At 32.9% G+C, this 115,343-nt stretch carries 112 protein-coding genes, 2 tRNA genes, 1 pseudogene and 1 riboswitch (2 of these 116 cut by a window edge); of the genes and pseudogenes, 65 read left to right on the forward strand and 50 right to left on the reverse strand.

Features of this window, described 5'->3' with window-relative positions:
* Together ACFSX9_RS08865 and ACFSX9_RS08870 are read left to right on the forward strand one after the other, a co-directional pair.
* A protein-coding gene (locus ACFSX9_RS08865) for a dihydroorotase (protein WP_379806754.1) crosses the window boundary here: on the forward strand, nucleotides 1–679 show its 3' portion. It extends 668 nt beyond the left edge of the window; the window shows 679 of its 1,347 coding nt (coding positions 669–1,347); its start codon lies off the left edge, out of view; the stop codon is at nucleotides 677–679.
* Nucleotides 680–1,069, forward strand: a complete 390-nt coding sequence (locus tag ACFSX9_RS08870; protein WP_379806756.1) for a DUF4296 domain-containing protein — start codon at nucleotides 680–682, stop codon at nucleotides 1,067–1,069.
* Here ACFSX9_RS08870 and ACFSX9_RS08875 read toward each other — a convergent pair.
* The gene (locus ACFSX9_RS08875) at nucleotides 1,049–2,035 is read right to left on the reverse strand and encodes an NAD-dependent epimerase/dehydratase family protein (protein ID WP_379806758.1); all 987 of its coding nucleotides are present in this window, start codon (nucleotides 2,033–2,035) and stop codon (nucleotides 1,049–1,051) included. The two genes, ACFSX9_RS08870 and ACFSX9_RS08875, sit on opposite strands and share 21 nt — an antisense overlap.
* A 103-nt stretch (nucleotides 2,036–2,138) precedes the next feature.
* Here ACFSX9_RS08875 and tyrS point away from each other — a divergent pair, with 103 nt between their 5' ends.
* Complete coding sequence (tyrS, locus tag ACFSX9_RS08880) at nucleotides 2,139–3,428, forward strand: tyrosine--tRNA ligase (protein ID WP_379806760.1); 1,290 nt, start codon at nucleotides 2,139–2,141, stop codon at nucleotides 3,426–3,428.
* A 3-nt stretch (nucleotides 3,429–3,431) separates the two neighbouring features.
* On the opposite strand, the gene ACFSX9_RS08885 is transcribed toward tyrS, so the two are convergent.
* From ACFSX9_RS08885 to ACFSX9_RS08905, 5 genes are all read right to left on the reverse strand, one after another.
* Nucleotides 3,432–4,412: a LuxE/PaaK family acyltransferase gene (locus ACFSX9_RS08885; protein WP_379806762.1), complete on the reverse strand. Its 981-nt coding sequence runs from the start codon at nucleotides 4,410–4,412 to the stop codon at nucleotides 3,432–3,434.
* A gap of 97 nt (nucleotides 4,413–4,509) precedes the next feature.
* Nucleotides 4,510–5,286, reverse strand: coding sequence for a T9SS type A sorting domain-containing protein (locus ACFSX9_RS08890; RefSeq protein ID WP_379806763.1), 777 nt, complete (start codon nucleotides 5,284–5,286; stop codon nucleotides 4,510–4,512).
* 102 nt (nucleotides 5,287–5,388) lie between these two features.
* Complete coding sequence (locus tag ACFSX9_RS08895) at nucleotides 5,389–5,730, reverse strand: T9SS type A sorting domain-containing protein (protein ID WP_379806765.1); 342 nt, start codon at nucleotides 5,728–5,730, stop codon at nucleotides 5,389–5,391.
* Nucleotides 5,731–5,837: 107 nt separating this feature from the next.
* Nucleotides 5,838–6,998, reverse strand: coding sequence for a hypothetical protein (locus ACFSX9_RS08900; RefSeq protein WP_379806767.1), 1,161 nt, complete (start codon nucleotides 6,996–6,998; stop codon nucleotides 5,838–5,840).
* Nucleotides 6,999–7,161: 163 nt separating this feature from the next.
* Nucleotides 7,162–9,933, reverse strand: coding sequence for a TonB-dependent receptor (locus tag ACFSX9_RS08905; protein ID WP_379806769.1), 2,772 nt, complete (start codon nucleotides 9,931–9,933; stop codon nucleotides 7,162–7,164).
* A 180-nt stretch (nucleotides 9,934–10,113) separates the two neighbouring features.
* On the opposite strand from ACFSX9_RS08905, the gene ACFSX9_RS08910 reads away from it, so the two are divergent.
* Nucleotides 10,114–10,800, forward strand: a complete 687-nt coding sequence (locus ACFSX9_RS08910; protein WP_379807075.1) for a response regulator transcription factor — start codon at nucleotides 10,114–10,116, stop codon at nucleotides 10,798–10,800.
* Nucleotides 10,800–11,843, forward strand: a complete 1,044-nt coding sequence (locus ACFSX9_RS08915) for a sensor histidine kinase (protein ID WP_379806771.1) — start codon at nucleotides 10,800–10,802, stop codon at nucleotides 11,841–11,843. The genes ACFSX9_RS08910 and ACFSX9_RS08915 overlap by 1 nt, the downstream gene beginning before the upstream one ends.
* Here ACFSX9_RS08915 and ACFSX9_RS08920 read toward each other — a convergent pair.
* The gene (locus ACFSX9_RS08920; protein ID WP_379806773.1) at nucleotides 11,817–12,878 is read right to left on the reverse strand and encodes a glycosyltransferase family protein; all 1,062 of its coding nucleotides are present in this window, start codon (nucleotides 12,876–12,878) and stop codon (nucleotides 11,817–11,819) included. The genes ACFSX9_RS08915 and ACFSX9_RS08920 overlap by 27 nt on opposite strands.
* A gap of 201 nt (nucleotides 12,879–13,079) precedes the next feature.
* Between ACFSX9_RS08920 and trmB the strand changes: the two genes are divergently transcribed.
* From trmB to ACFSX9_RS08965, 9 genes are all read left to right on the forward strand, one after another.
* Nucleotides 13,080–13,754 carry a tRNA (guanosine(46)-N7)-methyltransferase TrmB gene (gene trmB / locus ACFSX9_RS08925; protein ID WP_379806775.1) on the forward strand — a complete coding sequence of 225 codons (675 nt, stop codon included), beginning with the start codon at nucleotides 13,080–13,082 and terminating at the stop codon, nucleotides 13,752–13,754.
* Nucleotides 13,755–13,807: 53 nt separating this feature from the next.
* Nucleotides 13,808–14,440: a LysE family transporter gene (locus ACFSX9_RS08930; RefSeq protein ID WP_379806777.1), complete on the forward strand. Its 633-nt coding sequence runs from the start codon at nucleotides 13,808–13,810 to the stop codon at nucleotides 14,438–14,440.
* Nucleotides 14,437–14,772 carry an MGMT family protein gene (locus ACFSX9_RS08935; protein WP_379806779.1) on the forward strand — a complete coding sequence of 112 codons (336 nt, stop codon included), beginning with the start codon at nucleotides 14,437–14,439 and terminating at the stop codon, nucleotides 14,770–14,772. The genes ACFSX9_RS08930 and ACFSX9_RS08935 overlap by 4 nt, the downstream gene beginning before the upstream one ends.
* A 230-nt stretch (nucleotides 14,773–15,002) precedes the next feature.
* A complete protein-coding gene (locus tag ACFSX9_RS08940) occupies nucleotides 15,003–16,142 on the forward strand; it encodes an Mrp/NBP35 family ATP-binding protein (protein WP_379806781.1) in 1,140 nt (379 codons plus the stop codon).
* Between the two features lie 80 nt (nucleotides 16,143–16,222).
* On the forward strand, nucleotides 16,223–16,462 hold the full coding sequence (locus tag ACFSX9_RS08945) for a NifU family protein (protein WP_379806783.1): 240 nt from the start codon (nucleotides 16,223–16,225) through the stop codon (nucleotides 16,460–16,462).
* A 117-nt stretch (nucleotides 16,463–16,579) separates the two neighbouring features.
* On the forward strand, nucleotides 16,580–17,638 hold the full coding sequence (locus ACFSX9_RS08950) for an NAD(P)/FAD-dependent oxidoreductase (protein WP_379806785.1): 1,059 nt from the start codon (nucleotides 16,580–16,582) through the stop codon (nucleotides 17,636–17,638).
* Nucleotides 17,639–17,664: 26 nt separating this feature from the next.
* Nucleotides 17,665–17,871 carry a hypothetical protein gene (locus ACFSX9_RS08955; RefSeq protein WP_379806787.1) on the forward strand — a complete coding sequence of 69 codons (207 nt, stop codon included), beginning with the start codon at nucleotides 17,665–17,667 and terminating at the stop codon, nucleotides 17,869–17,871.
* Nucleotides 17,855–18,319: a hypothetical protein gene (locus tag ACFSX9_RS08960; RefSeq protein WP_379806789.1), complete on the forward strand. Its 465-nt coding sequence runs from the start codon at nucleotides 17,855–17,857 to the stop codon at nucleotides 18,317–18,319. The genes ACFSX9_RS08955 and ACFSX9_RS08960 overlap by 17 nt, the downstream gene beginning before the upstream one ends.
* On the forward strand, nucleotides 18,319–18,651 hold the full coding sequence (locus ACFSX9_RS08965; protein WP_379806791.1) for a 2Fe-2S iron-sulfur cluster-binding family protein: 333 nt from the start codon (nucleotides 18,319–18,321) through the stop codon (nucleotides 18,649–18,651). Before ACFSX9_RS08960 ends, ACFSX9_RS08965 begins: the two co-directional genes overlap by 1 nt.
* A 39-nt stretch (nucleotides 18,652–18,690) precedes the next feature.
* On the opposite strand, the gene ACFSX9_RS08970 is transcribed toward ACFSX9_RS08965, so the two are convergent.
* Nucleotides 18,691–19,590 carry a metallophosphoesterase gene (locus ACFSX9_RS08970; protein ID WP_379806793.1) on the reverse strand — a complete coding sequence of 300 codons (900 nt, stop codon included), beginning with the start codon at nucleotides 19,588–19,590 and terminating at the stop codon, nucleotides 18,691–18,693.
* A 180-nt stretch (nucleotides 19,591–19,770) separates the two neighbouring features.
* Nucleotides 19,771–20,949, reverse strand: coding sequence for an acyl-CoA dehydrogenase family protein (locus tag ACFSX9_RS08975; RefSeq protein ID WP_379806795.1), 1,179 nt, complete (start codon nucleotides 20,947–20,949; stop codon nucleotides 19,771–19,773).
* Between the two features lie 177 nt (nucleotides 20,950–21,126).
* Here ACFSX9_RS08975 and ACFSX9_RS08980 point away from each other — a divergent pair, with 177 nt between their 5' ends.
* Entirely contained in the window at nucleotides 21,127–22,836 is a 1,710-nt protein-coding gene (locus ACFSX9_RS08980) for a helix-turn-helix domain-containing protein (protein WP_379806797.1), read from the forward strand.
* Nucleotides 22,837–22,849: 13 nt separating this feature from the next.
* Here the strand turns inward: ACFSX9_RS08980 and ACFSX9_RS08985 are convergent, their stop codons facing one another.
* Nucleotides 22,850–23,065, reverse strand: a complete 216-nt coding sequence (locus ACFSX9_RS08985; protein ID WP_379806799.1) for a hypothetical protein — start codon at nucleotides 23,063–23,065, stop codon at nucleotides 22,850–22,852.
* Between the two features lie 256 nt (nucleotides 23,066–23,321).
* Between ACFSX9_RS08985 and ACFSX9_RS08990 the strand changes: the two genes are divergently transcribed.
* The 5 genes from ACFSX9_RS08990 (at nucleotide 23,322) to ACFSX9_RS09010 (ending at nucleotide 29,189) form a co-directional block, all read left to right on the forward strand.
* Nucleotides 23,322–24,875 (forward strand): vitamin K epoxide reductase family protein, encoded by a 1,554-nt coding sequence (locus ACFSX9_RS08990; RefSeq protein ID WP_379806801.1) that lies wholly within the window; start codon nucleotides 23,322–23,324, stop codon nucleotides 24,873–24,875.
* A 78-nt stretch (nucleotides 24,876–24,953) separates the two neighbouring features.
* Entirely contained in the window at nucleotides 24,954–25,133 is a 180-nt protein-coding gene (locus ACFSX9_RS08995) for a hypothetical protein (protein ID WP_379806803.1), read from the forward strand.
* 98 nt (nucleotides 25,134–25,231) lie between these two features.
* The gene (locus tag ACFSX9_RS09000; protein WP_379806805.1) at nucleotides 25,232–25,432 is read left to right on the forward strand and encodes a hypothetical protein; all 201 of its coding nucleotides are present in this window, start codon (nucleotides 25,232–25,234) and stop codon (nucleotides 25,430–25,432) included.
* 144 nt (nucleotides 25,433–25,576) lie between these two features.
* Nucleotides 25,577–27,778, forward strand: a complete 2,202-nt coding sequence (locus ACFSX9_RS09005) for a peptidase domain-containing ABC transporter (protein WP_379807077.1) — start codon at nucleotides 25,577–25,579, stop codon at nucleotides 27,776–27,778.
* Nucleotides 27,779–27,899: 121 nt separating this feature from the next.
* Entirely contained in the window at nucleotides 27,900–29,189 is a 1,290-nt protein-coding gene (locus tag ACFSX9_RS09010) for an HlyD family secretion protein (protein ID WP_379806807.1), read from the forward strand.
* 189 nt (nucleotides 29,190–29,378) lie between these two features.
* Here ACFSX9_RS09010 and ACFSX9_RS09015 read toward each other — a convergent pair whose 3' ends face one another.
* From ACFSX9_RS09015 to ACFSX9_RS09025, 3 genes are all read right to left on the reverse strand, one after another.
* A complete protein-coding gene (locus tag ACFSX9_RS09015) occupies nucleotides 29,379–30,086 on the reverse strand; it encodes a tRNA1(Val) (adenine(37)-N6)-methyltransferase (RefSeq protein ID WP_379806809.1) in 708 nt (235 codons plus the stop codon).
* Nucleotides 30,087–30,150: 64 nt separating this feature from the next.
* Nucleotides 30,151–30,678 (reverse strand): ribosome maturation factor RimM, encoded by a 528-nt coding sequence (rimM, locus tag ACFSX9_RS09020; protein WP_379806811.1) that lies wholly within the window; start codon nucleotides 30,676–30,678, stop codon nucleotides 30,151–30,153.
* 16 nt (nucleotides 30,679–30,694) lie between these two features.
* Nucleotides 30,695–31,249, reverse strand: a complete 555-nt coding sequence (locus tag ACFSX9_RS09025; protein ID WP_379806813.1) for a 30S ribosomal protein S16 — start codon at nucleotides 31,247–31,249, stop codon at nucleotides 30,695–30,697.
* Between the two features lie 171 nt (nucleotides 31,250–31,420).
* On the opposite strand from ACFSX9_RS09025, the gene ACFSX9_RS09030 reads away from it, so the two are divergent.
* From ACFSX9_RS09030 to ACFSX9_RS09055, 6 genes are all read left to right on the forward strand, one after another.
* Entirely contained in the window at nucleotides 31,421–32,116 is a 696-nt protein-coding gene (locus ACFSX9_RS09030; protein ID WP_379806815.1) for a DUF6252 family protein, read from the forward strand.
* Between the two features lie 155 nt (nucleotides 32,117–32,271).
* Nucleotides 32,272–36,822: a DNA polymerase III subunit alpha gene (gene dnaE / locus ACFSX9_RS09035; protein WP_379806817.1), complete on the forward strand. Its 4,551-nt coding sequence runs from the start codon at nucleotides 32,272–32,274 to the stop codon at nucleotides 36,820–36,822.
* A 132-nt stretch (nucleotides 36,823–36,954) separates the two neighbouring features.
* Nucleotides 36,955–37,272, forward strand: coding sequence for a thioredoxin (gene trxA / locus ACFSX9_RS09040; protein WP_322551443.1), 318 nt, complete (start codon nucleotides 36,955–36,957; stop codon nucleotides 37,270–37,272).
* Between the two features lie 804 nt (nucleotides 37,273–38,076).
* Complete coding sequence (locus ACFSX9_RS09045) at nucleotides 38,077–39,003, forward strand: DUF58 domain-containing protein (RefSeq protein WP_379807079.1); 927 nt, start codon at nucleotides 38,077–38,079, stop codon at nucleotides 39,001–39,003.
* Nucleotides 39,004–39,089: 86 nt separating this feature from the next.
* A tRNA-Asp gene (locus ACFSX9_RS09050) sits at nucleotides 39,090–39,166 on the forward strand.
* A 620-nt stretch (nucleotides 39,167–39,786) separates the two neighbouring features.
* Nucleotides 39,787–40,185: a hypothetical protein gene (locus ACFSX9_RS09055; protein WP_379806819.1), complete on the forward strand. Its 399-nt coding sequence runs from the start codon at nucleotides 39,787–39,789 to the stop codon at nucleotides 40,183–40,185.
* An 824-nt stretch (nucleotides 40,186–41,009) separates the two neighbouring features.
* On the opposite strand, the gene ACFSX9_RS09060 is transcribed toward ACFSX9_RS09055, so the two are convergent.
* Complete coding sequence (locus ACFSX9_RS09060) at nucleotides 41,010–41,318, reverse strand: hypothetical protein (RefSeq protein WP_379806821.1); 309 nt, start codon at nucleotides 41,316–41,318, stop codon at nucleotides 41,010–41,012.
* 241 nt (nucleotides 41,319–41,559) lie between these two features.
* On the opposite strand from ACFSX9_RS09060, the gene ACFSX9_RS09065 reads away from it, so the two are divergent.
* The 5 genes from ACFSX9_RS09065 to ACFSX9_RS09085 all read left to right on the forward strand — a co-directional run bounded on the left by ACFSX9_RS09065 (nucleotide 41,560) and on the right by ACFSX9_RS09085 (nucleotide 45,504).
* The gene (locus ACFSX9_RS09065; protein ID WP_379806823.1) at nucleotides 41,560–41,913 is read left to right on the forward strand and encodes a BlaI/MecI/CopY family transcriptional regulator; all 354 of its coding nucleotides are present in this window, start codon (nucleotides 41,560–41,562) and stop codon (nucleotides 41,911–41,913) included.
* A gap of 5 nt (nucleotides 41,914–41,918) precedes the next feature.
* Nucleotides 41,919–43,301, forward strand: a complete 1,383-nt coding sequence (locus ACFSX9_RS09070; protein WP_379806825.1) for a TonB family protein — start codon at nucleotides 41,919–41,921, stop codon at nucleotides 43,299–43,301.
* 208 nt (nucleotides 43,302–43,509) lie between these two features.
* Nucleotides 43,510–44,070, forward strand: a complete 561-nt coding sequence (locus tag ACFSX9_RS09075; protein WP_379806827.1) for a DUF4494 domain-containing protein — start codon at nucleotides 43,510–43,512, stop codon at nucleotides 44,068–44,070.
* A gap of 293 nt (nucleotides 44,071–44,363) precedes the next feature.
* Nucleotides 44,364–44,927 carry an energy transducer TonB gene (locus ACFSX9_RS09080; RefSeq protein ID WP_379806829.1) on the forward strand — a complete coding sequence of 188 codons (564 nt, stop codon included), beginning with the start codon at nucleotides 44,364–44,366 and terminating at the stop codon, nucleotides 44,925–44,927.
* 187 nt (nucleotides 44,928–45,114) lie between these two features.
* Nucleotides 45,115–45,504: a hypothetical protein gene (locus ACFSX9_RS09085; protein WP_379806831.1), complete on the forward strand. Its 390-nt coding sequence runs from the start codon at nucleotides 45,115–45,117 to the stop codon at nucleotides 45,502–45,504.
* A 46-nt stretch (nucleotides 45,505–45,550) separates the two neighbouring features.
* Here ACFSX9_RS09085 and ACFSX9_RS09090 read toward each other — a convergent pair whose 3' ends face one another.
* Entirely contained in the window at nucleotides 45,551–46,051 is a 501-nt protein-coding gene (locus tag ACFSX9_RS09090; protein WP_379806833.1) for a DUF456 domain-containing protein, read from the reverse strand.
* Between the two features lie 58 nt (nucleotides 46,052–46,109).
* On the opposite strand from ACFSX9_RS09090, the gene ACFSX9_RS09095 reads away from it, so the two are divergent.
* The gene (locus ACFSX9_RS09095; RefSeq protein WP_379806835.1) at nucleotides 46,110–46,589 is read left to right on the forward strand and encodes a hypothetical protein; all 480 of its coding nucleotides are present in this window, start codon (nucleotides 46,110–46,112) and stop codon (nucleotides 46,587–46,589) included.
* Nucleotides 46,590–46,761: 172 nt separating this feature from the next.
* On the opposite strand, the gene ACFSX9_RS09100 is transcribed toward ACFSX9_RS09095, so the two are convergent.
* Together ACFSX9_RS09100 and ACFSX9_RS09105 are read right to left on the reverse strand one after the other, a co-directional pair.
* A complete protein-coding gene (locus tag ACFSX9_RS09100; protein ID WP_379806837.1) occupies nucleotides 46,762–47,787 on the reverse strand; it encodes a glycosyltransferase family 2 protein in 1,026 nt (341 codons plus the stop codon).
* Nucleotides 47,788–47,950: 163 nt separating this feature from the next.
* Entirely contained in the window at nucleotides 47,951–48,883 is a 933-nt protein-coding gene (locus ACFSX9_RS09105; protein WP_379806839.1) for a hypothetical protein, read from the reverse strand.
* A 54-nt stretch (nucleotides 48,884–48,937) separates the two neighbouring features.
* Between ACFSX9_RS09105 and ruvC the strand changes: the two genes are divergently transcribed.
* From ruvC to ACFSX9_RS09140, 7 genes are all read left to right on the forward strand, one after another.
* Nucleotides 48,938–49,492: a crossover junction endodeoxyribonuclease RuvC gene (ruvC, locus tag ACFSX9_RS09110; protein WP_379806841.1), complete on the forward strand. Its 555-nt coding sequence runs from the start codon at nucleotides 48,938–48,940 to the stop codon at nucleotides 49,490–49,492.
* Between the two features lie 41 nt (nucleotides 49,493–49,533).
* Nucleotides 49,534–50,667 (forward strand): radical SAM family heme chaperone HemW, encoded by a 1,134-nt coding sequence (hemW, locus tag ACFSX9_RS09115; RefSeq protein ID WP_379806843.1) that lies wholly within the window; start codon nucleotides 49,534–49,536, stop codon nucleotides 50,665–50,667.
* A gap of 92 nt (nucleotides 50,668–50,759) precedes the next feature.
* Nucleotides 50,760–51,518, forward strand: coding sequence for a cyclase family protein (locus tag ACFSX9_RS09120; protein ID WP_379806845.1), 759 nt, complete (start codon nucleotides 50,760–50,762; stop codon nucleotides 51,516–51,518).
* The gene (locus tag ACFSX9_RS09125) at nucleotides 51,518–52,024 is read left to right on the forward strand and encodes a GNAT family N-acetyltransferase (RefSeq protein WP_379806847.1); all 507 of its coding nucleotides are present in this window, start codon (nucleotides 51,518–51,520) and stop codon (nucleotides 52,022–52,024) included. Before ACFSX9_RS09120 ends, ACFSX9_RS09125 begins: the two co-directional genes overlap by 1 nt.
* A gap of 3 nt (nucleotides 52,025–52,027) precedes the next feature.
* Nucleotides 52,028–52,390: an MmcQ/YjbR family DNA-binding protein gene (locus ACFSX9_RS09130; protein ID WP_379806849.1), complete on the forward strand. Its 363-nt coding sequence runs from the start codon at nucleotides 52,028–52,030 to the stop codon at nucleotides 52,388–52,390.
* Nucleotides 52,391–52,511: 121 nt separating this feature from the next.
* Complete coding sequence (locus tag ACFSX9_RS09135) at nucleotides 52,512–53,456, forward strand: zinc metalloprotease (protein ID WP_379806851.1); 945 nt, start codon at nucleotides 52,512–52,514, stop codon at nucleotides 53,454–53,456.
* A gap of 184 nt (nucleotides 53,457–53,640) precedes the next feature.
* A complete protein-coding gene (locus ACFSX9_RS09140) occupies nucleotides 53,641–54,393 on the forward strand; it encodes a PH domain-containing protein (RefSeq protein ID WP_379806853.1) in 753 nt (250 codons plus the stop codon).
* Nucleotides 54,394–54,470: 77 nt separating this feature from the next.
* Here the strand turns inward: ACFSX9_RS09140 and ACFSX9_RS09145 are convergent, their stop codons facing one another.
* The 3 genes from ACFSX9_RS09145 to ACFSX9_RS09155 all read right to left on the reverse strand — a co-directional run bounded on the left by ACFSX9_RS09145 (nucleotide 54,471) and on the right by ACFSX9_RS09155 (nucleotide 57,585).
* Entirely contained in the window at nucleotides 54,471–55,571 is a 1,101-nt protein-coding gene (locus tag ACFSX9_RS09145; RefSeq protein WP_379806855.1) for a DUF4407 domain-containing protein, read from the reverse strand.
* A gap of 197 nt (nucleotides 55,572–55,768) precedes the next feature.
* On the reverse strand, nucleotides 55,769–57,217 hold the full coding sequence (locus ACFSX9_RS09150; protein WP_379806857.1) for a M56 family metallopeptidase: 1,449 nt from the start codon (nucleotides 57,215–57,217) through the stop codon (nucleotides 55,769–55,771).
* Complete coding sequence (locus tag ACFSX9_RS09155) at nucleotides 57,214–57,585, reverse strand: BlaI/MecI/CopY family transcriptional regulator (RefSeq protein ID WP_379806859.1); 372 nt, start codon at nucleotides 57,583–57,585, stop codon at nucleotides 57,214–57,216. Before ACFSX9_RS09155 ends, ACFSX9_RS09150 begins: the two co-directional genes overlap by 4 nt.
* A gap of 294 nt (nucleotides 57,586–57,879) precedes the next feature.
* On the opposite strand from ACFSX9_RS09155, the gene ACFSX9_RS09160 reads away from it, so the two are divergent.
* Both ACFSX9_RS09160 and ACFSX9_RS09165 read left to right on the forward strand, forming a co-directional pair.
* Complete coding sequence (locus tag ACFSX9_RS09160; protein ID WP_379806861.1) at nucleotides 57,880–58,953, forward strand: AOC03_06830 family ribosome hibernation factor; 1,074 nt, start codon at nucleotides 57,880–57,882, stop codon at nucleotides 58,951–58,953.
* 24 nt (nucleotides 58,954–58,977) lie between these two features.
* Nucleotides 58,978–59,793 carry an SDR family oxidoreductase gene (locus ACFSX9_RS09165; RefSeq protein ID WP_379806863.1) on the forward strand — a complete coding sequence of 272 codons (816 nt, stop codon included), beginning with the start codon at nucleotides 58,978–58,980 and terminating at the stop codon, nucleotides 59,791–59,793.
* 254 nt (nucleotides 59,794–60,047) lie between these two features.
* Here the strand turns inward: ACFSX9_RS09165 and ACFSX9_RS09170 are convergent.
* The 3 genes and pseudogenes from ACFSX9_RS09170 to ahcY all read right to left on the reverse strand — a co-directional run.
* Nucleotides 60,048–60,293, reverse strand: a pseudogene (locus ACFSX9_RS09170) (adenosylhomocysteinase); the annotation flags it as partial.
* Nucleotides 60,294–60,578: 285 nt separating this feature from the next.
* A complete protein-coding gene (locus tag ACFSX9_RS09175) occupies nucleotides 60,579–60,956 on the reverse strand; it encodes a hypothetical protein (protein WP_379806865.1) in 378 nt (125 codons plus the stop codon).
* A 216-nt stretch (nucleotides 60,957–61,172) separates the two neighbouring features.
* The gene (gene ahcY / locus ACFSX9_RS09180) at nucleotides 61,173–62,489 is read right to left on the reverse strand and encodes an adenosylhomocysteinase (RefSeq protein WP_379806867.1); all 1,317 of its coding nucleotides are present in this window, start codon (nucleotides 62,487–62,489) and stop codon (nucleotides 61,173–61,175) included.
* Between the two features lie 129 nt (nucleotides 62,490–62,618).
* On the opposite strand from ahcY, the gene ACFSX9_RS09185 reads away from it, so the two are divergent.
* From ACFSX9_RS09185 to ACFSX9_RS09210, 6 genes are all read left to right on the forward strand, one after another.
* Nucleotides 62,619–63,245 (forward strand): 4'-phosphopantetheinyl transferase family protein, encoded by a 627-nt coding sequence (locus tag ACFSX9_RS09185; RefSeq protein WP_379806869.1) that lies wholly within the window; start codon nucleotides 62,619–62,621, stop codon nucleotides 63,243–63,245.
* Nucleotides 63,245–63,958, forward strand: a complete 714-nt coding sequence (locus tag ACFSX9_RS09190; RefSeq protein WP_379806871.1) for a geranylgeranylglyceryl/heptaprenylglyceryl phosphate synthase — start codon at nucleotides 63,245–63,247, stop codon at nucleotides 63,956–63,958. The genes ACFSX9_RS09185 and ACFSX9_RS09190 overlap by 1 nt, the downstream gene beginning before the upstream one ends.
* Nucleotides 63,959–63,965: 7 nt before the next feature.
* Complete coding sequence (gene pnuC, locus ACFSX9_RS09195) at nucleotides 63,966–64,574, forward strand: nicotinamide riboside transporter PnuC (RefSeq protein WP_379806873.1); 609 nt, start codon at nucleotides 63,966–63,968, stop codon at nucleotides 64,572–64,574.
* Nucleotides 64,550–66,646: a DUF4301 family protein gene (locus tag ACFSX9_RS09200; RefSeq protein ID WP_379806875.1), complete on the forward strand. Its 2,097-nt coding sequence runs from the start codon at nucleotides 64,550–64,552 to the stop codon at nucleotides 66,644–66,646. Before pnuC ends, ACFSX9_RS09200 begins: the two co-directional genes overlap by 25 nt.
* On the forward strand, nucleotides 66,639–67,040 hold the full coding sequence (gene arfB / locus ACFSX9_RS09205) for an alternative ribosome rescue aminoacyl-tRNA hydrolase ArfB (protein WP_379806877.1): 402 nt from the start codon (nucleotides 66,639–66,641) through the stop codon (nucleotides 67,038–67,040). The genes ACFSX9_RS09200 and arfB overlap by 8 nt, the downstream gene beginning before the upstream one ends.
* A 261-nt stretch (nucleotides 67,041–67,301) precedes the next feature.
* Nucleotides 67,302–69,482 (forward strand): TonB-dependent receptor, encoded by a 2,181-nt coding sequence (locus tag ACFSX9_RS09210; protein ID WP_379806879.1) that lies wholly within the window; start codon nucleotides 67,302–67,304, stop codon nucleotides 69,480–69,482.
* Nucleotides 69,483–69,524: 42 nt separating this feature from the next.
* Here ACFSX9_RS09210 and ACFSX9_RS09215 read toward each other — a convergent pair whose 3' ends face one another.
* On the reverse strand, nucleotides 69,525–69,947 hold the full coding sequence (locus tag ACFSX9_RS09215; RefSeq protein WP_379806881.1) for a Rieske (2Fe-2S) protein: 423 nt from the start codon (nucleotides 69,945–69,947) through the stop codon (nucleotides 69,525–69,527).
* A 156-nt stretch (nucleotides 69,948–70,103) separates the two neighbouring features.
* Between ACFSX9_RS09215 and greA the strand changes: the two genes are divergently transcribed.
* Genes greA through ACFSX9_RS09230 form a run of 3 tightly spaced genes read left to right on the forward strand, consistent with a single transcriptional unit; the run spans nucleotide 70,104 to nucleotide 72,181 of the window.
* On the forward strand, nucleotides 70,104–70,580 hold the full coding sequence (greA, locus tag ACFSX9_RS09220; RefSeq protein ID WP_379806883.1) for a transcription elongation factor GreA: 477 nt from the start codon (nucleotides 70,104–70,106) through the stop codon (nucleotides 70,578–70,580).
* A gap of 2 nt (nucleotides 70,581–70,582) precedes the next feature.
* On the forward strand, nucleotides 70,583–70,972 hold the full coding sequence (locus ACFSX9_RS09225; protein ID WP_379806885.1) for an HIT family protein: 390 nt from the start codon (nucleotides 70,583–70,585) through the stop codon (nucleotides 70,970–70,972).
* 39 nt (nucleotides 70,973–71,011) lie between these two features.
* A complete protein-coding gene (locus tag ACFSX9_RS09230; protein WP_379806887.1) occupies nucleotides 71,012–72,181 on the forward strand; it encodes a transglutaminase domain-containing protein in 1,170 nt (389 codons plus the stop codon).
* Here the strand turns inward: ACFSX9_RS09230 and ACFSX9_RS09235 are convergent, their stop codons facing one another.
* The gene (locus ACFSX9_RS09235; RefSeq protein WP_379806889.1) at nucleotides 72,182–73,201 is read right to left on the reverse strand and encodes a sensor histidine kinase; all 1,020 of its coding nucleotides are present in this window, start codon (nucleotides 73,199–73,201) and stop codon (nucleotides 72,182–72,184) included. It abuts the gene before it with no gap.
* A 27-nt stretch (nucleotides 73,202–73,228) separates the two neighbouring features.
* Here ACFSX9_RS09235 and ACFSX9_RS09240 point away from each other — a divergent pair, with 27 nt between their 5' ends.
* The 5 genes from ACFSX9_RS09240 (at nucleotide 73,229) to ACFSX9_RS09260 (ending at nucleotide 76,165) form a co-directional block, all read left to right on the forward strand.
* The gene (locus tag ACFSX9_RS09240; protein ID WP_379806891.1) at nucleotides 73,229–73,417 is read left to right on the forward strand and encodes a hypothetical protein; all 189 of its coding nucleotides are present in this window, start codon (nucleotides 73,229–73,231) and stop codon (nucleotides 73,415–73,417) included.
* A 126-nt stretch (nucleotides 73,418–73,543) separates the two neighbouring features.
* Nucleotides 73,544–74,425, forward strand: coding sequence for a flavin reductase family protein (locus tag ACFSX9_RS09245; protein WP_379806893.1), 882 nt, complete (start codon nucleotides 73,544–73,546; stop codon nucleotides 74,423–74,425).
* Nucleotides 74,426–74,432: 7 nt separating this feature from the next.
* A complete protein-coding gene (locus ACFSX9_RS09250; RefSeq protein WP_379806895.1) occupies nucleotides 74,433–74,810 on the forward strand; it encodes a DUF3127 domain-containing protein in 378 nt (125 codons plus the stop codon).
* A 146-nt stretch (nucleotides 74,811–74,956) separates the two neighbouring features.
* Nucleotides 74,957–75,592 (forward strand): leucyl/phenylalanyl-tRNA--protein transferase, encoded by a 636-nt coding sequence (aat, locus tag ACFSX9_RS09255; RefSeq protein WP_379807081.1) that lies wholly within the window; start codon nucleotides 74,957–74,959, stop codon nucleotides 75,590–75,592.
* Between the two features lie 93 nt (nucleotides 75,593–75,685).
* Nucleotides 75,686–76,165 carry a hypothetical protein gene (locus ACFSX9_RS09260; protein WP_379806897.1) on the forward strand — a complete coding sequence of 160 codons (480 nt, stop codon included), beginning with the start codon at nucleotides 75,686–75,688 and terminating at the stop codon, nucleotides 76,163–76,165.
* Between the two features lie 60 nt (nucleotides 76,166–76,225).
* Here the strand turns inward: ACFSX9_RS09260 and ACFSX9_RS09265 are convergent, their stop codons facing one another.
* The 21 genes from ACFSX9_RS09265 to polA all read right to left on the reverse strand — a co-directional run bounded on the left by ACFSX9_RS09265 (nucleotide 76,226) and on the right by polA (nucleotide 97,900).
* Complete coding sequence (locus tag ACFSX9_RS09265) at nucleotides 76,226–76,936, reverse strand: HesA/MoeB/ThiF family protein (RefSeq protein ID WP_379806899.1); 711 nt, start codon at nucleotides 76,934–76,936, stop codon at nucleotides 76,226–76,228.
* A 9-nt stretch (nucleotides 76,937–76,945) separates the two neighbouring features.
* Nucleotides 76,946–78,067 (reverse strand): 2-iminoacetate synthase ThiH, encoded by a 1,122-nt coding sequence (thiH, locus tag ACFSX9_RS09270; RefSeq protein WP_379806901.1) that lies wholly within the window; start codon nucleotides 78,065–78,067, stop codon nucleotides 76,946–76,948.
* A gap of 19 nt (nucleotides 78,068–78,086) precedes the next feature.
* On the reverse strand, nucleotides 78,087–78,857 hold the full coding sequence (locus ACFSX9_RS09275) for a thiazole synthase (protein ID WP_379806903.1): 771 nt from the start codon (nucleotides 78,855–78,857) through the stop codon (nucleotides 78,087–78,089).
* Nucleotides 78,844–79,467 carry a thiamine phosphate synthase gene (locus ACFSX9_RS09280; protein ID WP_379806905.1) on the reverse strand — a complete coding sequence of 208 codons (624 nt, stop codon included), beginning with the start codon at nucleotides 79,465–79,467 and terminating at the stop codon, nucleotides 78,844–78,846. Before ACFSX9_RS09280 ends, ACFSX9_RS09275 begins: the two co-directional genes overlap by 14 nt.
* Nucleotides 79,460–80,215 carry a hydroxymethylpyrimidine/phosphomethylpyrimidine kinase gene (locus ACFSX9_RS09285; RefSeq protein ID WP_379806907.1) on the reverse strand — a complete coding sequence of 252 codons (756 nt, stop codon included), beginning with the start codon at nucleotides 80,213–80,215 and terminating at the stop codon, nucleotides 79,460–79,462. Before ACFSX9_RS09285 ends, ACFSX9_RS09280 begins: the two co-directional genes overlap by 8 nt.
* Nucleotides 80,188–80,772 carry a thiamine phosphate synthase gene (locus ACFSX9_RS09290; RefSeq protein ID WP_379806909.1) on the reverse strand — a complete coding sequence of 195 codons (585 nt, stop codon included), beginning with the start codon at nucleotides 80,770–80,772 and terminating at the stop codon, nucleotides 80,188–80,190. Before ACFSX9_RS09290 ends, ACFSX9_RS09285 begins: the two co-directional genes overlap by 28 nt.
* Entirely contained in the window at nucleotides 80,772–82,595 is a 1,824-nt protein-coding gene (gene thiC / locus ACFSX9_RS09295) for a phosphomethylpyrimidine synthase ThiC (RefSeq protein WP_379806911.1), read from the reverse strand. Before thiC ends, ACFSX9_RS09290 begins: the two co-directional genes overlap by 1 nt.
* A 70-nt stretch (nucleotides 82,596–82,665) precedes the next feature.
* Nucleotides 82,666–82,872, reverse strand: coding sequence for a sulfur carrier protein ThiS (gene thiS, locus ACFSX9_RS09300; RefSeq protein WP_379806913.1), 207 nt, complete (start codon nucleotides 82,870–82,872; stop codon nucleotides 82,666–82,668).
* Nucleotides 82,873–82,938: 66 nt separating this feature from the next.
* Nucleotides 82,939–83,036: riboswitch (TPP riboswitch) on the reverse strand.
* Nucleotides 83,037–83,087: 51 nt separating this feature from the next.
* Complete coding sequence (locus ACFSX9_RS09305) at nucleotides 83,088–83,309, reverse strand: VF530 family protein (RefSeq protein WP_379806915.1); 222 nt, start codon at nucleotides 83,307–83,309, stop codon at nucleotides 83,088–83,090.
* A gap of 4 nt (nucleotides 83,310–83,313) precedes the next feature.
* Entirely contained in the window at nucleotides 83,314–83,874 is a 561-nt protein-coding gene (locus tag ACFSX9_RS09310; RefSeq protein ID WP_379806917.1) for a DNA-3-methyladenine glycosylase I, read from the reverse strand.
* A gap of 2 nt (nucleotides 83,875–83,876) precedes the next feature.
* The gene (locus tag ACFSX9_RS09315) at nucleotides 83,877–85,364 is read right to left on the reverse strand and encodes a S41 family peptidase (RefSeq protein ID WP_379806919.1); all 1,488 of its coding nucleotides are present in this window, start codon (nucleotides 85,362–85,364) and stop codon (nucleotides 83,877–83,879) included.
* A 43-nt stretch (nucleotides 85,365–85,407) separates the two neighbouring features.
* Nucleotides 85,408–89,148: a TraB/GumN family protein gene (locus ACFSX9_RS09320; protein ID WP_379806921.1), complete on the reverse strand. Its 3,741-nt coding sequence runs from the start codon at nucleotides 89,146–89,148 to the stop codon at nucleotides 85,408–85,410.
* A 78-nt stretch (nucleotides 89,149–89,226) separates the two neighbouring features.
* Nucleotides 89,227–90,048, reverse strand: coding sequence for a translation elongation factor Ts (gene tsf, locus ACFSX9_RS09325; RefSeq protein WP_379806923.1), 822 nt, complete (start codon nucleotides 90,046–90,048; stop codon nucleotides 89,227–89,229).
* Nucleotides 90,049–90,186: 138 nt separating this feature from the next.
* Entirely contained in the window at nucleotides 90,187–90,948 is a 762-nt protein-coding gene (gene rpsB, locus ACFSX9_RS09330) for a 30S ribosomal protein S2 (protein ID WP_379806925.1), read from the reverse strand.
* Between the two features lie 176 nt (nucleotides 90,949–91,124).
* The gene (rpsI, locus tag ACFSX9_RS09335; protein ID WP_379806927.1) at nucleotides 91,125–91,511 is read right to left on the reverse strand and encodes a 30S ribosomal protein S9; all 387 of its coding nucleotides are present in this window, start codon (nucleotides 91,509–91,511) and stop codon (nucleotides 91,125–91,127) included.
* Nucleotides 91,511–91,966, reverse strand: coding sequence for a 50S ribosomal protein L13 (rplM, locus tag ACFSX9_RS09340; RefSeq protein WP_379806929.1), 456 nt, complete (start codon nucleotides 91,964–91,966; stop codon nucleotides 91,511–91,513). The genes rpsI and rplM overlap by 1 nt, the downstream gene beginning before the upstream one ends.
* A 222-nt stretch (nucleotides 91,967–92,188) precedes the next feature.
* Complete coding sequence (locus ACFSX9_RS09345; RefSeq protein WP_379806931.1) at nucleotides 92,189–92,605, reverse strand: PH domain-containing protein; 417 nt, start codon at nucleotides 92,603–92,605, stop codon at nucleotides 92,189–92,191.
* A 13-nt stretch (nucleotides 92,606–92,618) separates the two neighbouring features.
* Nucleotides 92,619–93,926 (reverse strand): serine hydrolase domain-containing protein, encoded by a 1,308-nt coding sequence (locus ACFSX9_RS09350; RefSeq protein WP_379806933.1) that lies wholly within the window; start codon nucleotides 93,924–93,926, stop codon nucleotides 92,619–92,621.
* 35 nt (nucleotides 93,927–93,961) lie between these two features.
* Complete coding sequence (locus ACFSX9_RS09355; RefSeq protein ID WP_379806935.1) at nucleotides 93,962–94,609, reverse strand: SdpI family protein; 648 nt, start codon at nucleotides 94,607–94,609, stop codon at nucleotides 93,962–93,964.
* A gap of 2 nt (nucleotides 94,610–94,611) precedes the next feature.
* Nucleotides 94,612–94,866 (reverse strand): autorepressor SdpR family transcription factor, encoded by a 255-nt coding sequence (locus ACFSX9_RS09360; RefSeq protein ID WP_379806937.1) that lies wholly within the window; start codon nucleotides 94,864–94,866, stop codon nucleotides 94,612–94,614.
* Nucleotides 94,867–95,050: 184 nt separating this feature from the next.
* The gene (gene polA, locus ACFSX9_RS09365) at nucleotides 95,051–97,900 is read right to left on the reverse strand and encodes a DNA polymerase I (protein WP_379806939.1); all 2,850 of its coding nucleotides are present in this window, start codon (nucleotides 97,898–97,900) and stop codon (nucleotides 95,051–95,053) included.
* A 191-nt stretch (nucleotides 97,901–98,091) separates the two neighbouring features.
* On the opposite strand from polA, the gene ACFSX9_RS09370 reads away from it, so the two are divergent.
* The 4 genes from ACFSX9_RS09370 (at nucleotide 98,092) to ACFSX9_RS09385 (ending at nucleotide 103,202) form a co-directional block, all read left to right on the forward strand.
* Nucleotides 98,092–99,585 carry a hypothetical protein gene (locus ACFSX9_RS09370; RefSeq protein WP_379806941.1) on the forward strand — a complete coding sequence of 498 codons (1,494 nt, stop codon included), beginning with the start codon at nucleotides 98,092–98,094 and terminating at the stop codon, nucleotides 99,583–99,585.
* Between the two features lie 293 nt (nucleotides 99,586–99,878).
* On the forward strand, nucleotides 99,879–101,366 hold the full coding sequence (locus tag ACFSX9_RS09375) for a hypothetical protein (RefSeq protein ID WP_379806943.1): 1,488 nt from the start codon (nucleotides 99,879–99,881) through the stop codon (nucleotides 101,364–101,366).
* Between the two features lie 235 nt (nucleotides 101,367–101,601).
* Complete coding sequence (locus tag ACFSX9_RS09380) at nucleotides 101,602–102,831, forward strand: metallophosphoesterase (protein ID WP_379806945.1); 1,230 nt, start codon at nucleotides 101,602–101,604, stop codon at nucleotides 102,829–102,831.
* Between the two features lie 74 nt (nucleotides 102,832–102,905).
* Entirely contained in the window at nucleotides 102,906–103,202 is a 297-nt protein-coding gene (locus tag ACFSX9_RS09385; protein WP_379806947.1) for a thioredoxin family protein, read from the forward strand.
* Here the strand turns inward: ACFSX9_RS09385 and ACFSX9_RS09390 are convergent.
* The gene (locus ACFSX9_RS09390; protein WP_379806949.1) at nucleotides 103,199–103,837 is read right to left on the reverse strand and encodes a polysaccharide deacetylase family protein; all 639 of its coding nucleotides are present in this window, start codon (nucleotides 103,835–103,837) and stop codon (nucleotides 103,199–103,201) included. The two genes, ACFSX9_RS09385 and ACFSX9_RS09390, sit on opposite strands and share 4 nt — an antisense overlap.
* A gap of 83 nt (nucleotides 103,838–103,920) precedes the next feature.
* Nucleotides 103,921–107,121, reverse strand: coding sequence for a protein O-mannosyl-transferase family (locus ACFSX9_RS09395; protein WP_379806951.1), 3,201 nt, complete (start codon nucleotides 107,119–107,121; stop codon nucleotides 103,921–103,923).
* 153 nt (nucleotides 107,122–107,274) lie between these two features.
* Here ACFSX9_RS09395 and ACFSX9_RS09400 point away from each other — a divergent pair.
* A tRNA-Gln gene (locus tag ACFSX9_RS09400) sits at nucleotides 107,275–107,345 on the forward strand.
* Nucleotides 107,346–107,465: 120 nt separating this feature from the next.
* Here ACFSX9_RS09400 and ACFSX9_RS09405 read toward each other — a convergent pair.
* The gene (locus ACFSX9_RS09405) at nucleotides 107,466–108,290 is read right to left on the reverse strand and encodes a universal stress protein (protein WP_379806953.1); all 825 of its coding nucleotides are present in this window, start codon (nucleotides 108,288–108,290) and stop codon (nucleotides 107,466–107,468) included.
* 171 nt (nucleotides 108,291–108,461) lie between these two features.
* Here ACFSX9_RS09405 and rimP point away from each other — a divergent pair, with 171 nt between their 5' ends.
* Genes rimP through infB form a run of 3 tightly spaced genes read left to right on the forward strand, consistent with a single transcriptional unit; the run spans nucleotide 108,462 to nucleotide 113,153 of the window.
* A complete protein-coding gene (gene rimP, locus ACFSX9_RS09410) occupies nucleotides 108,462–108,929 on the forward strand; it encodes a ribosome assembly cofactor RimP (RefSeq protein ID WP_379806955.1) in 468 nt (155 codons plus the stop codon).
* A gap of 15 nt (nucleotides 108,930–108,944) precedes the next feature.
* Nucleotides 108,945–110,186, forward strand: coding sequence for a transcription termination factor NusA (gene nusA / locus ACFSX9_RS09415; RefSeq protein WP_379806957.1), 1,242 nt, complete (start codon nucleotides 108,945–108,947; stop codon nucleotides 110,184–110,186).
* Nucleotides 110,187–110,237: 51 nt separating this feature from the next.
* Nucleotides 110,238–113,153: a translation initiation factor IF-2 gene (gene infB / locus ACFSX9_RS09420; protein WP_379806959.1), complete on the forward strand. Its 2,916-nt coding sequence runs from the start codon at nucleotides 110,238–110,240 to the stop codon at nucleotides 113,151–113,153.
* Nucleotides 113,154–113,204: 51 nt separating this feature from the next.
* Here the strand turns inward: infB and ACFSX9_RS09425 are convergent, their stop codons facing one another.
* Nucleotides 113,205–113,594 (reverse strand): SPOR domain-containing protein, encoded by a 390-nt coding sequence (locus tag ACFSX9_RS09425; protein WP_379806961.1) that lies wholly within the window; start codon nucleotides 113,592–113,594, stop codon nucleotides 113,205–113,207.
* Between the two features lie 216 nt (nucleotides 113,595–113,810).
* Between ACFSX9_RS09425 and ACFSX9_RS09430 the strand changes: the two genes are divergently transcribed.
* Nucleotides 113,811–115,079: a c-type cytochrome gene (locus ACFSX9_RS09430; RefSeq protein ID WP_379806963.1), complete on the forward strand. Its 1,269-nt coding sequence runs from the start codon at nucleotides 113,811–113,813 to the stop codon at nucleotides 115,077–115,079.
* Between the two features lie 31 nt (nucleotides 115,080–115,110).
* A protein-coding gene (locus ACFSX9_RS09435) for a TAT-variant-translocated molybdopterin oxidoreductase (RefSeq protein ID WP_379806965.1) crosses the window boundary here: on the forward strand, nucleotides 115,111–115,343 show its beginning. Its footprint extends 2,821 nt past the window's final position; the window shows 233 of its 3,054 coding nt (coding positions 1–233); its start codon is at nucleotides 115,111–115,113; its stop codon lies off the right edge, out of view.

Genomic DNA, 115,343 nt, shown 5'->3' on the forward strand with positions numbered 1-115,343 from the left:
TGAATTAGCTAAGAAAACGGGAGCGAGATTACATGTTTTTCATTTATCTACGGCTAAAGAAATGGATTTGTTTACTAATAAAATTCCTTTAGAAGAAAAACAAATAACAGCTGAGGTTTGTGTACATCATTTATGGTTTACAGATGCAGATTATGAAAAAAGAGGCGCGTTAATTAAGTGGAACCCTGCGGTTAAAACGCAAGAAGATAAAGACGCACTGTGGAAAGCTTTGTTAGATGACAGAATTGATGTTATTGCAACGGATCACGCACCACATACTTTGGAAGAAAAATCAAAACCATACACTTCTTCTCCTGCAGGTGGGCCAATGGTTCAACATGCCGTTGTGGCGATGTTTGAAGCACATCATCAAGGTAAGATTTCGGTAGAGAAAATTGTTGAGAAGATGTGTCATAATCCTGCAAAAATTTTCAAAATAGAAAAACGTGGGTTTATTCGTGAAGGCTATTATGCGGATATTGCTATCGTAAACGCTTATTTACCTTGGAATGTAAAAAAGGAAAATATTTTAGCAAAATGTGGTTGGTCTCCGTTCGAAGGCTATAACTTTAAATCGAGAATTACACATACTTTTGTGAATGGAAAGTTAGTGTTTATCAACGGAAAAGTGAAAGACAAAAAAGTAGGACAACGCTTATTATTTGAAAGAACGATATAAATGAAAAAACTATTAATCGTGTTTCTTGGAATTATTATTACTTCCTGCTCTAATAATCCGGTGCCTAAACCGGATAAAATGTTAAGTGAGGAAGTAATGGAGGATATAATGTTTGATGCTTCAATTTTGCAAGTAGCCGGACTTTCTATGGCGCAAACGTTAGCTAAAAATGGTGTGGATCCCAATACCTATATTTATGAGAAATATGAGATTGATAGTTTAACCTATCATCAAAATCAAAAGTATTATGCAGCGGATGTAAAAAAATACAAAAAGATGCATAAGAATGTATTAAAACGTATAGAGGCAATAGAATTAGTTCCAGAAGCTAAAGAAAAGGATTCGCTAAAAAAGGGAAAAACTAAGTCTTTAGCAGATGATCTTAGATAAATAAGATTCTTTTTTCTGGAAATTAAAACCGAGCGTATTTGTTAGTTTTTGTGCTTCGTATAATTCTTTTGAATGTGATGCTTTTGCAGTAGCTCTTGTTAATTTTCTTTTTCTGAAAGCAATTTTTGAAATTAGCCAATCTAATCGCCAACCTAAACTTGTAATTGCTTTTGTGGCATAAATTTTAGGTGGATTTACCTTTAAGATTTCGGCCAGGTAATATAATAAGTCTTTGATGTTTACATTTTCGCCCACAAGTGTAAATCGTTCGCCCGAAATTTCACTGCGCATTAATTGAATCATGCAAAAAGTTACATCTTCAACAGATACAATTCCTATGTTTCCTTTCGTGTAAAACGAACTTTCTTTTTTTACTACTTTAATTAGTAAACCGCTTCCTTTATCAGGGAATCCGTAGCCAAAAATAACGCCTGGATTTACAATTACCACTTCTAATCCTTCCTGAAAACCACGCCAAACTTCCATTTCGGCACCATATTTTGTAATAGCATAATCGCCATGTAATTTTTCAGGATTCCATTCCGTTTCTTCTGTAACTATAGTTTCATTTTCTTTTGTGTCACCAAGAGCCGCTATAGAACTTACGTAGCATAATTTCTTCACTTTAAAATCAATACAACAATTCACGATATTTGCCGTACCTTCAATATTCACTTTTCGCAATTCATCTTCATCATTGGGGTCAAATGAAATTAAAGCTGCGCAATGATAAACTTTAGTTATATTTTCAAATGCAGGTTCTAAAGATGGAATATCTGTAATATCTGCTTTTACCCAGTTGATTTTTTCAAAAAGCGCTTCATGATTTTTAAATATAAAAACCTTTCTTACTTTCTCAATTTGTTTTTCTGTACGATACAATGCTTTGACCTCTTCATTATCTTGAAGAAGTTGTACTAATAAATGAGATCCTACCAAACCTGTTCCACCTGTAACTAAAATCATACTGTAAAAATAGTAAATCTTTTAAACACCGGCTCACTTTTAAAGCTTCAAACTTTTAAACTTTTAAAGTAAAAACTATCTTTGTGCAAATTAAACGAACAAAATGAAAAATTTTATTGAAGAAGTGACTTGGAGAGGAATGCTTCACGACGTAATGCCAGGCACAGAAGAACATTTGAAAGAACAAATGCGTGTGGCATATGTGGGTATTGATCCAACAGCTGATTCATTGCATATTGGTCACTTAGTGGGTGTGATGTTATTGAGACATTTCCAATTAAGCGGTCATAAACCGTTGGCTTTAATTGGTGGTGCAACCGGAATGATCGGCGATCCATCAGGAAAATCTAACGAAAGAAATTTGTTGGATGAGCCTACTTTGCGTCATAATCAAGATGCTATTAAAGGACAATTGTCTCGATTTTTAGATTTTACTTCGGCGGAAGCAAATGCTGCTGAACTAGTAAATAACTATGATTGGATGAAGGATTTTTCTTTTTTAGAATTTATTCGTGATGTAGGAAAACATATTACAGTAAATTATATGATGTCTAAAGATTCCGTTAAAAAGCGTTTGACTGGTGAATCTGCAGAAGGAATGTCATTTACAGAATTCACTTACCAATTGGTACAAGGATTTGACTTTCTACATTTGTACAGAGCAAAAAAATGTACGCTTCAAATGGGAGGAAGTGATCAGTGGGGAAATATAACAACAGGAACAGAATTAGTTCGAAGAATCGAAGCCGGTAAAGCGTATGCCTTAACTTGTCCATTAATTACAAAAGCTGATGGAACGAAATTCGGAAAATCTGAAGGCGGAAATATTTGGCTAGATGCCGAAAGAACATCGCCTTATAAATTTTATCAATACTGGTTGAATACTTCGGATTTAGATGCTGAAAAATATATCAAGATCTTTACATTTTTAGATAAAGAAACAATTGAAAATTTAATCGCAGTACATAACGAAGCACCGCATTTGAGAGTATTGCAAAAGCGTTTAGCGGAAGAAATTACTACAATGGTACATTCTGAAGCTGATTTGGAAAATGCCATCGCTGCATCGAATGCTTTCTTTAGTCCGTCAATGGAGGATTTGAAAAAATTAGATGAAAAAACATTTTTAGAAGTGTTTGACGGAGTACCACAAGCTGCACTTTCAATGAGTGATTTAGAAGAAGGATTAGATATGATTGCTGCGTTAGCTGCGAAAACTAATTTCTTGGCTTCAAACAGCGATGCGAGAAGAGAATTAAAACAAAATGCAATTTCTTTAAACAAGGAAAAGGTAGCAGAAGATAGAATAATTACGAAAGAAGATTTGATTAATAACCAATTCTTGTTGCTTCAAAAAGGGAAGAAAAATTATTATGTAATTAAGGTTAAATAGGTTTTAAATAACCATCAAATTACAACCTCGAATATCAGAATTATCAAAACGGCCCAACACTTCAAACGAATGGTTGGGTTGTTTTTTGCCTAAATCTTGAGTAGCAATAAATGAACACGAATTGATATTCGCCAAGTCAATTACATTAATTCCACCGGTTTTTCCTTCGGCAACATAAGTTAAAGCGTCTTCAGCATCGCGAATTAAGATTTGCATCCAAGGCGGACATTCGAAAACGCCATCTCCTAAAGAATAAGCTTGCGAAAGTAACTCAGTCATTCCGTATTCTGAATGGATTTTAGAAACGCCAAAACCATCGCATAAAAGCGAATGTAATTCTTCACGAATCAGCTCTTTTCGTTTGCCTTTCATGCCGCCAGTTTCCATAATTATAGTATTTTTCAGCTGGAAGTTTTGCATTTCAATCAGATCTAACAAAGCGAAAGTAACTCCAATTAGTAACACATTCTGACCTGAATTATCTAATTCAATTAACTTCGAAATTAATTCGTCATAATTGTTGAGGTAAAATCCTGACTCTTGGTGTTTGCTTAATGTAATCAAATCTTCAACCATGTGAATTAACGAAGAGCCTTTGCGTTCTAAATAGGAGGGAAGTAATGCTAAAACACAATAATCTTCAATATTTCCGTAGAATTCTGAAAAGGCCAAACGGTAGCTTTCTTCGTACCAACTCACATCGGTTACTAAATGTTTACTCGTTTGCATTCCGGTTGTACCACTACTCGTAAAAGTAGTCTGAATCGTATCTTTCGAACTTAACACCTTGTGACTCTTAAAAAATTGAATGGGTAAGAATGGAATGTCTACAACAGTTTTCACATTATTTTTGTCTTTCTTCAAGAAGTTACAAAATTGCTGATACACCAAATTGTTTTCGTACTGGTGCCGAAAAACTTTTAAAGTAATTTTTTCAAACTCTTTTTTAGAATTGATTTGGAAAATAGCCTCTTGTGAAATCATGTTGCAAAAATAAGAAAGAATTCGTGCTTTCTAAGAAATTATAGTAACAAAAAAGCACCAACTTGAGTTGATGCTTTTTTTATAACTTTGAGTATGCTTATTTTTTTATAACTTTTCTACTAGTTTTAGCATAATCGTTTTGAATAGTGACAATATAAACACCAGCTCCTAAAGATTGAGTATTTATTGCTTCATTACTATCTACTCTATTTGAGCTGTATAATTTACCATCAACTGAATAAATGTTTACAGTAGCTCTTGTAGGCATTTCAATAGTTAAGAAATCTGAAATAAGTGTTGCCATTTTTACTTGATTGTCAAAACCTTCTACATCAATCATTGATAAAGTAGCTTTATCATAAAACATAACATCGTCAAAATAGATTACACCAGCACCAGCAGTTCCTGGATAAACTCTTAAGCCGGCTCTTGAAACAGTTGCTAAAGCATTAGGGGTTGCTTCTGCAGTGAAAAATTGCCAAGTAGGAGAGTCTGAAGAATAGTCAGCAGCTTGTAATGCATTTGTACCTGTGTCTCCAGAAGCTGATCTAAATTGATTCCAAAATTTAAATCTTGCATTAGCGTCATTGTCTAAATACCAACCAGAGAAAACATATACAGCACCTTGTGTTACTGGTATGTCATTTGTTGGAGAAATTGTTTTGTTACCACTTGCAGGTGATGTCAACCCTAAAGAACTTGTTCCACCGTGAACAATAGTAGTGTTTTCTGCTACTGTTGATCCCGTTACGAACCAACCTTCTGGTGCACCTGCAGTCCAAACTTCAAAACCACCATTAGGTATTAGATTTGTTTGAGCATTAAGAGAAAGTGAAATAGTGCATAATGCTAGTAAAGTGTAAAGTTTTTTCATTTTTTATTGATTTTTTAATTTACACAAATATAAATACTTTTTAAGTTTTAAACTAAAAAATAGATATTAAGTTAAGATTAAGGTTAAAAAAGAAAGATTTAACTAATTGATAATTAGCTTTCTTGTAGCAGACGCATCGCCTTCTTTGATTTTTATGATGTAAACTCCTGCTTCTAAATTAGAAACGTTTATCTCTTTTGAAGTGATAACTATTTCTAAAACTTTCTTTCCAATAACATTATAAATCTCTACTTTTTTATCCAATGAAGATTTAGTAGTAATGTATATTTTTCCACTATTTACCGGGTTTGGATAAATAGAAAGTCCTTCAATTGTGGGTTCTTGATTTTTAGACGCACCAGATGGTTTACTTTCCTGAGCATAAGCGCTAAAAGAAAATAAAACAAAGAATAAGACTATAAGTTTCGAGTATTTTTTCACCATTGACATCAATTATAAAGTGTAAAGATAGTATAAATTTAAAAGCAAATACGATGCCAAACAAAAAATCCCTCAGTATTGAGGGATTAGTAGTTATTTGTAGTTTTTTACTATTGAATTAGTGAAACTCCACCAACTGTGGACCAAGCGCCATTTGTTAAGTTAGCACCATTTGAAGTTGTACTTGTTGTAAATTGTCCAGTTGGGAAAGTTACATTCACAGCACCTACTCCCGCATATTCTGAAGTGCCATCCAAAATTTTCACAGCTGTTAATTTAATTTTATTTCCATTAACTTGATCTGTATTTGTGCCAGCATCTTGAATTCTCACAGCAGTCGCACCAGTCGTGGTATAACCCGAAATTACAATATTTGAAAAATGACCATTTCCTTGTTTCTTAAATTGAATGGCATCAAATTCTGTAGCTGACGAACCTCCTTCAGTATTTGTTCCAGGAGCTCTTTTTAAAGTAATATTTGAAATTACTGGATAATAATCATTATTGTTATTTGACGCTTCAATTTCCATCCCAAAGTTTCCTGTTCCTACTTGATACGCATACCAGTTTGAATTATTTTGGCCTTTCCAACCATCTTGCCAATCGAAAGAATCATCATAATTACCATAAGAAATTAAATTTGAAGCACTAACAGTTCCTCCGTAAAATTCAAAACCATCATCAGCACCTTTATAAGCTACTAAGTTTTCTAAAATTGTTCCAGAACCTACTGAATAAAACGAAAATGCATTCATTTCGCTAGTTCCATCCGTGATTTTTTTACCGGCATATTCAACTCTTACATAGCGTAAAGTTCCTCCGTTGTGTGCTGGATTTGTTCCTCCATAAGTAAGATTTAATCCGTCTTCAGATGTTTTTGTTGCTGTTGCTCCAGCACCATTGATAGGAGCGTCGCCATACATTATAATTCCACCCCAAGAACCTGGCGTTTGAGAACTTTCCGTTAAAATGATTGGTTGAGAAGCCGTTCCATTCATAATTAATTTACCACCATTTTTAACTAAAATCGCGTCAACTCCATTTGCAGTGTTGGCTGTAACTGTTGAACCGGCATCAAATGTTACGGTTACTCCGCTTTCAATAGTGTAAATTCCATTTAAAGTGTAATTGCCTAAAGCAAAAGTTTTGTTTGTAGTTGCCGAACCTGTTATTTCGCCCGCAACGATTTGAGTATTTCCTTCATCGTCACTTGTAGAACAGCTAATTAATGTAGTCGCTAAAATGGACAAACTCAATAAAATCTTTTTCATAATTTAAATAGTTTTTGTTTTGATTATTTGATACAAACTTAGAATTTGAATGTTGTGTGTGCGTTTTGAGTATGTTATATTATGCTTACGAAAAGGTCATAATAACGTAAGTAAAAGGTTTAGTTAGTGTAAACAAAAAGAGCGACTTGATGTCGCTCTTTTCTTAAAATTTATAGGAAGCTCCTAAGGAGAATCCAGTGCCTCGTGTGTAACTTTGAACAGTCAAGTCATTTTCTTGAATTGGAAGAATACTTTCCTTTCCAATAGCTCTTTCATAATACGGATTTAAAATATTATCCACTGAAAGTTTCACATCCCACGCTTTATCAATATTTTGTGTCCAAATGAAATCTAACTTGTGAAATGGTTTTTCATAAATGTGATCTAATCCTGCAATTCCTACAGCATAAATTCTTTCGCCATAAACGCCATAAACTAAAGTAGCAGTGTTAGTCCACTTTTCACTGAATTTGAAGTCGTATTTTAAATCGGCATTAACCAACCAATTCGATGCACCTTGCAATTGACGTTTTTCAAAAGTATCAAAATAAGCACCACCAATTCTATTCTTTTCGGCAGTAGCTTCGGTATGCATAATAGAAGTGTTGAAACCAAAAGAAACTCCTTTTAAATCATTATGTAAGCGACTCAATTGAATAATTGTTTCAAATTCAACGCCTAAAAGTGTAGCTGATTTGTTGTTGTAATAAGATATTTGTTGACCACTTCCTCCTCCAAAGTTATCAAACGAACGCTCAATTGGATTTTCAATGTATTTTCCAAAAGCAGTAACCGCAAATAATTCATCTTTTGTAGGGAAAACTTCGAATTTTATATCCAAATTATTATTAGTGCTATTTGATAGCAACGCATTTCCTTTTTCCGAAGTTCCATCGGCATTGATATAAGTAATTGGTAAAGATTCAAACAAAACCGGACGCGTTATCGTTCTACTTGTAGCAAATCGGATGTTTTTAGTATCACTTACTGCATATTTGAAATTTAAAGAAGGTAAAATGTCCAATTCATTCGTTTCAACTTTTTTGTACGATGAACCAATTGGATCACTAATCGTTCGGTATTTTAAATCTCTTAATGTATTTTCGGCTCTTACACCTGCATTTAATTCTAATTTTGGCGTAATGTTGTATGTAATATTTCCATAAAAACCATCGACACGATTAAAGATTTTGGTTTTGTATTCTCCACCAGTTTCTTCTCTAAATGAAATCTCGTTATTAGCAATTGCCGATTGAATAAATCCATCAATAGCATTCAAATTTACAATGCTTGAAGGTAAATTACTCGAATTGGGTAAACCCGAAATAAAGCGATAATTCGTCTTCATATATTCGGAATAACCATTGTAGCCAAGCGATAGTTTGTTTTGTTTTTCTTCTTCTTTACCAAATTTATAATTGTATTCTAGTAAACCCGAAACGTGGAAGTTATTTTCAACATCTAAAAATTGACGGATAAAATTATTACTTCCAAAACGCACTTCAATTTCATCTTCATTTACTTTTGTTCCGTTGATGAATTTTCTATCCGGCTGATTGAAGTTTGTTCTTGTGTATGATATTCCGCCTTTCAACAAATGATTTCCAGCTTTAGTAAGTTTATATTCCGATTGAATTTGATTGGCAAAATAGTTCGATTCATCGTATTGATTCAACCGAATTAGCTCATTTGGATTTTGAACTTGGCTTCTTGTATAACCAACTTGATCTTGAATTTGATTTTCCGTAGCTTTAATAAATAACGAATTTGTAGTTATTTTTAAACGATCAGATTTAAAATGCAAAGCGAATAATCCCGAAGCTTGTGTGCCAAATTTATATTGTGATTTCTTGAAATTATTGTCGTAAATTCCTTGACCAGTTTGAAAAGTGCGTTCTATTCCTTCTCTAAATTGATATTTGTTGTCAAAATTAGCTGAGATGAAATAATACATTTTATACGATTTCTTTCCAACATCAAATTTATTGGCGTGTGTGACTCCAAAACTTGTATTTAAAGGTGCTTTTGTTTTGGTTACATTCCAAGAAGATTCGAAATCGTTGTTGATTTGACCATTTGGAGTTTTGCCAAATCCAGAAGGAAGTTGTCTTTCTTGTCCGCCAAATCCGAAGAAGCTTTTAGTATTATCAGCATCAGCCGAAATTAGGAGATCGTGCATATTATTGTTGGAAACATAACCAACACCGTAACTGATTTTAGTAAAACTTTCGGTTGGTTGTGTAGTGTTAATGTCAATTGTAGCTCCAGCAAAATCGCCATATAAATTTGGATTAAATGTTTTAAAAACATCCATAAAACCTACAATATCTGTTGGGAATAATTCCAAAGAAATAATTTTTTTAAACGGACTATTAGAAGGAACGGCTAAATTATTAATCAATAAATTGTTGTAGCGATCTTCTAAACCTCTAATGAAAAGACCTCTTGATTCTACTTTGGTAATTCCACTTACTTTGGTTAACCCCGATTCTACGTTGCTAATTCCTTTTCGAGATAATTCTTGTGCACCGATACTTTGTTTGATTTCAACAGCTTTTAGTTGTTCTTGCAGTAAAGCACTTTCTTTTTCTTTCGATACAATATGAGTTATCACAACATCATCCAACTGAATTCCATTAGATTCTAAAGTATGGTTGATGACTTTCTTTTCGTTAGCTTTCAGCGTGAAGGGAATTTCTTTGGTATCATATCCTAAATAGCCAACCAATAAAGTATAATTTCCAGGTTTTAGGGTTAAAACATATTTACCATTTTCATTAGTAGTTGTTCCTGTTTTAGTTCCTTTAATCATTACGTTAGCAAAAGGCAATGGATCGTTAAACATTTCTTTGTCTAAGATGACGCCAGTAAGCGTTGCAGTTTGAGCAAATGCAAATGTGCTAAATAAGAGAGCGAATAATAACCGTAGTTTCATTTTTGTGTTGTTAATTTTTATGCAAAGTAACCTATGTTGTATTACACGAAAGTTATTAACCGATTATGGATTGGTTGGCATTACGTTAGGTTAATGTTAAGAGATTAAATAATTGTAAACTCCTATAATGAGCACATTTTATCTCTACCTTTACATTCTGAAACACAACATAATTGTATGATGAAGAAAAAAGACATTAAGATCTTATTGGTTGATGATGAGCAAGATATCTTAGAAATTGTAGGCTATAATTTAACACAAGAAGGATATCAGGTAATTACCGCTTCAAATGGTAAAGAAGCAATTTTCAAAGCTAAAAAAGAGCTTCCACAATTAATTATTATGGATGTAATGATGCCGGAAATGGACGGAATTGAAGCTTGTGAAACCATCAGAAGAATGCCGGAATTACAAGATACAATTATCACATTTTTAACCGCTCGTTCTGAAGATTATTCGCAAGTTGCTGGTTTTGATGCTGGAGCCGATGATTATATTGCAAAACCCATCAAGCCTAAAGTATTAGTTAGCAAAGTAAAATCTTTATTAAGAAGATTAAAATCGGATGATGCGGTTTCTTCTAGCACTTTAATTGTCGGGAATATTGAAATCAACCGAGAAGAATACAAAATCAATAAAGGCGGCGAAATAATGGTTTTGCCTAAAAAAGAATTTGAATTGTTCTATTTGTTAGCAACAAAACCAGGAAAAGTTTTCACTCGTGAAGAAATTTTAGACCGCGTTTGGGGAAATGAAGTTGTAGTTGGCGGACGAACAATCGACGTTCACATCAGAAAATTAAGAGAAAAAATTGGCGATGATTTTTTTAAAACTATAAAAGGAGTAGGATATAAAATTGAGTTTTAATGGAATTAAATTTCAAAAAGTCATATAAGTTTGCTTTTAAATCTTCAGCATACATTACACTCTTTTTTTTAGGCGTGTTTTTGTTGTATCATTTTTTTATAGCACCACTTCATTTGATTTTTGTTTTTGGATTTGCATTTTGTTTGGCACTTTTTTCGTTTTTTTTAATCCAATATCGCGTCGAAACCTTCATTTATAAAAGGGTAAAGAAAATATACGATGATGTTTCTTTATTAGAAAACACTTCTTTTAGAAATCAGCCGATTACTACGGATATGGAAACGCTTACTAAAGAAGTTCAGAAGTTTGCCCGCGATAAAAAACTTGAAATTGAAACTTTAAAGATTCGAGAAGAATACCGTAGAGAATTTCTTGGGAACATTTCACACGAATTAAAAACACCGTTATTTACCGTTCAAGGCTATTTGTTAACCTTACTTGATGGTGCAATGGAAGATAAAACCATTCGAAAAAAATACTTGCAACGTGCTGATAAAGGTGTCGAACGCTTAATCTACATTGTAAAAGATTTAGATATGATTACCAAATTAGAAACGGGTGATATTCATCTTGAAGTTTCTAGATTTGACATTGTTGAGGTAGTTCAAAATGTATTCGATTTACTCGAAATGAAAGCTTCTAAAAAGAAAATTACACTTAGTTTCGATGCAAAATATGCGAAGCCAATTTGGGTTTTAGCCGATCAAGAAAAAATTCAACAAGTGGTTACAAATTTGGTTGTAAATTCGATAAAATACGGAAACGAAGGCGGAACAACCGAAGTAGGAATCGAAGATTTAGTAAACGACCGTCTAATTGTTCGAGTAACTGATAATGGCGAAGGAATCAAAAAACAATACATCGGAAGGCTTTTTGAGCGATTTTACAGAGTCGATAAAAGTGGTGCTAGAAGCGAAGGCGGTTCTGGATTAGGCTTAGCAATCGTGAAACATATCATTGAAGGACACAACGAAAAAATATATGTAGAAAGTCAATTTGGAGTCGGTTCCGAATTTTCATTTACTTTGGAAAAGACTGAATAATTGTTCCCAATTTTGATCAACAGCAGGGATATCAAATCCTCTATAAAGTTGAATTTTATTTAAATCCGTATATTTAAAATTTTCTTGTTTGCATCTTGGCGCAACACCTTCCATTTTATATTTTTTAGCTAAGTACTCCTGTTCGTATTGCCCTGGCGTAGGAATAAAAAACGCTTTTTTATTTAATTTCGCCAAGTCCATAATTGTGGTATATCCAGAGCGACATAAAACGGCGTTACTCTCATTAAAAGCAATTTCTAGTGCTTCCGAATTCATAAAGTTGTAGAATGTGATGTTGTCCTCTTTTTTGGTTTTTTGTGAAACTTCTACTATTCCTTTGATAAATATAATTTGCCCTTTATATTTTTTTAATTCTACACTTAATTTTTCTTCTAATAAAGTGCGCTGTGGTTCCGGTCCTGACAAAATCACCATCAAGTCATATCGAATTGGTAGTGATTTTTTCTCAAATCTACTTAAAGGTCCAATATAAAGACAGTTTTTTAATGGTTTTTTCAAATGGCCTAAAATGCCCGAAAGCGTTTGGAAGTTTTCAAAATCAGGAATCCAACATTGATTGAATTTTGCGATATATCTAGAATGTACTTTAGTTGTTATCCAAGAGGTAGTCCCAGAAAGCACATTTAATTGATGCGTTATAAATACCGAAGGAATATTTTTAGAGTAAATGCCTAATCGATTGTCAGAAATTATTCCATCAATTTGATAATCTTCGATAATTTTTTGAATTGCTATTTTTTCTTTTTGTATGGCTTTTATGATTTTCGGAATTTGAGCAGCCATTTTCCATTTGAAAGTTCTTCTGCTTTCAGAATAAACTACATTATAGGATGGTAAATCTAGAGCAGTCAAATGTGGAAATTCTTTTTGAAGAAAAGACAAGGAATCGCCATCCGAAGCAATTATTGGGGTATAATTATGTTGCTCCAAAGCTTTAATAATAGGAATACAACGCGTTGCATGACCCAATCCCCAATTTAAAGGAGCAATTAATATCTTTTTTTTGGTATTCAAAATTTTGTTTTTATATCGAAATCAATAACCCGATGTGAAATAAAATACTGTTACCAAAGATATAAAAATTATACTTCCACCTCCACTTCGTGCTAAACATTTGGAATTTATTTAAAAACAAAAGCGAATTTTTTACGATGTTTTGCAAAAATAATTTGAGTTCCTTTATAATTCCTTAATTTTGCCAAAAATAATTCAAAAGTGGGAAGTAAAAATAAATTAAAGAGATTCGAGGAAAACGAAACATTTGTAAACGTTTTTCAACCAACAAGAGAGGAAGTAGTTGCAGATAGTTTTCCATTAAAAGGAAAATGGAATAGTGATTTCTTTAAAAATGACAACCCAATCGTTTTAGAATTAGGTTGTGGAAAAGGTGAATATTCTGTTGGGTTGGCTCAATTAAACCCAGATAAAAACTTTATAGGTATTGATGTAAAAGGAGCAAGATTTTGGCGTGGTGCTAAAACGGCTGTGGATACGGGTATGAATAACGTGGCATTTATTAGAACGCAAATTGAATTAATCAACCATATTTTTGCAGAAAATGAAGTGTCAGAAATTTGGATTACTTTCCCTGATCCTCAAATTAAATATAAACGTACAAAACACAGAATGACGAATTCTGAGTTCTTACAAAACTATAAAAAAGTATTAAAACAAGATGGTTTGATGCATTTGAAAACGGATTCTGAATTTATGCACGGTTACACTTTAGGCTTGCTGCACGGCGAAGGACACGAAGTTATTTATGCAAACCACAACATTTATAAAAACGAAGGGTCTCCGGCAGAAGTAACGGGAATTCAAACATTTTATGAAAACCAATATTTAGAAGTAAACAAAGCCATTACTTATATTCAATTTAGAATTAAGTAATAGATGTTACTTTCAAGTGATTTAAGTTTTCTAATTTTGATAAAAATCAATTTATGACATTTATATTAGCTATTTTTTTAGGATTGATCATTTCCATTGGTGGTATTATTATCCCCGGAATGTTGAATATGACGATTGCGAAAATAAGTATTAATGAAAATCAAAAACAAGCCTTAAACTTTGCTCTAGGAGCTGTTGTAGTGGTTTTTATACAAAGTTTTCTAGGAACTTATTTCGCTAAATTTTTAGATGCGAATCCAGCTTTTAGTGAAGGTTTGAAGCAAATAGGAACGTTTATTTTCATCGCATTAACAATTGCTTTCTTTATAATGGGATTAAATTCCAAAAAGAAAAAAGAGGTAGAAGTGAAAATTGAAGAAAAAAGAAATCGCTTCTTTTATGGAATGGCCTTGTCAGCTTTCAATATGTTTGCTATTCCGTGGTATGCGTTGACAACTTTAATGATGTCTTCAAAGGATTTATTTAATTATGATATGCTTTCGATTTTGCTGTTCTCACTTTCTGCGGCAGCCGGAACTTATTTTGTGTTTTATTTATATGCGAGATTCTTCAAGCTAATCGAGCATAAGTTAACTTTCATTGTTAAAAACATCAACTTCTTAATTGCCTTTTTAACTGGAATTGTAGCTATTTCTTCTTTGTATAAGATGTATTTTGCCTCTTGAAAACTGTAAAACCAGATAACGAAAATTTTTTCGAACGCGTTTATGCAATTGTTCGACAAATTCCTGAAGGAAAAGTAACTTCTTATGGAGCAATTGCAAAAGCTTTAGGAACTGCTCGCTCTGCCCGAATGGTTGGCTGGGCAATGAACGCTTCTCACACTTTAGAAGATGTTCCTGCACACCGAGTTGTAAATAGAAAAGGATTACTTTCGGGTAAACATCATTTTGATGGCACGAATTTAATGCAACAATTGCTCGAAAATGAAGGTATAAAAGTAATTGATAATCAAATAATAGATTTTGATAAACATTTCTGGGAACCTGTTTTTTAAGCGTAATGCTATCCTATTGCTTAAATAAATTATGACTATCTAATTATAAGAAAACTTTAAAGCTTTATACTTTTAAACGTATAAACTTCTCACTACCTTTGTAATCCATATTAAGTTTAAATAAAAGCAATTGATTTTGAACTTTATACAAATAACTTTTTCAAACAAGTAAATGAAATGCTGATTTCAAAAGCGTTTCGTTGAAAATAAACAAATAAACTCTTAGTGAGATGAAATTAGAAAGAAAAGATATTCTTGCTGCTTTAGAAACAATTACGGTAGCGGGTGAAGGAAAAAATATGGTTGAAAGTGGTGCAGTTCAAAACGTAATCACTTTTGGCGATGAAGTTGTTGTCGATTTACTTTTGACAACTCCGGCATTACATATTAAAAAACGTGCTGAGGTTGATATTATCAAAACGATTCACGAAAAAGTATACGAAAAAGCAAAAGTTAAAGTAAATATTAAAGTTGAAGCTCCAGAAAAACCGGAGAATCCAAATTTAATTAAAGGAAAATCAATCCCTGGTATTTCAAATATTATTGCGGTTGCTTCAGGTAAAGGTGGAGTAGGAAAATCTACGATTACAGCTAACTTAGCCGTTACATTATCAAAAATGGGATTTAAAGTTGGTGTTTTAGATGCTGATATCTACGGACCTTCGATGCCAATTATGTTTGATGTAGAACAAGCAAAACCTACTTCAGTTGAAGTTGACGGAAAATCAAAAATGCAACCTGTTACTAGTTACGGAGTTGAAATTCTTTCTATAGGATTTTTTACAAAACCTGATCAAGCGGTTATTTGGAGAGGACCAATGGCGGCAAAAGCGTTAAACCAAATGATTTTTGATGCAAACTGGGGAGAATTAGATTTTTTATTAATCGATTTGCCTCCAGGAACAGGCGATATTCACTTATCAATTATGCAATCGTTGCCAATTACGGGAGCTGTCGTTGTTAGTACACCGCAAGCTGTTGCTTTAGCCGATGCTAAAAAAGGAGTTTCAATGTTTTTGTCAGACGCTATTCAAGTTCCAGTATTGGGAATCATTGAGAATATGGCGTATTTTACACCAGAAGAGCTTCCTGATAATAAATATTATATCTTTGGTAAAGAAGGTGCTAAAAACTTAGCAATAGATTTACAAGTGCCATTACTTGGAGAAGTTCCATTAGTACAGAGTATTCGTGAAGCAGGAGATTATGGTCGTCCAGCGGCTTTGCAAACAGGTTCAGTTTTAGAAACTGTTTTCGAAGAAATCACAAGGAATGTAGTACGGGAAACTGTGAATCGCAACGAAACTTTGCCTCCAACAGAAGCAATTAAAATAACTACAATGGCGGGTTGTTCTGCTGTGAAAAAATAAGAATCAATTATGCAATGTGTCGATGCTTAAAGTAAGTAAAACCGACACATTGACATATTGAAAATTGACATATTATAACTATGACTACAATAGAAATTAGAGAGAATGTTGAAAAAGCACTACAAGAAATTCGTCCTTTTTTGAATTCAGATGGTGGCGATATTACCTTGATAGACATTATTGAAGGCAAACACGTAAAGGTTCGTTTAGAAGGCGCTTGTACAAATTGTAGTTTAAGTATCAGTACAATGAAAGCAGGAGTGGAAACAACGATTAAAAAATACGTTCCGCAAATTGAAACAGTAGAAAATATTGCATAACTGATTATTATCATGTAATGCTGTTTTTGAAATCACCAATTTTGTGCCTGTGTAACTAAAGTAACGAATAGCTATTTTCTAAATAGTTAATTTTACACGATTAAACGAAATCAGATTATGATTCAAACAGATATTCTAATTATTGGTGCGGGTCCAACAGGACTTTTCACTGTTTTTGAAGCCGGATTACTACAATTAAAATGCCATATTATTGACGCTTTGCCTCAACCCGGAGGACAATTAGCCGAATTATATCCTAAAAAACCAATCTTCGATATTCCAGGTTATCCTTCTGTTATGGCAGGTGATTTGGTTACTAATTTAATGGAACAAATTAAGCAATTTCAACCTGGATTTACTTTGGGCGAAACCGCTGAAACTATTGAAAAGCTAGAAGACGGAACTTTTATTGTAACCACAAAAGAAGGAACAAAACATCAAGCAAAAGCAATCGCGATAGCTGGAGGTTTAGGTACTTTCGAACCTAGAAAACCACTGCTGAAAGACATCGAATTCTACGAAAAAGAAGATAGAGGAGTAGACTACTTTGTAAAAGATCCAGAAAAATATAGAGGAAAAAATATTGTTATCGCCGGTGGAGGTGACTCTGCTTTAGATTGGAGTATTTTCTTAGCTAATGTTGCTGAATCTGTGACTTTAGTACATAGAAGAAATGAATTTAGAGGTGCTTTAGATTCTGTTGAAAAAGTGCAAGAACTAAAAAATGCTGGTAAAGTAAAATTAATTACACCTGCAGAAGTTATTGGTTTTAAAGGAAGTGAAAGAATTGAATCGTTAGATATTGAAATAAACGGAGCGCGTATGAATGTGCCAACAGATTATTTCATTCCGCTTTTTGGATTAACGCCAAAATTAGGACCCATTGCAAATTGGGGATTAGAGATTGAAAAAAATGCGATTAAAGTAAATAATGCTTTAGATTATCAAACCAATATTGAAGGGATTTATGCTATTGGAGACGTAAATATTTACCCAGGGAAATTGAAGTTAATTTTATGTGGATTCCACGAAGCTACATTAATGTGTCAAAGTATTTATAACCGATTGAATCCAGGAAAACGTTATGTGTTGAAATACACGACAGTTTCAGGAATTGATGGTTTTGACGGAACAAGAAAAGAAGCAGAAAAAGCAGTTGTAAAATCTATTGATTAATTTATTAAATTTGAAAAAAGTAAATTATGGAACAGTTTAAAATGATAAGAAATGTTGTTTCTAAGTCAAGTTTTAAAGAAGCTGATGACCATGTTACTTTTTATAAAGATAAATCTGCATTAGTGCGACTAAATAGTGCTTGTTTTATTATTAATTCTATTTTTGGAACCTCAGAAAAAACAAAAGTAAACAGAACGTTAATCGCTTCCAGAAAAAATGCCGCATCTATTTAATTATGATTTTCTCGAATTCTTACAACTTCTAGATAAACATGAAGTCAAATATCTTTTGGTCGGAGGTTATGCGGTCATTCTAAATGGCTACGTGAGAAGTACGGGTGATTTAGATTTGTGGGTTGATAAAACGCAAGATAATTATAAGAAATTAGTTCAAGTTTATAATGATTTTGGTGCACCAATATTTCCAGTTGAGGAATTCGTAAATGATAAGTTTGACGTTTGGAGCATAGGTGCTGAACCAACAAAAATTGAAGTTTTAACACACGTAGATGGATTGATTTTTGAGGAAAGCATTTTAAATTGTAAATATCTTACGGTTTTAGATTTTAAAATACCTTATGTTAGTTATGATGATTTATTAAAAAACAAATTAGCATCTGGAAGATATAAAGATTTGGCAGATATTGAGCAGCTTAAAAAAATTAATAAAAATTTAGAATAATGTCAAAAGACGTAACAATTTACATTACCGACAGAAACGGAGTAAAACATGAAGTTCAGGCACCAACGGATATGAACATGAATGTGATGGAGTTAATTCGTGCTTATGAATTAGCCGAAGAAGGAACCATTGGAGTTTGTGGCGGAATGGCAATGTGTGCTTCATGCCAATGTTATATTTTAAATGATGTAATCTCATTAGAAAGAAATCCAGATGAAGACGCAATGCTTTGCGAAGCTTATCACGTTAAGGATAATTCGAAACTTGGTTGTCAAATCCATCTAACTGAAGAGCTACAAGGTTTAGAACTAGAAATCGCACCAGAACAATAGTGATTTTATCATGCTGGATTAATTTCAGCATCTATATTACTACTTATAATCTTCTAAACGAGCTGGACCTTCTAAAACTTCTTTTACTATTTGAAGTGTTCCATCTTCTTTTGTGTCAATAAACCATTTTATTAAGGAAATAGTTCCTACAGCAACTTCAATTCCAGTGATGCTTCTCGGATGAACACAACTTCCACTATTAAAATAGTTTAAAATATTTTCACTTGGGCCTGGAAATCTAGGCCGATGTGTGTGTCCCGTGATTGTAATTTTATTACTGTTATCGGCTATCCATTTTTTTATTCTTCTTTCAACCTTGATCAATTCCACATAATTTTTAGCGGGGCTCGTTGGGTCTTTTATTCCCCAAACTTGAAGCGGCTTCCAAAGAACACGTACTAAAAACCGATTGAATTTCCATCCTACATAATTCATAAAATCAGCCTGATGGCCGTGTGTTAAAAATATCTCTTGGTTATCATTGTTGCTGTATTCCAAAATTATACCTTCAGAAAATGTAATGTTTGGAAAAAGCGGTAATTTTTTACCTTCTCTCGGTTCAAAATATTCAGACAATAGTTTTTTTACATTATCTGGATTTTTGTAAACAAAATCATGATTACCGAAAATTAAATGCAATCTGTTCTCAACAAAGAATTTTTGCATTAATAAATACACATTTTTGTTGACTTCAAAAATATCTTTAAAGAAAATATTTTCCCATAATTCGTCGCCATCTCCTAATTCAATATAAGTATAACCTTCTTTGAAATAATGTTGTAATGCGTGGTAATATATGTTTCGATTGTTAGCAAAATCATCTGCAAAACTGCTATCACCACGATGAACATCACTAAACAAGATAAATTTTGAGGTGTTGTCAAAACCTATTCGTTTAGCTTCTTTGTAAGCTTTCGTTAATCTATCTTGTGATGACATAAATTTGTAAATTCAATTTTTAAAATTCCAAATATCAATAAGGAATCAAGTCAAAATTAGTCTTTTTTATAATAATCAAGAGGTTAATTATAAAAAAAATGCTTCCCATGAATGAGAAGCATTTTGAACATTTAATTGTAAAATCCCACATTTTGGAATTTCGTATTTTCTCTTGAAATTTTATTTAAACGCTGGAAAACCAGTAACATCCATTCCTGTAATTAATAAGTGAATGTCGTGTGTTCCTTCATAAGTAACTACTGATTCTAAATTCATCATGTGTCTCATAATTGAATATTCACCAGTAATTCCCATTCCACCTAACATCTGACGTGCATCACGAGCAATCGTTAAAGCCATATCAACATTGTTACGTTTTGCCATCGAAATCTGCGCTGTAGTCGCTCTTCCTTCTTCTTTTAAAACACCTAATCTCCAAGTTAATAATTGCGCTTTAGTGATTTCAGTAATCATTTCAGCTAATTTCTTTTGTTGCAATTGTGTTGCTCCAATTGGTTTGTCAAACTGAATACGTTCTTTTGAATATCTCAAAGCTGTATCATAACAATCCATTGCAGCGCCAATTGCACCCCAAGCAATTCCGTAACGTGCAGAATCTAAACAACCAAGTGGCGCTCCTAATCCTGATTTATTTGGTAATAAGTTTTCTTTTGGTACTTTCACATTGTCAAAAATAAGCTCTCCAGTTGCAGAAGCTCTTAATGACCATTTGTTATGTGTTTCAGGAGTTGTAAATCCTTCCATTCCTCTTTCCACGATTAATCCGTGAATTCTTCCTTCTTCATTTTTTGCCCATACAACTGCAATATCAGCGAAAGGTGCATTTGAAATCCACATTTTCGCCCCATTTAAAAGATAATGATCGCCCATATCTTTAAAGTTGGTAGTCATTCCAGCCGGATTAGATCCGTGGTCTGGTTCTGTTAATCCAAAACATCCGATGAATTCGCCAGTAGCTAATTTTGGAAGATATTTCATACGTTGCTCTTCGTTTCCATATTTCCAAATTGGAAACATTACTAATGAAGATTGCACAGAAGACGTAGAACGAACGCCTGAATCTCCTCTTTCAATTTCTTGCATAATTAAACCATATGAAATTTGGTCTAATCCAGCACCACCATATTCCACAGGAATATAAGGGCCAAAACCACCAATTTCACCTAAACCTTTTACAATTTGTTTTGGAAATTCGGCTCTTTGAGCGTAATCTTCAATAATTGGTGTTACTTCTTTTTTAACCCACGCACGCGCAGCATCACGTACTAATTTATGTTCTTCAGATAATAAGTCATCTAATAAATAATAATCTGGCGCTTGAAATAAGTCTGGTTTCATATCTTTTGTATATTGTGTTATTGAAAAATATCTATATTAATGGATAAAACGTGTGCAAATTTACGTAAAGAAATTTAACATTTTGATGAACGAATGTTATATTTTAAATATTTGAATATAACAATTAAAACGAATATGCTTTCTTTATATTTGTAATTGATAAATTATACTTTTCAGATGAAGTTTTTATTTTTTTTATTAGTAGCAACTAGTTTGTTTTCACAAAACACAAAGTATTTAAATGACGCGGAATTTAAACAGCTGGAGGATAAATCAAGATTAAATATTAATTGTTCTATTGACAGTTCTTTTTTTTATGCTAATAAAATAGAAGTTTCATCAAAAAAAGAACATTTGGCCTTTGCAAAAGGAATAAAAGCATATTTATATCAATTAAAAGGAGATGTTGCTTTATGTGATGAAAACTCTAAGTTAGCTTTCAAGTTAATAAATGAAAGTAGTCACTCAAAAGAGAAAATCAGAATTGAGTCGCTATTATATAATTATGTAGGGTTAATTAATTGGAAGCGAAATAAATTTAGTGACGCAATTAATTTTTTTAATGATGGAAAGAAATTATCAATTTCAATCGGAGATAAAGTTCAAGAAATAAAGTTCAATAATAATATTTCGTTAATCTATAATGAGATTGGTAAATATGATTTAGCAATCTCAATATCAAAACAGTCAGATATAATGACAGATTTGATAAAGAAAAAGTACACACTTCAACAGTACTACAGTAACAAGAGTAATATTAATCTTAACATTGGTACTTATTACGAAAAATATTATTTAGTCAATAGACAAAATAAGCACTTATTAGACTCTTCTAAATATTATTTTGAGAAGACATTATATTATTCGGAAGGTTCATTATTAAATAAGATTTCAGCAAATATTAGTTTAGCAAATTTTTCTTATTTTAAAGGTGATTTGGATGAAGCTGAAAGAAGATATCTAAGTACTTTAGGAATTGTTAAAGAAAATAATTTAGAAGCTAATTTTTTGAGTTTAATTTATGATTTGGGAGATTTATACTATGTTAAAGAAGAGTATTACAAGTCACTTTTATATTTCAAAAAAGTAGATTCTATATATTTAGCAGATCCTGTTAAAAACAAGCTTCAATATATACAATCAAATTATAATCAGTCTATTATCTATGACAAGCTAAAAGACCATGACAAAGCGACTTTTCATTCTGATGTTTTTTTAAAAGAATATCAGATAAATCAAAAAAATTTAAACAACGAAGCATCAAAGATTAATTTTAGTAAAGAAAATCAAGAAGCTAAATTGGAGATTCTAAAGATTAAAAGTAAAAATGAAAGAGATTTAATGGTCGAGTTGTTGGTTAAAATTTTTACGGGATTAGTAATAGTTATTTTAGTGCTTTATATTCTAAAAATAAGAAAAGAGAAAAGGAAAATTAACAATACAATAGATAGACTTATAGTTGCCTCTAACAATAGAAAATTAATTGAACATAACCCTCAAAATATAGCTAGTAACTCGCAGCCAATCACCATAGATAAGCAAAAAGAATTAGAAATCTTAGAGAAATTAAGTGTATTGGAAGAGAAAAAGTATTATTTAAGTCAGGACTTTAATCAGCAAAATGTTGCGAAAAAAATAAAGACAAACACTACTTATTTATCTCATATCGTTAATACTAATTTTAATAAGTCTTTTAGTGAATATGCTAATGAGTTAAAAATCAATTATGTTATTGACGAATTAATTAATAATCCTACGTATAGAAAATACTCTACACAAGCAATCGCAGAAAGTGTAGGTTTTAAAAATGCAATTTCCTTTACAAAATCATTCAAAAAAAGAGCAGGTGTTTCGCCTGCTCAGTTTATTAAGAAATTAGATTTGTAGTTCGACTTTCGATTTATGGCATCTTTGTTTTCTCTTCTTGAAGCGGTGGTGAAGGGATGCTTTCATCCATTTTTCCATCTCCATTTGTGCTACTTCCAAGTGGATTACCTTGTGTAAATGGCGGTTTAGGCTTATCTTTCTCTGGCGCACTACCTATTGTATTTCTTTTCTCAACTTTTGTTAATGAATCTTTAACAAAGTTTTCAAGTGATGATCTGTTTTTTTTCATAAATCTTGTTTTTAATTTTGCGGACAAATCAAATTTAAGGAATAATAACCTCAATTTCTTTCATTAATTAACATTCAAAATCTAATTTAATTAAATTTATGTAACTATTTGTTTTTTAATTACTTGAAGTGTGTTTAGGTGTTGATAATTTATAAATTGTTAGTGCTATAATTTATAAATCGTTAATGTGTTTTCTTTTTTAGGCTCAAATTTATCCCAAATTTGTTGGAGTAAAAATCAAAATCAATTAATAGATATGAATTCCATACTTCATCAATTTTTATTAAAACACGAGTTGTCAAATTTGCAAGTGGAGTTTGACGATTGTTATGAGTCGCATCCAAATTTCCCTAGTTTGTTTGCATTAACCGATACATTTAGCCTTCTTTACATAGAGAATGTCGCGGCGAACGTACCCAAAGACCAGTTAGACGAATTACCTAGGTGTTTTTTAGCATATGTTAGCAATGGTGATAAAGGGAACGATATTGCTTTGATAGAAAATTTAACAGATAAAGTTGGGGTAACCTTTGAAGGTAAAAATAAAAAGTACTTTCCTATTGATGAATTCAAGGATTTGTGGAATGGTGTTGTTATAGCTATTGAGCCTAACAATGAAAACAACAAAGTTAGACCAAAGTCTTCCTTTAATAAGATTGTTTATTTGACCATTGCGGTATTAGGCATGTTTTTAGTAAAGCAATGGAATGTTTTTTCGTTTGATGCAACGATTAGCTTTTTCTTATATCTTCTTGGATTTGTAACAAGTATATTTATTATTATAGAAAAATTAAATCAAGGGACAGAAAGTGTTTCTAAATTATGTTCTTTTAATGAAAATACTTCCTGTGATTCGGTAATTAAATCAGCGCAAACAAAAATCAATAATTGGTTAGACTTTTCGGACTTACCGATTTTATTTTTTAGTATAGCTATAGTTGCAATGTTGATTGATACATCTTCTTATTTGATTTTAAATATAGTTAGTCTTCTAGCAATACCGCTAGTGATTTATTCCGTGTGGTTGCAGAAAGTAAAACTACAAAAATGGTGCTTTTTATGTTTGGCTGTATCACTTTTGTTAGTGCTTCAAGCAGTATTGCTTATTAAGACTGGATTTGAATTTAAAAACAACATTAGTAGTTTGCTTATAGCGACAGTTTTAACAGTTGCACTTTGGTTTTTTATTAGAGATTATTTAGGAAAAAATATTTTTTTAGAAAAAAGTAATAAAGAATTAAAAAGATTTAAGCGGAATTACAAAGTATTTGAGATGCTACAAAAGCCTTTAAATGTGGCAAGAACATCCACTAAATTTTCTACTATTGAGATTGGAAGTCATGGAAATCCAGTTACACTTTCTATAGCTTTAAGCCCAAGCTGCGGTCATTGTCATACTGCTTTTGAACAGGCCTTAGCTTTATACAATTCAAGTCCTAATAAAATAAAATTAGCTATATTTTTTAACCTCAATCCGGAAAATAAGAACAATATTTATTTAGATGTTGCAAAATCTATAATGCAAATCAATTTTAAAAATCAAAAAGAAGCTGTTGAAGCTCTATCCGACTGGCATATTAAGAAATTGAATTTGGCGGATTGGATGTTTAAATGGGAACAGATAAATATTGATGCTGAAGTTATAGAAAATCTACAATCTCAATATAATTGGTGTCAGCAAAATGATTTTAATTACACTCCTGTAAAAATGATCAATGGTAAGGAGTTACCTGAGCAATATAATATTGAAGAAATGAAATATTTTATATCAGAAATCGAAGAAGAAACGAAACCACTAGTTTTGGTTTAAAAATATTGTTGCAACGATAGTCAAAGTTCTCAATTGACTTAAAATGCTTGAGATAAATCAATTATCAAATTTTATATTATGAAAAAGTCAATTTTAAATTTAAAGGGTGCTCAAGAATTAACTAAAAATGAGCAAAAAAGTGTTCAAGGAGGAAAGTTTGATTGTGGTTATAATTTTAGAACAGGAACATGCAAAGAATATGGTTTGCATTGTGCTCAAGCGCCATGTAGACAACTTCTTGAAGACTTCCCAGGTTAAAATTTTAAACTACCTGATTTTTAGTTGCCTTAAAAGTCAAATTTCTCAGTTGACTTAAAATGCTTGAGAAAAATTAACCAATTTTTATATTTATTATTATGAAAAAATCAATCTTAAATTTAACAGGAGCGCAAGAATTATCTAAAAATGAGCAAAAGTCAGTAAGCGGTGGAAGACTCCGTTGTAATGATGGTTCTAATTGTCCAAACGGTCAATGTTGTTCTCGTAATGTGTGCTGGCCAATAGGTGCTCCAGGTCATTTATGTGAAGTTATGGAAGTATTTGACCCTATTTTTTAGAAGATTTTATTTTATATTTTAGTTATTTGCAATAGTTGTTAATTAAATTTCCAATTATGAGAAATGCTAAATAATTTAACTGCCTATTTATTTAGGCAGTTTTTCATTCTTAAATATAAAAAGTATAAATTTGATTAAAATTATATCTTGGTAAATAAATTCCCACATTACACCCAAACTGAATCCAAAGATTGCGGGCCTACATGTTTAAAGATTGTAGCTAAACATTACGGTAGAGTTTTAAATATTCAAAGCTTGCGGGAGTTGTCAGAAACAACACGTGAAGGAAGTAATTTATTGACTTTAAGTGATGCTGCGGAAAGTATAGGTTTTAGATCTTTAGGAGTTAAATTATGCGTTAATGATTTAAAGGAAGCGCCACTTCCTTGTATTTTACATTGGAATAAAAATCATTATGTAGTTCTATATAAAATTAAAAAAGACAAGTATTACGTCTCAGATCCAGCTCATGGTTTGTTAGAATACAATCAACGAGAATTTATAAAATTTTGGATTGGTAATAATGCGGATGAAACCACAAAAGAAGGAATTACGCTTTTATTAGAGCCAACACCAAATTTTTACGAGAAGGAAGACGATGACAAAAAGGATAAGAAAACTTTAGGCTTTGGCATGTTGTCAAAATATGTGTTGCGCTATAAGTCTTTTATAGTTCAGTTAATTATTGGTCTTTTTGCAGGAAGTTTATTGCAACTAATTGTTCCGTTTTTAACCCAAAGTGTTGTCGATGTCGGTATTCAGAATCAAAACATTCACTTTGTATATCTTGTTTTAATTGCACAATTATTTTTATTCTTCGGAAAAACAGCTTTAGAATTAATTCGAAGTTGGATAATTTTACACCTTTCAACACGAATAAATATATCGTTAATTTCTGATTTCTTCATAAAATTAATGAATTTACCCATTTCTTATTTTGATGTTCGAATGACAGGTGATATCATGCAACGCATCAATGATCATCATCGAATTGAAAGAATCTTAACCACATCTTCACTGAGTGTCTTGTTCTCTTTTATCAACATGATAATTATGGGAGGAGTTTTAGCTTACTATAATTTAGCCATTTTTGTAGTTTTCTTTATAGGTAGTTTTTTATACTTCCTTTGGGTAACTTTATTCCTCAAAAGAAGAGAAAAATTAGACTACAAACGATTTTCAGAAGTAAGTCAAGAGCAAAGTAAAGTCATTGAACTGATTAATGGAATGCAGGAAATAAAACTACACAACGCTGAAAAACAAAAGCGCTGGGGCTGGGAATATATTCAGGCAAGATTATTTAAAGTTTCTATGAAGAGTTTAGTTTTAGAACAAACGCAAAGCATTGGAAGTAACTTTATCAATGAATTAAAAAATATAATTATTATATTTTTATCGGCAAAATTAGTAATTGACGGTCAAATTACTTTAGGGATGATGATGGCAATCACCAGTATTGTTGGAAATCTAAATGGACCAATTGTTCAATTAATAGGTTTTATTCGCGAATTACAAGATGCTAAAATATCGTTAGCGCGTTTATCTGAAATCCACGATAAAGAAGATGAAACCCAGCACGATGCTGATAAAACTAAAGAAATTCCAAAAGATGCGGAAATAATAATTAAAGATTTATCGTTTCGTTATATTGGTTCGGATATTCATGTTCTAGAAGATTTGAATTTAGTTATTCCGGCAAACAAAATTACTGCTATTGTAGGAACAAGTGGCAGTGGAAAAACAACATTAATGAAGCTATTGCTGAAGTTTTACGAACCTATTAAAGGTGAAATAATCTTAAATAAAACGGCATTAAATAATATTACTCAGAAAGCATGGCGAAATCATATTGGTTCAGTTATGCAAGAAGGCTTTATTTTTAATGATACAATTGCTAATAATATTGCTATTGGTGAAGATATTATTGACAAAGACAGATTACAATATGCTGCTGACGTTGCTAATATTAAAGAATTTATCGAAGATTATCCGTTGCGATATAATACAAAAATTGGTTCAGAAGGCGTTGGAATGAGTACAGGACAAAAACAACGTTTACTAATAGCAAGAGCTGTTTACAAAAACCCAGAAATGTTGTTTTTTGATGAAGCAACTAGTGCATTAGATGCTAATAATGAAAAAGAAATCATGGAAAAACTAGATATCTTTTTCAAAAACAAAACCGTTGTTGTCATTGCACATCGTTTAAGTACGGTAATGAATGCAGATCAAATTGTAGTCTTGGAAAAAGGGAAAATTATTGAACTAGGAACCCATGAAGAATTAGTCGCTTTAAAAGGAAGCTATTTTAAATTAGTGAAGAATCAATTGCAATTAGGAACATAAGATTGATGATTGAAGAGTAATTATTTTTGATTTCAGAATTTAAAATAAAGCTGTGCAATCTGTAGTGAAAAAGTGAAAATTCTTAAAACACACATTAATCCTTGTCCAAAAAAATATAAAAATGCCAAACCATAACGACATAGAATTAAGAAGCGAAGAAGTACAAGAAATACTTACTCGGGTACCGCATTGGATGATTCGATGGGGCAACATTATTATTCTGATTATCCTTTCGATTGTGATGTTGTTTTCTTATTTTATTAAATATCCGGATATTTTAACGGCTCAAATTACAATTACGACTCAGAATCCACCGGAAAAATTGGTAACAAGATCTACGGGAAAAATTGCTAAAATTCTAGTTGAAGATAGAACTGAAGTGTCGCCAAAAACACCTTTAGCCATAATTGAAAACACCGCGAATTATACGGATGTTTTTAACTTAAAAAATCTTGTGGATACCATTTCCATAAACACTACAGCATTTAATTTTCCAATTGATAAATGTGCTGCAATGCAATTAGGTGAGGTTCAGAATGCCTTTATAATTTTCGAAAAAGATTACATTGCTTATGATTTAAACCGCGATTTAAATCCGTACGGAATTGAGAAAACAGCGCAAGGTTTAGAAACAAACCAGTTAAAAGAACGCTTATTATTGATGCAACAACAGCATGAAATAAGTCAAAATGAATTGCAAATAAAAAAACAAGAATTAGAACGATTTAGAACCTTGCATGAAAAAGGAATTATAGCTTCACAAGAATGGGAAAGTAAAAATTTAGATTATCTACAAACGGAGAAAAATGTAAGAAATAGCAGTTCACAATTGTCTCAAATGCGTTCGTCTATTAATGATTTAAACAGAAACTCAGGCAATACGAGGATCAACGAATCTAAGGATAATATAAACTTACTTCGTAATGTATTGCAATCTTTTAATCAGCTTAAAAAAGCTATAAATGATTGGGAGTTGGCTTATGTGTTGCGCTCCTCTATAAAAGGACAAGTATCATTTATGCAAATTTGGGTGGAGAATCAAACCATAAATTCGGGCGAACAAGTTTTTACAATTGTTCCTACGGATAGTAAGAATTATATTGGAAAAGTAAAAGCGCCTGCTCAGAATTCTGGTAAAATAAAGATAAATCAAGAAGTAAATATCCGGTTAGCGAACTTTCCAGATCGAGAATTCGGAATTATAAAAGGAAAAGTAAAATCCATTTCGTTAACGCCGGATAAAGAAGGCAATCTATTACTAGATATTTCTTTACCTACTGGAATCGAAACTTCGTACGAAAAGAAAATAATTTTCCAACAAGAAATGAGCGGAACTGCCGATATCGTTACAGAAGATTTACGACTGATAGAAAGATTACTATATCAGTTTAGAGATATTTTTAAGCGGTAATAAAGGCTTTTTTTTAATATTTTTTTTTTTGATGTAATTGTTAGGAATGATTTAAGGTTTGCTCCAAATAACAATTATTGAACGCTTTTATTAAATTTTATAATTTTCGAAGCTTTATCCAGCTGTCCACTATATCTTTTCATTTTTAAAGAAAAAATAAAAAGGATGCCGTTCCCATCTGGGCTAGGGCTACATTTTTAAATAGAAATCTTGCGTTAAATTGATATAATCATCCGTGTATTCATGACGATTAATTTCAACAACCAATTCATCAGCAGTTAAAACGGATAGTTCAAAGCGTTTAAAAGCTAATAAACTTCTCACAATTGGCGTTTTGTGCGAACCTTTTACACGAGTTGCCTTTACAGGATACAGTTCATATTCGGCACACAATTCAATAAATCGATCTTCTTCTTTATACGGAATAACCACAGCAAAAATGCCATTTTCGGAAAGCAATAAATCAGCCGCTTCAATTAAATCTTCAAAAGGCATTGCATCTTGAAAACGTGCTAAAGCGCGTTGTTCATCTGCTGTCTTAAAATCTTCACTATAAAAAGGCGGATTCGAAATAATTAAGTCATATTCATCTTCAGGGTCATCCACAAACTCATCTAAAGCCGCATGATAGCAGAACAATTTATCGGCCCAAGGAGAACCTTCAAAATTTTCAACACATTGTTCGTAAGCTTCTTCGTCAATTTCTAAAGCATCAATTTGGTCGGCATTAGTTCTTTGTGCTAACATTAGACCTAAAATCCCAGTTCCTGCACCAATATCTAAAATAGATTTAGGGTGATTGTCGATTGGACACCAAGCACCAAGTAAAACCGCATCTGTACCTATTTTCATAGCACAACGATCTTGGTTTACAGCAAATTGTTTGAATTTAAACATGTTTTAAAGCTCAAATTTATAAATTCCTCCATCAATTAGAATTTGGAATTTTTGTTTTTGGAGTTTATGAAAGATATAAATCCACTAAACCGTCAGGAGTTTCTAAAGTGATTGTTTTGTTCTTTCTGTCAAGAGCAATAATGAAATCATCAATAAGTGGAATTAGAATTTCAATTCCATTTTTGTCAATTTCGAATAGAGGTTGAGCGCCACTATCATTAATCGCTACGATTTTTCCGATATTACCTCTTATAAGGTCAATAACATCGTAACCAATAACTTCATGATAATAAAACTGTGTTCCTTCTAATTCAGGTAACATTGAAATCGGAAGGTAAACTGCGCTTCCCATAATCGCATCGGCCTCTTCTTCATTTTTAACATCTTCAAAACGAACACGTAAAAATTTATCTTTATGAATCGAACCAGTTTCAATAAAAAATGGAACCAGTGTTTTGTTGATTTCAACAAAAACTGATTCCAAGTCTTCATACAATTCAGGTTCATCGGTGTCTAAAAACACCAATACTTCCCCTTTAAAGCTAAACTTTTTCGCGATTTTACCTAAATAGAAACATTCTTCTTTACGCATGGAACCGCTATTAAAATTATGCTTGAGTTTCTTCGTTGTTTTCTTCAACAGCAGGAGCTTCTTCAGTTGCAGCCTCAGCTACCTCTTCAGTTACTTCTTCTGTAGCTTGAGCAGCGTTTGCAGCCTCAACTTGAGAAGCAATACGTTTTTCATTTGCTACTTTTTCAGCTTTTAAAGCTTTCGCTCTAGCGTCTGCATCTACTTTAGATAAACCAGATTTTTTAACATCTACTTTTCCAGTTTTTTCGTCTAACCAAGCAGCTAATTTAGTGTCAGCTTGTTCTTGAGTTAAAGCACCTTTACGAACTCCACCATTTAAATGATGTTTCAATAAAGCACCTTTGTAAGATAAAATTGCTTTCGCAGTATCAGTTGGTTGTGCACCATTGTGCAACCATTGTGCCGCTTTTTCGATATCTAAATCGATAGTTGCAGGGTTGGTGTTAGGATTGTAAGTTCCGATTTTCTCTAAGAATTTACCATCTCTTTTTGCTCTTGCATCTGCAGCAACAACCCAATAAAAAGGTTTCCCTTTTTTACCGTGTCTTTGTAATCTAATTTTTACTGACATAATCTTGTGATTAATTTGAGGTTCTCGACCTCGGTTATTTAAGGGTGCAAAGATATAAAACTTTGTTATACAAACAGGTGTATGTGGTAAAAAAAAATATTTTTAGTAGTAAATTGTTTTTTGTTTGGATAAAAAAGTTATTTTTGTTACTCAGATATAATCAAGAATAAGATGAAAAAAGTATTTTCTATATTGGCTGTTGTAATGTTATTTACTGCTTGCGAACAAAATATTCAAACCAATACGCCTGCTTTTCAAGCAAAGTTGGATGGTACATTATGGCGAGCTAAAGATGCCAAAGTTACAATAGATGGAGCTGGAGGAATGACGATTACCGCTTTTACTAGTGCTCAAACGGTTATTATGAAGACGAGAGCTGCTGCAGTGGGAACCTATGTTTTAGGAACTACTGATTACGCATCGAATCATGCTTCGTATGATATTGCGACTGCTGCTTTAGAAGATTTTTATGATACTAGTGTTGTAGTTGGTCCAGCTTACAAATTATCTGCATTAACTTCAGGTGGAACAGGATATGTAGAAAGCCCTGCGGGAGCTCAAACTACTGGAGGATCTGGTTCTGGTTTGAGAGTTGCAACGGAAGTTACAAGTGGAGCAGTTACTAAAATTACTATGGTTTCACGAGGACTTGGTTATAAAGCGGGTGATATCATTACAATTGTTGGTGGTGGTAATAACGCTAAGTTCAAAGTGGTGAATGTGCAGTCAAGTAATGGTGAAGTTGTTATAACAGATACAGCCGGAGGTTTGTATTCAGGAACGTTTAAGTTTAATGCTGTAAACGAAGAAGGTGAAGTAGTTACTTTTTCTGAAGGATACTTTTTCAAGATTCCATTAGGTCTTTAAAAGATATATAAATACTTATAAGAAACCATCTGGAGTAATTCAGATGGTTTTTTGTTTTGTTGATAACTTAAATTGGTATTCCTTTCGATAAAATGTATTTTTGTTTTCAGACAAAAATTACGTTATTTTTCTCATACTCCTTAACAATCAGATAGATGTATTTAATTTTCGATACAGAAACTACGGGATTACCTCGCAGTTGGTCCGCACCCATTACCGATACTGACAACTGGCCACGTTGTATTCAAATTGCATGGCAGTTGCATGATGAGATGGGAAATCTGATTGAACATCAAGATTATTTAGTAAAGCCAGAAGGTTTTAATATTCCTTACGATGCGGAACGTATTCATGGTATTTCTACGGAATTGGCCATGGAGCAAGGTATTCTCTTATCAGAAGTTTTAGAAAAATTCAACATCGCACTTTCAAAGACTAAATTTATTGTTGGACAAAATTTGGGATTCGATGTGAATATTATGGGATGTGAATTCCATCGTATGAATATTGGCTCAGATATGGCAAAAATGCCTGTTTTAGATACTTGTACAGAAGTAACGGCTAGTTTGTTAAAATTACCAGGTGGAAGAGGCGGTAGATTTAAATTACCAACACTTACCGAATTACACCAATATTTATTTGACAAACCTTTCTCTGAAGCACATAATGCTACAGCCGATGTTGAAGCAACTACAAGATGTTTCTTAGAGTTAATTAAGAGAGAAGTTTTTACAAAAGAAGAATTAGATGTAACACCCGATTATTTTAGACGCTTTCGCGAGAAGAATATTGGCGAAATCCAATTAATAGGATTAAAACACATCAATCTTAAAAAAGCTTCGGACGACATTAGAGCGCGTTTGCAAAAAATCCAAAAGGAAGACGAGCAAACCACTATTTCGGCCGAAGTCAAAGCAGATTTACAAGATGCAGTTTATGCGCATTTGCACAATCATACGCAGTTTTCAGTATTACAATCGACTATTGGAATAAATGATATTGTAAAAGCATCGGCTAAGTTCAAAATGCCTGCTGTTGCAATGACTGATACTGGGAATATGATGGGTGCATTTCACTTTGTAAGTGCGATCTTCAATCATAATAAAGCCGCGGAAGCTAAAAACAAAGCGCTTATTGCAGAAGGAGAACAACCAACTGAAACGATAATTAAACCGATTGTAGGTTGTGAATTTAATATCTGTGAAAACCATGCAGATAAAACCAAGAAAGACAACGGTTATCAAGTTGTTTTATTGGCAAAAAATAAAAAAGGATATCACAATTTAGCTAAAATGTCTTCGTTGGCTTTTACTAACGGATTTTATTATGTGCCACGTATCGATAAAAAAATCGTGGAACACTATAAAGAAGATATTATGGTTTTGTCTGGGAATTTATACGGTGAAATTCCGGCTAAAATTCTTAATGTCGGAGAAAACCAAGCCGAAGAAGCCTTAATTTGGTGGAAAGAACAATTCGGAGCTGATTTTTATCTCGAATTAATGCGTCACAAGCAGGAAGATGAAAATCGGGTAAATAAGACATTGATCGCTTTCGCGAAAAAACACGATGTTAAACTGATTGCAACAAACAATACTTATTACGTAAATAAGGAAGATGCCAATGCGCACGATATTTTACTGTGTGTAAAAGACGGTGAAAAACAGGCTACACCAATTGGTCGTGGACGTGGTTACCGTTACGGAATGCCTAATCAGGAATATTATTTCAAATCGAGCGATGAAATGAAGCAAATTTTTGCAGATTTGCCCGAAGCGATTATAAATATTCAAGAAGTTATTGATAAGGTTGAAGCGTATTCGTTATATCGAGATGTTTTACTTCCGAAATTTGGAATCCCTGAAGAATTTTTAGTCGAAGAAGATAATTCAGACGGAGGAAAAAGAGGTGAAAATAGTTTTTTAAGACATTTAACTTATCAAGGAGCAGAAAAGCGTTACGGTGATATCACCAATGACATTCGGGAACGTTTAGATTTCGAATTGCTTACGATTGCCAATTCAGGTTATCCAGGTTACTTCTTAATTGTTCAAGATTTCATTGCCGAAGCCAGAAAAATGGACGTTTCTGTTGGACCAGGTCGTGGTTCTGCAGCAGGTTCCGCCGTAGCTTATTGTTTGGGAATTACGAACATCGACCCAATTAAATACGACTTACTTTTTGAGCGTTTCCTAAATCCAGACAGGGTTTCAATGCCCGATATCGATATCGATTTTGATGATGAAGGTCGAGGTCGAGTAATGGATTATGTAATCAAAAAATACGGAAAAAGTCAAGTAGCTCAGATTATCACTTACGGTAAAATGGCGACTAAATCCGCGATTCGAGATACAGCTCGTGTATTAGATTTGCCTTTATTTGAAGCCGATCGAATTGCCAAATTAATTCCAGGTTTGATGCCTTCCAAATGGAATTTAGCACGATTCCTGTCGGAAGATGAAGCAGTGGTGAAAAAAGCCTTACGTTCGGAAGAATTTGATAAAGTAAGAGAGTTAATCGAAATTGCGAATTCGGAAGATTTAGCGGGAGAAACGATTCAGCAAGCAAAAGTGTTAGAAGGATCCATGCGAAACACCGGAATTCACGCTTGTGGAGTAATTATTACGCCAGATGATATTACGAATTACGTTCCGGTAACCACAGCGAAAGACTCGGATCTATACGTAACCCAATTCGATAACTCGGTAGCCGAAAGTGCCGGTTTGTTAAAAATGGACTTCTTGGGTCTGAAAACCCTAACCTTAATTAAAGATACGGTCAAATTAGTGAAATACCGTTTGGATGTCGATTTGAATCCCGACGAATTTCCAATTGATGACGAAAAAACATACGAGTTGTTCCAGAGAGGTGAAACAGTTGGGATTTTCCAATACGAATCACCAGGAATGCAGAAATATATGAAAGATCTGAAGCCAACAGTTTTTGGCGATTTAATTGCGATGAACGCGTTATATCGACCAGGACCATTGGAATATATTCCTTCTTTCGTACGCAGAAAAAATGGGGAGGAACCAATTACATACGACTTAGATGCGTGCGAAGAATATCTTGGAGAAACCTACGGAATTACGGTTTACCAAGAACAGGTTATGCTTTTGTCTCAAAAACTAGCCGGATTTTCAAAAGGGGATGCCGACGTTTTGCGTAAGGCAATGGGTAAAAAGCAAATTGAGGTTTTGAACAAAATGAAACCACAATTCATCGACAGTGCAGCTGAAAAAGGTCATGATCCGAAAATTTTAGAGAAGATTTGGAAAGACTGGGAAGCATTCGCAAGTTATGCTTTCAACAAATCGCACTCCACTTGTTACGCTTGGATTGCTTATCAAACAGCTTATTTAAAAGCGCATTATCCTGCTGAATATATGGCGGCTGTGCTTTCTAATAATATGAATGACATCAAGCAAGTTTCATTCTTTATGGAAGAATGTAAGCGAATGGGATTAGAAGTTTTAGGTCCGGATGTGAATGAATCATTTTATAAATTTACCGTAAATGAAAATTATGCGGTTCGTTTTGGAATGGGCGCTGTTAAAGGAGTTGGTGCTAATGCCGTACAAACAATAGTTGAATGCAGAAAAGACGGAAGATATAAGTCTATTTTTGATTTGGCAAAACGAATTGATTTGCGTGCAGCCAATAAAAAAGCTTTTGAAAATTTAGCCTTAGCTGGCGGTTTTGATGGTTTTTCGGAAACAATTAGAGCACAATATTTTCAACATGATGGCGATAATATTACGTTTTTAGAAAAGGCAATTCGCTATGGCGCAAAATATCAAGAAAATGAAAATTCATCGCAAGTAAGTTTGTTTGGAGATGCTTCGGACGTTCAGATTGCAGAACCAATTGTGCCTCCGTGTGAAGATTGGAGTACGATGGAAAAATTGGCTAAAGAGAAAGAAGTTGTTGGAATTTATATTTCAGGTCATCCTTTGGACGATTATAAATTTGAAATGAAATACTTCTGCAATACGAAGTTAGAGGCTTTAAAAAGTTTAGAGCAACATGTGGGTAAAAACCTTTCTTTTGGTGGAATTGTGACAAATGTCCAACATCGAACAGCGAAAAATGGTAATGGTTGGGGCTCTTTTTTTCTGGAAGGTTATGATGAGAGTTATGAATTTAGAATCTTTGGAGAGGAATATTTAAAATACCGTCATTTCTTGCTTCAAAACCAATTTGTGTATTTGAAATTGAATGTGAAAGATGGTTATACCAATAAAGAAACCGGCAAAAAATCAGAGCCAAGAATTCAATTTATAGATGTAAAAATGCTGATTGAAGTATTGCCAACATTTGCTAAAAAATTAATTCTACAGTTTTCGATTAATGAAATTAATGAAGGTTTGGTGCAAAATTTAAGCCAACTTTTTGTGGCTAATTCTGGAGATAATTACGTTACGATTGAAGTTGTGGAACTGGAAAAAGTAAAAAAAGCGGTTGAAGTTCCAATAATTGAAATGATAAAAGACATCGAAATCGGAAGTGATGATATTTCCGATGAAATTGAAATTGAGGAATTAGAAGATATTGAAATTCAAGATATCGAAATAGAAGTTCCAGTTGAAGAAGAAGTCATCGTTAAAACGAGACTAACGATGCCTAGCAGAAAGTTGAAGGTGAATATTTCGTCTGAGTTACTTCAGGAATTAGAAAAAATGCAGTTGAGTTTTAAGCTGAATTAAATAATCCAAAAGAAACGCTCATAAGTTCTGCTAATGAGACTATAACGAAAACTAATTTCTAAATGGTGTTTAATTGCAATTAAATTTTTAAATTTGTAATTATAATAAACGTGTAACTTAATATTAAAAAATATGGCTTTAGCAATTACAGATGCTACTTTTGACGAAGTAGTTTTAAAATCAGACAAACCAGTAGTAGTAGATTTTTGGGCGGCTTGGTGTGGTCCTTGTAGAATGGTTGGTCCAGTTATCGATGAAATCGCAACAGAATATGACGGAAAAGCTGTTGTAGGAAAAGTAGATGTAGATGCTAACCAAGAATTCGCTGCAAAATATGGTGTTAGAAACATCCCAACAGTATTAATTTTCCAAAACGGAGAAGTAGTAGGAAGACAAGTTGGAGTAGCGCCAAAGAAAACCTATACTGATGCAGTTGATGCATTATTATAGTAGATAAAAAATTAAAAACTAAGGTTCAACGAAAGTTGGGCCTTTTTTTGTTTAAACATATAAGTCATATGGTTTTTTTAAGTTTATAAATGCATTTATTTTCTCTAAATAACAATACAAGAAAATCTGTTTAATTCGCGTTACGCAGTATCCGCTAAATCTGCGTCCATTTTTTTTAAGTTTTCCTTTTTTTTAAATATCATTCTGATGTTTCATGAAGATCTATCATCCGAATATACTTTTAATTCGCGTCGCACTGCATCTGTTTAACCTTCGTTCAATTTTTAAGTTTCCCTTTTTTTTAATATCATTCTGATGTTTCAAGGAAATCCGCTATCCGATCACCCTTTTAATCCGCGTTGCACAGCATCTGTTTAATCTGCGTTCAATTTTAAGAATCCTTTTTTCAAATATCGTTCTGATGTTTCAAGAAAATCCACTATCCGATCACCCTTTTAATCCGCGTTGCACAGCATCTGTTTAATCTGCGTTCAATTTTTAAGGATCCTTTTTTTTGAATATCGTTCTGATGTTTCAAGGAAAATCATTATCAGTTTACCCTTTTAATCCGCGTTGCACAAAATCTGTTTAATCTGCGTTCAATTTTTAAGAATTCTTTTTTGAATATTGTTCTGATGTTTCAAGAAAATTCACTATCCGATCACCCTTTTAATCCGCGTTGCACAGCATCTGTTTAATCTGCGTTCAATTTTAAGGATCCTTTTTTTAAATATCGTTCTGATGTTTCAAGGAAATCCATTGTCTAAAAATCCATTATCCGAAAATCTTATTTATCTTTACTATATGAATTTAGAATCACAAATAGAAAAAATATCAAGTTTTGGTCATTTAGAGTTATTAGCCAACCAAATTGTGGAAGGTTTTATATCTGGAATGCATAAATCGCCTTTTCATGGTTTTTCGGCTGAATTTGCGGAACATAAAATATACAACCCAGGTGAAAGCACACGACATATTGATTGGAAACTGTATGCTAAAACCGATAGATTGTATGTAAAACGCTATGAAGAGGAAACGAATTTACGTTGCCATTTGATTATTGATAACTCGTCCTCGATGCATTATCCTAAATTAAAGGACAATCAGTTGTTTTATGAGAGTAAAATAGGATTTTCAGCACTAGCTTCGGCAGTTTTGATGAACTTGCTTAAAAAGCAACGTGACGCTGTTGGATTGAGTGTTTATTCGGATACTTACGAATATTATTCGCCAGAAAAAGGAAGCGATCGCCATCATAGGATGATTTTAAACCAGCTGGAAGGCATTTTATCACAGAACAAAACAACCCGAACAACTGATACGGTAACTTTTTTACATCAGATTGCAGAAAACATTCACCGTCGTTCTATGGTAATTCTATTTACGGATATGTTTCAAACTGAAGACAACGATAAAATATTTAAAGCCTTACAACATTTAAAACATAACAAGCATAAAGTAGTAGTTTTTCATGTGTATGATCAAAAAACGGAGCTCAATTTTAATTTTGATAGCACGCCTCGAAAATTTATTGACGTTGAAACAGGTGAAGAAATTAATCTGTTTGCTGAAAACACACAAGAAATATATCAAAAAGCAGTTGAGGACTATTTTAAAACGATAGAGACAACTTGCATGCAATACCAAATTCGGTATGTTCCAGTGGCAGTTGATGAAAAATTTGAAAAAATTTTACTGACCTATTTAGCTGAGAAACAAAAGTTTGGCTAAAAAGTGTAAAAAAACTTTAAATTATTTTGCTAAAATGTTTGCAGGAATGAAAAAGGTTGGTATATTTGCACTCGCAATCAAGCGCTGGTTTGGTAGTTCAGTTGGTTAGAATACATGCCTGTCACGCATGGGGTCGCGGGTTCGAGTCCCGTCCAGACCGCCAGTAAAAGAGGAAGCCTTTCGTAATCGAAAGGCTTTTTTGCCCTCTTAAAATATTTAAGAAAGTTGTGTTGTTTAGGTACGAAAGTACCAAAAGGTTTAGTAGTTAGACCAATGGAAAGCTTTGCATTTATGCAGAGCTTTTTTGATTTATACTATTTGGTGATCTATTCTTTAATATTACCTGTTCTGTTTTGCACGATACTATAATTTGACATAGAGTTAACTACTAAAGAATCGTATTTTTTTATGAATGTACAAGAAAAGTGTGTTTTTGAAAATCTTTAAACAAAACTTGATAGCGGTTTGATTTTGACTTTTTTAAAAGCCCCGCTCCAGCGCGAATCATTTCGCGTGGTTGTGTTAAATAACATGTTAAATCTAGTATTTTTTATATTTTAGCTTAAAAGTAAACACGAGTAGAAATTACAAATATAGTAGTGCCTATGATTATGCAGGAGAAAACGGTTTGATAAATACTCTTTGTGTTTTTCAGTATATTAAATTGTAGAACCACACGAAAGGATTTGTGCGGGAGAGATGGGCATGAATTGGGTGCGCGATAGTTAAGATGAATGAATTAGCTTTAGACAAAACAGTTGAGTAGTAATGGAAAAATAATAAATGAAGACATTTTTATATTTTTGGTTGTTTATAATATATGGGGTGTTTTATACTTATTCTTTTTGGAGAAAAAGACCTGACCCCATAATGGGTGGTTTTTTCGGATTCATACCAATTTCAATAAGTTTAATGATTTTTATATTTTCGTTTATTAGTATGGATAAAGTTGGTTTAAATCCAATAGTTTATCTTTTTGAAGAAAATGTATGGAGTGGTTTGCTTTGTATTTCAATAGGTTTATTTGCAAATTATATCGGACTGAGCTACATTAAAAAAACAAAAAAGACTTGGACGATACTTGTTTTGTTTCCTATTATCCTAGGCATAATGATGTTATTGGGATATTTTAAAATATGGGGAGGATATTTGCCTCCAGTGGATTTAAGAAAAATTAATTAAAAAAATGTGGACATTAAATTAGTTAATAGTTTATTATTTCCAATAGTAGCTAACGTATTTAGTTTAATTTCTATGTTTACAAACTACTCGATAGTGCGAATTTACAACCCCGATGGCGTGGATTTCCCCAGAAGAACAAAGAGCCATCAAGAATGGATATAACTTTTATAACTTTTAAATTAAAATGAAAAAGTATACATCAATATCAATAATAGCTTTTTTCATTTCAATAAGCATTTATATTTTTCAAGTATATTTTTATACAGATTTATACAGAAGGTGTTTTAGCTTTTTGACTTTTTTAATCTTTTATCCTTCTCTATTTATATCTTTAGTTTATTCAATTAGAGGTTTGTTATCAATAGAAAAAAGCAAGGAAAAAAAAGGATTATACTACTTTCTTTGCTTACCAGGTTTAGTTTTATTTTTCTTTTTTTGTTATAATATAATTAAAGTATTATTATAAATAAAAGAAAATATTTAATTTTAAGAAGAAGTATTTAAGGCGTTTGAAAGTGTATCTTACCCGATGATATCTCCCTACAACGATAGCACTGAGTTGTTATAAGTATTTACAAAGTACAGCCACACAGTAAATAAGTCAATGAGTAATAACACAGATTAGTTGATGAAAAACTTTTAACAATCAACCCATTAAAGAACAGAAAATTAAATAAACAAAAGGATAGACGCAAAGTTTATCCTTTTGTTTTTTAATGCAATTTAAGCGTCTAAAATACGTTTCGTTGACCTTAATGATTCGAGTTTTTAGAAAGAAACCCTAACTTAAACAGTTAGGGTTTTCCTATTTAATCACAATTACCTTAAAAACTCAAAGCACCGAAACTCAAATCGTCATAGTCGTCATTTTCATCTTCAATTTCAAATAATACTTCTTCATGTAGTTGTGGAGCAACACCAAACAACGCAATACAGCTATCTAAAACTACCGTTTTAACTATTGGTAGTTCACTTTCGGTAACGATAAATGAATCGTGAATCGTAAACGGATAAATCTCCAATTCTTGAAGTTTCACCGTAATAATATCCAAAACCGTTATTGATTCTCTTTCTTGCAATTGAATAGCTAAAGTGCTATTTTCAATACAATTGGTTAAATTTATATATTCCATAATAAATGGACATTTAATACTGAATTCATATTTTATCAGATACAATTTTAGAATAAGATGTTTTTTTAACCAGTTGCTTTTTCTGCGTTTTCCTCATTAAAAACAAGTAATTCAGCGCGTTTGCTTTGCGTAATTTTCTTTATTTCAAAAGATTTTTGAATATAAACTAATAAATTAGTTGCAACTAAAGAATTAGTTTGTATATTTGATTTAATAAACTAACAAATTAGTTCGTAAAAAAATGAAACAACTTACAAAAGCAGAAGAGGAGATAATGCACGTGTTATGGTTATTAGAAAGTGCGAATGTAAAAGAAGTAATTCTTCAAATTCCAGAACCTAAACCCGCTTACAATACGGTTTCTACCATTATACGAATATTAGAAACGAAAGGATTTGTGAGTCACAAACAAGAAGGGAAATTTCACTATTACTTTCCAATACTAAAGAAAGAAGAATATAGTAATTCATCACTAAATAAATTAGTAGAAAATTATTTCGAAGGCTCTTTTAATGAGTTGGTTTCTTTTTTCATTAAAAAAAACGACGTTAAATTATCCGATATCGAGGCATTATTGAAAGAAATTAAAAAATAACGACTATGACCACATTTTTAATTTACAGTCTTCAAACTATTGTTTTACAACTGCTATTTTTAGCGGTGTTTGAAATTTTATTTAAGAAGGAAACCTTTTTTAAGGCAAATAGATTTTATTTAATTGGTGCTTTGATCCTTTCCTTGGGGCTTCCGTTAATTCAGATTCCTGTTGATGTTATTGTGCACGAGCAAGGCGTTTATCAATTAAAGGAGATTGTAATTACTAAAAATGTGTCCGAAATATATCTTAAGAATGGACTCGAAAATTATTCATCGGTATTTCTGCTTTATCTTATTGGTGTGTTTGTATTTTCGTTCTTATTCATTTACAAGTTAGGGAAACTTCTTACCTATATTATTTCGGCTAAGAAAAGCGACCAAAATAAAGGAAATGTCTTTTTTATTTCAAACCCAAATCAAGCTTTTTCTTTTTTTAATAAAGTGTTTATTGGTGCCGATAATCAGAATATAGACGTTATTCTAAAACACGAATTAGTACACGCGAAGCAATTGCATTCTGTGGACGTTCTTTTTATGGAAATTTTAAAGATTATATTTTGGTTCAATCCAGTTTTATACCTGTATCACAACCGAATTGTAGCACTTCACGAGTTTGAAGCCGATTTCAAAAGTGCCGATTCAGATCGAAAAAAGTATTTTGAAGTCTTGCTGTGCGAAGTTTTAAACTGTCATTGTGTTTCATTTACAAATAATTTTTACAATCAATCATTAATCAAAAAACGAATCATTATGTTACAAAAATCTAAATCAAAAAGACAAGGAGTTGTTAAGTATTTACTAGCTATTCCAGTAATTGTGTTATCAATGACTGTATTTTCTACAACAGTTGTTGCTCAAGAAACTAAAAAATTAGAGAAAAAAGTGGAAAAAGCTGTTGAGAAAAAGTCAAATACAGATCAGTCGAAAATAGAAGCTGTTTCTAAAACACAAGTAGCTCCAGTTTATGACAATGAAAGAGTTGAACGTATTAAAGCAGCAGATGAAAAGGTATCACAACATTTAGCTAAAGAACTTCCTTTAGCTGTGGTAGAAGAAATCCCTAGGTTCAAAGGTTGCGAAGGCGTAGCTAAAGCAGATCAAATTGATTGCTTTCAAAAACAAATGACGAATCACATCAGACAGCATTTTAATTATCCATCAGAAGCCCTTGAAAATAATGTGCAGGGAAGAGTTCAAGTAGAATACGTCATTAACACAGAAGGGAATGTTGAACTATTGCGTGTGAAAGGACCTGAAAATACGCAAGCTCTGGAAGAAGAAGCACGAAGAATTATTAAGCTTCTGCCTCAATTTATTCCAGGAAAACAAAAAGGGAAAGCAATTGCAGTGAGACACGTAGTTCCAATTACTTTTAAAATGCAATAAATTTGAAATGAAATAGAGTCACAAATCTCCATTAGTTATCTAGTGGAGATTTTTTTCAGCTAATTTTCTTAAATATCAAACTCCGAATCCTTTAGAATCTCTTCCGAAATTTTAAAAAAATTGTTTCCAATTGTGAATATCTATTTTAAAAACACTTCTTTTCTTTAGCGTTTAAATCTATCTTTGACTTCCTAAAAAAATAGAAAAAATGAGTGCAACTTGGTATGAATGCAAAGTAAAATTTAGAAAAACAGACGATTCGGGAGTTCAAAAAGTAGTAACTGAAGCTTATTTAATTGACGCTCTTTCTTATACAGAAGCTGAAAAAAGAATAAACGAAGAAATGGCAGCTTACATTAGTGAAGAATTTAAAATCACAAACATCAAAGTGGCTAATTTTTCTGAAATTCATCCCTTTGAAAATTCTGACCGCTGGTTTAAATCGAAAATTTCTTTACTTGCTTATGACGAAGAAAGTGGAAAAGAACGCAAAACGAATTTATATATTTTACTTCAAGCCAATGACGTAAAGGAAGCGTATGACAACACCGTTAAAGTAATGGACGGAACAATGGGTGATTATACAATTCCGATGATTATGGAGTCGACAATCATGGATGTCTTCCCATATTTTAGTGGAGAAGAAGGAGATTTAGAAAAACTAGAGAAGTTTAATGCAGCAAAAGCGTCTAAACCGGAAGTCGTTGCTGTAGGTGAAACTGACTTTTCTATTGAAGAAGAGGAAGAAGTTTTGACGGAAATTGAATAGTCTGAGAAGAATTTAGGCTACTATTTAGTAAAACTCATTTAACATTTTTAATTTAAGAATGTTAAATGAGTTTTATTTTTAGTATCAACGCCAACCAAAACCACGAACAACCAAAGAAAAGGAAACTAAGAAAAGACTTCGGATAAGTTGTTGGTAGATTTTCTAAAAAGGATACTTCCTACAATTCCAAACTACAGGAAGATAAATAATAAATTATTAAAAGTATTCCTTGAGATTTTAGTTATTGTCTGGCAAATTTTTAACTTTGTTTTACACTATTCTAATACCGGATTATGAAACGTATTTTTTTATTATTTTTTATTTTATTATTTTGTGGAAGCATTGTTGCACAAAAGAAAACTTCGGCACAAATAAAAAAGGAAGCTTATGAATTAAAGTTAAAGCAAGAATGGGAATCTTATTTAGTAAAAGTAGAGAAAAATAATACGCTTAAAACTAAATTAAAGACCGAAAAAGATTCTTTAAATTCACTTTCTCCAAAGAAGGACTCTATCATTTGCGATAATATTAGATTGCCATTTTATGAAAAAACTGATAATTTGGGCAATAAGAATGAAATCTCCGTACAAGAATATATAAGTATGCATATAAGGAACAATTTCAATTATCCTGAATTTGCCATGGAGCATAACATTCAGGGCAGAGTTGTAACAACTTATACCATTAATAAAGAAGGTGATATTGTGGGTGTTAGTGCAGAAGGTCCAGAAAATGGCTTAATCTTAGAACAAGAAGCTATTCGAATTATTAAAAAACTACCTAGATGTGTTCCGGGTTTATGTGATGATAAACCAACTTCTATAAGACATGTAGTTCCAATAACTTTTAAATTGTAATAATTTAGAAATAAAACCTGTTAGTATTATTAGTTATGGTGGAGATTTTTTTATTAACGTTAAACTTTAATTAGCTTTCGTTTTTTTTAAGTCTATGAAGAATTAAAATTATGTATTAATCTGGTCAGATGTGCTATGAAAATTATGTTTTTCTGATATTAAATTGTAAGCAGTGAAGTTCAAAATCATGTTTATAGCCTTAGTTATTATTGGTTGTCAGACAGAAATGAAAAAAACCATTCAGTTTGATTTTTCAGAAAAAATACAAATTATTCAAAACATTCAATATCCTCCGAAGCTATTCAGTAGTAAAGAACAACTTACTAATGTTTTAAGTCAGAGTAATAAACCTTTATACATTTTAAAGAAAGATATTAACTGCGAAAAATATGATTTTGAGAAATATGATTATCTGTTTTCGTTTGGTAAAGAAGTAATAAAAATACAACCAACGGAAGATGAATGTGATTATTTATCAAAACAACCAATTAAGATTTCAAACTCGAAGAGAAATACAGGAAATTATATCTTTGTTTATACTGTAGATAAAAACAAATACAGGGATCTTTGTCCGTAAGATTTGATGACGCGAAATTATTCTGATTTAAAGAGAAAGTTCGAAATCAAAACCAAACCATCCTATTTTGCCAAACTAAAAACACGAATAATCCTAAAAAAAGTAAACTCACCAAAACTTTCATAAAAGTTCCTGCTAAAAATCCTAAAAAAGAACCGGTTGCTGCTTTAAAAGCACGTTTTCCTTCGTTAGAATTGTAAATAAGTTCACCAACTAAAGCACCAACAAAAGGTCCGATTAAAAAGCCGAAAGGAATTGGGGCGATAATCCCAACTACCAAACCAATATTTGTTCCCCAAATGCCATATTTGGAACCTCCAAAATATTTTGTGCCTTTTGCTGGAATTACAAAGTCTAAAATCCCAATGACAACAGCAATCACCAAAGTAATGCCCAGTAACCAAAAATTTATTGGAATTCCAGGACAGAAATAAAGCATCAAAATCCCAACCCAACTAATAGGTGGTCCAGGCAATGCTGGCAGAACGCTTCCTGCAATTCCAACCAACATAAGTAAAAAACCGAGTAGTAATAAAAAGTATTCCATAAATTATGGCTATTTTTGGCAATGTCTTGCAGCAAATGTAAAAGTAATTCTATTTGAAATGAATAAACTGGTTGTTTTATTTTGCTTTTTTTCGTTGATCTCTTGTCAGTACTTTGATAAAAAAGCACCTGATGAGCAAGAATTATTGCAAAAAGAATTACAAAAAATTAATTGGAATGAAGTTGATGAATTTCCAACGGTTCTACAATGCGATACGATTAAAGATGCGACAATTAGAAAACAATGCTTTTTTGATTATTTAGTACAAACCATTCAAGAACGAATCGGAATTGACACCTTGCAAATGTTATATCCGGAAATGGATACTATTGAAGTTAAAGTAACTATAAATCCTGACGCAAGTCTAAAATTCGAACCTCATTTTTCAAGAGATAGTGTGGCTTACGACAAAATTAAAATCGACAGCATATTAACTGCTCGTTTATCGGATTTTCCAAAAGTAGAACCAGCCATTAAAAGAGGCATTAAAGTTAAAACGCAATTTGTACTTCCAGTTATTGTTAAAGTCGAGAAGTAAATCAATTGCAATAACAAGAGCAATTTCAAAATTCACTTCGTGAAATTCGTGAAATTCGTTTTACTTTTAACTTAAAGGATATGTGACATAAAAGTTATATATCTAATCATAAAAAATCCGTAAAAGTCCGCGTTTCGCGCTAGCGAATCTGTGTAATCCGCGTCCAAAAAATTTATTTGCTAAAAACTCTCCCTTTCCAAGAATACTCCCCAAACAAAGAATAAACAGCCACAGAAACACTAAAAAATGGATACAGTAAACTACTAGCCACTACATATTTTAATTTCGATTCGAAGAAGTTCGCTGTTTTAAAAAGCAATATGAAATCAACCAAGAATTTTGAAGCTATAAAAACCAAGAAAATATTTGTATCCAAATATCCAAATAACCAAAGGATAAAAGCTACTAACCAAACCACATTTCCACCGAAAACTACTAAAGCCAATAACTTTCCATAAACAGAAGAATATCCTGTGCTCTTTGAAGCCCATCGTACTCGTTGTTGAAATAGTTCAGACCAACTCCCAACAGATTTCGTGCTGACAATACTTTCTTTGGTATATAAAAATTCAACCTTTTTTGGTGCGGAAAGAATTGCTTTTTGTAATAAAAAAACATCATCACCACTCGCAATATTTTCGTTTCCTTGAAAACCATTTAACTCCTTGAAAAATGTTTTCGCGTAAGCAAAATTAGCACCATTGCACATAAAAGGCTTATTGATTCCGAAACTGCCAATTGTTGCACCTTGTAAACTCAGGAAATCTAAAGTTTGAAAAGCGTGTAAAAAACCACTTTTGGGAACATAACATACACCAGAAGCAATCATTTTTAGATCTTTTTCCTGAATCAATTGATCAAAAGAACTCAACCAATCTTTCTGCACAAAACAATCTGCATCCGTTGTAATAATCCAGTCATTTTTCGCTATTGCAATCGCCGTTTCAATTGCATCCTTTTTAGGAGAATTAGATCTGCGAATGTTTTTAACTATATGAATTCTAAATTCTAAATTCTGAATTCTAAATTCTTCTCCCGAATCATCATCGACCAAAATCACTTCAAATAATTCTTTTGGATAATTTAAATTGGAAATCGTATGCAACAACTTGGGGAGGTTTTCAGCTTCATTTCGAAATGGAACCACAATTGTAAATGAAATTGTTGGAATTCTGTCTTTTTTTGTAAAACGTTTCATTCGGTTAAAACCATAAATTAGTTGCCCAATAAACAGGATATAAATGATAAAAACGACACTTAAAATCAGTTCCAACATAAAATTAAAGATTCTTCTAAAACTTAAATGAACTCTTTGTTCAAACTAGCGTATTGCTTCTAACAAACTTCTATGACTTCTATGTTTAATTCACAACAATAGGTTTCAACTTAAATCGCATCACAAAATAAGCACCAATTATTACCGGTAAAACGACATTTAACAACCACATCAACGTGCTAATAAAAATCACAATCCACTCGTTAATCCCCAATTTTCCGAAGAAAAATACAGCAACACTTCCTTTAACGGCAAAATCTAAAAACTGAAAACTAGGTAAAGATGAAGCCAGAAAATAAACTGCTGAAATCGAACTAATTAAAGTCAGATAAGGTAAATCGACATCAAAAACTAAGAATAAAACATAATATTGATGCGAAAATACGATGTAACGCAAAATTCCTAAAATAACATTTTTCCTATGAATTCTTTTTGGAATTTCATTTATTTTATGAAGTAACTTCTGAATCGAATAGCCTTTAATAGTAATGTTTTTCGACAAGAAAGAAGTAAAAAGTAAAACTGAAGCAATTGCAATTATTCCCAAAGACCATTTCCAATAACCAATAAAAATCAAACCAATAGTTCCAAAGATAATAGTCAGAATCATTTGAATTCCGTTACAAATCAGATTTAAAAAAATCACTTGTTTGGTTTGTTCCTTTTTGAAAAATAAGGCTTTTCCGGCGTATTCTCCTAAACCATTTGGAGTGAAAATTCCAGCTGTTAAAGCTCCTAAAACTTGTTTACTCGCTTCACCAACAGATATTGGTTGAATAAAACTGGCTAAGTTTTGCCATTTCAAGATTTCTAAATACCGATTCGCAATGCTAAACAACAAGATAAATAACATTGTAGTGATTGCCGTTTTTTCTACTACCAGATTTTGAAATTTATTCCAATCTAACTTCGAATTATTCGAAATTTGATCATAAATAAAATAAAACGCCCCAATTACAATCAGAAATTTGATGGTAAAAACAAGGAATTGCTTAGCTTTGTGAGGAATTGAAATCATTGGGACAAAGTAACGAACTTTAAACTTTAAACCTGAAACTTTTAAACTAAAACTTTGGCAAACGAACGCATCATATTGGGCATCGACCCAGGAACTACCATAATGGGATTTGGATTGATAAAAGTGGTCAACAAGAAAATGGAATTTCTTCAGTTGAACGAACTTATTTTGTCCAAATACGATAATCATTACCAAAAACTGAAAGTTATTTTTGAGCGAACTATCGAATTAATTGACACACACAATCCGGACGAAATTGCTATTGAAGCACCTTTCTTCGGGAAAAATGTACAGTCGATGTTGAAATTGGGGAGAGCACAAGGTGTTGCGATGGCAGCCGGACTTTCGAGAGATATTCCCATTACGGAATACGAACCCAAGAAAATTAAAATGGCAATCACCGGCAGCGGAAATGCCAGCAAAGAACAAGTCGCAAAAATGTTACAACAACTTTTAGGCTTGAAAGAATTACCAAAAAACTTAGATTCCACCGACGGATTAGCGGCAGCAGTTTGTCATTTTTTCAATACAGGAAAAGTGGTGGGTGAAAAAAGTTATACTGGTTGGGATGCTTTTGTAAAGCAGAATGAATCTCGTGTTAAGAAATAATTTTTATTAAACACTAAAACCTGAACACTGAACACTTCTAAATGAGCGGCATCTACATCCATATCCCTTTTTGCAAACAGGCTTGTCACTATTGCGACTTTCATTTTTCTACTTCATTGAAGAAGAAAGACGAGATGATTTTGGCATTAGCGAAAGAAATTGAATTGCGTAAAAGTGAGTTTCAAGAAGAGATTGTCGAGACGATTTATTTCGGTGGTGGAACGCCAAGTATTTTACCGATTGCTGACTTGAAATTTCTAATTGATGAAATTTACCAAAATTATAAAGTTTCAGAAAATCCTGAAATTACGGTAGAAGCGAACCCAGATGATTTGTCGGAAGAACGAATTGTAGAATTATCAAAAAACAAAGTAAACCGACTTTCTATTGGAATTCAATCTTTTTTTGAAGATGATTTAAAGTTGATGAATCGCGCTCATAATTCTGAAGAAGCTCAAAAATGTTTGGAAATTGCTACGCAATATTTCGATAATATTTCTTTGGATTTAATTTATGGAATTCCAGGTTCGAGTAACGAAAAATGGAAACAGAATATTGAAAAAGCACTTTCTTTTGGCATACCGCATATTTCGAGTTACGCTTTAACGGTCGAGCCGAAAACTGCTTTGGACAAATTCATCCAAAAAGGAGTTATCAAAGCTCCAGACGACGAAGTGGCTCAAGAACAATTTCATATTTTGGTAGAAACCTTACAAGAGAAAGGGTTTGTTCATTATGAACTTTCTAATTTCAGTAAACCCGACTATTTTTCGAAAAACAATTCAAGTTATTGGTTGGGCAAAAAATATATTGGAATCGGACCTTCCGCACACAGTTACGACGGAATAAATAGAGGTTGGAACATCGCCAATAACACTTTATACATCAAATCGATTCAAGAAAATAAAATCCCGATCGAAACAGAAAACTTAACTGAAACCGATCGTTATAATGAATATATTATGACCGGATTACGAACAATTTGGGGCGTTTCTTTAGCACGAATTAAACAAGAGTTTGGTGAGAAATATTTAACTTATTTGAATAAACAAACTGCTAAGTTTATTGCGGACGATTTACTTTCTTTATCGGATGGTATTTTAACAACCACTAAAAAAGGAAAGTTTCTGACAGACGGAATTGCATCAGACTTATTTTTAGTAAATTTGGATTAAACAATAACCACTAAGAACACGAAGAAGGCACAAAGAGACACAAAGCTTTGTGAACTTAGTGATAAACCCTTGTGCCCTTTGTGGTTAAGCAAATGATAGCAACAATAAATAATTCAACAATAGATTTATCTAAACCTTTAGATATTTCAATTTCTTTGACCAATAACGAGCAAAATCCGATTGCCTGGTATCAGGATATTCCTGAAATTGAACCCGTAAAAATGGGGGATTGGATCGGAAAAGTATCCGAAGGAAAATCATCAACTAATTTCAATAATATTTTCTTCAATCCGCATGCACACGGAACGCATACCGAATGTTTAGGACATATTACACGCGATTTTTACAGCATAAATCACTGCTTGAAGCAGTTTTTCTTTACAGCCGAACTCATTTCGGTCGAGCCGAAAGCAATTGGCGACGATTTAGTAATTACTAAGGAACAAATCGAAAAAGCTTTAAACGGGAAATCGTCAGAAGCAATTATCATCCGGACAGTACCAAATCCCGAAACTAAAAAACACTTAAAGTATTCGAATACGAATCCGCCTTATTTAGACGAATCGGCTTCAGCTTTTATTCGAGAAATCGGAATTCAACATTTACTGATTGATTTGCCAAGTGTTGATAAAGAACACGATGAAGGAAAGCTATTGGCACACAAAGCATTTTGGAACGTAAAAGATGTTACTAATTTGAACGAAGATGCACGAATGAATTGTACTATTACCGAAATGATTTACGTTGATAATGCTATTTTAGACGGAAGTTATATCTTAAATTTACAAATCGCCTCTTTTGAAAATGATGCGAGTCCTAGCAAACCTGTTTTATATAAAATAAATAACTAATGGAAATAATTAAAAGCCAAACAACCGACATTGATGCAATTTTCGAACTTTACGAATACGCTACCGCTTTTCAACAAAAAGTAGGAACAAATACCTGGAAAGGTTTTGAACGAAAAATGGTGGAACAAGAAATTGCAGAAGGAAGACATTTCATAATTGAAGATGAAAATCAAATAAGTGCCACTTTCGTACTTACATTTAGTGATCCGATAATTTGGAAAGAAGCGGATAACGATCCATCGGTTTATATTCATCGAATTGCGACACATCCCGATTTTAGAGGTCGAAATTACGTGCAAAAAATTGTCGATTGGGTAATTGAATACGGTAAGCAAAAGGATTTAGAATATGTTAGATTAGACACTACCAGCGGCAACGAACCGTTAAATCAATATTACATCAAATGCGGTTTCACATATAAAGGAATAAGCATAATAGAATGGACAAGTGATTTACCGGAACATTATAAAGCGGATGGATTCGCATTGTTTGAAATAAAATTATAAGCAATGAACATCCAACAATTATACGAATTTTGCTTGTCAAAAATAGGTGTAACCGAACATTTTCCTTTTGACCAAGATACTTTGGTGTTTAAAGTTGGTGGAAAAATATTCGCTTTAACTTCTTTGTCTAATTGGGAAAAAGGCAATCCAGCGATCAATTTAAAATGTAATCCTGATAAAGCAATAGCACTTCGTGCAGAATTTGAAGCTATAGAACCAGGATATCATATGAATAAAACACATTGGAATACGGTTCATTTTAATAGTGATGTTTCAGATAAAATTATATGTGAATTAATCACTAATTCATACGACTTGGTTTTTATGAATTTACCCATAAAAATAAGGGCCTCAACTGATTTTTAATCTATCTTTTGATTGTATTATAACAAAAAAAATTAATAATGTGTAATTTTTAGCGAATTTGCATGGTGTATTATCAAAAATATAGTTATATAATTGCAGAATTATAACCAAACTATATTTTATGAAAAAATTAATTTTATCAGCATTCGCATTGACGATGCTTTTATCGTGTAGTAACGAGGATTCAGTTGCAGTAGAAGATGGAGCTGTAGCAACGGCACACAGAGGATGTGCTTCTCATGACGTTTTAGAAAGACAGTTAGCTGAGGATCCGAGTTTATCACAAAGAATGGCAGCTTTTGACCTTCAAGCTGAGCAATTTTTGACAGAAGGTAGAATTGTTAATGGTGTTTTAGAAATTCCTGTTGTTTTTAATGTTCTTTATAAAACAGGTTCAGAAAACATTACTGATGCACAATTGCAATCACAAATCACTGTTTTAAACAATGACTTTAATGCTACGAATGCAGATTACGTATCAAATAATCCTTTCAACAGTGTAAGAGGTGGTTTAAAAGTTAAATTTACTTTAGACGGAGTTAACAGAAAAGCTACTACTAAAGCTTCTTGGGGAACGAATGATGCAATGAAAAAATCATCACAAGGTGGAATTAACCCTACTTCGCCAACTACGAAGTTAAATTACTGGGTTTGTACTATTGGCGGAGGAATCTTAGGTTATGCTCAATTTCCTGGAGGTTCATCTGCAACGGATGGTGTAGTTATCGATTCAAAATACACAGGAACTTCAGGAACTGCAAGTTACCCTTTCAACAAAGGTAGAACTGCAACTCACGAAGTAGGTCACTGGATGAATTTACGTCATATTTGGGGAGATGCTAATTGTGGTAATGATCAAGTTGCTGATACACCAACTCATAATGCTGCAAATTCAGGTGTTCCAGCTGTGGGTCATAGAAGTACTTGTTCTGGTCAGCCTTTAGAAATGTATATGAATTATATGGATTATACAGATGACAGAGGAATGTATATGTTCTCAAAAGGTCAAGTTAGTAGAATGTCTGCAGCTTTTGCTTCATCAGGTCCAAGATCTTCATTCAGATAATATTTATCAAATCTATATCAAAGCCGCTTAATTTATTAAGCGGCTTTTTTCGTAGAAAAGTTATTAATTTAGTAATTTTAGAATACTTTTGTATAGAATAAAAAGCTTTGAGGTTTTTTATAAAAAATTTATAGATTCGACTTAAAGAGAAAATTCTATTTTAAAGGAATTAAAAACAAACGAAATGATTGACAATTTAAAAAAAATATTAAACGAAGACCAAGATCCTAAAGCTATTGAGAAAATCACGGCTAAATTGGACAACTTGTTGATGTCTAATGAGGAAGTAGGTTATATTGCTGTGCAAAAAAAACCGGCAGTAACTCTTTTTCCGGATAGTATTGTTGTCACAAACAAGCGAATCATTTTGTGTAAACCTAAGAATTTAGGTTTGTCAATGGAATTCGTAGATTATGATTGGTCTGATATTGAAGCTTCTTTCGTGAAAGAAGGAATTTTAGGTGCCGATTTTACTTTTTCTACGAAATCAGATTTGACGCACACGGTTGATTATTTACCGAAAAATCAAGCGCGAAAACTATATACTTATGCTAAAGAGCAATTGGATTTATTGAAGAATCCAATAGTAATAATGCCAATAGCAGAACCAATCGTTGAAGCACCAGTAATTGTAGAACCAATACCCGAAGCGATTGTTGAGACACCAATTGATGAGGTTGAAGAAGTAGAAGCAATAGAAGAAACGCCAACAGAAGAAGTAACGCTTTATGCGGAAATAATGCCAACACCAAATGACATTATTAGAGATACGGAATTAGAAGCACCAATTAGAACTAACCAAGAAAAAGGTTTATCAGATTTGTCACAAGATGAATTGTTTAGCAAATTACAGAATTATAAAAAATTATTAGACAACGGTTTAATCCTACAAGGCGAATATGACCGTTTAAAATCGGAAATATTGAAGTTTTTGTAACCTCAATAAGCTATAAAATACAAAACCCAACATTGAATTAATGTTGGGTTTTTCTTTATGTATTATATATTTAAGAATTACATCGAACGCTTCTGTTTTTCAACAAAGCCATCCGCTTGCAGTTTTAATAATTCCAAAGCACTTTTCTTTTTGTAATCGTACAACTCTTTGTCGTCTCTAATATCCGCATACACTTTATCGTAAATTTCAGCATCCGTTTTTCGTTGCAATTCACTTTGGTAATTGTTTTGGGCCAACATATTTTTAATGCCCATTTCATTGTCTTCTTGCTTAAAATCGTATTCGCTTTTTGGAGCTAATAATTTTGCAATAATTGGCGAAGTTTCAATGGCCAAGAACAACAACATAATAAAAAATGAAGGCAACCAAGGCAATTGATTTAATGCGTTTATTCTTGCCATTAATCCATCAAATCCTTCGATAATTGGTTGGGTTTCTATTATTTTTTTATCTAAATCGGCTTGAAGTGTTTTTGCTTTAGTTTCTAAATCGGTGATTTTTGCTTGATTCGTCGTTTTTAAAAGTGATAATTCTTCCAAACTTGCATCATGTTTTTGACGTTTTTCTTTATAAACCGGACCTTTGCCTAATAATTTTGAACCTGCTGTTCCTTCCGCTTCCGTTATAAATACAGCATATAACTCGTTAACTTCTTTTTCCTTTTTTAAAACATCTGATTTTAAACTGTCAATCTGCGTCTTATTTTTATCTAAATCCGACTGAAAATAATTAGCAATTTCTTTTTTATTAGTCAACATCATTTGATTTTTCTCTTTCAATAAAACCGTATTGATTTCTTTTTCGAAAATTTTAATTTCCAAAGGTTTTGAAATAACTACGGCGATAATAATTGCCAAAGCAATTCTTGGTGTTGCTTGTTTCAATTCACTCCAAAAAGAATCTCTTTTCTTAATGGTGGAAACAATAAAGCGATCTAAATTAAAAATCAATAATCCCCAAACTAGCCCAAATCCCATTGCCATATAAGCATCGTCAAATACGGTGAAAAGTGCATAACTTGAAGCTATAAAAGCCATTACGGCGGTGAAGAAAACGGTAGCTCCAATTCCAGCATATTTATTTTGCTCGCCATTAGAACAACCATTCATTAGGTCGGAATCGGCTCCCGAACATAAGATGAAAAAACGTTTTAACATGATGATTGATTTTGATTGATAACTATTAGTGCAAATTTAAAGCCAAATGTTACTTGTAGTTGTAAATTGTTGATAATTAGTTTTATATAAACAGAAAATTCCGTTTACACTATAATGTACAAACGAAATCTTGAATTTATTTCATAAAAAAAAATCTAATATAAAAAAGGAGAAATGTTTTCAGTTTATTAAATTAATTATTTCTTTTTGGAACCTGACATAATTAATGAATCGCTAGGAAAACGACTTTGCCACTTATCCATATTTTTATCTTTGTAATGTTTATTAGTGTAAAACCAGAATTGAAATGGTTGAGGGTGTTTTTTAGTTCTTGCATTTTTTAAAACTACGCTACCACCAAAACTTACTATCTCCGATGGTTTATAGTTGTTTAATTTAGAATTATCTACGTAAATACCATCAATCCAAATTGCATATTTTTTTGAATTTTGAAAATCATTTATTTCTTTTTGAGTTGGTGATTTTTTCACAGTTGGTTCTTGACGAAATTTTAAGAATATTAGTTTTTCAATTTCATCTTTCGATAACTCTTGATATTTTTTTGAAAAAACTATATTTTTAGCAGGCCATTTAGTCATGTCGTTTCCTTCAACATTTTGATAATAAACACACACCACATCTTTGTAGTATTCTTCATCTGAAACTTTATAGGTAAGATATTCAACTTTTCTTTTATGTGTTTTCTCTAAAACAAGCTTCTCTTTCTTGGTTACAGTATCTTTTTTATTCACAGATTCTACACTTGTTATTTTCTCTTGAGCTACAATTTCAACGCTGAAAAAATAAACTAAACCTGCTAAAATTGGAACAATAGCTATTTTCTTGGCTAATGCCAATTTTTTTGATGTGCTTTTTGTCATCATAATTAATCGTTTTTTGGTTACTAAATAATTCAAATTACTGGCCAAGTAAATCGTTTGAATGTTACTGCTTTTTTGTAAAAGTAAATTTTGATAAAAAGTAACATTGTTATAAGAATTCACCACTTTTTCGTCTGCAAGAAATTCGTGGTTGAGTTGGATTGCTTTTTTATAGAAATATACTATGGGATTAAACCAAAATAGACATTTTAATATTTCAATAAATAAGATGTCTAACGTATGTTTTTGAGTTATATGAACTAATTCGTGCGTGTATAATTCGTCTTCAATATTATGATTTTCATAATCGTCCAAATTGACATATATGAAGTTTAAAAAACTATGCGGAAGTGTATTTTCGTCCACCAAAACTAATTTCGCTTTTTTATATTTTACTACAGGATTGGATTTCGATTTGTGATATAATTGTGCAACGTTTTTCCCAAATCGTATTAAAAGGAATGAGGTAATTATGCCATATAAACTCCATAACAGCGTTGGAAGGTAATTAACACTTTCTACTTCTGCAACTTGAATGGATTGATTTGAAATGGGAAATTCTTGAACAAATTGCGTTTTGGTGTTTTGTACCGGAATTATTTCGATGATTTCAAAATTGAGTAACGGAATAATAAACGAAACTACTAACGAAATCAATAAATAGAAACGATTAAACCGATGCATTTTTTCACCCTCTAAAAATAAATGATAGAAGGCTAGGAACCCAATTAGACTTACAGTCGATTCGAAGAGGAAATTGATCATTTTTTCTTTTTTTGAAGTTCAACGTCGATTATTTTTCTCAATTCTTGTAGTTCGTTTTCGGTTAGATTCGTTTCTCTGGTGAAAAAAGATGCAAATTGTGATGCCGAATCATTGAAGAAATCTTTTATTAATCCGTTTACATGTTTCGAGAAGTAAGCTTCTTTTTTTACTAATGGATAATATTCTCTAGCGTTTCCAATTTCGGTGTAAGCCACAAAATTTTTAGCGATCATTCGCTTTAGTAAAGTCGCGACAGTCGTAGTAGCAGGTTTAGGTTCTGGAAAAGCTTCTAGCAAATCTTTCATAAATGCTTTTTGAAGTTTCCACAAATGTTCCATTAATTGTTCTTCCGAATTTGATAATTGCATTACTACCTATTTAATATTAACTCTACAAATGTAGAACAAAAAATCAATTCTACAAGTGTAGAGCTATTTTTTTTAAAAAATATTTTAAATGGATGTAGAAATAAGTAAAGTCATTAATGTATTTGTATTATTTTTCTTAAAAGTCGAGTAATCGCTAAAAAGCATAGAAAAACAGGATTAGTATATAAGATAGTGAATTTTATTGGATAAATGCCTGATTATTATCATAGTAAGTGTCAGACTTAAATCGTAAATTAGCATTATATTTATTAATCGATTTAAACACTTGAAAAGATGAGCACTATTTTAAAAAAACTAAAAGACCTTACTTCAGAGAATTGCATTTCAATCATTATGAATTCGCACAGAACGAAACCAGATAATATTCAGGATCACGTGACACTTAAGAAGCTGATCAAAGATGCGGAAAACAGACTTTTAGCAGATACTACAAAACGCGATGCAGGTAAATTAGTTGAAAAATTAAATGCACTTGCAGATGAAATAGACCACAATTATAATTTAGATAGTTTACTGCTTTTTGTAAACCACGAGATTGCAGAATTTACAAGATTGCCAATTCACGTTGAAGATCGTGTAGTTATTGACGATACGTTTGCAACAAGAGATTTAATTAGAGCGATGCATAAAGAATCGCACTACTATGTTTTAGTGTTAAGTCAAGATAATGCAAGATTGATTGAAGCGTTGAATGATAAAGTAGTTAAAGAATTTAAGTCGCCTTTCCCTATGGAAAATAAGCAATTCTTTACTAGAAATAAAGCGGAAGATGCAATTGCTTCCAGAAAATCCAGTTTAATTGCTGAGTTTTTCAACTTGGTGGATAAAGAAGTAAATGCGATTAGAAAAGAGAATCCGTTACCCGTTTTAATTTGTACGGTTGAAGAAAATTATCCAGAATATTTAAAAATTGCAGATCACAAAGAAAGTATTTTTACTACGTTTTTAAACAAAAACAGAATCGAAGAAAAAGATCACGCAATTGTCACTGAAGCAGCAAAAATTATTGAAGAACATCTTGCCACTAAAAACGCGGATAGAAAAACTGAATTACTTAAAGCTGTTACCGATAATAAATTTTTAAGTGATACGAATGAAATCTATAAAGCGATTAAAGAAGGTCGTGTGCAAACGCTATTTATAGAACAAGGTTTATTTCAACCAGCGGTTTTAGAAGGAGATGAGATTACTTATGTAGAAGCATCGCATAGAAGTGATAAAGGTGTTATCGACGATATTTATGACGAAATGATTGGTATGAATATGAATTTTGGTGGTGATGTTGTTTTTCTTCCAAAAGGAGAATTAGAGAGGTTTAATGGTTTTGGTGCAATTACGAGATATTAATTGCCCAACTTAAAGTTTTATAAAATGAATACTGATAAAAAATTAATAGTAATTACTGGTGGAGCAGGAGGAATTGGTCAGGCTTGTGCCCGAGCGTTTAAAAATCAACCTTTAGTAATTACAGATTATGCACAAGAAAGTGTTGATAAAACGGTAGCGATATTAGCAAAAGAAGGATTCGATGTTTCTGGAATTGCTTGCGATATCACTGATAAAAATGACGTTGAGAAACTGGTAAATTATGTTTCGGAAAAAGGAACATTTAAAGCATTAGTCCACACGGCTGGAGTAAGCGGAACCGTAAAAGATTTAAACAAAGTTTTTACCATTGATTTGGTTGCAACAGAACTATTAGTAGATGCTTTTTACAAAGTTGCGGATCAAGATTCGGTAGCGGTTTTACTTTCTTCGATGATGGCTCATACGATTCCAGCTAACAAAGAGTATGACGAAGCACTTCAAAACCCACAAGCTGCAGATTCTTTTGCAACGGTAAGCAAATTTGTAAACGGTAGTTCTGATGTAATGTACAATTTCGCCAAACGTGGTGTGATTTTATTAACGCATAAACACGCCGACAAATGGGGCGAAAAAGGAGCAAGAATTGTATCCGTTTCACCCGGTGTTATTGAAACGCCAATGGGATTGAAAGCAGCAGAAGAACATCCAGAACGAATGGAGATGATTAAACAAGCAACGCCTTTAAAACGAAACGGTAAACCGGAAGATGTTGCTGATGTAATCCACTTTTTAGTAAGTGATGCCGCTCGTTTTATAACCAGTACTGATGTTTTAGTAGATGGTGGAGTGATTCACAACATTAAAAAAATGGGCATATAAATTTAAATTGTAAAGTCTGTTTTAAAATGATAAAAACCTTTCAGCTGTTATGTTGGAAGGTTTTTGTTTTTGTAGGATTTTCCAAAAATAGTGAACTGAAAACAGGTATGCATTAGGGAGTGAAGCGGCATCCTTTTTGTTTTTTTCTTTAAAAAATAAAAAGATACAGCGAAAAGCCCGACCCTTGTGGTAATGCCAAAAAAAAGAAAACCCTCACAAATTTGCAAGGGTTTCTATATTTTAATTTCTGAATTCTAATTTCTGAATTTCAGATTAGTATCTCTAATATTCTGCTTAAACGGTCCCGTAACTTCAACACCAATATAAGCTGCTTGATCGTCACGTAAAGTTTCTAACTCAACACCTAATTTAGCTAAGTGCAAAGCTGTTACTTTTTCATCTAAATGCTTTGGTAGCATGTACACTTCATTTTAGTAATTTGAAATGTATGTCCATAATTCAATTTGAGCTAGCGTTTGGTTGTTGAATGAGTTATTTAAATTGGTAAATGAAAATACTATGTAAATTTTAATCTAGTTTTTCGAAAGTATTTAGATAAAATTATTAGCAGTATAAATGTATTGCTACGCTAATTTAAAATTAATTCACTAGTTTTAAAAGTGAAAATTACTTCCATTTTGGAGAAAGATAATTTTTAAGAAATTCACAAAACTTCATGGAGTGGTAAAGTGAATATTATAAACAATTCGATGATATGTTTTAAAAAGAAAAAAAAACCTCAATTTTTACCAATTGAGGTTTTTTAAATCTGATAAATTTAGTAATTAATTAAATTTATTTGAAATGTGAGCAACTATATCTTCATCGCTCATTTTGTTGGTAGTACATTCAGAAGTTTCTACATTCTTATATTGAGGAGTTTCAGCAAGATAATTAATAAATTGTTCTTGAGCTATTCCTGTTCCTGTTACGTGCAATTCGTCAACATTCTGCATGTGAGAAGTGATTTCTTTAAAGAATTTTGTTCTCAAAGTTACTTCGTGATTATTTTCTGTATTTTCACTTGAATTTCTAGGAACGCTGCTGTTTTTTTCGTGACCAAGAACTTTAAATTCACCTTCATTGTTTTCATCTCTACCAATTATTGTAGCATGTTGAGAATCCATCCAAACTCCGAATTGTTTTTTATTATTTTTTGACATTTTATTACTTCTTTAAATTAAAATATAATTGTAAATTTCGACTAAATTCGAACTAATAAATTACAACATTTTATATAATTATTGTATAATCATTATATTTAAAAAACTGAATTTAACTTTTAGGAAAACATAATTAAATAAAAAAACCCCAATTTCTCTCGAAATCGGGGTTTAAATCTAATATCTAAAATCGTTTTTAAACAATCTAAAATCTTTCTAGTATCTGTAGTATTCTGGTTTGTATGGACCTGTAACTTCAACACCAATATAATCAGCTTGGTCTTGACGTAAAGTTTCTAACTCAACACCTAATTTAGCTAAGTGCAAAGCAGCAACTTTTTCATCTAAGTGTTTTGGTAACATATAAACTTCATTTTTGTAATTTGAAATGTTTGTCCATAATTCAATTTGAGCTAACGTTTGGTTAGTAAATGAATTTGACATTACAAAACTTGGATGACCTGTAGCACAACCTAAGTTTACTAAACGACCTTCCGCTAAAAGAATAATATCTGTTCCGTTAATTGTGTATTTATCAACTTGTGGTTTGATTTCGATTTTTGATGCACCATGGTTTTTATTTAACCAAGCCATATCAATTTCGTTATCAAAATGTCCGATGTTACAAACAATTGTTTTGTCTTTCATTTGCTCAAAGTGAGAACCAAGAACGATGTCTTTATTTCCAGTTGTAGTAATGATGATGTCAGCAGTTTTGATAACTGTGTTCAATTGTTTTACTTCGAAACCGTCCATTGCAGCTTGTAAAGCACAAATAGGGTCAATTTCTGTAACAGTTACAATAGAACCAGCACCACGGAAAGAAGCCGCAGTTCCTTTTCCAACGTCACCATATCCACAAACAATTACTCTTTTTCCAGCTAACATAATGTCAGTTGCTCTACGAACTGCATCTACTGCAGATTCTTTACAACCATATTTATTGTCAAATTTAGATTTAGTAACTGAATCATTAACGTTGATAGCTGGCATATGTAAAGTTCCAGCTTTCATTCTTTCGTATAAACGGTGAACTCCAGTTGTAGTTTCTTCTGATAAACCATTGATTCCAGCAATTAATTCCGGGTAACGGTCAAATACCATATTTGTTAAATCTCCACCATCATCTAAGATCATGTTTAGTGGTTTTCTGTCTTCACCAAAGAATAAAGTTTGCTCAATACACCAGTCAAAATCTTCTTCGTTTAATCCTTTCCAAGCATAAACTTGAATTCCAGCAGCAGCAATCGCAGCAGCAGCTTGATCTTGAGTAGAGAAAATATTACAAGATGACCAAGTAACTTCTGCACCTAAAGCAATTAAAGTTTCAATTAAAACAGCCGTTTGAATTGTCATGTGTAAACATCCTGCAATTCTTGCTCCTTTTAACGGTTGACTGTCACCAAATTCTGATCTCAAAGCCATTAATCCTGGCATCTCAGCTTCTGCTAATTCAATTTCTTTTCTACCCCAAGCTGCAAGAGAAATGTCTTTCACTTTAAAAGCTATAAATGGAAATGTTTGTGTACTCATCTATTTTGTATATTTGTATGTTCTTAATTAGGGTGCAAATTTACAAAATTACTTTTTACTTTATCAAGAAATTTGACTAATTTGTGAATTGTTTAATATTCTAATGGTTTGAAATACAATAAAATATAAATGCCTTTCTATAAATCTATACAAATAAACGAAACCACAAATGCACATTTCTGGGAGATAACTGAAGATGTAACTTCGTTATTCAGAGCTGTTTCCTTAAAAGACACTTCGCTTTTTAGGCTGGAATCGATGAAATCGGAAGCGCATCAATGCGGTTTTTTAGCAGTCAGAATGTTGTTGCAACATTTGGGTTATACTGATTTTGATTTATCATACGATGAAGTTGGTAAACCGCATTTAATCGACGGAAAACACATCTCTATTTCGCATTCGCACGAATTTTCTGCAATCTGTATCAGTGATGTAATTATCGGAATTGATCTGGAAAAATTAAAAGAGAAAACACTCAAAATTGCACCGCGATTTATGGATGTAAATCATCTTGAAGGTCTTGAGGTTTCAGAACAAATAGAAAAGGCAACGGTGATCTGGGGAGTAAAAGAATCTATTTTTAAAATTAAGAATGAAAAAGGAATTAGTTTTCCAGAGCATATATCTGAACGTACATTTGATTTAAAAGATGGGATTTGTACCGCTGAGCTAAGATTTAATAACCAATTAGAAACGTTTTCCATTCAGTTTTATCCCGTAGAAGCGTATATCTTTGTGTGCGCAATTCCAAATTAATGACGATTTACGAAAACATACTTCAGGCAAAAGCAAAAAACGAAAAGCTGTTGGCAATTTTAATCGACCCGGAAAAGGTAACGGTTGAAGATGCTATTGTTTTGGCTGAAAAAATTAAAAGTTCGCCCGCAACGCATGTTTTTGTGGGAGGAAGTACTTTTAGCGGTTCGCATTTGAATGAATTGATTGCCATTTTAAAGAAGAAAACTAACTTGCCAACATTAATTTTCCCTGGTCATCCGTATCAGATTTCAGATGAAGCAGATGGAATTTTATTTTTAAGTTTGCTTTCTGGGAGAAATCCAGATTATTTGATTGAACACCAAATTAATTCGGTACGTCTTTTAGAACAAACGAATTTGGAAGTAATTCCAACAGCTTATTTGTTAATTGATGGCGGAAAAGAAACGACTGTTCAAAATGTAAGTCAAACACGTGCAATTGCTTATAATGACATTGAATTAGCCTACATTACTGCAAAAGCTGGTGTCTTCTTAGGAATGAAATTAATTTATTTAGAAGCCGGCAGTGGCGCAACCAAAAACGTTTCTGCAGAAATGACTAAATATATAACAGAAAACTGCGAAATTCCCGTTATTGTAGGCGGAGGAATTCGCTCCATGAAAACAATACAAGAAGTTTATAATTCAGGAGCTGATTTAATAGTCATAGGAACAGCTTTTGAAAACGATTCTGATTTCTTTAATTTATAAAATAATTATGTTCGAATTTTTATTTTCACAGTACAGTGAATATGATACAATTGATATTGCGTTAGAAATAGTTGCTGTTTTATTTGGATTAGCCAGTGTGCTTTTTGCCAAGAAAAACAACATTGCTGTTTATCCAACAGGAATTATTAGCACAATTATTTTTGTTTATTTGTTGAATAAATGGGGATTAGTAGGGGATATGATGATTAACATCTATTATACATCCATGAGTTTTTACGGTTGGTATTTATGGTCCCGAAAATCGGATGATAAACCGGAATTACCTATTACAAGCGTAACCTCAAAAGAAATCTATTATGGTATTTTATTATTTATACTAACAGTCATTTTTGTTTTAGTAGTTTACAATTATTTTGATAAATTCACACATTGGACTGCTTATGTGGATACGTTTACAACAGGAATTTTCTTTGTTGGAATGTGGCTGATGGCAAAAAGAAAATTAGAAAACTGGATCCTATGGATAATAGGAGACATAGTTTCAATACCTTTGTATTTTTACAGAGGATACACGTTTACAAGTATTCAATATGCGATTTTTACTATAATTGCAGTTTATGGTTATATGGAATGGAAGAAGAATTTAAACAAATAGCAACTGATATTATAAAGATTGCAATGTACGGACCAGAAAGCACAGGTAAAACAACGCTTTCTACACAATTAGCCACACATTATAATGACGGATGGATTCCTGAATTTGCTCGCGATTTTCTACAAGAGAAATGGGACAAAGACAAAGAAATCTGTACCGAAGAAGATCTGATTGCTATTGCTATAGGTCAGACTAAAATAGAAAATGAAGCAGTTTTAAAAGCAAATAAGTTTTTGTTTTGCGATACAAACTTATTGGTTACAAAAGTGTTTTCAGATATTTTCTACCACAGATGTGATGCTAGATTAGAGGAAGCAGCGAAAGAACATGAATATGATTTGATTTTCCTTACTTATATTGATGTGCCGTGGGAAGCAGATGATTTACGTGATAGTCCAGATGATAGAGAAAAGACTTTTAAAATCTTTGAAAAAGCAATAGTAAAAAACGGAAATCCTTATATAAAAATAGAAGGCAATAAAGAAGTGCGTTTTAAAAAAGCAGTTCAAGTAATTGACGAACTATTAATTGCTAAAGAGCTAGGTTTTTCTACAGCTGATTTTGTTGCGATTTACAACAAGGGTATTTCGATGGCAACAATTCAGAAACAAATGACTTTTTTTAAAGAAGGGTTTCCCAAAATAAATTTGGTACGTTCGGCTATAAAAAAGGACGGAATTAGCGTTTACAGTGAAGAAGAAGTTCAGAGATTCATTACTTCTTTTGACGATAATAAAGAGAAACATGCAATTGAAAAATTCGTTCCAGCTTCAGGTGCTGCAACGCGTATGTTCCAGTTTTTATTGGAGTTTATCAAGGAGTTCGATGTGGAGAACGACACTTTGAATGCGTATATCAATCGAAAAAAATGTGCTCATTTATCAGTTTTTCTAGTGGGATTAAAGAGTTTTCCTTTTTATCAAGAATTGAAACAAAAAACGATTGGAATATATCCGGATTACTTTACTAAAGAAAAAGAAGTTAGAAGTTATTTTTTAATCAAAACATTACTTTCAAACCAGTATTTTGACTTTGCGAATAAGCCAAAAGGCATTTTGCCATTTCATCAAAAAGAAGATGAAGTACTTTCTCCGATTGAAGAGCATATAAAAGAAGCAGTGTTTTACGAAATCCCAAATCAAAAAACAAAAATTCATTTTACAGTTTCTCCCGAACACCAAAGTGCGTTTGAAGAAATAACGAAGAAACACGAGGCTATTGAAGTTTCGTTTTCTTATCAAAAAGAAGAAACTGATACTTTGGCGGTTACTGTTGAAAATAAGCCTTTTCGAGATGCTACTGATTCGTTAGTATTTAGACCCGGAGGCCATGGCGCTTTAATTGCAAATTTGAATGCGCTTTCTTCAGATATTGTTTTCATTAAAAATATTGATAATGTGTCTCAAAATCACATTTCAGACATTGTAAAATACAAAAAGTTACTTGGTGGAATTTTGTTCCAGTTGCAACAACAGATTTTCGGATTTTTAAAAGACCTGCAACAAGATTCAGTTACCGATGAAAAAATAGCAACAATAAAAGAATTTGCGCAAAAGCAATTGCATTTGGTTTTCCCTAATGATTTTGAAATGTATAAAAAGACATTTCAAATTACGTATTTGTTCAATGAATTAAACCGACCAGTTCGTATTTGTGGAATGGTCAGAAATGAAGGCGAACCTGGTGGTGGTCCTTTTTGGGTAAAGAATGAAGAGGGCAAAGTTTCACTTCAAATTGTTGAAACTTCACAAATTGATTTAACCAACAAAAAACAAGCACAAATTGTGAGTGATGCTACGCATTTTAATCCAGTTGATTTGGTTTGTGGTTTAAAAAATCACAAAGGCGAAAAGTTTAATTTGACGCAATTTGTGGATCAAAACACTGGTTTTATTGTTTCAAAAAACACGGAAGGTCAGCTGTATAAAGCTTATGAATTACCAGGTTTATGGAATGGTGCTATGGCAAAATGGCTAACTGTTTTTGTAGAAGTTCCAGTTATTACATTTAACCCGGTTAAAACGATTAACGATTTGCTAAAACCGGCGCATCAACCTGAAAACAATGGATAAAGCAATTTTACTTTCGGAACTAAAGTTCAAAGCTGTTAGAAGCAGTGGCGCAGGCGGACAAAATGTAAATAAAGTGTCTTCAAAAGTCGTGTTGTCTTTTGATTTAGCTAATTCTTTGGGCTTGACCCAAGAGGAAAAAGAGTTGCTACAAATTAAAATTGCGAATAAACTTACTCAAGAGTATGTCTTAATCGTTACAAGCGAGGAAGATAGAAGTCAGTTTAAGAATAAGGGAATTGCCATTAAAAAGTTTCTAACAATTATTGAAAATGGTTTAAAAGTCCCGAAAGAACGAAAAGAAGTCAAAGTTTCAAGAAGAGCGAAGGAGAAACGACTCAATGCTAAAAAAGTAATGAGCGTTTTGAAACAGAATCGAAAAAAGCCTAACTTTTAATTGGCTGTTTGATAAAACCGAACTTTAAATTTTGACATTGCAATTGTCATAGATATTAACGTACTTTGCAGCGTCTCAAAGGGGTGCTCTAAATAACGAGCTGAGATCATACCCATAGAACCTAGAACAGATAATGCTGTTTAGGGAATTGAAAAATAATAGTATTGTGCTGAACTAGTTTCAGGATTTTACTGTTGTTAGCGTATCAAATTTAATTTTAACAAAGAGTAATTACCCCTTTTATTCGTATTTATTTTACGGATGAAAACTTTATTCACAATTCAAGGCTACAAAGCCACAAGAAGTAGCGCGTTTTTAAGTCTATTTGTCATTTTTTTAGGTTTCTTTTCTTACGCTCAAGAAACGCCAATTGATTCCCTGAAGATTCATGAACTTAAGGAAGTCACAGTTTCTGCTATTAGAGCAAAAGACAAAAACCCAATTACTTTTACTAATGTTACTAAGGAAGAAATTGCACCGCGTAATTTAGGACAAGATATTACTGTTTTATTAAGTTATGCGCCGTCAGTGGTAACTACGACTGATGCTGGAAACGGCGTGGGTTATACCTATATGAGAGTTCGTGGTTCCGATGGTTCTAGAATTAACGTAACATTAAACGGAATTCCATTTAACGACAGTGAAAGTCAAGGTACATTTTTTGTGAATTTACCAGATTTTGCTTCCTCATTAGAAAGTGTTCAGTTGCAAAGAGGTGTTGGTGCTTCAACAAACGGAGCAGGAGCATTTGGTGCAAGTTTGAACATGCAAACCAAATCGTATCAAGAAAAATCGTTTGCTGAAGTGTCTAATTCTTTCGGAAGTTTTAATACTAGAAAGCACACCTTGTCTTTTGGGACGGGATTGCACAATAACTTCGAGATAAATGGTAGGGTTTCTAACATTGCATCGGATGGTTATATTGACAGAGCTTCTACGGATATGTTTGGTTATTTTTTCAATGCGAATTATGTACGAGAAACCACGTTAATAAAGGCAATTGCTTTCGGTGGGAAGGAAAAAACCTATCAAGCTTGGAACGGATTGGAAGATCCATATAAGTTGAAAAATGACAGAACCTTCAATTCAGCGGGAATGTACACAGATGAACTCGGAAATATTCAATTTTACAGCAATGAAAACGATAATTATAGTCAAAATCATTTCCAATTGCATTGGTCTGAAAATTGGTCTGAAAATTGGGTTTCAAACATCGCTTTGCATTATACAATGGGAAAAGGATATTTCGAACAATATAAAGAAGATCAAAAATTTTCAAGTTATAATTTGCCTAGTTTTGAAGGAAATGCAAAAACTGATTTAGTGCGAAAAAGATGGTTAGATAATGATTTTTTTGGAACTACATTTTCTTTGAATTATAAAACTCAAGCTACAAGTGTTTTATTCGGTGGTGCAGTAAATCGTTATTTAGGAAAGCATTATGGCGAAGTGGTTTGGACGCAATATTATGTGCCAAATCCAAACAGATATTATGATAATTACGGAAACAAAGACGATATGAATGCTTATATAAAGCTTTCCCAAAATCTAACTTCTAAATTGAATTTATACGTGGATTTGCAATACAGAATGACATTTTATAAAGCAACAAGTGTGAAGTTTGCCGATGTAAATGATACGTTCAAATTTTTCAATCCAAAAGTAGGTTTAAATTATCAATTGGACGATCAGAATTCATTGTATGGTTATGCGGGAATTGCAAATAAAGAACCAAGAAGAGATGATTATGAAAGTGAAGCCAACAAACCGGAACGTTTATATGACTATGAATTGGGTTGGAAATACAACGGTGAAAAAGCGAAAATTTCAGCCAATATGTTTTATATGAACTACGAAGATCAGTTGGTTTTAACCGGAGCATTGAATGATGTTGGTTCGCAAATTTTCACAAATAGTGGTAAAAGTTATCGTTTGGGATTGGAAGTGGAATCAGTAATTGCAATTACAGATAAAATTATTTTGAGTCCGAATGTTACTTTGAGTGAAAATAAGAACCAAGATTTCTATTTCGAAATAGACGGCGTTCTTCGGGATCTAGGGAATACAGATATTGCTTTTTCACCAAGTATAATTTTAGGAAATCGTTTGACCTTTTTACCAATTGAAAACTTCGAATTTTCAATATTATCGAAATATGTAGGCGAACAATTTATGGGGAATATCGATGCGAAATCTTCTAAATTAGATGATTATTTTGTAAACGACTTGAATATTAGCTACGATTGGAAAATCAACAAAGGAATTAAATCTATTGTTTTCTCAGGATTAGTAAATAACGTGTGTGATTTAGAATATGAATCAAACGGATTTTTCTATACTTACGATGACGATTCTTCTGGAAATATTATCACCTATGGAGGAACCGGTTATTATCCACAAGCTGGAATAAATTTCCTTTTAGGAGTAACGCTTAAATTTTAAATTCAATAAAGAATCCTGATGTTATTCATCAGGATTTTTTATTTAGTTATAAACTTTCAGAGAAGATGCATTAAGTTGTTCCACTCGGTATTGTTTCAATCTGTATTCTTTTTCGGGAGCTTGTCCGGTAAAAAGACTGTAAACAGCATCATCGCAAGGGCAAATTGCATTAATGCCACTTAAAGTCATGGTAGAACAGCTGCTTAATGCCTGATTTGGACAAGCGGCATCAAATGCGACATAACCACTTCCGGTATTAAAAACAATAACTCCTCTAATACCAGCGCTTCCATTGTTGATATAAACGGCATTACTTGGAAACTGTAAATTGCTATATTGAGGTAGGGCCAAATTAATATTTAAACTAAAACTATAACTTGGTAAATAAGGATTGTTGTTGCTAAAGTTTTCTTTGTCACAGCCGAAAAACAACGGAATTAGCAACAAGACTAAGTATTTTTTCATAGAATTTTATATAGTAATTGGAAAACAAATTTAATTAATTACTTTTGACATGCATTATAGAATGTCATAAATTAATATTAAAAAATAAATCACTATCTTTGTGAATAGGAATCCCATGCAGTTGGGATTTTTTCTATTTATATAAACGATGAAGTTATGAGTACAGTATCTTATTACACAGCAGAAGGGTTAAAAAAATTAAGAGACGAATTAGACCAACTTAAAAGTATAGAAAGACCAAAAGCCTCTCAGGCCATTGCAGAAGCGCGTGATAAAGGAGATTTATCTGAGAACGCAGAATACGATGCAGCAAAAGAAGCACAAGGATTATTAGAAATGAGAATTTCTAAAATGGAAGAGGTTGTGTCATACGCTCGCTTAATTGATGAGTCTCAATTGGATGTATCTAAAGCATTAGTATTATCTACTGTGAAGATTAAAAACCAAGCTAATGGTATGGAAATGAAATACACATTAGTAGCAGAAAGTGAAGCAGACTTAAAAACAGGAAAAATTTCAGTAACTTCTCCAATCGGGAAAGGGTTGCTTGGAAAATCTGTGGGTGAAGTGGCCGAAATTACGGTGCCAAACGGAACTTTAAAATTTGAAGTATTAGAAATTACAAGAGACTAATTATGTCAAGTATTTTTACTAAAATAATAAACGGAGAAATTCCCTCTTACAAAATAGCCGAAAACGATAAGTTTTTGGCTTTTTTAGATGTGAATCCAAATGCAAAAGGACACACATTGTGTATTCCAAAACAAGAGATTAACAAGATCTTTGACATGGAAGAAGATTTATATTTGGAATTAATGGCTTTTTCTAGAAAAGTTGCAATTGCAATAGAAAAAACAATCGAATGTAAACGAGTAGGAATGGCCGTTGTAGGTTTAGAAGTGCCACACGTTCACGTGCATTTAATTCCCTTACAAGATATGGACGATATGCGTTTTCAAAGAAAAACGAGTTTAACTCCTGAAGAATTTCAAGAAGTAGCTAAAGAAATTGCTTCGAACTTATAATTAAAACACCTTCGGGTGTTTTTTTGTTTACCTCAGTTTATGAAATATATAATTTACTTTTTACTGCTTCCTATTGTCGCTTTTTCACAAGTACAGAACACTTATTTACCTGTTGAAAAGTTGATGAGGTCAATTCCTGAAAAGCAAAACAAATCGGTACAAGATATTGCAAAATACATTCAAGCTAATTTTAAAAGCGAAGAACTGCAAATCAAAGCGGCTTATTTTTATGTGGCAACGAATATTTCTTACGATATTGCGCATAATTTCTCCACTGAATTGCTGAGCAGTGATGAGGATTTTGTTACCAAAGCCTTAACTTCAAAAAAAGGAGTCTGTATTCATTATGCTAAGTTGTTCAAAGCAATTGCAGATGATTTAAAATACCCGTGTGAAATTATTACAGGTTACACCAAACAGAACAATCAAATTGCAAAGCTTTCTCATGCTTGGTGTGCGATTAAGTTTAAAGATAACAATTGGTATATTTTCGACCCAACATGGGATTCGGGATATGTGAATAATGGAAAGTTTACTAGAAATTTAGGTGCGAAATATTACAAACAGCTTCCGGCAGCTAGTCTTAGAACACATATGCCGTTTGATTATTTATGGCAATTTTCCAAAGAACCAATTTCTAATCAAGAATTTTATAATGGAAAAACATTTGAAGGAAAGCCTAAAATGAATTTCAATTATCAGAAGGAAATTGATAAATATTTGAAATTATCGCTTATTGATCAAGCTTTTGAAACTTCGGAACGAATTGAGAAGAATGGAATTCTAAACAATTTAATTCTCGAAGAATATACGTTTAAAAAGAATGTGTTTTCCGTAACGCAACAAAACACGAATATTAAAAAGTTAAATGAAATTGTGGAAGAATATAACGTCGCAATTATACTTTTAAACGATTTTATAATTTACCGAAATAAAGAATTTACACCTTCGTATTCAGACGGAGTTTTATTAGAAATGATAAAAACACCTCAAGAACAGCTTGAAAAAGTTAAGAAAGAAATCTTCGTTTTAGGAACGGTTGGAAAAGAGAATGCGGCGAATTTCATTTCATTAAAAGCTTCAATTGTAGATGCTGAAAAGCAAGCGCAAGAACAAGCTATTTTTGTAAAAGAATATGTTTCTAAAAGTAAAAAAGACCGAAAAAAAATGTTCAGAAAATCAACTTGGTTTGGTATTCCGGTGAAATAATTAAGCTTTTTTAAAACTAATTTGCATCGTTGTTCCTTTTCCTATCTCAGATTGTACAACTTTAATTTTTCCTTTGTGGTACTCCTGCACAATTCTTTTTGTCAAGGATAATCCAAGTCCCCAACCGCGTTTTTTTGTAGTAAATCCGGTTTCAAAAACCCTGCCGAATTGATTTTTAGGAATTCCTTTTCCAGTATCCGAAATTTTGATTTTTACGATATCTTCTACTTCCGAAATTTTGATGGTAAGATTTCCTTTTCCTTTCATGGCATCAATTGCATTTTTTACTAAGTTCTCAATCGTCCAGCTGTGTAATGCCGGATTAATCGCAACTGTAATCGGATGTTGAGGTGCTGAAAAATCAAAAACCACTTGTTTTGAAACGCGAGATTGCAAATAATCAACCGTAGCTTTCGTGTCTTCAATAATATCTCTGGCTTCTAAAATGGGTGCGCTTCCAATTTTTGAGAATCGATCAGTGATGGTTTGCAAACGAGTAATGTCTTTTTCTATTTCTAAAAGTGTACTTTCTTCTACATTTTCCATTTTTAGAATTTCTAACCAGCCGATCAACGAGGATAAAGGAGTTCCAATTTGATGCGCCGTTTCTTTTGCCATTCCGGCCCAAAGTTTATTTTGAGTCGACATTTTTGTAGCCTTATAGAAATTATAAACAACGGCTCCAAATAAAATAATAATAAGGACTAGAGCAATCGGGTAGTATTTTAATTTATTCAAAAGAGGCGAATTCCCGTAATAAACCAATTGATAGGCGTTATCTGACAATTCCATTTTAATCGGCTTGTTGTCGTTTCGTATCGAATTGAAATATTTATTCAATGCAATGCTATCTTTTGTAGTGCTTTCTGCAATATTGTGATAAAATATAATAACATCGTCACTGGTTGTTACTACCATTGGGATTGTGGCGTTGTTTGTTATAATTTCAAAAGGTAAATCAATATCCGTGTCCTCATTAGCATTGGCTAAATTTTGTTGAGCGGATGCCCAAATTTCCATTTTTACACGTTCTTCTGTTTTAAAAATTTGGAAAAAATTATAGGTGTTCCAAAGTATCAAAACTACAATGAAAAAAGATGCTACAATGAGAAACCAACGGGTAGTATTTCGCCTTTCGGAAAATTGCATAAATCAAGATTTGATGTAAAAATACTAAAAACGAATCGATTTGTAAGAGTAAAGATTGTAGATTTTTGGTTTTTGAGCTGTTGGTAAGTTTTCAAAATGTTCGAATTAATTTCAGATTCAAATCGTAAATTTGTTGTTGAAAATGCAATTGATTTTTGAATTTGTAATTGCAGTTGAAAATCTTCTTGTTATCTTTGTAAAAAATAATTCCGTATGTTAACTATCGACCCGAAAGAAATTGCACCTGCAAAATTACAAGCCTATCTTCAAACTGCTGTAGCTCCTAGACCTATTGCTTTTGCAAGTACAATAGACAGCAACGGAAACCCAAATTTATCGCCGTTTAGTTTTTTTAATGTTTTTAGTTCTAATCCGCCGATTTTGATATTTTCGCCAGCTCGAAGAGTTCGCGACAATACCACAAAACATACGTTGATTAATGCGCAAGACACTAAAGAGGTGGTGATTAACGTGGTTAATTATGACATTGTACAACAAATGTCGTTGTCAAGCACGGAATATCCAGACGGTGTGAATGAGTTTGAAAAAGCCGGATTTACCATGCTAAAATCGGATCTTGTTAAACCGTTTAGAGTAGCTGAAAGTCCAGTCCAATTTGAATGTAAGATTAAAGAAATAATTGCTTTAGGCGATCAAGGAGGAGCAGGGAATCTAGTAATTTGTGAAGTAGTTAAAATTCACATTCACGAAGCTGTTTTAGATGAATCAGGAATGATTGACCAACGTAAAATTGATTTGGTTGCCCGAATGGGAGGAAATTGGTACAGTCGTTCAAATGCCGGAATGTTTGAAGTTGAAAAACCCTTAACTACTTTAGGAATAGGAGTAGATAGTATTCCAGATTTTATCAAAGAAAGTTCATTTTTCACTGGAAATGATTTAGGAAAATTAGGCAACATAGAAAATATCCCTACCGAAGAAGAAATTAGTATATTTGTAAACGAAAATTTTGAAGTCAAAGGAGTTTTGTCTTCAGATGATTCTGACACAATATTTCAAAAAGCAAAAGAGTATGTAGATAATGGAAAAGCAATTGACGCTTGGAAATTATTATTAGCAAAAAAAATAAATTAGTAGAATTATGGAAGTTTTAGGAAAAGTAAAAGTTATTAATCCGGAGCAACAAGTTAGTGCTTCGTTTAAAAAAAGAGAACTTGTTGTAACGACTGAAGAGCAATATCCTCAGCACATTATGATTGAGTTTACACAAGACAAAACCGATTTATTAAACCAGTATAACGTTGGCGAACAAGTAAAAGTTTCGATCAATATTAGAGGTAGAGAATGGGTTAGTCCACAAGGTGAAACAAAATATTTCAACTCTATTCAAGGTTGGAGAATTGAAAAAATGCAAGCAGAAGCGCCATCGGCAGCACAAATGCCTCCAATGCCAGCTTCAGAAGCTTTTGAACCTGCAACTAATTTCAAAGAAGAAGAGCACGACGATTTACCTTTCTAATCGAAGATTAAAAAGTAAATTACAATAGAAAAGTTCCAAATTCCAAAATGTCTTTCAAATGATATTTATTGGAATTTGGATTTTTTTGTTTTTTAATTTGAAGACATTATTTGTTAGTGCTATTATTTTTGAACTTGCCAATGAACATGTATTATTTATCGAAAGAATTATATTTCCCAGCTGTTGAAACTTCTTCTCCTGAAGGAATTGTGGCGGTTGGTGGCGATTTATCTCCAGAGCGATTGCTTCTGGCTTATAATTCGGGCATATTTCCTTGGTTTGAAGATGACGAGCCTATTTTATGGTGGAGTCCTCCAGAGCGAATGGTATTGTTCTTCGAAGATTTAAAGATTTCGAAAAGTATGCGCAACCTCATCTTGAAGCAAAAGTATAAAGTTACATTTAATACTGCTTTTAGAGAAGTAGTTTTGAACTGTAAAAAAATAGCCAGAAATGATCAGGCCGGCACATGGATTACCGATAATATGGTAGAAGCTTATTGCAAATTACACGAATTAGGTACTGCAAAAAGTGTAGAAGTGTGGGAAAATGACGAATTAGTTGGAGGACTTTATGGTATTGATTTAGGTCATATTTTCTGCGGAGAAAGTATGTTTTCTAAAGTGTCGAATGCTAGTAAAATTGCTTTTATCGCGTTAGCAAAACAATTGGAATTTGCCAACTATAAATTGTTAGATTGCCAAGTTTATAATCCACATTTAGAAAGTTTAGGTTGTGTGGAAATTGAACGAGAAGATTTTCTTGAAATTTTAAAACTATGATAGTTAATGCTTTGTAATCTATAATTTATTCTTCTGTTTTTTTGGCACACTTGTTGAAAATCCTACTTTAAGAACCAATAAATTAAGATTTTTATGAATTTAGCCTATCTAAATAGATTTCTAACAAAAGCGAGTTTAACATTTACTCTTTTATTTTTATTTACCCTTCAAGGAATTGCTCAAAAAGTAACGGTTAATATTAATGTCAACTCACGTCCCCAAGTGTATGAAAAACATTATGAAGTATATGAAGAACCGGGCTATTTCTATTATCCTGAAATAGAATCCTATTACGATGTTGGCTCGTCTGTTTACATTTATTTCGAAGCAGGAAATTGGATAAGATCAAGACATTTACCTAGATATTACAGTAATTATGATGTTTCTCGAGGCTATAGAGTAGTTATCTATTATCACGGAAGAGATCCTTATCACGACTTTCATTCGCACAAGAAAAGATATAAATGCAAAAAATATGATTCGTGTTGTGAGCGAAATTACAACCATAAATGTTACAAGAAGAAGTATAAAAGACATCACGATGACGATGATGACGACGATGATGATGATTAATAATAAGTTTTGAGTTAGTTATATAAAAAAGGAATTGTTATTGAAACAATTCCTTTTTTATTAGAATTTCAATTTTATAAAACTCCACTCGAGTGTGTTGAAAACTATAAATTCATTTGTTAAACAAGGTAATCCAGTAATTATTTTCAAAGTTTCATGTGCCATCATTGTTCCAATAATACCTGGTAATGTTCCAAGTACACCATTCAAACTGCAATTTGGCACATCTTCAGGATTTGGCGCTTCGGGAAATAGATCACGTAGATTTTTACTTCCTTTGTAATTGAAAACACTAATTTGACCTTCAAACTTCAAGATACTGCCATAAACTAACGGTTTGTGTAACTTCACGCAAGTGTCATTTACTAAATAACGTGTGGTGAAATTGTCGCATCCATCCACGATAATATCAAATGATTTTAGAATTCCCTCACAATTCTCCGCAGTAATTTTCTGTTCAAATGCTAAGTGCTTTAAATGTGGATTTAGCTTTTGTAACTTATCAATAGCAGTAGTAACTTTTGGTTGTTCAAGATCATTTTCTGTATATAGAATTTGCCGATGTAAGTTCGACAATTCAATATGATCATAATCTACAACGCCTATTGTTCCCACGCCAGATGCTGTTAAATATTGCAATATAGGACAACTTAGACCGCCAGCGCCAATAACTAAGACTTTTGCATTTCTGATTTTTTCTTGACCATTGGTACCGATTTCTGCTAACTGCATTGGTTTCGTGTAACGTAAGTAATCTTGAATTGTAAGCATTTCTTAAATTTATAGGCGGTGATTATAACTTTTATCCCAATCTTTCCAAACAGGTTCGTATCCTTTTTGACGAATTATCGTGGAGATTTCTAAAGCTGAGCGATCATCATTGGTTTCAAATTGTTCTAAAGATTGTTTGTCAACGCTATAACCTCCCGGATTTGTTTTTGAACCAGCGCTCATCGTCGTAGTTCCCAATGGAATAATATTGTCTCTAAATTTTTCATTTTCACGAGTTGAAATAGAAATTTCTAAATCGGGATTCCAGATGCGATACGCACAAATTAATTGCGTTAAATCTTTGTCGTCCATTACGAAATTTGGTTCTATAATTCCTTCTGCAGGCCGAAGTCTTGGAAAAGAAACGGAATACTTAGTTTGCCAGTAGGTTGTCTGAAGATAGTTCAGATGTAAAGCATTAAAGAAACTGTCTGTTCTCCAATATTCTAAACCCAGCAATACACCCAAGCCAATTTTATGAATTCCGGCTTTACCAATTCGATCGGGTGTTTCAAGCCTAAAATCAAAATTCGATTTTTTGCCTTTTGGATGATATTTTTTATATACTGCTTCGTTATAAGTTTCCTGATATACTAAAACCGTATGGACACCTGCATTATGCAATGCCACATATTCTTCTTCGCTAAGTGGTTGTACTTCTACTGAAATAGTAGCAAATTGTTTTTGAATTAATTCAATTGCATTTAAAAAGTAATTTATATTCACGGTATAATTTGCTTCGCCTGTAACCAACAAAACATGATCAAAACCTGCTTCTTTCAGCACTAAAACCTCTTCTTTTATTTCACTATCCGTCAATGTTTTTCGTTTAATTTTGTTGTCTAAACTAAAACCGCAATAAGTACAAATATTCTGGCATTCGTTACTCAAATACATGGGAGCATACATTTGGATGGTTTTTCCAAAACGTTGCTTTGTTAGCAAATGACTTTTTTGTGCCATTTCTTCCAAATAGTTTTTTGCAGCGGGAGAAATGAAATTAATAAAATCATCAAGATTACATTTCGTTTTCCTAAGACTTTTTTCGACGTCTTCTGCAGTTGCGCTTAAAATCCGTTCCTCGATTACATTCCAATTGTATTTTACGAATAGCTCTTTAAAGGTGTTCATGTGGTGAATTTTTTATAAACTAGTTATTTAAAAATGCCGTTAAAGGACTAGATGCTTGAGCGGTATTTGAAACAGATCCCAATTGAGCTTCGAATGCTTTTCTACCGGCGATAACTGCTTGCTTGAAAGCTTCTGCCATTAATTTTGGATTTTGTGCTACTGCAATTGCTGTATTTACAAGAACTGCATCGGCACCAATTTCCATAGCTTTTGCGGCATCAGAAGGAGCGCCAATTCCCGCATCAATAATAACAGGAACTTTACTTTGTTCAATTATAATTTCTAAAAAATCGATTGTTTTTAATCCTTTATTACTTCCAATGGGTGAGCCCAATGGCATAACTGCAGCCGCTCCGGCATTTTCTAATAACTTGCACAAAACAGGATCAGCATGAATGTAAGGCAGGATAACAAAACCAAGTTTAGCTAATTCTTCAGTAGCTTTTAATGTTTCGATTGGGTTTGGTAATAAGTATTTTGGATCGGGATGGATTTCTAGTTTTAAGAAATTTGTTCCAAAAGCTTCTCGCGCTAATTGTGCTGCAAAAATGGCTTCTCTTGCATTTCGAGCACCAGAAGTATTTGGCAATAAGTTAATATGAGCATGTTTTAAATGAGCAAGAATGGAATCAGTTTGTGTTTCTAAATCAATGCGTTTTAGAGCTACGGTAACTAATTCACTTCCAGAGGCTAAAACTGCTTCTTCCATTTGTAAATTAGAACCGAACTTCCCTGTTCCTAAAAATAAGCGAGAAGTAAATACCTTATCTGAAATTTTAAATGTTGACATATAATTTTTCTTTGATTGTTGTTGTAATTTTTGGTTGGTGGGTAAGTAGGCCAGAAACGGCAATACCATAAATATCTGTGTCTAGTAACAATTCAATAGCTGCTAAGTCAATACCACCAATTGCAATAATAGGAATCTTAATTTGGTGTTGTTCCATTTGATTTAGAATGTTTTTGTAACCTTCTAACCCTAAAATTGGACTTAAGTTTTCTTTAGTTTTTGTGAAGCGAAATGGACCAAGACCTATATAATCGCAGTTTTCAGTTGCTCGTTGTTTTACATGTTCGAATGTATTTGCTGTTCCTCCAATAATTTTTTGCGTTCCAAGAATAGCCCGAGCATCTTTAATTTGCATGTCACTTAAACCTAAATGAACACCATCTGCGTTTAATTGATAGGCTAAATCAACTTTGTCGTTAATTATAAAAGTAGCTTCAAATTGTTCACAAAGCTGTTTTGTTTTTTCAGCAACATTGTGAAGTGCCTTAGTATTACCGTTTTTAAAACGCAATTGAATCCAATTGCAACCGTTATCTAGTATTTTCTGAATGTTATACAATTGTTCTTCAACCGTATTTCCTTGTGATATATAATGTAGTTTACTAATCATGATGATAACCTAAAAGGGTGGTGTTAGAAGTGAGAAATTTTTCAATGTAGATTTTAGAAATTTTACAGGCTGTAACGATATCAAAACCTAAAGCAATATTTGCAGTGATTGAAGCTGCTAGAACACATCCCGAACCATGTTTACTGCCCGAAATCTTAGTTATAGGCGAAAATGTTATAATTTGGTCGGCTATAAAAAGAGAATCTGTTCCCAATGCGCTCATATTATGACCGCCTTTTAAAAGAACTGCACAAAACTTAGAAAAGGATTTAGCATTATTTTCAGCAGATTGGTTTGAATCACCTAAACGTAAAATTTCATAGTAGTTTGGCGTAATTAAATCGATTTGCTTTAAGATAGTGTGAAGTTTAGTTTGATTTTCAACAGTTAAAAAATTAAATTCTGTACTGGATTTTAATACCGTATCCCAAATAATCTTTGTACTAGGTGCTATATTCTTAATTGTAGCTACTATTGTTTCCAAATATTCCAAAGAAGGAATAATGCCAATTTTTACAGCTTTTATTTCGTATTTGTTAAAAAGCGTTTCAATGGATTCTGTCACAAATGCAATAGAAACCCATTCCATTCTGACGAAATTACTATCCGTTTGAATAGTGTTTCCGGTTATAATTGCTAAACCATACACCAGATGTTGTTCAAATGTTTTAATATCTGCTAAAACCCCAGCGCCACCAGAAGGATCAAAACCAGCGATAGTTAAAGTGAAAGGACGATTGTTTGACATTTTTTAAAATTTTCTAAGGGATTTGTACTGTTCCAGATGGTTCCGAGTAAAGCTACAGCATCAAATTGTAGTAAAGTTTTTTGAATGTTTTCAGCTGAAATACCGCCTAAGGCAATAAGTTTGATCTGCGTATTGTTTCTGTTTTTAATCGTTTCAAATACATTTTTTATAGGCATATAATTTTCTTTTGATAGACTTGGATAAACGGGACTCAAAAACGCATAATCAAACAGATTACTTAAATCATTAAAAGCTTCAATTGAATGAACCGATGTTGATAAAATCATGTCTCCTTTTTGACAATATTCGGGAATAGCAATCCTTGCTTTTTCTGTAAAATGAAGCCTTTTTATGTTGAATTCAATTGCCAAAATATGATGTTGGTGCAATACTATTTTCGAATGATATTTGGAATCTATTTTAGAAATAAAAGCCTTTAATTCGATTGCTGTACTAGTTGGTTTTCGAATATGTAACAAAACCAATCCTTCTTCAAATAATTGTTGGATTATCTGATGTTCATTAACTACTGAAGAAGGATTGGTGATGACTATCATTATGAATATAATTCTTTTCCGTTTTCTATGAATTCTTCGGACATTGCTTTCATTCCTTCTTCGGCTGCGACTGAATCTCTAATTTCTTGTGAAATCTTCATAGAGCAGAATTTTGGTCCACACATGGAGCAAAAATGAGCTACTTTAGCACCATCTGCTGGAAGCGTTTCATCATGAAATTCTCGAGCTGTAACTGGGTCGAGTGATAAATTAAATTGGTCTTCCCATCGGAATTCAAATCGAGCTTTACTCAAGGCATTGTCTCTGTATTGCGCTCCGAGATGTCCTTTAGCTAAGTCAGCAGCATGTGCAGCAATTTTATAAGTAATTACACCATCTTTTACGTCTTTTTTATTGGGTAATCCCAAATGCTCTTTTGGTGTTACGTAGCATAACATTGCGCAACCGTACCAACCAATCATTGCCGCTCCAATTGCAGATGTAATGTGATCATAACCAGGTGCAATATCTGTCGTTAATGGGCCTAATGTGTAAAATGGCGCTTCTGAACAATGTTCTAATTGCTTTTCCATGTTTTCTTTAATCATATGCATTGGCACGTGACCAGGTCCTTCAATAAATACTTGTACATCATGCTTCCAAGCAATTTTTGTTAATTGTCCTAATGTTTCGAGTTCAGCAAATTGTGCTGCGTCATTAGCATCCGCAATAGAACCAGGACGTAAACCATCGCCAAGAGAAAAAGCAACATCATATTGCTTCATGATTTCGCAAATCTCTTCAAAATGGGTATATAAGAAATTTTCTTTATGATGAAATAAACACCATTTTGCCATAATTGATCCACCGCGCGAAACAATTCCTGTTACTCTATTGGCCGTTAAGTGAATGTATCTCAAAAGGACACCTGCATGAATCGTGAAATAGGAAACTCCTTGTTCAGCTTGCTCAATAAGTGTGTCTCTAAAAACTTCCCAAGTTAAATCTTCTGCAACTCCTTTTACTTTTTCTAACGCCTGATATATTGGTACTGTTCCTATTGGCACGGGTGAATTACGAATAATCCATTCTCTAGTTTCATGAATGTTTTTACCAGTGGATAAATCCATGATAGTGTCAGCTCCCCATCTGCAAGCCCAAACCGCTTTTTCTACTTCTTCTTCAATGCTAGAAGTCACGGCGCTGTTTCCAATGTTTGCATTGATTTTTACTAAAAAGTTACGTCCTACAATCATCGGTTCACTTTCTGGATGATTGATGTTATTTGGAATAATGGCACGACCAGCAGCAACTTCACTACGTACAAATTCAGCAGTAATTTTACTTTTAGGTGTGTTTGCTCCAAAACTTTCACCTTGGTGTTGGCACTGCATTGCCTTCGTTTGTTGTTCTAGTAACTCAATGCGTTGGTTTTCGCGGATGGCAATATATTCCATTTCAGGAGTGATAATTCCTTGCTTGGCATAGTATAATTGGGAAACGTTAGCCCCTTTTTTAGCACGCATTGGCTTATGTAAATATTCAAAACGCAAATGGTCTAATTCACTATTTACTAAACGTTCTTTGCCGTAATTAGAAGAAATTCCGTCTAATTCTTCTACATCACCACGCTCTAAAATCCATTGTTCACGTATGCGTGGCAATCCTTTTTTAACATCAATTTCAATAGTAGGATCGGTGTAAGGTCCGGAAGTATCATAAACTGTAACTGGTGGATTTTTTTCTATTCCTCCTCTGGCTAATTTGGTGTCGGATAATATAATTTCACGCATTGCTACTTTAATGGGATGAATTTCTCCGTCGATATACACTTTTCTAGAATTTGGAAAAGGTTCTCTTGAAATCTGTTCTTCGTTTGTCATAATTATGTTTTAAATGTTGTTTTAAAATTTAATAACTAAATGCAATAATCAGAATTGTTGATGCTTGTTTTTAGCCGCCTTGAGTAGCGGTAATAATTAAAATTTCATCGGAAGAAGAAAGTGTAAAAGTTATCCATTGACTTTTAGGAACCACGGTTTGGTTCACAGCAATAGCAATTCCATTTTGTTTTGCGGGAAGTTCGAAATCGATAAGTTCTTGGATTGTAAGTGATTTACAATCAAAAGTTTTGTGTTGGTTGTTGATTTTTAATTCCATTCCTCTTACTGAATTTAGTATATAGTTATACTTTAGGAATGGCTACAATTGTACATGGATGTACAAAGAAGTCATCTTACTTTTCCCTACGCTAGTATGAACTAGATCAGGTTCAGAGGGTAAAATCTCAGCCTGTAAAATTACAGACACCCCTAAAGTGAAGAGCAAATGTAGTGCTTTTTGTTTTGGAAAAACAAGTAATTTCTTTTAAATGCTTAGTTTTTGTTTATTTTTGGTAAAGTCCTTACATATAAATCTTCTACTTTTTTTCTCGCCCAATCTGTCTTTCTCAAAAAAGTTAAGCTCGATTTTACAGATGCATTTTCTTTAAAACATTTGATGTTAATCAATTCGGCAAGCGTGTCAAAGCCATAGAAACTAACTAGTTGTTCTACGATGAATTGTAGGGTTTTTCCGTGAAGTGGGTCGTTACTCATATTTTTATTTTCTTGTAAAACATTCCGTTATATGATCATTTACCATTCCTGTAGCTTGCATGTGCGCATACATTACGGTCGATCCTGTAAATTTAAAACCTCGTTTTTTTAAATCCTTGCTCAATGCATCTGAAATTGGTGTTGTAGCTGGAACTTCCGTTAAAGATTTGAATTTGTTGTCGATGGGTTTACTTTCAACGAAACCCCAAATGTATTTTGAAAAGCTTCCAAATTCTTCTTGAACTTTTATAAAAGCTTGTGCGTTTGAAACTGTGGCTCTAATTTTTAATTTGTTTCGTATAATTCCCTGATTTTCAATTAAAGAGGCTATTTTTTCTTCGGAATAATTTGCTATTTTTTTATAGTCAAACTGATCAAATGCTTGTCTGAAATTTTCTCTTTTTGCTAAAATTGTGTACCAACTTAATCCAGCTTGAAATGTTTCTAAAATTAGAAATTCGAAAATAGTGGCATCGTCATAAACAGGTTTTCCCCATTCATTGTCGTGATAATTTCGATATAAATCATCTTTTTCGCACCAAGCACATCTTACTTTAGTTTCCATTTTTACTTATCTTTTTCGATCGATTTAAGAATGAAATCTAGGGAAGGATTCTCTTCATTAACGTATTGTTCAAATGTAGGGATTATTTCGTGATGTGGAATAACACCTCTGCCAAAAGGAAGTTTAGGCGCAACATTCATCACAAATTGTAAAGCTGGAATGTTAACTTCTATTTTTGAGTTTGGGAGAATAAGTTCTTGCGTGTAACCACTAGTATTTCCATAATAACCTCCGCCGGTTTCTTCGCCCACAAAGGTTGCAAGATCATTGGTGTAAACCATGTTGCTAAATTCACTGCCACCAGAATAGGTGAGTGGACTAATAATTACATAGACTTTGCCACTAAAAGCATTTTTTGGTTTTTTCTTGAAAGCTTTCAGACCATATCCGATCCATTCTCTACGTTCGAAGGATCCATCTTTCATTTTTTTATTTACAAAAGTGCGTTCTAGAAAGCCAAAAGTTTTTAATTCGATTGGTTTATCAACACCGTTATCTAGAATTGCGTTTTGAGTTTTTGCTCTTACGGTTTTGTACTTTTGATAATTTTCTCCCAAATAAGAATATAGTAAGCTCTCATTTCCTTCTGTGCCGCCACTATTTTCGCTAACGTCAATAATTATATTTTTAATTTTATTAGTTGCAATGGATTCAAAACTATTTACTAAGAAATTCTCGATATTCTTTTCTTTGGACCCCTCTTTTATGTCAGGATTCGAAAAAGAGTGAACCCCTAAATATGCTGTTTCGCTAGTTATGATTTTAAATTCGAGTAAGTCTTTCTTTGCTTTTCTCTCCTTTATAGCTTGTTTGTTTTTAACGTTTTTCCTTATTTCAGCAAGTTGAAGTGAGTCAATAAGTATCGGCTTTTCTATTTCTTTAAATTTCAGAGTAAAATTTTTGACATTGCCGTAATAATAAAAATAATAAAGCGATAAACTAAAATTGCTTAAATCTGTAAATTTGCTGGTTTTTATGTAGCCATCAGCTGTAAGAAATCCTGCTAATTTTTTAGCGATCTCAATTGGTTTTTCTCCATTTATTGATTCAATTTCCTTGCCTTCTAATACGATGTTTTCAAGATTAGATCCATCCAAAATACAATATAATTGTTCCTTTAAAAACACGATAGTTATAGGGAGAAATGAAGCTTTATCAATTATCGTCTTTTTTATGTTTTCAGGAAGTGAAATATTGGTATGGCCTTCTCTGGACAAAGCAACTAAGGGAGCTATCAGTTTGTAGTATTCCGGAATGCTTAAATCTTTATTGATTTTTTTCTTAACTTCTTTAAAAGCATTATCTACACTGTCTTTTGGCGTGTACCAATACATTCCAGAATGAAATTTATCTAATCCTTGATGCAGAATTTCTAAATCATTTAGCGCTTGTTCTGGTGTAATTATTGGGAAATCTCCATAATCTTGACCAAAAGAAAAGTTAAGCAGTAATAGAGAAATGATGATTGCTAACAAAGATTTTTTTTTCATTACTGTTTGAATTTAATAAGAATAGTTCATCTGAGAAGGAATATTAAAACTCTTCGTTATAATCGTTATAAGTTAAGTTTTGATCTTTTAATTTTCCAAAGGATGCGCGGAAATGATGTGCATTCAGTGACTGATCAATCAAAGAGTTCATCAACGGTTTTATCTCTTTTTCTTGTAAATAGGTTCTAGACGATAATTTAAAATAGCCTTTTATATTTAAGATTCCATTTTCCGAAATAAATGCAATTCCTGTGATTTGCTCTTTATCTGTTTGGTACGAATCTTTTTCTACATTAATTTTCTTGAAAAAATAATAAGTAATTTTCTTATTGTTATAATGAATTTCTCTAGTCTCATAAAAAGATAAAGAATCTTTTTTAGGGTCAATTTTTTCAGAATAAACAATGGCAGATTTTGCAATTTCTATTGGGTTTATTTTTTCAAATGTTGCTTTTTGTTTTGCAAAGTGTTGCATTAAATAGCCTATAAATTGGGTTTTTGGATTACTTAAAACCTTATTAATCGTCTTGCTATCTATTACTTTGTTTTTTTCCAATTCTAATTCGGCATACGAAATATCTAGTTCATCGATATCTAAGTCACTTGCTTTTTCAAACAGTAGCTTGATTTCCTTTTCATTTTTAAAAGGATATAAAATATGCACATAACTTAAGAAATCGCCAGTGGGTGCAATATCCTCTCCGTAGTAATATTCGTCGTCTTCTTTATCTCTTATCTTTTGTTTGTTTTTCCAACTGGCTAATCGCTTGTATTCTAATTTTGCATTGGTCAAAATCATTTTCTTATATGATTTTAATTTTTTCGAATTGCCGAAATTTGCTTGAACTACCTTATGGGTAAAACTCACAATTGGTGCGTGATATTCCTTGATGCTATAATATTGAAATACTTCAGGAAATAATACTTGACTGTTTTCTAAATCATGTTCGAAAGACCTAAATAAGCTACTAATTTCGTATTCATTATCTGAAATAGGTAAATCGTATTCTAATAGTTCTTTAATTTTACTGTATCCTTCCTTGCTTTTTTGCTTTACTAAGCCTCTCAAAACCGCAAATTGAATAATTGTGTTAGTATTTTCTTTTTTGTAGATGGTTTCTAAATAGGCAATTGTGCTTTTTGATTTGATAGTACCGATTTTTTCATACAATTCTCCTAAAACTTCCGTCTCATCATCCTTAAAGGTAAATGTATTTAAAAAGTTTTTTAATTTTGGCAAATCGTTTTCTTCAAACTTCAGATAATTAATTGATTTTAGTGCAGAATAGCGAATTGTATCTTGCTTGCTAGCAACATCAGTTAAAAATAAATTTAACTTATTTTCAAAAATAGTGGTGGTTTTTTTACTTTCAGTCAAAGTTAAAGAGCCAAAAACTTTTTCTACAAAAGCATCTTCGTTTTTGTAGTTCTTATCAACTAATGTTGTAAGCTCGTAAATTTCACCATTGTTAAAAACAACCTTGTGTTTGGTCGCTTGGCTGGATTTCGGGCTGGATACTAATGCTTCGAATATAGTTGAATTTGTGTTTTTATCTGTAGTTATCTTTTCCGATATAATTTTTAATTCCTCATCTTTTTTGGAATTAAATAGAATATTTTGCCAATCCGTGTTGATGTATTCATCAAACTTATCTTCTTTTTCTTCTGCCACGATAGGCTCAATTACATCTGCAAATTCCTCTTCAATTAGGTTGGTGTCTTGCTGTTTGTTAGTAATTCGTTTTCGATAATTTCCCCAGACGGAATCTAAGCTTTTTTCAGATTCATAGCGATGAAATTTGTAATATGCTAATTGTATAAATGACCCGTTGCTTCCTAGGAATTCGAAGTTTTTATTTTTGTTTATAAAATGATTTTTCTTTTTTAGGCCAATGTTGTAGTCTTTTTCTACAGAGAAATCTAGATGTTCGTTTTGTTTTTCTGGAATCTCAATGCAAAAATTCGCTGTCGAATCGGTAAAAGTTCTATATTTTTCAGAGATAATTGAAGGTATTAAGTTGAACGAGTCAAAGAATTTTTTAGTATTTTCTATCGAAGCATTAATAGATCCTAATAAATAATATTTATTTCCCTTCAGAACCGATTCTAAAGCAATTTCTTTGTCTTCAAATTTAGATTGAGAAGTGAAAATCAGCTGTTTTTTATCAAATTTGGTATTAGTAGAATCGATATCATGTTGGGTATAAAACTCTTTATGCATTCGCTTCAGTTCGTATTCCGAATCTTCTAATTTATCAATTTCTTGAAGCGTTTTTTCGATTAGGAAGTAGTGTGAATTTTCGGATTGATCATACCCGAAAATTGACATATCTGCATTGTCTTTTTCGTCCGCCTTATTCCCTCTGTAGCTGTAATATCCTGGGAACTGAATTTCGAAACTACCTTTTCTTGGAATGATGGTTTCCCAATTTTCTTTTTGTTCCTTAATTGTGATCTTGGAGAATATTTCATCTTCAAAACGGCGCACATAATTGCCCTCACCACTCATAATTACCGTGATTAATTCTAGTGGTGTTATGTAGTAGCGATAGTGTTGCGCATTACCGGTTTTTGTTTTATTTTTTATGTCATAAACATAATAGTTTTTTTCCTGATATCCCTTTTTCTCTAAAATTTCACCTGGGATGTTTTCATAGAATAAACTGTCTAAGGTTTTAGGATTGAATGTTTTGTTGTTCTTGTTTAGAAAGTCCTTTAAAAGGCTTCTTTTTACATTGATATATCCGCCGTTTGCTAAATCTGGTGATTCTAAATCTTCTCCATTTTGCAAAAATATTTCAAACAACGGTAACGAAATTACGCCATCCGCAGTTGTTTTGGTTTTTAGTTCAGGTTTGCTGTAATATTCTTCAATCTTCTTTTTTTCTAACTTTCCCTTATTGGTGTAAGGTCCAAAAACGGGATTCACAGTATATCCTTTTCTTCTCAGTAATTCAATAACTCCTTTTTCTCCCGGAAGATGCGCCGCGCCAATTGCACTAAACAAACTTCCTGTTTTCATAATGGAATCCATATTCTTTACCATTTCGATATTGCGATCAAATAGCATCGCTTTCAAATAGCTTTGAGGCGAACTCAAGATCGATAAGGAATCAATCATATCCAAGTCCTTTTCGCGATAATAATCAGTTAGCGCTTCGTTATAGGTTTTATTTTTTAATATTTTCAGAATAGCCTGACGGTTTTTGTCCACTTCTTTCTGGTCCATAAGTGCTTGCGCCTTCATTATTTTTATGGTCGAAGTTTTAACATCTTCTAATCCTACCGTTTTCTTGTTGAATTTTCTGCCCGTTCTATAAATAAACATATCCAAATAGGTTTCCTCTTGGTATTCTTTATTGCTTTCGTTGGTTCGGGTCAGTAAGCTTACTAAGTTGTAATTGCTACTTCTAAATTGAGAATATAAATGCTCTTTTTCTAATGGATTGATGTAGAAATTAGTGTAAAAACTACCTTTATCGGCATATTGACTATAAAAACTAAACATATCAAACAAGGAAGTCCAAGTTCTAGGTTCACTTTCATTAGCAACAATATCGGCGTTTTGTAAATGGGTAAAAAAAGCGTCTGAAAGATGGTAGGAAACTTTATCACTTACGTGCATAGATCCATAAACATAAGATTTTTTTTGTAAACCGTTGCCACTAACTTCCCACAGAAGGCTTTGATATTTTTTTTCTTGTGCAATTGAAGAGGTAATACTTAAAAGAGCAATTATAAATAGAATTCTTTTCAAGATGAATAAGTTTATACGTTTCTTCAAATATACAGTTTTTTGGAAATAAAAAAACCTTAATTCTTATTAAAGAATTAAGGTTTTTAAATGTATTATGTGTGGAGATTATCCTAAAGATACTCTGCTAAATCCTGTAACTGTTAAATCAGCATTTACAGATTTGATGTAAGCAGCAACACTCATTGCGTTGTCTTTAATGTAATCTTGGTTTACTAAAGTATTGTCTTTGTAAAAACGTTGGATTTTTCCTTTAGCGATGTTTTCTAACATTGCTTCTGGTTTACCTTCAGCTCTTAATTGTTCTTTAGCAATTTCTACTTCTTTTTCAATGATTGCAGCATCAACACCAGCTTCGTTTAAAGCAATTGGGTTCATAGCAGCAGCTTGCATTGCTACGTTTTTCGCAGCTTCATCAGCTCCTTCTACGTTTGCAGATAAAGATACTAAAGTAGCGATTTTACCAGCGTGAATGTAAGATCCAACGAAAGCACCTTCTAATCTTTCGAAAGAAGCGATTTCAATTTTTTCTCCAATTACTCCAGTTTGCTCAATTAATTTATCAGCAACAGTGATTCCGTTGAAATCAGTAGCTAAGAAATCTTCTTTGTTTGTGAAGTTTAATGCTAAGTTCGCTAAATCATTCGCTAATTTCACGAAAGCTTCATTTTTACCTACGAAGTCAGTTTCACAGTTTAATGTGATTGCAACAGCAGCTGTGTTGTCAGCGTTAACCACAGCAACTGCAGCTCCTTCAGTAGATTCTCTGTCTGAACGGTTTGCAGCAACTTTTTGACCTTTTTTTCTTAAGTTTTCGATCGCTAAATCGAAATCACCTTCTGCTTCAACTAATGCTTTTTTACAATCCATCATTCCAGCACCAGTGATAGTTCTTAATTTATTTACGTCTGCAGCAGTAATATTTGCCATTTTGTATATTTTTAATTTGTTGTTTATAATGTAAAAAAAAATCCAAGAATTAAATCCCAAACTCCAATTTTACTACTAACTAACAAGAAGCTAGTACAAGTTTGGAATTTGGAATTTAACCTTGGAAATTATATTGATTTATGCTTCAGTTTCAGTAGCAGGAGCTTCAGCAGCTTCTGTTTCTTTAGCTGGTAATTCATCTTTTTCTACTTTTCTATCTGAAAGACCTTCGATGATAGCAGAAGAAACTAATGATAAAACTTTATCAATTGATTTAGAAGCATCGTCATTTGCAGGAATTACGAAATCAATAGGACGTGGGTCCGAATTCGTATCTACCATTGCGAAAACTGGAATGTTTAATTTTTGAGCTTCTTGAACAGCGATATGCTCAGCTTTTACGTCAACTACGAATAATGCAGCTGGTAAACGAGACATGTCAGCAATTGAACCTAAGTTTTTCTCTAATTTCGTTCTTAAACGATCAACTTGTAATCTTTCTTTCTTAGATAAAGTTAAGAAAGTACCGTCTTTTTTCATTCTGTCAATAGTAGACATTTTTTTAACGGCTTTACGGATAGTAACGAAGTTTGTTAACATACCACCTGGCCATCTTTCAGTGATGTAAGGCATGTTACAAGCTGCTGCTTTTTCCGCAACGATATCTTTTGCTTGTTTTTTGGTAGCAACGAATAATACTTTTCTACCAGATGCAGCAATTTTCTTTAAAGCTTCGTTAGCTTCTTCGATTTTAGCTGCAGTTTTATATAAGTTAATGATATGAATACCATTACGCTCCATATAAATGTAAGGAGCCATGTTTGGGTCCCATTTACGAGTCATGTGTCCGAAATGTACACCTGCTTCTAATAACTCTTTAACGTCAATTTTGTTTGCCATTGTGTAATAGTTTACGTTCCGTGTGTAGCAATTTTCAAGTAGTCACTTGCGTTAGTCTTGAAAATTTAGATGCTAAACTAATCCCCTTTTTACAAGGAATATCGACAACTTTGTTTTTTAATTCAATTTTAATTGTAAGAATAGATCTGAAAATAAATTCGATAAAATATCGAATATTAACGTTTAGAGAATTGGAATCTCTTACGTGCTTTTTTCTGACCGAATTTCTTACGTTCTACCATTCTTGGATCTCTTGTAAGAAGTCCTTCTGGTTTAAGAATAGCTCTGTTTTCAGCATCTACTTCACACATAACACGTGCAAGTGCCATTCTCACAGCTTCTGCTTGTCCTGTGCTACCACCTCCGTGAACATTTACTTTTACGTCAAAGTTTGTAGCGTTTTCTGTCATTGCCAGAGGTTGCATAACTTTGTACTGTAAAGTAGCTGTTGGGAAATAAACTGCAAATTCTTTTTTGTTAACTGTAATTTGTCCCGTTCCTTCAGAAACGTATACACGAGCAACAGCTGTTTTTCTTCTACCGATTTTGTGGATTGTAGCCATTACTTAAGATCGTTTAGGTTAACAGTTTTAGGAGTCTGAGCAGCATGTTTGTGCGCAGAACCTACATATACATTTAAATTGCGGAATAATTCAGAACCTAATTTTGTTTTAGGTAACATTCCTTTGATAGCTTTTTCTACTAATAATGCAGGGTTTTTCTGTTGCATTACTCTAGCAGTTAAACTTCTTTGACCTCCTGGGTAACCTGTGTGTCTGATGTACGTTTTGTCATCTAACTTGTTACCAGTAAGGTTGATTTTTTCTGCGTTGATAACGATTACGTTATCCCCACAATCAACGTGTGGTGTATAACTTGGTTTGTACTTACCTCTTAAAAGCATCGCTACTTTTGTAGATAAACGACCTAAGTTATGCCCTTCAGCGTCCACAACAATCCACTGCTTATCTGCAGTTGCTTTGTTGGCTGATACTGTTTTGTAGCTTAATGTGTTCACAATAATTAATTTAAATTAAACATTCCATTCCCAATAAAGGGAGTGCAAAAGTACAAATAATTATTAGAATTACAAACGGTGATTAAAAAATATTGCATTAAAAGTTTCAACAATAGCGGGAATAGGTTTTTTTTAGTGTTTTCTGAGGTGAAACATGCCTTATTCCGCACCCAAAAGTAATGAATTGAATTGATTTTCAAAGCAAAAGAAATTTTAAACAACTTATTTCTTATGATTTACTTCAATATTCGGGTTAATATCTAACATTTTTTTTATGAATTCAGCTTTTTCTTTGGGCGAAATCAAAACGGAATCGTACTTATTATAGATAATTTCTAAACGATCTAATGACATAGCAGGAGCGCTTAAAATGCTGTTCGTTTCAATAATTTTACGAATTGTGTTAATGTCCACAGTAATATTAATGAGGAATCCCGATTTAATTTGCAAGTGCTCACTCTTAACGATGTAATAAGTAGTTAAGAATAAATGTATTATGAAACTTATCATGCCTAGTAATATAAAAACACCAGGCCAAGAAGTTTCGCTGGTAATTGCTAAGATAACTATTGATCCTAGTACAACAATTAGAGTAATTGCTAATGCTGCACCTATTTTAGATTTAAATTTTCTTTCCATTTAATTTTGTGATTTATTCTTTTGTGAATTCGAATTTTTGCCCGCTTTGCTTTAATTGTAAAGTGTTAGTATTAAATTCGATTTCAATGCCTCCTGCTGGAAAAACAAATGTATTCTCTTCTTTAAAAGTCAATGGAAAAGGGCTTTGACCTGTTGCTTGTGCAATTAATTCACCGTTCTTTTCTGAAATTGTAATTTTTAAAGGAATGTCTTTAGAAGTGTATGTCCCAAAAAAGCGCTGTAATTCTGCCGCATCCAGCTTTGTAAAAACCGGAAAAGGAAATGGTATTTTATAATAAATACTTAAAATACCGATCATAATATCATTACTATTGAAGTTATCGCCATTTACAATTAATGAAACCCCTAATTTTTCAGTTGGATAATAGCCAACAACGGCTCTAAAGTTTTCAATTCCGCCTGTGTGACCAAAAAATCTTCTTTCGCCAAAAGGGAATTGTACCAATCCTTTTCCAAATCCATCTTTCAGTTGCTTCATCAATTCAAGGGATTTTTTATTAACTAGCTTTCCTTGAAATAGTGCATGCATAAAGCGAGTTAAATCAGCTGGTGTTGAAATTAGCGCACCTGCAGAATAAGCAATAGAATTGTCCCATTCGGCGGTTTGTTCCCATGCTGATCCATTATTTGAGTACGAATAGCTTTCACCATTATCGCTATTTATTTTTCCCTTAGGATAATAAGTGTTAGCAAGATTAGCTTTTTTTACAATGCGTGATTGAATGTTTTCCGCATAAGACTTTTTGGTAAGTGTTTCAATAATATAGCCTAACAGATTATAGTTTGAATTACTGTATTCAAATTTAGTACCAGGTTCAAATAGAGGTTGGTATGCTGTGATTTTTTGAATCATTTCCTCTTTAGAATGTTCTCGATAAAGGTTGTTGTGAGTGATTGTATCTTGATTGATATAATCTACAATTCCAGTTCTGTGATGCAATAAATCTTCAATCGAAATTTTTTCTGCATTAGGAATCTTAGGATAAAATCGGGCTAATTTAGTTTGCAATCCTAATTTTCGTTCTTCAATTAGTTGCATTATTATTACTGCGGTAAATGTTTTAGAAATAGAACCAATTTTATAGCGCGTTAAACGATCGGCCATTATTCCTTTTTCAACATCTGCAAAACCATATGCTTTATTGAAAACGACATTTTCGCCTTCACGAATTGTTACAGAACCCATAAACTTATTGTGTTGGTTCAGATAAAGTAATAAATCATCTATTTTTTCAAGGCGATCTTGTCCATAAGTTATTGTAGAAAATACTACGACGAAAAGTATTATTAGTTTTTTCATTGTTTTTCTATTTTGGTTAATTAGTGGTCTCTATTTTAATTTGTTACGTTTTTTATTTTTTTAAATTCTAAATACGAATATAGTATTGGAATGATAACTATAACAGCTGTGATTCCAAAAAATATATATTCTTGAAAGTTATTTGGCACAAGAAATGTCATTGCCATCAACAAACCGCCTACAAACCACAGTTTTCCACCCATTAAATGGGTTTTCTTCCAAACCTCTTCATTTTCTAAAGTCCAAGGAGTTCTAATTCCGATAAAATAATTGGGCTTTATGGTTTGGAAATAATTCCCTAAAAACGCAAACAACAAACCTATAATAGCAAAAACAAAGCCAGGATCTGAATTTTTTTGTTGTGTGCTAAATAGGATAAAAATCCCTAATGCTGACATAAATACGGTTAAAACCATTCGTAGTGAATTTAGTTTTTTCCCCATATTCTGTAATTTTTGCTTCGGGTCGATGTGCGGAATTACTAAAAATATGAAATAAGTTAATCCCACAAGTAATAATAGTGCGAAAACCAGTTCTTTTCTGTCGCCATAACGGTCAATTTCACCAGAACCATTCCAATGAATTGGCACTTTTTCAGGTAAACTATTCCAAATGTAGGCCAAATAAATAAACGGAATCAAAGCAATAGCTATAAACGGAATTTCTTTTTTTAACTTTTCCATACTTATTTTTTTAATGTAATGATCCATTTTAAAATATCGTTAACAATGGTGGTGTTTAGGGAATAGATTACAAATTGGCCTTTTTTCTCGCTGGTAACCATATCGGCACGTTTTAAAATATCTAAATGATGTGAAATACTTGGTTTTGAAATATTAAATTGGTCCGCAATATCGCCAGCTGTCATTTCCTTCACCCGCAGAAGTTCCAAAATCTCTCTTCTGGTTTCATCGTTTAAAGCTTTGAAGATAGCGTTCATATTCATTTATATATTTAGACAAATATCTAAATATTATTTTAAAAACCAAAACATTTTTAAAATAATAAACCCGATAGTTTTTGAAACGTATCGAGTTTTATAGTTGTAAGGACTATTTTAATTGAAAATAAGTCGTAAATTGTTTACTGCGACTGAAAACTGATCACTGAAAACTGATCATTTTTTAATGCGCTTCTAACCAGTTTTTCCCTAATCCAATCTCAACATCTAACGGAACCGCCATTTTAAAAGCATTTTCCATTTCATGTTTAATCATCGGTTGAATTTTTTCTAATTCCGAATTGTGTACATCAAAAACCAATTCATCATGTACTTGCAACAACATTTTAGATTGCCATTTTTCGGTTGTCAGTTTGTTGTGAATATTGATCATTGCAATTTTAATAATATCTGCAGCCGAACCTTGAATAGGAGCATTTACAGCATTTCGTTCCGCACCACCACGAACAATCGCGTTAGCCGAATTAATATCTTTTAAATAACGTCTTCTTCCTAAAACCGTTTCCACATAACCGTTATCTCTCGCAAAATTAACTTGATCAGCCATATAAGCTTTCAATTTTGGATAAGTCTGATAATAAGTTTCAATCAAATCTGCACTTTCTTTACGAGATAGATTGGTTTGATTTGAAAGTCCAAAAGCCGAAACACCATAAATGATCCCGAAGTTCACGGTTTTAGCCTGACTTCTTTGCTCTTTTGTCACTTCTTCTAACGGCACATTAAATACTTTTGCAGCCGTACTTCTGTGAATGTCTTCGTTATTTTGAAACGCTTTAATCATGTTTTCTTCGCCAGATATTGCAGCGATAATTCGCAATTCTATTTGAGAATAATCGGCAGCAAGCAAGGTGTAGTTTTCATCACGAGCAATAAATGCTTTTCTGATTAATCGTCCTTTTTCAGTACGAATTGGAATATTCTGTAAGTTTGGATTTGTAGAGCTTAAACGACCTGTTGCTGCAACGGTTTGCATATAATCGGTATGAACTCTTCCTGTGTTTTCGTCGACTTGATTAGGTAATGCATCAATATATGTGCTTTGCAATTTTACCATTTGACGCCATTCTAAAATATCGCGTACAATTTGATGTTCGTCTGCTAAAAAGCTCAAAACTTCTTCACCAGTTGCATATTGACCGGTTTTGGTTTTTTTCTGCTTCGCTCCACCAATTTTCATTTTATCGAATAGAACTTCGCCTAATTGTTTTGGGGAAGCTAGGTTGAACTTTTCGCCAGCCGTTTCATAAATCTGTTCTTCAAAAGTGTCGATGTCTTTTTGCATTTCAACGGACATCTTCTTCAGAAAATCAACATCTAAATTGATTCCTTCTTTTTCCATATCGGCTAAAACTTGCACTAATGGAATTTCAATTTCATCAAATAATTTTTTTGTACCTACTTTTTCTAAAATCGGTTGGAAATGTTCTTTTAATTGAAACGTTATATCTGCATCTTCTGCCGCATATTCTTTCGCATCTTCCAAAGGAACCGTTCGCATTGAAAGTTGATTTTTGCCTTTCTTTCCAATTAAATCTTCGATTGATTTTGGTGAATATTTTAAGTAAGTTTCGCTCAAAATATCCATATTATGACGCATATCTGGATTAATTAGATAATGTGCAATCATGGTATCAAATAATTTTCCTTTGACTTGAATGTTATATCTAGATAAAATCTTTAAATCATATTTTAAGTTTTGACCAATTTTCTCGATGTTTTCATTTTCGAAAAAAGGTCTGAATTTTTCAATTAGCAGTTGGGTCTCTTCCTGATCTTCCGGGAACGGCACATAAAAACCTTTTCCTTTTTCAAATGAGAAAGCGATTCCAACTAATTCTGCATTTAAAGCATCAAGTCCAGTAGTTTCAGTGTCAAAACAAACCGAATTTTGGTTCGATAAATTTTGCAGCAATAATTTAACCGGTAAATCGCCCTGAATAATTTGGTAAAAATGTTCAGTATTTTCTAAAGTTGCGTAATATGAAGTAGTACTAATAGTTTCGTCCGAAGCATCGCTAAAACCAAATAAATCAAATTGGTCTTCATTGGATTTTTTTGCAACTGGTTTTTTCTGAATTGCTTCATTCGTACTGTTTCCGTTTTCATCAATTGCACCTTCTTCGTTTCCAGCACCAAATATTTTATCAAACTGCGTTTTCATTTGACGAAATTCTAATTCTAGAAAAATTTCGTCTGTTTTTTCAACGTCTGGTTGTGAAAGTTCGTAATCATGAGCATCAAAAGTAACCGGACAATCGAGTAGGATAGTGGCTAGTTTTTTCGACAAAATCCCTATTTCTTTGTTGGCTTCGATTTTTTCTTTTATTGCACCTTTCAATTGATGTGTATTCGCTAATAAGTTTTCCATCGAACCATATTCGGCCAAGAACTTTTTAGCAGTTTTTTCACCAACGCCAGGTAATCCTGGAATATTATCGGCCGCGTCACCCATCATCCCTAAGAAATCAATTACTTGTTCGGGTCTTTCAATTTCAAACTTCGCTAAAACTTCGGGAATTCCCCATATTTCAATCCCATTTCCCATTCGGGCGGGTTTGTACATAAATATATTTTCGGACACTAATTGAGCAAAATCCTTATCAGGCGTCACCATAAAAACTTGGAAACCTTCTTTCTCCGCTTGTTTTGCTAAAGTTCCAATTAAATCATCGGCTTCAAATCCAGCTTTTTCAACAATTGGAATATGCATCGCACGCAATAAATCTTGGATATATGGAATCGCGATTTTAATGGCATCAGGCGTTTCATCACGATGTGCTTTGTATTCCTGATACATCTCAAAGCGATAATCACTTCCTTCTTTGTCAAAAGCCACTGCTAAATGATCCGGTTTTTCACGCTTTATTACATCCATCAACGAATTCATGAATCCCATAATAGCCGAAGTATCCATTCCTTTTGAGTTGATACGAGGGTTTTTGATTAGTGCGTAATAACCTCTAAATATTAAAGCGTAAGCATCGAGAAGGAATAATCTTTTTTGTGACATTGTTCTTGAAATTTCATTTAAAATGTAAAAATACAATTCTTTACAGATTTATCTAGGAATTGGTTTTAAAATCGCGTTTATCAAGTTTGAAAAGTGATTTGCGTTTATTAGGATAAAAGTTAAAATTATATAATTTATTTTTTTGACATTTTAATATTTTGTAACTTTACTAGTCCACTAAAATTTTCATTATGATCAAAATTAACTATAAATTGAGAAATTGCATTTGCGTATTTATGTTTTTGTTTACAATGCAATATGCTTTTGCTCAAGTAGGTATCAATACTACAACACCTCACCCTTCATCGATTTTAGATGTAAGTTCTGCTGAAAAAGGAATGTTAGCACCAAGGCTGACAACTGTTCAGCGATTAGCTATAACAACGCCAGCAGAAAGTTTATTGGTTTACGATACTACTGAAAAGGGTTTTTACTACTACAATAATACAAGTTCTTCATGGATAAAATTGGCTAATGACAATAAGAGAAATAATTATAAACTAATTAAATCGGTTGCTGATCTGGCACAAGAGTCAATCGATGGTGGTGGAGCAGGTTATTTACTAAATACAAATACATTTTATGAAATCAATGGTACAATTACTTTAGTAAAACCTATTAATTTAAACGATGCTTACGTTTCAGGATTAGATGCAAATGAAGATGTTCTTTCGTTTCCGGGAGGAACGGTTTTCGAAGGAACTAAGGGTGGAAGTATCAAAAACGTTACGCTAAAAGGTGCTCAAGCTTTTAATATTACTGGTCCAGGTATCGCAACTAATTCTTCTCTTCTAATACAAAATACTATCATAGACGGAATGACAACTGGCGTAGGAAATATTTCTAGTTTAGGCTTGTATTATGGAGGAATAGTGCAGTTTATAAACAATGCAAATGGAATAGTTTATTCTAATATAGGTAACTGCCTACTTGATAATCAGGCATGGTTGAGTTCTAATAATGGAACTTTTGAAAAGTTCACTGGTGGTTTTGGGCTTGTAGAAAAGGGAAGTGGTTTTAGCACTGTAAATGGCAATGATATTGCTTTTGATGTAAGTGCTGTGGGATTAACTATAGGAACAGGAACTCTGTCAGGAACTGTTTTTTCTGGAACAACAACCGCACCTTCAGGCTATATTAAGGGTTATGCGCCTGCAAATACGTATCCTGGTTATAATTTTAGCGATGTCTGGTATGTGGATTCGCCTGGAATTCCTCGCGAAGGGGATGCAGCAGCAACTGGTAATTTGTATAAGAGCAATAGAACTTTCGTAGAAACTGATACTAATGCGGGTACTCCTGGTTTAAAACTCAATACGCCAATCACTCTTTCAACTAACTTGTTTAGATTTAGTTCTGCAACAGTTGGGAGATTGACTTATGAGGGGAAAAAACCTCGAGCTTTCCAAGCTACGGCTACTTTATCTTATGAAGGCGTTGGTAGTAATACTAACACAGATTATGTTTTTTACTTTGTTAGAGTAGGCTCAAACGGCATTAGTACCATTCCGCTACCAGAAACGGAAATATTTAGTGATAGTAAAAGTAATAGTATTATTAGCACTATCACTGTTTCAGGAACCATTGTTTTAGCAGAGAATGAATCTATAGAAGTTCATGTACAGAGAATTGGAGGTTCGACCACTAAAGTAAATCTTGTATCTTACAATCTTTCAATAAAATAAAATCAATACTTAGTCTTATTTATATTTTGAATGTGTTTAACCTTTTTAAGCTACAATTTAATTTGCTTTTTTTAGCAATAGCTTAAACAAATGATTTGAGAATTTAACTATTCTTGATATTCTGTAATAGTGAGATTAATACTAAAGTTCAAATATAGAAAAGAATGTCTAATTATTTTAAAATTTTAACAAGAATTTTATTCTTAATACATGAATATTAATTATTTTTTAATATAAATTCATTTTTTGTACTCTTTTTTCGTACTTTTACTAGTACTTTAAAAATTGCTATTATGAAAAAAGTTATACCTACATTAAAAATTTCTGCTTGGATTGCTATTTTGTTATTTTCTATTCAATTTAGTAATGCCCAAGTTGGGATTAATACTACGAGTCCTGATGCTTCGTCAATGTTAGATGTAACTTCTACTACAAAAGGAATGTTGACACCTCGAATGACTACATTAGAAAAAAATGCCATTAGCTCGCCAGCTAATGCCTTGTTGGTATATGACACTACATTGAATGCCTTCTCGTATTACGATTTACCAACTACAAAATGGGTAAATATGGAAAGTGGTAGAAATAATTTTAAAAGGATTAAAGCTACGGATGTGCTAGCGACTGTTTTAGCGGACGAACTTGCGGCGGGAGGGGGAACTAAATATCTGCTTCAAACTAATACTTTGTACGAAATTAATGGAACTGTAGTTGTTAATCTTCCTATTGAATTAAATGATGCTTATGTTACGGGTTTAGATTCTGGAGATGATAAATTGGTTAAAATGTCAGGAGATCTTTTTACTGGAGCGACTGGTGGGTCGATTCGAGTATTGACTTTAGTTTCTCTAGGTAATGTTTTTAATATTACCGGTACAGGAACCCAAAACTTAATATTGAGAGATTGTATAATAGCTAACTCTGGAAATGTGGGGTTAGTAAAAAACTTTTCAATGGTATTTCTTAGTATTATACAATATGTCGGAAATACTAATGGAGTAATATATGAAGATATAGGGAGGTTGTTGCTTTCTAACACTGGTTGGTTCGGGGGTGGTCCTCCTCTGGGCAACTCAGGAACTTACGAAAAATTGGTAGGTACATTTGATTTAGTGCAAAAGCAAGGAGGTTTTAGTGAAGTATACGGAACTAGTATTGGTTTTGATGTATCTTCCAATCCAACTATTAATTTTGATGCAGTAATGGAATCTGTTGTTTTTTCAGGCACAAATATTGCCGGCTATGTAAAACCTTACACAGTTGGAACTTATTCAGGTTATAATTTCAATATAAATTGGAATGTTAGATGTGCAGGAATTCCTAATGAAACTGACTCGAATGCTGGAGGTGGTTTTTCTATGGATTACGGGGTAGGTACAGGAATATCAGTTTCCACAAACAGTTCAAATCCTAGTAATATTGTAAAAGTTGGTACATTAGCAACTGTTTCTCCCGCATCCAATTTATTTAGATTTTCATCAGACAATCCAAATAGGTTAAGATACTTGGGTAAGAAGAAAAGGATTTTCCAAGTGTCGGGATCGATTTCTGTACAAGTTCCTAATGCTGCTACTTATATAGTTTATATTGCTAAAAACGGATCTGCTTTATCACAATATAAAGTTTATGGTAGAGGACAAACAAATGGTGATATTCTTGTTCTTCCTCTAGATGGTAATATTGAGTTAAATTACAATGATTTTGTTGAGATTTTTCTGCAAAGATATACAGGTAGTTTAACTGATCCAATAGTTGCTAATCTTACGGTTATTATTAAATAGTTATAATTTTTATAGGTTAGTTTATTTGAATTTTAGATTGCAGAATAATTTGATTTAAACGATTTTCATCAAAATTTCCAAGAAATTTTTCTTAGCATTATAATCTTCAATCGTACCGTGAAAAATATAAACTAACCAGTTTTAAAAAAAAGAGATCTTTTGTTGACGTTAAATTTTTAATAATTACCATCTTACACTAATTGATTCTTCGTTACTTTGTATAAATTTACTATCAATGCTTCGTTGGATCGCTTTTCTATTATTTGTCGCCATACTTGAAATCTATGCATTTCAGGCTTTTAAGACCGTGATTAAATCAAGAGGTTTTTTTGTGTTTTACTTTATAACTTCTGCAATTGCGTTGCTTTATATTATGTATCAATTGTATCATTTTGATAGAAGTATTGGGCAAACCCCAAAAACAATGATGACAATGGGTTTACTATTGTTGTTATACGTACCAAAGTTATTATTAACCATTATTTTATTCGGGGAAGACATTATTCGCTTCTTTGGTGGCATTTTTACCTTCTTTTCAAAAAATGAATCAGAAGGTTTTTTACCAGAAAGAAGACGTTTTGTGAGTCAAATAGCGATGGGAATTGCTATCATTCCATTTGCATCGTTTTTATACGGAATGACCAAGGGGAAATATAACTTTAAAGTAATTAAGCAAACTATATATTTTCCAGATTTGCCAGAAGCTTTTGAGGGAACTACAATTACGCATATTTCAGACGTACACAGTGGGAGTTTTGATGATGCAGAAAAAATAGAATTTGCAATTGATTTAATTAATGAGCAAAATTCAGATTTGGTTTTGTTTACAGGTGATTTAGTGAATACACACGCTATAGAAATGGATCCGTGGATTGATACCTTCAAGCGAATTCACAATCCAAAATTTGGAAAATATTCGGTTTTAGGAAATCACGATTATGGCGAATATATCGACTGGCCAACGAAAGAGGAAAAAGCCACTAATTTTGAAGGCATAAAAGCAATTCATGGTAAAATGGATTTCAAATTGTTATTAAATGAACATATTAAAATCAAAAAAGACGATCAAGAATTAGCATTAGTGGGGGTTGAAAACTGGGGAAGAAATTTTGGAGAAAGAGGTGATTTAGATGTGGCTGGAAATGGTTTAACAAAGGATGATTTCAAGATCTTAATGAGTCACGATCCAAGTCATTGGGACGAAAAAGTCCAACATGATGCCAAACATTACCATTTGACGCTTTCAGGTCATACGCATGGAATGCAATTTGGAATAGAAATTCCGGGTTGGATAAAATGGAGTCCTGTGCAGTATGTTTACAAGCAATGGGCGGGATTGTATAGCAATTCGGGCAGATATGTGTATGTAAATCGTGGTTTTGGCTTTCACGCTTATCCTGGAAGAGTGGGGATTATGCCCGAAATAACAGTAATTGAACTAAAAAAGGGAGAAAATGTAGCGTAATTCAGTAAAAATGCTACATTTGTATATCGTTTTCGAGTGAAAATTAATTATTTGAGACTAATTAAAATCAATTTATGTCAAAATTTGGAGAACTTATCGATACACAAGTACCTGTACTAATCGATTTCTTTACCGAGTGGAATGAACCTTCAGTAGCTATGAATGAAGTAATTCGTCACGTTGCGGCCGCTTTAGGCGATAAAGCACGCGTGATTAAAATTGATGTGGACAAAAACCAAGAACTGGCTGATGCACTTCGCATTAAAGGATTACCCACTTTAATGATTTATAAAGATGGTCAAATGGTTTGGAGACAAAGTGGTGAACTTGATGCTAATACGTTAATTTCGTTAGTGCAAGAACAAGCTTAGGAAATTACATCAAAAACAAATCCCTTACTTTTTAAAAAATGTATTGCCTTTGGTAGTGCATATTTCATATTTTTTGCTGCTTTCAAGCTATCGTGAAACACGATAATACTTCCTTGTGCAGTGTTCGAAATTACATTTTCTAAACATTTTTCTGGAGAAACGCTTGCATCAAAGTCATAACTTAAAACATCCCACATAATTATCTTATTATTGAGTTGTCTAATGATTTTAGATTGGCTGGCTTTTATTTTTCCATAAGGAGGCCGGAATAAAAAAGAGTTTGCAGTATTCAGTTTTAAGTGTTCAGTTTCACACAATTTAAAATTAGCGCTATAATCGGCAGTATTCGTTTTCCAGCCATTCAGGTGATGGAAAGTGTGATTTCCGGTTTGGTGTCCTTCAGCGCCAATTCTATTGTAGATTAAAGGGTGTTTTTGGATGTTATCGCCAATGCAGAAAAAAGTAGCTTTAATCTCTTCTTCTTTTAAAAGATCTAAAACCCATTCCGTTACTTCAGGAATCGGTCCATCGTCAAAAGTTAAAAAGATGCGTTGGTCCGAATTTGGAATATCCCAAACCAGTTGCTTAAAAATCTTTTTTACAATACAATTTGTTTTTACCCAATTGACCTTCATGTTGTAAATTTAAAATAAAAAAAATGTACCAAACGAAATAATATTTCAGAATGATACATTTTTTATGTTTTTATGTTTTTTTGTTATTGCATTTTTCTTCCAAAACGCTCAAACATTTTATTGTAATTGTTGAATTTTACTTTCTCCTTATTGTAGAATTCTAAATCTTCCGCATCTTTAGCAACCACTAAATAGCTTCTGTATTGTTCAATATCCATTACAATATCCATATAGCTAAAATTCTGGTCGCTTGGTTTCCAAACATTGTAGTGTGTCATGTTTTCTTGTTGCACTTTAATTAATTTAGCAAGCAATGCTCTAGCTTTTTCTTTTTCTCCTACTGCATAATAACCCGTAACAAAAGGTTCTAACATGGAGTAATAACCGTAATATTCAAACGGCATTTTAGTCATTGCTAAATCAATAACTTTTAGCGCTTTGTCATTTTTGCCCTCATTAATTAAGGCTTCAGCTAAACGTGCTAAATTAGTACGATATGAAATACTGTTTTTACGGGTTTCAGGATCGTGATAAATTTTTGGACTATCGCTATTGCCCCAATCCCATTTCATCACAATGTCATACATTTTATCAGCATCGACATAGCCCATTTCCATTGGATTTGGTTTTTTTGAAGTTGTTTTTATAGGAACTAATTTAAAGCACATTCCGTCTAATTGTAAATAATCTTTCATCCACAAGTAATCATCTTCGCCATAGCTTCCGCCTGAGAAGTAAATTGGACGTTTCCAGTTGTTTTGATTTACAATGTCTAACATCATTAATCTGTTTTTGTATAATGCTTTGTCCGTAATTGTAAATTCAATTTGAGGAACGATAGAATCATAATACTTCGGATTAACTACTTTGTTTTTTATGATTGTATTTTTGTCAATTGGTAAGAACACTTTTTTAGATGGGAAGTAATTTACTTTATTCCCACTGTCTAATGTTATCTTAGCGCGGTCATCTTCTAAAGCAATGAATTTCAGCATTTCGTCAAGTAACAAAGGCTCAGTCGTTCGCTCCACATATAAACTGTAATCCCTGTTGTTTCCTTTGTACTGGTCTCTGTTGAAAGAACTTGGAACTGGATCTGATTTATGCGTTTTCATTTTCATTTGGTCAATGTACCAATCCGTCATGTATAAACTTGTGTTTACAATTCTAATATCCGTTCTGTACGCTTCAATTTCTTGAACATACCAAAGCGGGAAGGTATCATTATCGCCAATTGTAAATAAAATAGCATTTGGTTCGCATGAATCTAAGTAAGCTTTTGCCATCGCCAGTGCTGTGTATTTGCCTGAACGATCGTGATCATCCCAGTTTTCTGTTGCCAGAAGTACCGGTGAAGCCAACAACGTAGCAACAAGCACTACTGGAATTGCCACTTTTGGAGCTAGGTAGTTTCTAACCCAATTAAATATTGCGTAAACACCAAAAGCAATCCACATGGCAAACACGTAAAATGAACCTACTAAAGCATAATCGCGCTCTCTTGGTTCAAAGGGTCTTTCATTTAGATATACTTTCAATATTAAGCCTGTAAATAAGAAAAGAACCAATAAAACATAAAAGCTTTTCACGTCTTTTTTTGCATGGTAGAATATGCCGATAACTGCTAATATAAAGGGTAAAAAGTAATATACATTACGGCCTTTATTGTTTTTCATGTCCGATGTTAGTTCTTTTTGTGAGCCAATGAATGCCTCGTCGACTACATCAATTCCTGAAAGCCAGTTTCCTTTTAAGTCTTCATACCTGCCTTGCTCGTCGTTTTGTCTTCCAGCGAAATTCCAAAGTAAATATCTGGTATACATGTATCCAAATTGATACTGTACCATGAATTTCATATTCGTAAAGAAACTAGGTTTCTCGATGATTAAATACTGGCCATATGTTTTTAGAAATTTGTCGTAGTCCTTTAGATCTAAATCACCATTTGTATAAGCGGTTCTAAAATCGGTTACTATTCCTAGCAATTCGTCTTCATGCGAATATTCGGGATTTAATCTAAATTCTAATGGCTCTCCAAATGTCATGTAGTTTACGCTGTGATCAGTGCTCCACATTCTTGGCAATAACGCTTTGTGGGCATCATCTGTATTTTGTTTTGTGTTTTTGTAGGTGTTGATGATTGCATATTTTCCTGATGCATAATCACGCTCGTAGTTCGGTTTATCGTCTAAATAAGGCGTTGTAGCATCTAAACCAGCATATTTATCTGAAAACTGAGATCCGTAAAACAACTTTTGTTCTCCATATTGCTCTCTGTTGTAATAAGCTAAGACTTCAGCCGCGTCAGAAGGTTTGTTTTCATTAATTGGCGTATCTGCATTTGCTCTAATTGGTAGCATTAACCAAGAGGAGAAGCCGATTAAGATGAATAAAGTTGCTAATATTAATGTGTTGTAGAAAACATGCCCTTTTTTCTTAGTGTAATTTAGTCCAAAGTAAAACGCAACAATAATTAATACAAATGCAAAAATTGTTCCTGAGTTAAAAGGTAAGCCTAAACTGTTCACCATGAAGATTTCCGTTTTCGCGAAGAATGCTAAGGTGTATGGAAGCAATAGTTGAAAGATGAAAAGTAAGATAGCAGCAATAACTATGTTCGCAAGTATGAAGCTTTTTACGGTAATGTTTTTATATTTTTTGAAGAAATAAAGAAATCCAATTGCAGGAAATGTCAATAAAGCCATGAAATGGACACCAAATGATAATCCTATTACTAAAGAAATAATAAGCAACCATCTGTTTCCTCTTGGCGTGTCAATTTCTTGTTCCCAACGCAATCCCAACCAAAATAAGAGTGCAATTAAGAAAGAAGCCATTGCGTATACTTCAGCTTCTACGGCATTAAACCAGAAACTATCGGTAAAAGTAAAAGATAAAGAAGCGATTAATGCACTTCCTAAAATCATTATATTGTTGCTGTTTGAGCTGTCTTCGGATGTGTTAATAATTCGTTTCATAAGCAAGGTCAAAGACCAAAACATAAAAAGAATTGTAAATGCACTAGAGAAGACTGATAAATAATTCACCATCAAGGCGACCTTGTCTGGACTCATGGCAAACATTGCGAAGAATGCGCCAAGCATTTGAAATAAAGGGGCTCCGGGAGGATGACCTACTTCTAAATTTGCCGAAGTGGCAATGTATTCACCACAATCCCAAAAACTTAATGTGGGTTCAACGGTTAGGGAATAAGTTAATAAAGCAATTGCAAAAGTGGACCAGCCCAAAATGGTGTTCCATTTTTTAAAATTGAATGAAGTCATAAATTTGGTTTCTTTTATATCAACTACAAAGAAAGTATTTTTTTGCTAACATAAAATGTTAAATTAAATTTTTAATATTTTTTTTAGAAAAATTTGCACATTCAAATAATTGTATTACATTTGCACTCGCAATCGAAGAGGTTGTTTGGGAATTGGCCCATGGTGTAATGGTAACACTCCGGTTTTTGGTATCGTCATTCAAGGTTCGAGTCCTTGTGGGCCAACAGAACTCCGCTTATTGCAAGCGGAGTTTTTTTATGCGCTTATGTGACTGATTGTCTGATTATTCGCATAAAAAAAAGACCACATATGTTGTGGTCTTTTTTTATTTTTAACTCTTTTTATTAGATTTTAAATGTAATCACGGGTCTTTTAGCATGATTTACTAAGTCTTCGCTGATACTTCCGTTAAAGAAATGTGCTAGTCCTTTTCTGCCGTGTGTGCTCATTCCTATAATATCGGCATCGATGCTTTTTGAAAAATGTAAAATTCCTTTTTCAACATTTACATCATTATAGATATGTGTTGTTATGTCTGTTGTGTCAACTCCTTCTAAAAACTGTTCCATTGTTTCTTCAGCAACGATAGTTGATTTGAAATTATTTGGTGTGTTGATATTAACAAGGTGAAGTTTTGATCCAAACTCTTTTGCAAATGAAAATGCTTTTTCAAATGGTTTTTTAGCTTCGTCAGAGAAATCTGAAGCAAATACAAATTTATCAGCGTTAAAATTTGGTTCTTCGCGCTTAATGACTAAAACAGGTATGTCTGCGTTTCTAACTACTTTTTCAGTATTAGAACCTATGAACATTTCTTGGAATCCGTTTGCTCCATGCGAGCCCATTACGATTAAGTCAGCATTATGCGTTTCTGCACTTTTAACAATTCCGTCAAAAGCCAATTCAAACTGAATTATTTTAGTAACTTGAACCTCGGCTAAATAATCCGAATGCATTAGTTCGTCTAGTTTATTTACCGCTATGTTTTTGAAAAGCATTAGCTCTGGCATTTCGTGAGATCTTGACAAAGCATCTGCTCCTGTAGTTGGAAGTTCTAGCATGTGAATCAAAAAGATTTCACCGTCATTTTTTTTTGCGATTTGTGCAGCCACTTTAAGTGCATATTCCGCATGATTAGAAAAATCGGTGGGTACTAAAATTCTTTTCATAAGTTTGTTTTAGGTTAGTAAATAGGTAAAAATAATTTATACTATAAAGATATAAAAATTATCCATACTCACAATATTTTTTTTAATTCAAATAAAATTGTACATTTGCGCAGTTATTTGAAGGAAAATGAATAATGAGGCACGCATTGCGTGCCTCTTTTTATAAAAGTTATGACGTTTAAAGAAAAGGTTCAAGGTTTGATAGATGACGCGTTAACAGCAAGACAAGATTTGTTTTTAGTGAACTTGTCTATCAGCGACGCTTTTAAAATTAGCATCGATTTAGATGGTGATAATGGTATAAATCTTCAGGATTGTATTGAAATCAGCAGAGTGATTGAGGGTAATTTAGATCGTGAAGAGCAAGACTTTTCTTTAGAAGTTGCATCAGCAGGTCTTTCAAGTCCTTTGAAGTTTGTTAGACAATATGTAAAAAACATTGGCAGAACTTTAAAAGTAAAAACTACCTCCTCTGAAGAAATTGAAGCGAAACTGACTGCGGCAGATGATGAGAAAATCACGTTAGAATGGGAAGCAAGAGAACCAAAGAAAGTTGGTAAAGGAAAAGAAACAGTGGATAAGAATGTTGCTATTTTGTATGAAGATATAAAAGAAGCAATTGTTATAGTATCATTTTAAAACAAAAGAGTTGACATGGAGAATATTGCATTAATAGAATCGTTTTCGGAATTTAAAGACGATAAACTCATTGATAGAGTCACACTAATGGCAATTTTGGAAGAAGTATTTAGAAATGCTTTGAAAAAGAAATATGGTTCAGACGATAACTTTGATATTATCATTAATCCTGATAAGGGAGATATGGAGATATGGAGAAATCGTGTTGTTGTACAAGATGGTGAAGTGGAAGATGAAAACTCTGAAATTTCTATTTCTGAAGCAAGAAAGATAGAGCCTGATTTTGAAGTTGGAGAAGATGTTTCCGAAGAGGTTAAATTATTTCAATTAGGAAGAAGAGCTATTTTAGCACTGCGTCAAAATCTTATTTCGAAAATACATGAACACGACAATACGAATCTTTACAAACAATTTAAAGATTTAATTGGCGATATATATACAGCGGAAGTACACCACGTTCGTCCAAAAGCTGTAATTTTGATGGATGATGAAGGGAACGAAATCATTTTACCAAAAGAAAAACAAATTCCAAACGATTATTTCAAAAAAGGAGATAATGTGAGAGGAGTTATTGAAAATGTTGAATTAAAAGGGAATAAGCCACAGATCATCATGTCTAGAACGGCTCCTGATTTTCTTGAGAAATTATTTGAACAAGAAATTCCAGAGGTTTTTGATGGTTTAATTACAATTAAAAAAGTAGTTCGTATTCCAGGTGAAAAAGCTAAAGTGGCTGTTGATTCTTATGATGATAGAATTGACCCAGTTGGAGCTTGTGTAGGAATGAAAGGTTCTCGTATTCACGGAATTGTTCGTGAATTAGGTAATGAAAATATTGACGTTATCAATTACACTTCAAACCCGCAATTGTACATAACAAGAGCATTAAGTCCTGCGAAAGTATCTTCTGTTAAAATTAACGAAGAAGCTAAAACCGCGGAAGTGTTTTTGAAAATTGAAGAAGTTTCGAAAGCGATTGGTAGAGGTGGAAATAACATTAAATTAGCTAGCTTGTTAACTGGTTATGAAATTGATGTTATCCGCGAAGGTGCTATTCAAGAAGAAGATGACGTTGAATTGAGTGAGTTCTCTGACGAGATCGAAGCTTGGATAATTTCTGAATTCGCAAAAATTGGTTTAGATACTGCAAGAAGTGTATTGAATCAAGAAGTAGCTGATTTAGTGAGAAGAACTGATTTAGAAGAAGAAACTATTGTAGATGTGATGAACATCTTAAAAGAAGAGTTAGATAAGTAATTCTTGTCATATAATAACACACAACAAAAAAGAATTTTTTAAAAAGATTATATGTCTGAAGGAAGAGAAATAAGAATAAACAAAGTTTTAAGGGAGTTAAATATTTCTCTTGATAGAGCTGTGGATTTTTTAAAAGACAAAGGTCATGAGATCGAGTCTAGTCCAAATGCTAAGATATCTCAAGAGGAGTATAAAGTCTTATGTGGTCAATTTTCTGCTGACAAAGGAAATAAGGAAGCCTCTCTTGAAGTAAGTGAAGAAAAACGTAAAGAGAAAGAGGCTCTTAAGCGTGAACTTGAAAAAGAACAAGAAGCGAAGCGTTTACAGGAAGCTGAACGTCAAAGACAGGAAGTGGTAAAAGCAAAAGCTGTTGTTTCTGCGCCAAAAGCAGTTGGAAAAATTGATTTAGAGCCTAAAAAACCCGTTGTTGTTTCTAAAGCTCCAAAAGTGGAAGAAAAAACGATCACTCCTGAAGTGAAGGCTGTTGCGGAAAAGAAACCAGCAGTGGATTCTAAACCTGTGGCAGATACTCCTAAAGTAACGGAAGCTAAAGCGGTTGTAGAAGCTAAACCAGTGGCTGTTTCTGAAGAGGTAGCAGGATCTAAGGAGGTAGCTTCGGAAAAACCTGTTGCTGATGCAAATGCTGAAGTGGAAGTGAAACAAGACAAGCCTGCTGTTGCTAAAACAGAAGCTCAAGAAGAAAATGCTACTGAGGAATCTTCCGAAGAAGCTGGCGAAGTAAAAATCGAAACACAATATCAAAAATTGACTGGTGCTACTTTTACGGGTCAAAAAATTGATTTAACGCAATTTGAAAAGCCTAAAAAGAAGAAAGAAGACTTCAAAAAAGATGTTAAAAAACCAGGAGCTCCTATCGTAACAAATGCTGCAGGAGCGAATGCAAATAATAAAAACAAACGCAAAAGAATCATTAAGCCAGGAGGTCCAGGTGCGCCAGGAATTACAACTGCGGCTGGTGGTCCTAAAAAAGAGTTTGTTAAAGGTAATGCTGCAGGTGGATTTAATAAAGGTAAAAAACCTATTATTCAGAAAGTTGAACCTTCTGAAGAGGATGTTAAAAACCAAATTAAAGAAACGCTTGAAAGATTACAAGGTAAAGGTAACAAGTCTAAATCTGCTAAATATCGTCGTGACAAACGTGATACGCACAGAGAGAGAAATGAAGCTGAATTACAAGCACAAGAAGATGGTAATAAAATATTAAAAGTAACTGAGTTTGTTACTGTTGGTGAAGTTGCTACGATGATGGATGTGCCAATTACGAAAGTGATCGGAACTTGTATGTCGCTAGGAATCATGGTTACCATGAACCAACGTTTGGATGCTGAGACGTTAACAATTGTTGCAGATGAATTTGGATTTGAAGTAGAATTTATTACTACTGATATCGAAGAAGCTGCGATTGTTGTCGAAGATCTTCCAGAAGATTTAGTGCACAGAGCACCGATTGTTACTGTAATGGGTCACGTTGACCACGGTAAAACATCTTTATTGGATTACATCCGTAAAGCAAATGTTATCGGTGGTGAATCGGGAGGAATTACACAGCATATTGGAGCATATAGTGTGATATTAGAAAATGGAGAGAAAATTGCATTTTTAGATACACCAGGTCACGAAGCCTTTACGGCGATGCGTGCTCGTGGAGCTCAAGTTACAGATATTGCAATTATTGTAGTAGCTGCTGATGATGACATCATGCCACAAACGAAAGAAGCGATTAGCCATGCTCAAGCAGCAGGTGTACCGATGATATTCGCAATCAATAAAGTAGATAAAGCAACTGCAAATCCAGAAAAAATTAAAGAACAATTAGCACAGTTAAACTTGTTAGTTGAAGACTGGGGTGGTAAATATCAATCGCAAGAAATTTCTGCTAAATTTGGACAAGGTATTCCAGAATTATTAGAAAAAGTATTACTTGAAGCTGAAATCTTAGAATTAAAAGCAAACCCGAAAAAATTAGCTATCGGAACTGTTGTGGAAGCACAATTAGATAAAGGTAGAGGATATGTTTCAACGATTTTAGTACAAGCAGGTACTTTAAGAGTAGGGGATTACGTATTAGCTGGTAAAAATCATGGTAAAATTAGAGCCATGTATGATGAAAGAGGTAAGCAGATTAAAGAAGCAGGTCCTTCATCTCCAGTGTCTGTATTAGGTTTAGATGGTGCTCCAACAGCAGGTGATAAATTTAATGTATATGAAGAAGAAAGAGAAGCGAAACTAGTTGCTGCGAAACGTACGCAATTACAACGTGAGCAATCTGTACGTACTCAGAAACATATTACATTGGCAGAAATTGGTCGTCGTATTGCTTTAGGACAATTTAAAGAATTAAATATTATCCTTAAGGGAGACGTGGATGGTTCGGTAGAGGCTTTAGCGGATTCGTTCTCTAAATTATCTACTGAAGAAATTCAAATCAATATTATTCATAAAGGTGTAGGTGCAATTACTGAGTCTGATGTATTGTTAGCTTCGGCTTCAGATGCAATCATCATTGGGTTTAATGTACGTCCACAAGGAAATGCTAAGCAATTAGCAGATAAAGAAGAAATTGATATTCGTAACTATTCTATTATTTACGATGCTATTGATGACTTAAGAGATGCGATGGAAGGAATGTTATCTCCTATTTTAAAAGAAGAGGTTACGGGTACTGCAGAAATTAGAGAGATTTTCAAAGTTACTAAAGTGGGTTCTATTGCAGGATGTATGGTGACAGATGGTAAGATCTTTAGAAATTCTAAAATACGTCTTATTAGAGAAGGTGTGGTTGTTTACACAGGTGAATTAGCGACATTAAAACGTTTTAAAGATGATGTTAAAGAAGTAGCTAAAGGATATGACTGTGGTATGCAGATTAAGAATTACAACGATATTAAAGAGTATGACTTAGTTGAAGCTTTCCAAGAAGTAGAAGTAAAGAAAAAATTGAAGTAATTCAATTAGATGATAAAAAAAAGCCCTGAATTTTCAGGGCTTTTTTTGTGCTTAATTATTTGGCTTGATGATTAAAGCGGTTGGGTATTTTTTCTTGAACTCTAGCATTGCTTTTTCAACTTCGATTCTTGAGGCGTAATTCCCCACCATTACTTTGTAATTTGGATTTCCGTAGGTAATTGTACCATCAATATCTTTGAACTCTCTTTTGAACTCCTGCAACTTTCGTTTCGATTCTTCACTGTCTCCGTAAAAAATTTGAACTTTGTAAGATTCATTCGAGGCGATGCTTTGATTGATTTTTCTTTTTTCTTTTAAAAGCTGCTCCAGTTTTGGGTCTTGGGATAGCTTGCTTTTGGATTCCTGAGAAAAACTATTTACCCCATAAAAGATAGATAGTAACAAGAGCAACAATGACTTATGTTTGGTTGTTTTTTTCATTTTTCATTTATTTTGATACAAAAATACAATTTAAGTATATAATTGGCGAATTAAAATTATTTAGAATTGTTATAAATTACATTTTAAGATAAAGTTAAGGTTTTAATAATAGTTCTAATATCGTATTTTTGTCGGAGTTTTAAAAAAGAAATAGGTATTGTCTTTAGATATCATTGCTAAAACCATACCAAAATTTAGTTGATAATCATTTTAAATATGAAAAAAGTGGGTAACCATAAATCGTTTTCAAGGATTTTCTTCGGTCTAGCATTTTTGCTAGTGACGTCTTTATCTGCATTCGCGCAGGATGCTGTAAAAGGTAAAGAATTGTTTAACGCCAATTGTGCAGCTTGTCATAAGTTAGATGGTAAAGCAACGGGGCCAGCGCTTCGTGATGTTGCTTCTAAGTATGACAAAGAATGGTTGTATAAATGGATTAAAAACAGTGGAGATTTAATCAAATCGGGAGATGCGCTAGCAATCAAAGTGTTCGAAGCGAACAATAAAATCCCGATGTCTTCTTTTCCTCAATTGTCAAATCAAGATATTGATGACATGTTGGCTTACACATCTGAGCCGCTTCCAGTTGTTGAAGCTCCTGCACCTGTTCCAGGTGGACAAGCTGCTTCTGATGGTTCTGGGATTTCTAACAATGTTATATTAGGAGGACTTGCTTTGGTGATGGCGATGTTAGTAGTTATGCTGTTCTTAGTGTACAGTATGTTGACTAAAATTGCTGATGCAAAAGGTTTAGAAGTTGTTAAAAAGAATCGTTCTTTAATGACATTCTTTAGAGCGTATGCTAAAAATCAATTTTTAGTATTGGTTTCTGTTATTATGTTGTTGTTGGTTAGTGCGTTTTTTGCATACGGATGGATGATGCAAATTGGTGTAGATCAGGGATACGAGCCATTACAGCCGATTCATTACTCACATAGAATTCACGCAGGTGAAAACGGTATTGATTGTAAATACTGTCACTCTGCTGCTAGAGTTAGTAAGCATTCAAATATTCCTTCATTGAACGTTTGTATGAACTGTCATAAGAGTATTGGTGAAGTTGCTGAATCTACAGCTACTGAGGAATATTCAAAAGAGTTTTATGACGGTGAAATTGATAAATTGTATAAAGCAGTTGGATGGGATAAAGACGTGCAAGCTTATACAGGGAAAACTGAACCAGTGAAATGGGTTAGAATTCACAACTTACCTGATTTAGTTTACTTTAATCACTCACAACACGTAACTGTTGCAGGTGTAGAATGTCAAACTTGTCACGGGCCAGTTGAAGAAATGGAAATCATGAGACAACATTCTCCATTAACAATGGGTTGGTGTATCAACTGTCACAGAGAAACAAATGTGAAAGTAGAAGATAACGCTTACTACAAAAAGATACATGAAGAACTTTCTAAAAAATACGGTGTGAAGCAGTTGACTGCAGCGCAGATGGGTGGATTAGAATGTGGAAAATGTCACTATTAATATTAATAATTAGAAGCTAATATACTATACAATGGCATCAAACAAAAAATACTGGAAAAGTGTTGAGGAACTAAACGAAAATAGTTCTATTGTTGAGACGCTAAGAAACAACGAGTTTGTGGAACCAATTCCTGTTGATGAATTTTTAGGAGATAAAGATTCTTTATCTGCGTCATCAACTACTCGTCGTGACTTTTTGAAATATGTTGGATTTAGCACTGCTGCTGCATCTTTAGCTGCGTGTGAGGGTCCTGTTGTAAAGTC

The sequence above is a fragment of the Flavobacterium ardleyense genome, assembly GCF_042686085.1.
Taxonomy (GTDB): domain Bacteria; phylum Bacteroidota; class Bacteroidia; order Flavobacteriales; family Flavobacteriaceae; genus Flavobacterium; species Flavobacterium ardleyense.

Excerpts from the sequence above, each read along its gene's own strand:
- ACFSX9_RS09130 (WP_379806849.1), top strand. The coding sequence starts at position 52,028 with ATGAACATCCAACAATTATACGAATTTTGCTTGTCAAAAATAGGTGTA.
- ACFSX9_RS08990 (WP_379806801.1), top strand. The coding sequence starts at position 23,322 with ATGAATTCCATACTTCATCAATTTTTATTAAAACACGAGTTGTCAAAT.
- ACFSX9_RS09350 (WP_379806933.1), bottom strand. The coding sequence starts at position 93,926 with ATGAAAAAACTAATAATACTTTTCGTCGTAGTATTTTCTACAATAACT.
- ACFSX9_RS09250 (WP_379806895.1), top strand. The coding sequence starts at position 74,433 with ATGGAAGTTTTAGGAAAAGTAAAAGTTATTAATCCGGAGCAACAAGTT.
- ACFSX9_RS09165 (WP_379806863.1), top strand. The coding sequence starts at position 58,978 with ATGAATACTGATAAAAAATTAATAGTAATTACTGGTGGAGCAGGAGGA.
- ACFSX9_RS08930 (WP_379806777.1), top strand. The coding sequence starts at position 13,808 with ATGACATTTATATTAGCTATTTTTTTAGGATTGATCATTTCCATTGGT.
- ACFSX9_RS09075 (WP_379806827.1), top strand. The coding sequence starts at position 43,510 with ATGAGTGCAACTTGGTATGAATGCAAAGTAAAATTTAGAAAAACAGAC.
- ACFSX9_RS08915 (WP_379806771.1), top strand. The coding sequence starts at position 10,800 with ATGGAATTAAATTTCAAAAAGTCATATAAGTTTGCTTTTAAATCTTCA.
- rimP (WP_379806955.1), top strand. The coding sequence starts at position 108,462 with ATGACGTTTAAAGAAAAGGTTCAAGGTTTGATAGATGACGCGTTAACA.
- ACFSX9_RS09235 (WP_379806889.1), bottom strand. The coding sequence starts at position 73,201 with ATGGAAATTTGGGCATCCGCTCAACAAAATTTAGCCAATGCTAATGAG.
- ACFSX9_RS09095 (WP_379806835.1), top strand. The coding sequence starts at position 46,110 with ATGAATAAACTGGTTGTTTTATTTTGCTTTTTTTCGTTGATCTCTTGT.
- ACFSX9_RS09185 (WP_379806869.1), top strand. The coding sequence starts at position 62,619 with ATGCCTTTCTATAAATCTATACAAATAAACGAAACCACAAATGCACAT.
- ACFSX9_RS09215 (WP_379806881.1), bottom strand. The coding sequence starts at position 69,947 with ATGAAAAAATACTTAGTCTTGTTGCTAATTCCGTTGTTTTTCGGCTGT.
- thiH (WP_379806901.1), bottom strand. The coding sequence starts at position 78,067 with ATGAACACCTTTAAAGAGCTATTCGTAAAATACAATTGGAATGTAATC.
- ahcY (WP_379806867.1), bottom strand. The coding sequence starts at position 62,489 with ATGAGTACACAAACATTTCCATTTATAGCTTTTAAAGTGAAAGACATT.
- ACFSX9_RS09085 (WP_379806831.1), top strand. The coding sequence starts at position 45,115 with ATGTTTATAGCCTTAGTTATTATTGGTTGTCAGACAGAAATGAAAAAA.
- ACFSX9_RS09200 (WP_379806875.1), top strand. The coding sequence starts at position 64,550 with ATGGAAGAAGAATTTAAACAAATAGCAACTGATATTATAAAGATTGCA.
- ACFSX9_RS09070 (WP_379806825.1), top strand. The coding sequence starts at position 41,919 with ATGACCACATTTTTAATTTACAGTCTTCAAACTATTGTTTTACAACTG.
- ACFSX9_RS08975 (WP_379806795.1), bottom strand. The coding sequence starts at position 20,949 with ATGAAACCAGACTTATTTCAAGCGCCAGATTATTATTTATTAGATGAC.
- ACFSX9_RS09425 (WP_379806961.1), bottom strand. The coding sequence starts at position 113,594 with ATGAAAAAAACAACCAAACATAAGTCATTGTTGCTCTTGTTACTATCT.
- ACFSX9_RS09055 (WP_379806819.1), top strand. The coding sequence starts at position 39,787 with ATGAAGACATTTTTATATTTTTGGTTGTTTATAATATATGGGGTGTTT.
- ACFSX9_RS09395 (WP_379806951.1), bottom strand. The coding sequence starts at position 107,121 with ATGACTTCATTCAATTTTAAAAAATGGAACACCATTTTGGGCTGGTCC.
- ACFSX9_RS09100 (WP_379806837.1), bottom strand. The coding sequence starts at position 47,787 with ATGAAACGTTTTACAAAAAAAGACAGAATTCCAACAATTTCATTTACA.
- ACFSX9_RS09145 (WP_379806855.1), bottom strand. The coding sequence starts at position 55,571 with ATGTTAAAACGTTTTTTCATCTTATGTTCGGGAGCCGATTCCGACCTA.
- infB (WP_379806959.1), top strand. The coding sequence starts at position 110,238 with ATGTCTGAAGGAAGAGAAATAAGAATAAACAAAGTTTTAAGGGAGTTA.
- ACFSX9_RS09105 (WP_379806839.1), bottom strand. The coding sequence starts at position 48,883 with ATGATTTCAATTCCTCACAAAGCTAAGCAATTCCTTGTTTTTACCATC.
- ACFSX9_RS08965 (WP_379806791.1), top strand. The coding sequence starts at position 18,319 with ATGTCAAAAGACGTAACAATTTACATTACCGACAGAAACGGAGTAAAA.
- ACFSX9_RS08945 (WP_379806783.1), top strand. The coding sequence starts at position 16,223 with ATGACTACAATAGAAATTAGAGAGAATGTTGAAAAAGCACTACAAGAA.
- ACFSX9_RS09310 (WP_379806917.1), bottom strand. The coding sequence starts at position 83,874 with ATGGAAACTAAAGTAAGATGTGCTTGGTGCGAAAAAGATGATTTATAT.
- ACFSX9_RS08950 (WP_379806785.1), top strand. The coding sequence starts at position 16,580 with ATGATTCAAACAGATATTCTAATTATTGGTGCGGGTCCAACAGGACTT.
- ACFSX9_RS08900 (WP_379806767.1), bottom strand. The coding sequence starts at position 6,998 with ATGAAAAAGATTTTATTGAGTTTGTCCATTTTAGCGACTACATTAATT.
- ACFSX9_RS09225 (WP_379806885.1), top strand. The coding sequence starts at position 70,583 with ATGTCAAGTATTTTTACTAAAATAATAAACGGAGAAATTCCCTCTTAC.
- trxA (WP_322551443.1), top strand. The coding sequence starts at position 36,955 with ATGGCTTTAGCAATTACAGATGCTACTTTTGACGAAGTAGTTTTAAAA.
- ACFSX9_RS09405 (WP_379806953.1), bottom strand. The coding sequence starts at position 108,290 with ATGAAAAGAATTTTAGTACCCACCGATTTTTCTAATCATGCGGAATAT.
- ACFSX9_RS09290 (WP_379806909.1), bottom strand. The coding sequence starts at position 80,772 with ATGATAGTCATCACCAATCCTTCTTCAGTAGTTAATGAACATCAGATA.
- rpsI (WP_379806927.1), bottom strand. The coding sequence starts at position 91,511 with ATGGCTACAATCCACAAAATCGGTAGAAGAAAAACAGCTGTTGCTCGT.
- ACFSX9_RS09125 (WP_379806847.1), top strand. The coding sequence starts at position 51,518 with ATGGAAATAATTAAAAGCCAAACAACCGACATTGATGCAATTTTCGAA.
- ACFSX9_RS09260 (WP_379806897.1), top strand. The coding sequence starts at position 75,686 with ATGAATTTAGCCTATCTAAATAGATTTCTAACAAAAGCGAGTTTAACA.
- greA (WP_379806883.1), top strand. The coding sequence starts at position 70,104 with ATGAGTACAGTATCTTATTACACAGCAGAAGGGTTAAAAAAATTAAGA.
- rimM (WP_379806811.1), bottom strand. The coding sequence starts at position 30,678 with ATGCGTAAAGAAGAATGTTTCTATTTAGGTAAAATCGCGAAAAAGTTT.
- ACFSX9_RS09065 (WP_379806823.1), top strand. The coding sequence starts at position 41,560 with ATGAAACAACTTACAAAAGCAGAAGAGGAGATAATGCACGTGTTATGG.
- ACFSX9_RS09315 (WP_379806919.1), bottom strand. The coding sequence starts at position 85,364 with ATGAAAAAAAAATCTTTGTTAGCAATCATCATTTCTCTATTACTGCTT.
- tsf (WP_379806923.1), bottom strand. The coding sequence starts at position 90,048 with ATGGCAAATATTACTGCTGCAGACGTAAATAAATTAAGAACTATCACT.
- ACFSX9_RS09275 (WP_379806903.1), bottom strand. The coding sequence starts at position 78,857 with ATGTCAACATTTAAAATTTCAGATAAGGTATTTACTTCTCGCTTATTT.
- ACFSX9_RS09355 (WP_379806935.1), bottom strand. The coding sequence starts at position 94,609 with ATGGAAAAGTTAAAAAAAGAAATTCCGTTTATAGCTATTGCTTTGATT.
- ACFSX9_RS09265 (WP_379806899.1), bottom strand. The coding sequence starts at position 76,936 with ATGCTTACAATTCAAGATTACTTACGTTACACGAAACCAATGCAGTTA.
- ACFSX9_RS09280 (WP_379806905.1), bottom strand. The coding sequence starts at position 79,467 with ATGATTAGTAAACTACATTATATATCACAAGGAAATACGGTTGAAGAA.
- ACFSX9_RS09375 (WP_379806943.1), top strand. The coding sequence starts at position 99,879 with ATGAAAAAAGTTATACCTACATTAAAAATTTCTGCTTGGATTGCTATT.
- ACFSX9_RS09120 (WP_379806845.1), top strand. The coding sequence starts at position 50,760 with ATGATAGCAACAATAAATAATTCAACAATAGATTTATCTAAACCTTTA.
- polA (WP_379806939.1), bottom strand. The coding sequence starts at position 97,900 with ATGTCACAAAAAAGATTATTCCTTCTCGATGCTTACGCTTTAATATTT.
- ACFSX9_RS08970 (WP_379806793.1), bottom strand. The coding sequence starts at position 19,590 with ATGTCATCACAAGATAGATTAACGAAAGCTTACAAAGAAGCTAAACGA.
- ACFSX9_RS09135 (WP_379806851.1), top strand. The coding sequence starts at position 52,512 with ATGAAAAAATTAATTTTATCAGCATTCGCATTGACGATGCTTTTATCG.
- ACFSX9_RS09030 (WP_379806815.1), top strand. The coding sequence starts at position 31,421 with ATGAAAAAAGTATTTTCTATATTGGCTGTTGTAATGTTATTTACTGCT.
- ACFSX9_RS09345 (WP_379806931.1), bottom strand. The coding sequence starts at position 92,605 with ATGGAAAGAAAATTTAAATCTAAAATAGGTGCAGCATTAGCAATTACT.
- hemW (WP_379806843.1), top strand. The coding sequence starts at position 49,534 with ATGAGCGGCATCTACATCCATATCCCTTTTTGCAAACAGGCTTGTCAC.
- ACFSX9_RS09140 (WP_379806853.1), top strand. The coding sequence starts at position 53,641 with ATGATTGACAATTTAAAAAAAATATTAAACGAAGACCAAGATCCTAAA.
- ACFSX9_RS09370 (WP_379806941.1), top strand. The coding sequence starts at position 98,092 with ATGATCAAAATTAACTATAAATTGAGAAATTGCATTTGCGTATTTATG.
- ACFSX9_RS09360 (WP_379806937.1), bottom strand. The coding sequence starts at position 94,866 with ATGAACGCTATCTTCAAAGCTTTAAACGATGAAACCAGAAGAGAGATT.
- ACFSX9_RS09230 (WP_379806887.1), top strand. The coding sequence starts at position 71,012 with ATGAAATATATAATTTACTTTTTACTGCTTCCTATTGTCGCTTTTTCA.
- thiC (WP_379806911.1), bottom strand. The coding sequence starts at position 82,595 with ATGACAAACGAAGAACAGATTTCAAGAGAACCTTTTCCAAATTCTAGA.
- ACFSX9_RS09150 (WP_379806857.1), bottom strand. The coding sequence starts at position 57,217 with ATGATCAATTTCCTCTTCGAATCGACTGTAAGTCTAATTGGGTTCCTA.
- ACFSX9_RS08940 (WP_379806781.1), top strand. The coding sequence starts at position 15,003 with ATGAAATTAGAAAGAAAAGATATTCTTGCTGCTTTAGAAACAATTACG.
- ACFSX9_RS08960 (WP_379806789.1), top strand. The coding sequence starts at position 17,855 with ATGCCGCATCTATTTAATTATGATTTTCTCGAATTCTTACAACTTCTA.
- nusA (WP_379806957.1), top strand. The coding sequence starts at position 108,945 with ATGGAGAATATTGCATTAATAGAATCGTTTTCGGAATTTAAAGACGAT.
- aat (WP_379807081.1), top strand. The coding sequence starts at position 74,957 with ATGTATTATTTATCGAAAGAATTATATTTCCCAGCTGTTGAAACTTCT.
- ACFSX9_RS08980 (WP_379806797.1), top strand. The coding sequence starts at position 21,127 with ATGAAGTTTTTATTTTTTTTATTAGTAGCAACTAGTTTGTTTTCACAA.
- ACFSX9_RS09090 (WP_379806833.1), bottom strand. The coding sequence starts at position 46,051 with ATGGAATACTTTTTATTACTACTCGGTTTTTTACTTATGTTGGTTGGA.
- ACFSX9_RS09155 (WP_379806859.1), bottom strand. The coding sequence starts at position 57,585 with ATGCAATTATCAAATTCGGAAGAACAATTAATGGAACATTTGTGGAAA.
- ACFSX9_RS09060 (WP_379806821.1), bottom strand. The coding sequence starts at position 41,318 with ATGGAATATATAAATTTAACCAATTGTATTGAAAATAGCACTTTAGCT.
- ACFSX9_RS08895 (WP_379806765.1), bottom strand. The coding sequence starts at position 5,730 with ATGGTGAAAAAATACTCGAAACTTATAGTCTTATTCTTTGTTTTATTT.
- ACFSX9_RS09380 (WP_379806945.1), top strand. The coding sequence starts at position 101,602 with ATGCTTCGTTGGATCGCTTTTCTATTATTTGTCGCCATACTTGAAATC.
- ACFSX9_RS08885 (WP_379806762.1), bottom strand. The coding sequence starts at position 4,412 with ATGATTTCACAAGAGGCTATTTTCCAAATCAATTCTAAAAAAGAGTTT.
- rpsB (WP_379806925.1), bottom strand. The coding sequence starts at position 90,948 with ATGGCAAACAAAATTGACGTTAAAGAGTTATTAGAAGCAGGTGTACAT.
- ACFSX9_RS09175 (WP_379806865.1), bottom strand. The coding sequence starts at position 60,956 with ATGTCAAAAAATAATAAAAAACAATTCGGAGTTTGGATGGATTCTCAA.
- thiS (WP_379806913.1), bottom strand. The coding sequence starts at position 82,872 with ATGGAATTAAAAATCAACAACCAACACAAAACTTTTGATTGTAAATCA.
- ACFSX9_RS09045 (WP_379807079.1), top strand. The coding sequence starts at position 38,077 with ATGAATTTAGAATCACAAATAGAAAAAATATCAAGTTTTGGTCATTTA.
- ACFSX9_RS09390 (WP_379806949.1), bottom strand. The coding sequence starts at position 103,837 with ATGAAGGTCAATTGGGTAAAAACAAATTGTATTGTAAAAAAGATTTTT.
- ACFSX9_RS09025 (WP_379806813.1), bottom strand. The coding sequence starts at position 31,249 with ATGTCAGTAAAAATTAGATTACAAAGACACGGTAAAAAAGGGAAACCT.
- ACFSX9_RS09305 (WP_379806915.1), bottom strand. The coding sequence starts at position 83,309 with ATGAGTAACGACCCACTTCACGGAAAAACCCTACAATTCATCGTAGAA.
- ACFSX9_RS09190 (WP_379806871.1), top strand. The coding sequence starts at position 63,245 with ATGACGATTTACGAAAACATACTTCAGGCAAAAGCAAAAAACGAAAAG.
- ACFSX9_RS08905 (WP_379806769.1), bottom strand. The coding sequence starts at position 9,933 with ATGAAACTACGGTTATTATTCGCTCTCTTATTTAGCACATTTGCATTT.
- tyrS (WP_379806760.1), top strand. The coding sequence starts at position 2,139 with ATGAAAAATTTTATTGAAGAAGTGACTTGGAGAGGAATGCTTCACGAC.
- ACFSX9_RS08955 (WP_379806787.1), top strand. The coding sequence starts at position 17,665 with ATGGAACAGTTTAAAATGATAAGAAATGTTGTTTCTAAGTCAAGTTTT.
- ACFSX9_RS08910 (WP_379807075.1), top strand. The coding sequence starts at position 10,114 with ATGAAGAAAAAAGACATTAAGATCTTATTGGTTGATGATGAGCAAGAT.
- ACFSX9_RS08875 (WP_379806758.1), bottom strand. The coding sequence starts at position 2,035 with ATGATTTTAGTTACAGGTGGAACAGGTTTGGTAGGATCTCATTTATTA.
- ACFSX9_RS09245 (WP_379806893.1), top strand. The coding sequence starts at position 73,544 with ATGTTAACTATCGACCCGAAAGAAATTGCACCTGCAAAATTACAAGCC.
- ACFSX9_RS08985 (WP_379806799.1), bottom strand. The coding sequence starts at position 23,065 with ATGAAAAAAAACAGATCATCACTTGAAAACTTTGTTAAAGATTCATTA.
- ACFSX9_RS09285 (WP_379806907.1), bottom strand. The coding sequence starts at position 80,215 with ATGTCAAACAATCGTCCTTTCACTTTAACTATCGCTGGTTTTGATCCT.
- arfB (WP_379806877.1), top strand. The coding sequence starts at position 66,639 with ATGGATAAAGCAATTTTACTTTCGGAACTAAAGTTCAAAGCTGTTAGA.
- ACFSX9_RS09010 (WP_379806807.1), top strand. The coding sequence starts at position 27,900 with ATGCCAAACCATAACGACATAGAATTAAGAAGCGAAGAAGTACAAGAA.
- dnaE (WP_379806817.1), top strand. The coding sequence starts at position 32,272 with ATGTATTTAATTTTCGATACAGAAACTACGGGATTACCTCGCAGTTGG.
- ACFSX9_RS09430 (WP_379806963.1), top strand. The coding sequence starts at position 113,811 with ATGAAAAAAGTGGGTAACCATAAATCGTTTTCAAGGATTTTCTTCGGT.
- ACFSX9_RS09210 (WP_379806879.1), top strand. The coding sequence starts at position 67,302 with ATGAAAACTTTATTCACAATTCAAGGCTACAAAGCCACAAGAAGTAGC.
- ACFSX9_RS09385 (WP_379806947.1), top strand. The coding sequence starts at position 102,906 with ATGTCAAAATTTGGAGAACTTATCGATACACAAGTACCTGTACTAATC.
- ACFSX9_RS08890 (WP_379806763.1), bottom strand. The coding sequence starts at position 5,286 with ATGAAAAAACTTTACACTTTACTAGCATTATGCACTATTTCACTTTCT.
- ACFSX9_RS09015 (WP_379806809.1), bottom strand. The coding sequence starts at position 30,086 with ATGTTTAAATTCAAACAATTTGCTGTAAACCAAGATCGTTGTGCTATG.
- ACFSX9_RS08995 (WP_379806803.1), top strand. The coding sequence starts at position 24,954 with ATGAAAAAGTCAATTTTAAATTTAAAGGGTGCTCAAGAATTAACTAAA.
- ACFSX9_RS09000 (WP_379806805.1), top strand. The coding sequence starts at position 25,232 with ATGAAAAAATCAATCTTAAATTTAACAGGAGCGCAAGAATTATCTAAA.
- ACFSX9_RS08870 (WP_379806756.1), top strand. The coding sequence starts at position 680 with ATGAAAAAACTATTAATCGTGTTTCTTGGAATTATTATTACTTCCTGC.
- ACFSX9_RS09160 (WP_379806861.1), top strand. The coding sequence starts at position 57,880 with ATGAGCACTATTTTAAAAAAACTAAAAGACCTTACTTCAGAGAATTGC.
- pnuC (WP_379806873.1), top strand. The coding sequence starts at position 63,966 with ATGTTCGAATTTTTATTTTCACAGTACAGTGAATATGATACAATTGAT.
- ACFSX9_RS09080 (WP_379806829.1), top strand. The coding sequence starts at position 44,364 with ATGAAACGTATTTTTTTATTATTTTTTATTTTATTATTTTGTGGAAGC.